This window comes from Syntrophus buswellii, from assembly GCF_046097065.1.
GTDB lineage: Bacteria > Desulfobacterota > Syntrophia > Syntrophales > Syntrophaceae > Syntrophus > Syntrophus buswellii.
The window spans coordinates 1496157-1611499 of sequence record NZ_CP175563.1 but is presented as its reverse complement, the minus strand read 5'-3'; the positions used below and the strand labels follow the sequence as shown (position 1 = coordinate 1611499).

Genomic DNA, 115343 nt, shown 5'->3' with positions numbered 1-115343 from the left:
CGAGGTCGCCCACATCAATGCCCGCCACATCGCCTCCATCATTGAAAAATCCACGAAGATGAATATCGCGGCCCTGGCGGCAATCTTGGCCGGGGCCTTTCTCGGAGGAGGCGGAGAGGCAGCCGCGGCACTTACAAGTTTTTCCATGGCCGCGGTTTCCAGCATGAACCTCAAGTACAGCCGCGATCATGAAGAAGAGGCGGACCGCCTTGGTATGGCCTACCTGGTGGCTTCCGGTTATAATGGGAAATCAATGCTCGATTTTCTCAAAATCATGAGAAAATACGAATTTTACTCGAAAAGCATCCCTTCCTATTTTCTGACCCATCCAGGAACTGACGAAAGAATCCGCTATCTCGATGGTCTTCTCCAGGTCCGATATCGGACGGAAGGACGGGAAAGCATTGTCGGGGGATTGACGAGGATTCAGATTTATCTTGCCTTCATCGGGAGAAATCCCGAACTCAAGCTGACCAAATTTCAAAGTGCGGTTCAAGCGAATCCCGTCGATGTTGACGCTCTTTACGGCTTGGCTTTGACGCAGGAAAGACTCGGATCGACTGAGGATTCCATAAAGACCTTTCAAGAAGCCCTGAATCTTTCTCCCAACGATGAGGACATCGTCCGGGATCTGGGCATCGCATGTTTCAGAGCCGGCCGGACGCGGGATGCCATTTATTATCTGTCTCGGGCTTTGTCCATTAATCCTGAAAATTCAAAAACCATTATTTTCCTGGGCCGCGCCTACGAAGCTGAAGGACGTTTCCAGGAGGCATTGAACACCTTGAAACAAATCGAAAACAAGCCGTCGATTGAAGCGGATGCCCACTATCATCTTGCCACGGCCTATGGAGGAACGAAGGACCAGGGTGCCTCACATTACCATTTCGGGATGTATTTCAAGAAAAACCGGAAAAAGGAAATGGCCTTGTACCATTTCAAGGCGGCCTTGAAGTTTTATGGACCGGGGGAACGAAAAAGGGTGGAGATTGAAGAGGAAATTGAGGCTATCGAAAACGGAAAATCTTCAAAACCAAGCTCCACGGAAGATTCCGAGGAAGCAATGGGCTATTCTTCCTATGTTGAAGGCCGTATGATAACGGAATCAATCTTTTTCCCAAGCTGCCCCCTGACCCTTGCAAGAGTTTCAAGAGAAAGAGACTTCTCTTCAAGATACTGAGGACGGAGCGCTTTTGACGGAACGAATGGCTGCAGTGCATAGCGCCTTGATTGAGCTATCAGATCTCCGACGTTGAGCAGATCCTCTTCCGTCAGGAGCGAGTCCACGACAGTCGTTCGAAACTCATAGTTTACATTCGAGGACAGGATCAATCGCACGGATTCGGCAATCTGTTCTGAAACACCCGCCATTCCGGTAATTTTCCCGTACTTTTCAAGGGGTCCCTTGATGTCCATGGCGATGTAATCCACAAGATGTTCAGCAATCAACCTTGCAAGAACCCCCGGCATCGAACCGTTGGTGTCGATCTTGATCTGATATCCCATCGCTTTCAGGCACTTCAGAAAGCTCGCAAGATCCTGCTGAATCGTCGGCTCGCCTCCTGTCACGGTCACCGCATCGAGCTTACCGATCCGGCTGCGGTGAAAGGAGAGAATCGAATCTTCGCAAAGGCAGGCGGAAAAAAGCTCCGGATCGACCAATTCCGGGTTATGGCAGTAGGGGCAGCGGAAATTGCAGCCCTGGCAGAAAATGACGGAAGAGATTTCGCCGGGATAATCAATGAGGGATACCTTCTGAAGGCCTCCGATCTTCATTAGACGGCATACTCCCTTCTCAGGGAAAATTCCTGCTGCTTCCCCTTGTTCCACTGCTTTACCGGCCTGAGATAACCGACGACCCTTGAATAAATTTCGCAGGGCTCCTGACATTCCGGACAGGCAGCCTGCTCTCCGCGCAGATACCCGTGGGATGGGCACACACTGAAAGTCGGCGTAAAGGTCAGATAAGGGATGTGGTACTGGGAGCAGATTCTTTGAATCAGTTTTTTTATGATATCCGGATCTTCGATTCTTTCCCCGGCAAAGATATGGAAAACGGTTCCGCCTGTGTACTTTGTCTGAATTTCATCCTGAAGATCGAGGGCCTCAAAGAGATCGTCCGTGTAGTTAACGGGCAACTGGGTTGAATTGGTATAGAAAGGCTCACCCTTTTCTGCCCCGTCCTGCTCAGATGCAGCCACGAGGATGTCCGGGTATTTTTTCCGGTCCATCTGGGCCAGGCGGTATGAGGTCCCTTCAGCCGGCGTCGATTCAAGATTGTAGTTGTTTCCCGTCTCGTTCTGAAACTCCACAAGCCGGTCCCTCATGAAATCCAGGACCCTCTTCGCAAATTCCTGCCCCTCGCGTGTCCCTATGCTTCTGCCGAATAGATTCAGGCAGGCTTCATTCATCCCTACAAGACCGATGGTGGAGAAGTGGTTTTTCCAATATTCACCGAATCGCTCCTTTACGCCTCTCAGATAGTATTTCGTATAGGGATAGAGATTTCGGTCCGTGAAATTTTCCAGGACCTTTCTTTTGGTCTCCAGACTTTCACGGGCCAGAGCCATCAGACGGTCCAGCCGATCCAGAAAATGATGCTCCGAATTGGAGAGGTAGCCGATGCGGGGCATATTCATGGTGATAACCCCGATAGAACCGGTCAGCGGATTGGAGCCGAAAAGCCCCCCTCCCCGAACCTGCAGCTGACGGTTGTCGATTCTTAACCGGCAGCACATGCTCCTGGCGTCTTCGGGATTCATCTCGGAATTGATGAAGTTGGAGAAATAGGGAACGCCGTATTTTGCCGTCATTTCCCAGAGGTCTTTTAAATTCGGATCATCCCAGTTGAAATCCCGGGTGATGTTGTATGTTGGAATCGGAAAGGTGAAGACCCTCCCTTTCGCATCACCCTCAGCCATCACCTGCAGAAAAGCCGAGTTGAACAGGTTCATTTCTTCCTGGAATTCGGAATAGGTTTCCCTGCGGGGCTCTCCGCCGATGATTACATTCTGGCCGGCGTAGTAGCGTGGAACCGTCACATCGAGGGTCACGTTTGTAAAGGGCGTCTGAAAACCGACTCGTGTCGGCACATTGATGTTGAAGATAAATTCCTGCAGCGCCTGCTTCACTTCGTCGAAAGTCAGGCCGTCATAGCGGATGAAAGGGGCCAAGAGGGTGTCGAAGTTTGAAAAGGCCTGCGCTCCTGCGGCTTCACCCTGGAGTGTATAGAAAAAGTTAACCACCTGCCCCAGGGCGCTGCGAAGATGCCTGGCCGGCCTGCTTTCAACCTTGCCGGATACCCCCTTGAAACCATTCATCAGGAGATCGAGAAGATCCCAGCCGACACAATACACAGATAACAGGCTCAGATCATGGATGTGGAAATCTCCATCGCTGTGCGCCTTTCGGACCTCCGGCGAATAGACTTCGTTGAGCCAGTATATTTTGCTGACTTCCGAGGATATGTAGTTGTTCAATCCCTGCAGGGAATAATCCATATTGCTGTTTTCGTTGATCTTCCAGTCTTTTTTCTTCAGATAGGAATCGACCAGCTCAACTTCCATACGGTTCGTAATTTCCCTCAGCCGGGCATGCTGATCCCGATAGATGATATAGGCTTTTGCCGTTCGCCGATAGGAAGTCGACAGAAGAACTTCCTCAACAATGTCCTGAATTTCCTCGACAGACGGTGTAGAACCTCCAAAAAGCTTTTCCGCCAGGCTCAACGCCCTGATGGTTAACTTTCGAGCCGTTTTGCCGTCGAATTCTCCCGTCGCGAGGCCCGCCTTTGCAATGGCGGAGGTGATCTTTTCTGCGTCAAATTTAACCAGCCTTCCATCCCTTTTGATGATCTCCGAATACATCAGAACGCTCCTTTTGCAATCAGCAGTTGACCTGATATAATGTTTTTATGCGGTCTACCAACAAGATGTTGGGCATTATGGTGGAACACCATACCATATATTGATTCATAATCAAGAGATAAATTTTATAACAGTTGACAGCAGGCATGGTGACATGGAACGATCCAACGACCTTGAACATTCGCAGGCTATCCTTCGGATGGCATGGTGTTGTTCTGAAGAATTTCGAGGTAGGCTTTTTGGCTGCTTCCTATCTGTACTCCAGCGCTTTTTTCACAAGAATTTCTGAATTTTTAAAAAGGGCGGGAATGTCTTCTTCGTGCATCCCCGCCCCCCTGGCAATTTTCACGGCCATGGCCCGCGTGGTGAGATTGCTCGATTCATGACTGTCCGTATTGAGCACCAGAGGAAAATGATACTGAACGGCCATCTTCACAATATGGCCGTTCGAAAGAGAGTGCCCCTTTCGTGTCGTGAGCTCCAGGCAGATGTTGCTTTTTGCCGCCAGAAGAGCCTCCTCTTCTCCAATCAGCCCGGGGTGGGCAAGGATATCGATGGGCGCCGACAGCGCGGCCAGGTTCGTTCCCTCCATGACCGGCTCCACAAGAGTCTCACCGTGGACGACAATGATTTTTGCCCCCAGTCCTCTGGCTTCCACGGCCAGCTCTCTGATGTACATGGGCGGGACGTGGGTCAGTTCGATTCCGGGCAGAACGGGAATGCCATGGGCTATTGAAAGTTTTTTGCAGACGGCTACAATACCGGGTAGGATCGAAGGAATATTCGAATGATCCCCATGATCGGTCAAGGCTATGGCGCGATATCCGACAACGATCGCGCGCCTGACGAGTTCGGACGGAAGAAGTTGGCCGTCGCTGAAAAACGTATGGGTATGCAGATCAATCACAGGATTCTCCTTATTTCCAGAAATTCAGAAGTATGACCCTGAAGAGCGGCTCTTTCCACCAAGGTTATTTCTTAGTAGCACCCTCCGCTTTCCCGGTCAATCATGATCTGCCCTCATTTGAAATTGACAAATCGTCAATCTTCTTTTAACTGGAGGAGTTTATTCTTCCGGTACAGGAAAGGGGTCTGTTTCATTGAAGGAACGGTTTAAAGTGAAAATCATCGATCGCTACCTGATTAAAGAGATCCTGCAACCCTTCGGCATCGTGCTGTTTGTAATGACATTTGTTCTGCTGATGGGAAAGATTCTCCAATTGATGGATCTGATGATCAACAAAGGGGTCGGCCTCATCGCCATCGTGCAGCTGATCCTTTTCCTGCTGCCCTCGTTCTTCGTCTTTACGATTCCCATAGCACTGCTTATTTCCATTCTCATCGCCCTGGGAAGAATTTCCAGCGACAGCGAATTCACCGTCTTGAAGGCCTCCGGAGTCAGCCTGTACAGGCTGACTCCGCCGATACTTCTGATCGCTTTTGCGGCCCTGCTGCTTACGGCCTTTTCTACTTTTTTTCTCGCACCCTACAGCAATATGGCGACGAAGACCCTTCTGTACAGCGTTGCGAGGAGCAAGGCAGGCATCGGTATCAAGGAGAAAGTGTTTATCGCGGACTTTAAAGGCATTCTTTTGTACGCGGACACGATTTCCGACAGGGACTTTTCCATGGAGGGGGTCCTTGTTTCAGATCAGCGAACCGACGAGGAGCCGGCGACCATTATTGCCAAACAGGCGTTTCTGATCTCTGATCCGAAATCCATGAACGTCACCTTGAGGCTTGAAAACGGAAGCACCTATTCTGTTTCCAAGGATAAAAAAAATTTCCGTAAGATGGACTTCCAGTATTACGACATCAATCTCGATGTTCCCTCTGCGTTGAGCGAAGCCCGGAAGGAGCGTTCAAAGTCAACCAAAGAAATGACTCCCCGGGAATTGATTCTCAACATCAAGAACAGCCGGCAGGCGGATAAAAATTATCGGGAATATGTGCTCGAACTGAACAAAAAATTCACCATCCCTTTTTCATGCCTGATGTTCGGCATTCTCGCCATCCCTCTCGGCATCAAAAACCGGCACCGTTCCGTGAAGGCAAGGGGGTTTACCCTCGGGCTGATGACGGTCTTGCTCTACTATCTTCTGCAGCTGGGCTGCGATGCGCTGGTCACTACGGGGAAATTGCCCCCGCTGCTCGGCTCATGGATGCCGACACTCCTTTTCTGCATGACGGGTCTTTCTCTTTACTTGACCGCGGCGGCAGAACGGCAGATTAAATGGATGTCCCCATCCGCCCTTCATAAATTTTTGAATCGCAACAAGGTCCGGAGGAGTCAGAAACATTCATGATCACCCTCGATCGCTATATTACGAGAGAATTTCTCAGATTTTTTCTCCTGGTCATGGTCTCTTTTCTCTCGCTTTTTCTCATCGTCGAGTTTTTTGACCAGCTCAGGATCCTCGCCAGAAAAAGTGCCTCCTTTGATCAGGTGGCCGCTTATTTCTTCTTCCGCATTCCCATGATGCTTTCGTTAACCATTCCTGCGGCCGTTCTTCTATCGGCCTTGCTGACCTTCGGATCCCTGTCGAGAAACAGTGAAATTGTGGCCATGAAGGCCAACGGCATCAGCATCTACCGTTCGTCCGTTCCAATCGTGATCCTTTCTTTCCTGATCACGCTTTTCTCTTTTCTGTTCAGTGAATTGATCACTCCCTATGCAAACGCGAAAGCTGAATACATCATGAGGGTAGACATCCAGAAGAAGGAACTCCACGGGGCTTTCAAAAAGGAACAGATCTGGTATCGAGGCGCCAGGGGGATTTACAGCTTCAAGCTTTTTGATCCGAAAAACAACATCCTCCAGGGAATCACCCTCAATTACCTCGATCGCGGGATGAATCTCGTCATGCGCGTCGATGCGGATCGGGCCGTGTGGAACAGGGATCACTGGATCTTTTACAACCTTCTAATCGTTCGCTTTGACGAGGCGGGATTTCCCCTGATGGAGCGCTTTGATGAAAAAATCCTGGACCTGCCCGAAAAGCCGTCGGATTTTCAGGTAGTCCAGAAAGATTCCGAGCAGATGGGATATTTTGAATTAAGAAAGTATGTACGGAAAATTCGTTCCGAAGGCTATGACGCGACGAGATACCTGGCCGATCTGCACGGAAAGATCGCCTTTCCCTTTGTGTGCGTCATCCTGGCCATTCTCGGAATCTCCTTCTCCGTGAAAACAGAACGGAGCGGAGGGCTTGCGGGAAGCATCTTCGTCGGCGTCACCATTGGATTTTCTTACTGGATTCTTTACGCCTTCGCCATGTCTCTGGGAAGATCGGGAAACCTCCCTCCCCTTCTCGCGGCCTGGCTGGCAAACCTCCTCTTCGGAGCGGCTGCGCTGTATCGTTTCAAACACGTCAGGACATAATGGAAGGCTTTTTCGGCATCGATCTCAATACCGATAGTGCTCCGCCTTATAGGGGCCTTCAACGGGAACCCCCAGATAGTTCGCCTGCTTTGGGGACAGCGTTGTCAGGTGGACTCCCAAGCGTCCCAGGTGCAGACGGGCGACTTCCTCGTCCAGCTTCTTGGGCAGGGTATAGACTCCAGGCTTGTATTTTTTTGAAGCGAGTTCGATCTGTGCCAGGCACTGATTGGTAAAACTGTTGCTCATGACAAAGCTGGGGTGGCCCGTCGCGCAGCCCAGATTCACCAAGCGCCCTTCCGCCAGAACAATGATGGAGCGCCCTGAGGACAGGGTCCATTTGTCTACCTGTGGTTTTATGGTTTCCTTCTTACACTCCCGGTTTTCTTCCAGGTAATGCATGGCGATTTCACTGTCGAAATGGCCGATGTTGCATATGATCGCCTCATTTTTCATGCGCTCCATATGCTCCCCGGTAATGACGTCGCAGCACCCGGTGGCCGTCACGAAAATATCCCCTTGGCCGACGACGTCGTCGAGCCTCTTGACCTCATATCCTTCCATCGCCGCCTGAAGGGCGCAGATGGGGTCAATTTCGGTTACAAGGACCCTCGCACCGAATCCGCGCATCGACTGGGCGCAGCCCTTGCCGACGTCTCCATAGCCGCAGACGACAACCACCTTCCCAGCGACCATGATGTCCGTTGCCCGCTTGATCCCGTCGGCCAGCGATTCCCGGCAGCCATAGAGATTGTCAAACTTCGACTTTGTGACGGAATCATTGACATTAATGGCCGGGAAGAGAAGCTCTCCCTCCCTGGCCATTGAATAAAGGCGGTGAACACCCGTTGTCGTTTCTTCCGATACGCCCAGAATGCCCGCAGCCACGCGTGTCCAGCGATTCCTGTCCCTGGAGAGAGATCTCTTCATCCGCTCCATGATAATCTGCATCTCTTTGTTGTCCTGCTTTTTCTCCAGGAGGCCGGGATCTCTTTCGACGCGGGCCCCCTGATGGACAAACAGCGTTGCATCACCCCCATCGTCGACAAGGAGATCGGGGCCGTCGCCGTCGGGCCATGTCAGTGCCTGCTCCGTACACCACCAGTACTCTTCCAGGCTTTCGCCCTTCCAGGCAAAGACCGCCGCCGTGCCTGCTTCTGCAATCGCCGCGGCGGCATGGTCCTGCGTGGAAAAAATATTGCACGAAGCCCAGCGGATGTCCGCACCCAGAATGTTCAGCGTCTCGATCAGCATGGCCGTCTGAATGGTCATGTGCAGGCTGCCCATCACCTTCAGGCCCGCCAGGGGTTTCTGCCGGCCGTACTTTTCCCGCACGGCCATCAGCCCAGGCATTTCGTTTTCCGCCAGAGCCATCTCCTTTCTTCCCCATTCTGAAAGGGACAGATCCGCCACCCGGTACGGCCATGAAGCGTCAATCTCCAGGAAACTCATCTCTTCCTCCTGTTCCGCGGACAATGTCATTGTTCCTGTTTATATGTTGGCGGCCCCTTTTAACGGCTCCACCATATCCGTCGTTTCCCAGAGATAATCGTCCAGGAAGAGCGACTTGGGCAGTTTTCTGTAGATCTCTCCGTCGAGAAGGTTGAACCGTTCGATCATTCCCCGCGGCGAAAGATCGAAGTATTCCCGGATGAGGGTTCCGATTTTCTGATCTGAAACGATTCCCGTCCCGAAGGTGTGCACATAGATGGAGATCGGTCGGGCAATGCCGATTGCATAGGACAGCTGGATGGCGCATTTCCGCGCCAGCCCGGCGGCAACGATATTCTTGGCCACATAGCGCGCGCCAAGCGCTGCGGAACAGTCCACCTTTTCCGGAGTTTTGTTTACAACGGAGCCGCCTCCGATCTGAGCACCTGGGTAGCCTCCATAAAGCTGGACCACCAGTTTTCTGCCGGTCACGCCGGAGTCTGCGGAGCTGCAGGAATTGACGGCCTGCCATTCACCCGTCGGGTTGAACAGGAAATCTGTCTGTTCATCCACCCAGTCCTTCAAACAGTTCATGGCGATCTGCTTGGCAAGAGGCTCAATGCTGTTCCGGAAACCTGCCGGCACATGCCGGTAGTCAATGGCGTTGGACATCAATACGGTTGCCACCCGTAGCGGCTTTCCTTCACTGTCATATTCCACGGTCACCTGGCCCTTTCCATCGGGGGCGAAGACGGGATTGTCCGCTTCCTCGAAGGCCCTCATCATCCTGGTGGCCAGCACATAGGGCAGGGGAAGCAGTTCAGGGGTTTCGTCACAGGCGAATCCGAAGATAATCCCCTGGTCTCCCGCCCCGATTTCCTTGTACTTTCCCAGGTCAGCCCGCGTGCCGATGTTGATGTCCGGCGACTGAGGAATAATCGTATTCAGGATGCCCATGGAGTTCCCGTTGAGGCCCAGCTCATAGTCGCAATACCCGAGCCTCAAAACGGTGTCACGGACACATCGTTCGATGTCCACATAAATGCGGGTTGCCACTTCACCGCCCACGATGCAAAGCCCCTTTCCCAGGAAAACTTCGATTCCGCAATGGGGCATGTTGTCCACCGTTAAGCCTCGTTCTTTTTCTCTGTCAAGAATGGCTGCAATGATATTTGCGGCAACGGAATCCGCGACAATGTCCGGATGCCCCACCTTGACACTTTCAGAAGTAATACGCATCTATTGTTCTCCTTTAGTTCTCTTTTTTCGTATCGATCAGATTTCCGTGTCTCTTGTTACCCTTGGCATTAGACGTCCGCCATGACGACCCTTGTTTGGCTTTTGGAAAGACTCCGACTGCCCGGTCGGTTCGGCGGCGTGACGATCCCACCGGATATGATGAGCGTAAAGGCGGCCTCGACGGTCATATCCAGTTCAATGAGATCATCGCTGCGGGCCATGATAAAAAATCCTGCGGTCGGGTTGGGTGTTTTGGGAATAAAAACATGAAGGGCCTCTTCACCCGTCCTGCTGGAAAATTCTTGCCCCGTTATTCCGGTAACAAAACCGAGACTATATACCCCCTTCCGGGGAAATTCAACAAGAACAACTTTTTTAAAGCTCTGATTCTTATTGATGAAAAGATGTTCGAAAATCTGTTTCGTTGCCTGATAAATACTGCGGACTACGGGAATCTTGTCAAGAAGGGATTCTCCAAACGTGACGAGCTTAGTCCCCAGATAACTTTGCGTGAGAAGTCCGCAGACAAAAATGACCGCCAGGGTGACGATCATCCCCAAACCCGGAATGTGCATACCCAGGAGCGTTCCCGGCTGGTAAGGCCGGGGGATGATGTCCAGGAGGCTATCCATCATTCTGACGAGAAAGGACAGGATATAAATCGTCAATCCCAGAGGAACAGCGACGGCAAGTCCTGTTAAAAAAATTCCTCTCAGTTTTTTCCCCAAGGATGTCATGCTATCGAAATGCGGCCGCTTTCAGTGAAGTCTATCCCGTTTTTAAATTTAGCAAAAAAGGGACCATGAATAGTTTCCTTCGGCACAGGAACAACAAAACAGGGGCATGACGCTTCCCCCATGCCCCTGGCCACAACTCTCTTGCCATATTTCACATAAGAATAAAAAAACAAATGAACCCCGGCGAACCAGTGGATCACCACTGTCCATATAAACATGCCACTGCGATCGGCTTTAATGTTTGATGCGGTTATCCTCGTCGACGAAGATTGCGGTGGGCTTCCAGCCCTTCGCTTCATCGCCGTCGACAAATACGTAACTGGCAATAATGACCAGGTCCCCTCTTGCAACTTTTCTTGCCGCAGCACCGTTGAGGCAGATCGTCCCTGAATCCCGTTTGCCTGTTATCACATATGTGGAAAAACGCTCACCATTATTCACATCATAAATGGACACTTTTTCATAGGGCAAAAGTCCGGCAGCGTCCATCAGATTTTCATCAATGGTGATGCTGCCCTCGTAATGAAGATCTGCATCCGTTACAGTCGCTCTGTGAATTTTGGATTTAAGCATCATCCTTTGCATGGATTCACCTTCCCGCCGAGCCAGGAGCCGCTCCCTGCCCGATCTCGTATTTTCTTTTTTATTCGATGTTCAGTTCTTCACCGAACACGTAATTGTCTATAAGCCTCGTGGAGCCGACAAAAACAGCAAGGGCCATAACGGATTCGTCCTCCAGGCGGTCGATATCCTTCATGGTGGTCGTGCTGCAAATCCTGGCATAATCAATCCGGGTCGAGGGGACTCCTTCGATGTAACCCGTGATCTCGTCCAGTATCCGGCCGGCGTCCCGCTCACCCTGATCGAACAGCTCTTTGGCTTTCTTCAGGGACCGGCTCAAACATAGGGCCGATTGCCGTTCTTCCGGGCTCAGATAAACATTTCGGGAACTCATGGCGAGTCCGTCTTGCTCCCTTGTCGTCGGCATGCCGACAATCTCGAGATCCATGTTCAAATCAGCAACCATCCGCTTGATCGTAACCAGCTGCTGAAAATCTTTCTTACCGAAGATGGCCAGATGGGGTTTCACCATATTGAACAACTTGGCGCATACCGTTGCTACGCCGCGAAAATGACCCGGTCGTGACAACCCGCAGAGATTTTTCGTGACTTCCTCGACGTTCACATAGGTCTGGTAGTGCTCGGGATACATCTCGGCATTGCTGGGGAAAAAAATGACGTCCGCACCGGCATCTTCCGCTAATTGCCTATCTCTTTCGAAGTTCCGTGGATATTTGTCCAGGTCCTCCGAAGGTCCGAACTGGGTGGGATTGACATAGATGCTGACAACGACGCAGTCCCCTCTTTTTCTCGCTTCACGCATCAGGCTGAGATGGCCGTCGTGAAAATAGCCCATGGTCGGCACGAAGGCGACCCTTTTCCCGGAATTTCTCAGGGCTTCCGAATAGCGCTGCATCTCCTGAACCGTACCAATGATGTTCATCGGTTGTTATTCTCCATAAAAAAAGCCTCACCGTCCTGGACGGGGAGGCTTTTATCCCTATATAAATCAGCTTCATGCGCCTTCCGTCTCAGTCCTTTTGCGGATCCAAGCGGTTCGAATTTCTATACAGACAGACCTCTGGCTTGTCAAGAATATTTATTGCGTTTTTTTATCTCGAAAAGGGCGTTGCACAGCGCTGCATATTGCTGGATTGACAGCTCTTCCGCCCTTTTCGTTTCACCGATTCCCAGGGAAGCCAGCAAATCCTGCAGATTTTTGTTATCCGGGCCCTGCGCCATGAGGCTCTTCAAGTTATTGAACAGGGTTTTGCGCCGCTTCGCAAAGGCGGTTCTGACCAGGAGGGAAAACAGGGCGACATCGCGGACGGGAAACAGCGGTTCGTCGGAAAATGAAATCTTCAGCACCGAGGAGGTTACCTCGGGTTTCGGATAAAAGCTGCCGGGGGCCACGTCCCGTTCCATTGAGATTCGGGTGAACAGTCCGAACAGGACGGATGGAATGCCGTACGCCTTCGTCCCGGGGACCGCACGGAGGCGCTCGGCCACTTCCTTCTGCATCATCAGGACGGCCGTCGAGAGATGTTTCCGGTTACTCAGAAGATGAAACAGGATTGGAGAAGATATGCCGTATGGAATATTTCCGATCACCTTGATCTTCTGCTCGGGGTTGTCCCCTTTGGCCTCCGCAAAATCATAGTCAAGGATATCTTTCTGAATGATTTCCACGTTGCGGTAGCCTTCAAGCTGCTCCTCGAGAATGGGAATCAGCCTCCCATCGATTTCCACTGCCGTCACCCGCCTGGCCCGCCCGGCAATGAGAGCCGTCATCAGCCCCAGCCCGGAACCGATCTCCACGACGGTTTCCATGTCCTGAATGTCGGCCGCTTCCACGATCCTTTCCATGATGGAGGAATCGGCAAGAAACGATTGGCTCAGTCGCTTTGACGGTCGGACCGCGTGATCAGAGAGAATCTGTCGGATGGATTTCATGGGGTCTCTTTTTCCGGATTGCACAGATAAGCCGGTAAGAAAGGAAATAAGCCGGAACGGAAAGGAAGGCGGCCAGAACGACTCCCCCGACGAGCAGGGGCACGATAACGGCCCAACCCAGTTGGAGAAGAGCCGCCAAGGAATATTCCGTCAGGACGAGTTCGCCCTTTCCACGTCCGAGGATCAACAGACCGATCTGGTACTCCGTGATATAAAGCAAGGGGATGGTCAGAGGGTTGGATACGAGCCACGACCCGAGGCAGGCAGAAGACACGTTGGTCTTGAAAAGAAACCCACAGAGAATCACCAAAACGGTATGCAGCGGGATGGTCGGCGTGGCGCCGACAAAAACACCCATGGCGGCCCCCCTGGCCAGAGAGCCCGGATCTCCTTTGAGGCTTATGAACTGCTGATAAATTCCCTGTAGCCGTTTTTTCAAGATCATGATCTACCGGCACGAAAGGGTTGCATCGAGCGGCCATCGCGATACGGCATTCAGGCTGAATTCATCGGTGATCCCCCTGCCGAGAAGGTTGTTTCCCACCACGGCAACCATGGCGGCGTTATCCGTGCAAAGGATGGGAGGCGGTACAAAGAGATCCATTCCGCATTCCGCGGTTCTGTCTGCAAAATGCTCTCGCAGGCGGCTGTTGGAGGCCACACCTCCGCAGACGACGATCTGGCTGACCGATTTCAGTTCGGCGGCCTTCAGGGTCTTTTCAACCAGGACATCAACGATGGCCTCCTGATATCCCGCGGCCAGATGGGCAAGTTCCTCCCGGGTTGACGGCTTTCCATGTTTTTTGACATGGACGACAAGAGATGTTTTGACCCCGCTGAAGCTGAAGTCGAGGCTGTCTCTCATGGCCCTGGGAAAGGACAGTAGCGTCCGATCGCCTTCCCGCGCAAGCCTGTCTATGATCATGCCTCCGGGATAGCCGATATCCAGGAGCTTCGCCGCCTTGTCAAAGGCTTCCCCGGCGGCGTCATCCCTCGTTTGCCCCAGAATGGCGAACACCCCGAAATTTTCCACGAAGTAGATGTTGGTATGCCCCCCGGATACGACGAGGGCCACAAAGGGGAAACGAGGAACGTTTTGGGAGAGAAAGACGGAGGCGATATGCGCTTCCAGGTGATTGACTCCGACCCAGGGAAGCTTCCGGGAAAATGCCAGCGCCTTGGCCACCGAAAGGCCGACCAGGAGAGAGCCTACGAGCCCGGGCCCTCTGGTGACAGCGATCCCTTCGATATCGGACAATTCCATCCCTGAATCGTCAAGCGCTTGAAGAATGACGGGAATAATGGCCTCCATGTGTCTGCGCGACGCAATCTCGGGCACCACGCCCCCGTATTTTGAGTGTTCCTTGATCTGGGATGCAATGACATTGGAAAGCAGGACCCGTCCGTCGCGCACGACGGCCGCCGCTGTCTCATCACAGGAAGATTCGATTCCTAAAACGATCATGACTGAATAATTTCCTTTTACAAATACTGGTGTTGGTTTATATAGAAAAAAGTCCCTGTTGTAAATAAACTTTTCTCTGAACCTATGACCTGAAAGACAGGATTCTCTATGGAAATTAAAACGGATTTCCTGGTTCTCGGCAGCGGCATCGCTGGACTTAGCTTTGCCATCAAGGCGGCCGAACTCGGCACGGTTGCGATTGTCACAAAAAAAGAAAAATCCGAAGCAAACACGAATTACGCGCAAGGCGGCATCGCCGCTGTGTCGGATTCAACGGACCGCTTCGAATATCATATCCGGGATACGATCCTTTGCGGAGCGGGTCTCTGCAGGGAGGAGGTCGTCAACTTCGTCGTAACGGAAGCCCCTGAAAGGATCAAAGAGCTCGTTGAATGGGGCGTCGAGTTCACCAGGTCTCAGCCGGGTGCTACTGCGGTTTACGACCTTGGTCGCGAGGGCGGCCATTCCATGCGGCGGGTCCTCCACGCGAAGGACCTGACAGGAAGTGAAATTGAACGGGCCCTCAATGAAAAGACCGGGGCCAATCCCAGAATTTCCGTTTACGAAAATCACCTGGCCGTCGATCTGATTCTGATGCCGCCTCCGGAGGGGCGTGACGCGGGGATGCCGGACCGGTGCCTTGGTGCTTATGTCCTCGACATTCTTCGCAATGAAGTCCATACCTTCATTGCTGACTACGTCATCCTGGCGACAGGCGGAGCGGGCAAGGTTTACCTGATCACCACCAATCCGGATATCGCAACGGCGGACGGCGTAGCCATGGCATACCGGGCCGGCGCACTGATCTCAAACATGGAGTTTATCCAGTTTCACCCCACCTGCCTCTACCATCCCGAAGCAAAATTTTTTCTCATCAGCGAGGCCGTCCGTGGAGAAGGCGGAATCCTGAAGCTTAAAAGCGGTGAACCCTTCATGGACAGGTATCATCCCATGAAAAGCCTGGCGCCCCGTGATGTGGTGGCCAAAGCCATCGACTTCGAGCTGAAAAAATCGGGAGACGATTACGTCCTCCTGGACATTTCCCACAAGGATAAGGCGTTCCTCATAGACCGGTTTCCCAACATTTACCACAAATGCCTGGAGTTCGGCATCGACATGACCAGCGAGCCCATTCCAGTCGTCCCCGCAGCCCACTACCTCTGCGGAGGGGTGGTGGTGAACCATTGCGGCGAAACGAACATCGACCGTCTCTTCGCCCTCGGCGAGGTGTCCTGCACGGGCCTTCACGGAGCCAATCGCCTGGCCAGCAATTCCCTTCTCGAAGCCGTCGTCTATTCCCATCGGGCCTTTGTCAAGATTTCCGACCTGTTTCCTCACCGGGGGAAACTGTCCGTCACGATCCCTCCCTGGGGGCAGCAGGCGGCCAACGAGAGCGATGAATCCGTCGTTGTGTCCCATAACTGGGATGAGATTCGGCGCTGCATGTGGAACTACGTGGGGATCGTACGCTCCGACAAGCGTCTGGAGAGGGCGCAGCGTCGCATCGATATGATCAGCAGGGAAATTGACGAATATTACCAGCAATTCTTTATTACAAAGGATCTCATCGAGCTTCGCAACATCACAACCGCCGCAGGTCTCATCGTCCAATGCGCCAAGCTCAGGAAAGAGAGCAGGGGCCTGCATTACAACATCGATTACCCGGACCGGGATGACAAGGTCTGGCGGAAGGATACCGTTGTTTCAAAAAACACGCTTTGATGGGAATATTTTCATTTCGAGACTGCCGACTCTCCCATCTAACCCCTCTCCGATACCGATTACTTTGACTTGAAAATCAGGGTCTTCTGTGATAGGGCACAGCCTTGGCCGATGCACGGCGACAGACATCCCGTCGGAAAAACTGGATATTCTCTCCTGCTAAGCCCTTGCCGCTTCGACTGCATCTTTATTTTCTTTCTCCTGAGCCGAGATCTCAGCCGAAGGATTTTTTAATATTCCTTTTTTCATTGAATTTCGAGGAGTTACACATGGATTACAAAGAAAGCCTGAACCTGCCCAGAACAGATTTCCCCATGAAGGCGAACCTCACCAAGAAAGAACCGGAACAGCTCAAAAAATGGGATGAAATGCACATTTATGACCTGATTCGTGAGGTTTCAACGGGTCGGAAAACATACATTCTTCACGACGGACCACCCTACGCCAACGGCAACATCCATCTTGGAACCGCCCTGAACAAGATCATCAAGGACATCGTCATCAAGTCCAGAAGCATGACGGGCTATGACTGTGTGTTTGTGCCCGGATGGGACTGCCACGGCCTGCCCATCGAGCATCAGGTGGATAAGGAACTCGGCGAGAAAAAGGCGGAATTGTCCCAGGCTGAAAAAAGGCGCCTCTGCCGGGTATACGCCGATAAATTCGTGGATATCCAGAGGGAGCAGTTCAAGCGGCTCGGCGTATTCGGGGAGTGGGACAATCCCTATCTGACCATGAGCTACGATTACGAGGCGACCACGGTCGAGGAGTTCGGCAAGCTTTACCTGAGCGGTTCGGTTTACAAAGGCAAGAAGCCCGTTTACTGGTGCGCCTCCTGCAAGACGGCGCTGGCCGAGGCGGAAGTGGAATATGCCGATCACTCCACACCCTCGATCTATGTGAAGTTCCCCTTGATTTCCGATATCGCGGCGGTTCGTCCCAAACTGGCCGAAAAGAAGGTCAGCATCGTCATCTGGACGACAACGCCGTGGACAATACCCGCCAATCTGGCCATCGCCCTCCATGAGGAATTCGAGTACATCGCGGTCTCGTTCGACGAGGATGTGCTGATCCTTGCCAAGGACATGCTGGATTACTGCATCGACGCCTTCGGTTTCCGCGGCAAATCCTATGAAATCCTGGATGAATTTCCCGGTGCGGTCCTCGAAGGGCTCAAAGCCCGCCATCCCCTGATCGATCGGGAAAGTCTCGTGATCCTGGCTCCTTTTGTGACCCTCGACGCCGGAACAGGCTGTGTCCATATTGCCCCGGGCCACGGGCAGGAAGACTACGAAATCGGCATGAAATACGGCCTTGACAACTACGCCCCCGTCGATGCAGACGGCCGCTTTACCCCCGACGTGGCCGATTTCGCCGGAGAGTTCGTCTTCGACGCCAATGACAGCGTCAACCGGAAGCTCAAGGAAGTCGGCGCCCTCCTCGGCCTTGTGGATATCGAACATTCCTATCCTCACTGCTGGCGGTGCAAGAGCCCCATCATCTTCCGCTCCACGGAGCAATGGTTCATTTCCATGGAAAAGAACGACCTGAGGAAAAAGGCGCTGGAAGCGGTGGAAAGCGTGCGCTGGATTCCCTCCTGGGGAAGGGACCGGATTTACGGGATGATCGAAAACCGCCCGGACTGGTGCATCTCCCGCCAGCGCCTCTGGGGCGTGCCGATCACCATGTTCTACTGCGAGAACTGCGGAGCGCACCTGATGACGTCGGAGATCATGAATCACCTGGTGAGCCTGGTACGCCAGTTCGGCGCCGACGTGTGGTTCGAGCGGGAGGCGGCGGACCTCCTTCCGCCGGGAACCCTCTGCCCGGAGTGTCGGGGGACTGAATTCCACAAGGAAACGAACATTCTCGATGTCTGGTTCGATTCCGGAGTCAGCCACGCCGCCGTCCTTGAGCGCTGGCCCAACCTCCGCTCCCCGTCAGATCTGTACCTGGAGGGCAACGACCAGCACCGAGGCTGGTTTCATTCTTCGCTGCTTGAATCGGTGGGAACGCGGAACCGCGCCCCATACCGCAACGTCCTGACTCACGGCTTCGTCGTAGACGGAGAGGGCAAGAAGATGTCCAAATCCGTGGGCAACGTCATTGAATCCCACCAGGTCATTGACGCGTACGGTGCGGAAATCCTGCGCCTCTGGGTGGCTTCGGCGGATTATACCGATGACATCCGCATTTCCGACGAAATCCTCAAGCGACTGGTGGAAGCCTATCGCCGGATCCGCAATACCAGCCGCTTTATCCTGGGAAACCTCTATGACTTCGACGTCGCTTCGCATTCCCTCCCCTACGGGGAGATGGAGCCCATGGACCGCTGGGCCCTGCACCGGCTCCAGGAGCTGATCCAGAAAGTCAAGGCAGCCTATGACAGCTTTCAGTTCCATGGCGCCTTTTCCGCTCTCTATCAGTTCTGCACGGTCGACTTGAGCTCCCTTTACCTCGATGTGCTCAAGGACCGGCTTTACACCTCCAGGGCCGATTCCAGGCAGCGCCGATCGGCACAGACGGCCATGTTTTCGATTGCCAGCTCCCTGACAAGGCTTCTCGCCCCCATTCTGACCTTTACCGCGGAAGAGATCTGGGCGGCCCTTCCCTCCTATGAAGGCAAAGCCGCAAGCGTTCACCTCGCCCAGTTCCCGGATGTAGATGCGGCCTATACGGATACGGAACTCGCCGACGGGTGGACCAGGATGATTGCCCTGAAGGGCGAGATCGGCAAGGTCATCGAAGCGGCCAGGAAGAACAAAATCATCGGGCATTCTCTTGATGCCTGCATTGATCTGGCACCACCGGAGAATCTGAGGGCCTTTCTCGAAGCTCATCTTGAAGAATTGCGGAGCCTCCTGATTGTTTCCCAGATGAGAATCGTCCCCGCCGCCGGGATGTCGGAACCGGCTCCCTGCCCGGGATCGGATTTCGAAGGGCTGCTGATCGATGTGACGCGCGCCAGGGGCGTCAAATGCAACCGCTGCTGGATGTATAGTGAAGCGGTAGGCGGAGATTCCGAGCATCCCGGGATCTGTGACCGGTGCCTTGAGAATCTCCGGGCCTGATCATGACCAGGAAAAGCCTCCTCATCTTCTTTCTCACGGCAGGGCTCGTGATACTGCTGGATCAGCTCACGAAGTGCTATGTCGTTTCCTCGTTCCAGCTCTACGAGTCCGTCCCGGTCATTTCAGGATTCTTCAACCTGACCTACATCCGAAACCCTGGAGCCGCTTTTGGTTTTCTGTCCAATGCGTCCCCTTTTTTCAGGGGGGCGTTTTTTTCCCTCGTGACCCTGGTGGCCGCAGGCCTCATCCTGTACTACCTTCTTCACAACAAAATCGAAGACCTGTGGCTCCTGATTCCCCTTGCCTTCATCCTCGCCGGCGCCCTGGGAAATCTGGCGGATCGATACCGTTTTGGTGAGGTTATCGACTTTCTCGACGTTTACATCGGACCTTATCACTGGCCCGCCTTCAACGTCGCCGACTCCGCCATCTCCATAGGAGCCCTTTTTCTGATCGTGGATATGCTCAAGAGGCGGAACGAGGAGCTGTAAAGCCTCCGAATATCCTTCCAACCCCCTTTCTTTTTTCTGTTTCCTCGGGCATGCAACCAAGATATTGGGCCTTTTCTTGCATCAACACAAAAGAGTGTTGTTTCAATGATTCTCCTCTATATATGCGTTGCTGATCGCGTCGAGGCCGACCCTCAGATCGGGATATCAACGCCGGGGTTGCACCGTGGCATCGTTTCTCATCATACGCGCTTCAGGAGAGCAGGACCTCCTTTTCAGCGAGGAACCGACGATTCGCATCGGACGGCTACCACAGAATGAAATCAGGCTCGATGACCCCTCGGTTTCCAGGAGGCATGCGACTTTTGCTCATTTTGGCGGCCACCCGATCCTGACGGACCAGGAAAGCCGGAACGGAACCTTTGTCAACGGAACGAGAATATCGTCGGCGGCGCTCTCCCGCGGCGACATCATCGGAATCGGCGCGGCCCGGATCATTTATGACCCGCCGCTCAAGGGGACCGTCCATTCAGCCGGTGAAGAGGACGCAGCGGAGACGCTCATTGCGCCGCCTCCATCCGGAGGTCCTGTCCAGGCGGCTTCACCGCCAACGGAGTTGCTGGAAACGATAGCGGATATTGCACGCCGGAGCGGGACGGACAGGCCGCTGGAAGAGCTTCTGAACTCCATTCTGACCCTCTGCGTGGAGAAAACCGGTGCGGAAAGGGCCTCCATCATGCTTCTCAACGACGCAGGACAGCTGGTTCCCTGCGCCTGCCACTCGACCATCCCCTCCTCTGATCCCGTCGCCATGAGCACAACAATGGCCCGCCGAGCCATGGCGGATAACAGGCCTCACGTTATCCGGGTCGCGGCCGGTTCCGCCGGTTTGGATCTGAGCGACAGCCTCTGCGGTCTAAAGACCCGGTCGGCGATATGCGCCCCCCTCGCTTCGGGTGAATCGACGATCGGCGTCTTTTTTCTCGATACGACCCGGCATGAACGCCACTTTGGCGAGGTGGACCTTCTCTTCTTTTCAACCCTTTGCGCCCTGATATCTGAAAAGATCTCTCATTACAGGCTCTCCGAGATCGCCATTGAAAAGCGACGGCTTGATGCCGAACTTCGGACGGCAACGGACATCCAGGCTCACCTCTTCCCTGCGGAAATCCCCGCAATCGCAGGATATGACCTTTCGGTCCACGTCCATCCCTGCCGCGAAATGGGAGGAGATTATTTCGATGTCTTCGCGGTCGGGGGCACCTTTGTGGTCACGATTGCCGATGTCGTCGGCAAGGGAATCGGCGCGGCCATGCTGATGTCCAACCTGCAGGCCATGGTGCGTTCGCTGGCGCAGCAATTCTCAGAGCCTTCGTTGCTTCTTGAAAAGATCAATGCCGATCTCATCAGCCGGGTGGGCGAAGGCCGCTTCATCACCTGTTTCCTGATGACCCTCAATCCCCGAAATCACCGGATCCGATACGCCAATGCAGGCCATAATCAGCCGCTGCTGCGCCGCTCTTCGGGCGGGATGCTTTCCCTGGAAGTCAGCGGGATTCCCCTGGGAATCCTGGACGACAGCCGATATGAGGCGTATGAGACCAAGCTGGAAGATGGAGATGTACTTCTGCTTTACAGTGACGGCATTACCGAATGCAGGGGGGCCACGGACGAACTCTTCGGCGAAGAGCGGTTGAAGGCGCTTCTGGACGGTGCTTCCAGCTCGGACACAGAGGATATACGAAATGCCGTATTCGATGCCGTCGATGCCTTCCGGCAGGATGAACCCTATGCGGACGACATGGCGCTGGTCGTGATCAAAAGGCGGTAGGTCCGATGAAGGGACTGTCGTTAAAAGGCATCTGTTATCTCTTTGATTTCAGGGACGTTAACGCCTTTGGAAATGAAAATGGCGTTGAACCTGGGACGGTGTGCTCCCGCCTTGAAATCTCCGGAACTATCTCACGCGGAAGGAAGCCCCTAGCCGGTCGGCTATTCTTCTGCATTCCTCGACGTCGATATCCTGCTTTCCCACAACGGTCATTCGGGTTTGAAGGCCCGCCTCCACGGCTTGTTTCGTAAAATCGAGCATGGCCTGGTAGGATCCTTTCAGCAGGGGCCGGCACAGCCGGTTGTACGTTTCCTCCGATTCTGCGTTGAGACTCACGGACACGGCCTTCATCCCTGCCGCTTTCAATTCCGCCACGGCGTCCCGGCCCGGATTGATCAGCGCGGCGTGACCGTTGGTATCCAGCCGGACGAAGATTCCCCTTCCGCTCAGCCACTTCGTGATGCTCAGGACGAAATCGAACCGGCAGGTCGGCTCTCCGAAGCCGGTAAAAACCACTTCCCTGTATTGAGAGAGGTCAAGACGTTCAAGCGCCGATAACATGTCCTCCTCCGACGGCTCCCTGGAAAGGCGGAGATGATAACCGTACACACCGTCGGCGAAATAGCGGACGCAGAAAACGCAGCGGGCGCTGCACTGGTTGGTAATGTTGAGGTAGAGATTGCCGAATTCCTCGTAGAGGATTGCACCCTCGGCCTCAGGGATGCTGTTGTATTCCGACATGCCTGTCCTCCCGGGTTTCTCCAAAAACAGTTCGGATCAATAGATGCCCAGCGAGCATCCCCCTGCCAGAGTTCCTCCCAGTTCCCGGCACTGTTCAAGAATATCTTCCGTCAGTTTTCCCTTGGCGATCACCGGGGCAAAAACGGTTTTGAATTTGTAGCCCAGGGCTATGCGCTCGATGGATCGCAACGCCCCCGTGCCGTCGTTGCCCGCGCTCACAAAGACGACAAAGGGCTTGCGAAAGACTTTTCCCTGCGCGCCTTCGTAGGTCCGATCGAAAAAATCCTTGATCATGCCGGACATGTAGCCGAAATTTTCGGGTGTGCCGACGGCAAGGCCGTCACAGGCCAGAAGGTCTTCCAGGGTCGCCTCGGCGGCTTTCTTTAACACGGCGTCCACCCCTTCAATGGCCCTGGCGCCTTCAAAGACCGCCTGTGCCATCTTCTCCGTATGTCCCGTCTGAGAGTGATACACAATAAGAATTCGAGTCATGAATTTTTCCTCAAGGCAAAGGCGTTACCCACAGCCGACCTCCCTGAGACGGCCTATTGTGAACGCCATGGGAATTTTCAGCCGGAATTCCGAGGTTTCTCCTATCATCCCGGCCATTGCCGGCATCCGGGTAGCCATCCTTTTCGAAAACCTACATATCACAACGTTCATACGCTGTGAAGCAGGACCTCCGCATAGAGGGTTGATTTTAAGGTCGCGTTGTCGGATACTGGATCACTTTTGAGGCTGGCCGAGCCCGTCTCCACCGCGCCAGCGATTCTTTTAAAGCAACGCCTATGAACAAAAAAAAGATTGCCCTACGGATTGCCGTTGTTTTCGCTGTTTTACTTGCCGTTCTGGCCGGATTGGCCGCTCTTCTCCAATCAGCCCGGGCTGTCAATACCATTGCGGGCTGGATGGAGCCGTTGACGGGCCTTTCAATGCACGTCGACGACATTTCGATTCATCCTCCTCTGAATATCCGTGTAAACGGGCTTCGCGTTCAAACCCTCCGGGACAGGGGTTACGATCTTTCTCTGGACCGGGCCGAGATCCATGCCGCTGCCTCGGCTGGACTGAACATCCAGGTGGAGAAGATCCTTCTTACCGGTCCGAAATTCACCTTTTTTCTGAAAAAGGAAAAATCGGACACGGATCCCTTTGCGGTCCTCAGGAAACTGCCACCGGTGCGTCTTCTCGAGATGAAGGACGGCGAACTGGAGCTGAAGACGGAGTCTTCCGCCTATGTCCTTCCGGGAATGGACCTGACCATCAGGGATTTCAACCCTGAGGGAGGCGGCAGGCTTTACGGCAAAAGCCGCTTTGACGTCAGGACGTCGGACATGGCCGGCCGGGGTTCCCTCGGGGTATCTCTCGACCTGTCCCGCCTGTCTCCGCGGCCTTCCGGGGCCGGATCCCTTCAACTATCCCTTGAATCCGGCTCCTTCGGGCAGCTCAAGATCACCGAAGGAAAGCTCGATACTCAGCTGGGTCTTTCCGCCGATGTCCTCCGTTTCGACGGGGCCTCTGCCGTCATCAGGAATTTCTCCCGCAGCAACGGATCGGAACGGATTTCGATACAGGACATCAAAACGAAGTTCAATCTTTCCTACAACCAGAAAACGTCCGGATTTTCCCTTACATCCTTTGAAGCGTCCGGCGCCGATGCCGGAAGCCTGAAGGGGCAGGCAACGGGGACGGTAAAGCCTGGAAGCTGGAATGCCACCCTGCGCGCCTTCAACCTGAATCTTTCCCGGATCTTTTCCCTGGTTAATCCCCTTTTGCCCGAGGATTACAGGGACTGGACGTTCCAGGGAAAGGGCACCGTTGATCTTGAGACGGAAGGCCGATGCGCCGACGGATCGGCGGTCTGGAAGGCCGCGGCCGTTATCGACCTCAGCGAGGGCGCTTTCGCCTCGGCGGACCACACGAAGGCCGGAGAGCGGATCACCGGCAGAATGGAGATGAAACTCGGATCGCCTGAAAAAAAGCGGAAAGGCCGTTTCACGGCAAAAATGACAGGCAAAGACGGCGAGATTCTCTGGGGTCAATACTACCAGGATTTCAAGGGGCAGAGGCTGGCCGTCGACTCACAGGGCTTTTTCGAAACCAAGCCCTTTTCATTGAATTCCTCCGGAACCTTCGACCTCTTTCAAACGGGGTCCTACGCATTTACGGCGGATCTTTCGCGGCGCCGCACCATTTTTTCCCTGACCGCACAGGGCGTAACCTGCCTTCGCCTGTTCGGCGCGCTGCTGCAGAATTACGTTACCCAGAACTATCCGAACCTGCAGGATTTGTCTATTGAAGGCACGCTGGACCTCAAACTGACCGCCTCGCTGTCGCCTGATCAAAAGGTGATTGAAGGCGATCTCTCGCTCCAGGATGGTGCGGCGCTCTCTCCCTCGAACGGGCTGGCGCTCAGCGGCTTAACCATCCGCCTGCCATACGACCTGGTTCTTTCAGGCCGCACCCCTGCACCGCCAGCCGGTTCCAGGCGGGGCTTTATGGCCTTTAAAGAGCTCCAAAAGGGACGCCTCACGATCGGGGAACTGCATGTTCCCGTCGTGCTCTCCGGCAACAGGTTTCTTCTTCCGGAGCCGGTCGTTGTCTCTCTCTTCGGCGGCGAGCTTGTCATTCACGGGCTGAGGGTCGATCATCTCCTTTTTCCCGACATGAACGTTGAAGCCAGCCTGTCGATCAGTCGCCTCAACCTCGGGGAGGTGATCGCTCTGGCCGCTCCCATTGCCCTGGAGGGAGATCTCAACGGGGATTTGTCCCCCATCCTCTTTCGTGAAGGGAAGTGGACCGCCGGGGGAAGTCTCGTCGCCCGGGTGTTCGGCGGACGGATCACCATCGACCATCTTTCCGCCGGCAGGATTTTCTCACCGTCCCGCTTCTTCGGCGCCGATGTGGCCTTCGACGCTATCGACCTTGAGGAGGTCACCTCGAACATCAAGATCGGCCGGATGACGGGCCTGATTCAGGGCTCATTGAAGAACTTCACGATGGAATACGGCCAGCCGTCCCGCTTCGATCTGGTCATCACGTCGGACAGAAGCCGAAAGGTGCCCCAGGCAATCAGTGTGGATGCAATCAAAAATCTTTCCATCATCAGCACCGGCTCTGAAACCATTTCCGACATTCTCAACAGCGGCTTGAACCGCTTTTTCTCCCAGTACCCCTACAGCGAAATCGGCATCCGATGCACGCTGTCAGATGATCTCTTTTCACTGAGAGGCCTGATTCGCGAAGGAGGCAAAGAATATCTCATACGAAGATCCACCTTTCGCGGCATTGACATGGTCAACCAGAATCCCGATAATTCCATCAGTTTCAAGGACATGTCGGAGCGGATGGGCCGACTGTTCCAACAGCGGCAGCAAAGTAAGGATGTGCCATCGGGGTAGAATTGTGCTATAAGAAGCCTCAACAATCTATTTCTACCAGGAGGGATTATGCAGAAGATCATCAAGGCAGCAGGCCTGATCGCAGTTTTTCTCATTGTGTCATGCGTTACGGTAAATATCTATTTTCCGGCCGCCGAAGTCCAGAAGGCGGCGGACAGGATCGTCGATGACGTCCGGACAAAGGGAAGCGAAGCGGTCCCCGAGACGCCGCCGCCGGCTCCTTCAAGCCGCCTGGACGTGATGAGCTCTTTGCTTTTTGGCACACGTCAGGCATATGCGCAAATGAATATCGATGTTTCGACTCCCGCCATCCGGGGAATAAAGGAATCGATCAAGGGCCGTTTTCCGCAGTTGAAACCCTTCTACGACAGAGGCGCAATCGGCGAGAACAACAGCGGTCTGCTCGAAGCGAAAGATACCACCGTCTTGAATCTCCAGGAGAGAGGCCAGATCAGCAGGCTGATCGACCAGGAAAATCGGGACCGTTCAGCCCTTTACAGAGAAATCGCAGCGGCCAACAAACTCGGTTCTGAATCCGTTCCACAGATCATGAAGATATTCGCCAACAGCTGGCGAAGTAAGTCCCAGTCCGGCTGGTGGGTGCAGGATGATAACGGGGTGTGGAGCAAGAGGTAGCCTTATCGGACGCAACGATCCCGGTCCTCGGGGGAACAGTGGGACTTCATTACGGGCATTGCCTGGGGCCGGCAGAGGCAACCCGGTTGATGTTCCGCCGGACCTTCTGCTCCCGGAATACGGACGGGTCGGGCTTTTTGGATCAAGACGGAACGTCTTCAGGAAAATTCAGACGAGCCGAGAGTGATGGGAAGGCAGGACATCGGGATCCTGCCTTTCGCTTTTTCAGCCATGAGATCTGCGGTAATGCTCCCTTCTGCATCGCCCTTGAAGGCGGCTATGCCGATGCAGCCAGGCCTCTTTTTCCTGTTCAGGCAATCCAGGCACTTTCTTCATCATGTTGTCCACCAGGCGAAAGGCGCTTTCAAAATCCCGTTCCCTGTGCTCAAGCCACTTGGCCAGTTCCTCCACGGCGAACAGATTTTCCGGATTATCCTTCAGGAGATCTTCCCAGATTTCAACGGCCTTTTCCCAGTGGCTGCTTCTTTTATAGATGAGGGACAGGGACTGGCGCGCCTCCAGGGTTGCCTTCTGCGGTGAAGACCGGGACAGGTTTTCCAGGAGAGAACAGGCCTCGGCCGGCCTTCCCCGATCCTGGCAGAGCCGGGCTGCGGCGCAGAAATCGGCGGATGCATAGTGCGGGGAACCGCCGTCGCTGTCGAATATCTCCGTGAGATGGACGGTCAGGGCGGCCAGCGCCGTGATATCGAGGCCATTGTGCCGGAAAACATCCAGCATCGGATAGGGATTGCTCGATCGGAGCCAGTTGAAGTAACGCAGGGGCACTTCACTCCCGGGCAGATCTCCTTCCCGGTAGAAGCCAAGGAGTTTCTCCTCCAGGGTGATCAAACGGCTGTTTTCGATCCGATGGCTGAAGAGCCGCCGGGCGGGATGGAGAAGATCCAGGTGGGGCAGGGCCGTCAGCGGGTTTTCCATCTTGTTGAGGATATAACGGGTGGCCAGGAGATTCGTATCAAAGGCCTTTCCGTTGAAGGAGATGAGATAGCGCTTCGATGAGGCGGTCTCTGCAAGAGCGGCGAGAACGGCCCGCTCCTCGGCGAAATTCCTGGCGAACAGCTGGCGGACGACAAAGCGCCCTTCCTCATCAAACCAGCCTAAGCCGACGAGAAAGGCCAGCGTTCCCGTTCCGCCGGACAGGCCGGTCGTTTCCGTATCGAGAAACAGGGCTTTTCGACTGTCAAAGGCGGACAGCCTTGCATCATCGGCCAGAAGGGCCGCGGCTTCCATGTTCAGCCGTTCCAGTTCGCTGAACTTCCGGCTTCCATGGCATTCCGTGCCTTCCCGCCTTAACTCTATCTTGAAATACGAACCCAGGCGGTTGACCTCCTCGCAGCCGCTCAGCAGGTCCTCAAGAGCCGGTCCGTTCCTCCGCTGTCGATGCGGGATGACCTTTCCGCCGGGCACAACGGGTCTGTGCAGCAGAAGGGCATCAAGCCTTTTCTGCAGCTCGTTCTTTTTCGCCTGGCGATCGGCGGGCGTAGTCCCTTCTGCCGCCTTATCTTCCCCCGTCAGGCGTCTAAGCCGCTCTTGAAGTCCCATACCGGTTTTCCCCTGCTCAATGTCCCCCAAAGCGCCTGGTTCAGAAGCTTCATTCCTCAACTGGTTCAATGTAACAGGGCCTCGTGGCTGATATTCTTCAGGATCGCCAGAGCCGCTTCCTTTCCCGCCGGACCGACCTCCAGGGTCGGGCCCACACAACTGGGACAGCCGTGGGTGCATGGGCAGCCGCCGATGAGCTGTCGGGCCGCAGCCAGGAGACGGTCATGCTCTTCATACAGAAGCTCGGAGAATCCGATGCCTCCCGGGTAGGCATCAAAGAGGAAAACGGTGGGATCGAAATCGTCCAGGCGAAGGGCCGCACGCTGCTCCGGGTGCTCCGTTCCCTGCAGGGAAGCAGAGGTAAGCGCCCGCCCGTTTCTTCCGGAAGAGAGGAAATATTCACCGCTTTTATCGCCGATGCAGGTGTCGATGTCCCGGATATCGGCCATCAGGATCATTGCCGCCAGATGGTGAAGGCTGTATGCGAGACCGGAGAGGCCGTCGAGGATCTCGGCCTGCGTAAAGGGCAGATCCCTGAGGAAATCCCGGGGGATTGTGAACCAGTAACTCGTGGTGTGCATATCCTTCTCCGGCAGGTTGACCTCGCCGTATCCCAGATTTTCCGACGTATAAAACTTGATTTTCTTGTAGCCCACCACCTTGCGCACCACCTGAACCTCTCCGTGCTCCACGGATATCGACTGTCCGCGTTTCTTACGGAACACATCGATGACCCTCACGTGGGTATAGGTCATGGCATCGGTGTAATAGTCCACATTCACCCTGCGCACATAGGCCTTTTTCCGCTCCAGATCCAGCCTGTCCACGTGATACTGCTGGGATTCCATCATGTAGATGGCTTCGTTGTGAACGGCGGTAAAGGCGCTGTCCCAGTCAACTTCGGCAATAACGACGGGATTTCCGCTGTCCGTCGAATCGATGATGACGACATTTTCCGGATTGATGGAGCGAAGGCTGACCTCGTCGGCGGGGTAGCTTTCTGCCGCCCAGTGCCATCGCCGCCCTTCCCGGTGGAGCACGCCCTTTTCCTCGAGATAATCCAGAAGCTCCGCCAGATCCTCCTTTCCGAATCGCTCCCCCGTCTCGAAAGGCAGTTCGAAGGCCGCGCTTTTGATGTGATGCAGGAGGATCAGAAGATTGTCCGGATTGATTCGGCAGTATTCCGGCGAACGGCTGAAGAAGTATTCCGGATTTTCGGCCAGAAATTGATCCATGGGGGCGCTGCGGGCGATCAGAAAGGCCAGGCTCTCTCCCTGGCGACGGCCGGCCCGGCCGGCCTGCTGCCAGGTGCTGGCGATGGAGCCTGGATAGCCCACTATGAAGCAGGCCTCCAGGTCGCCGATATCGATGCCCAGTTCGAGGGCATTGGTGCTCACGACCCCCAGGATGGTGCGATCGCGCAGGCCCGCCTCGATCCGGCGGCGAAGCTTGGGAAGATAGCCGCCCCGGTAACCGGTAACGATATCATCGCTTCCGGGAAGGGAAGAACCCTTTTTGACCTGATCCTTCAGATAACGCGTCAGAATCTCCACATTGAGGCGGCTCGTCGTAAATACGATCGTCTGAATCCCCTGGCGGATGAGATCGGAGGCGAGATGACGGGCCGGAGTGACGGCCGACTGCCGGATGCCCAGTTCCCGGTTGACGATTGGAGGATTGTACAGGACGAAGGTCTTCGCGCCGGCAGGCGCCCCGCTGGAGTCAATCAGCAGGACAGGCCGTTCGAGAATTCCTTCGGCGTGCTCCTTTGGGTTGGCCACCGTGGCCGAACAGCAGATGAACACGGGATCCTGTCCATAAAAGCGGCAGATCCGGACGAGGCGGCGAATGACGTTGGCCAGGTGAGAACCGAAGATTCCCCGGTAGACATGGAGCTCGTCAATCACCACATAGCGGAGGTTCATGAAGAGCTTCTGCCACTTGGTGTGATGGGGCAGAATGCCGGCATGAAGCATATCCGGATTGGTCACCACGACATGGCCCTGCCGTCGGATGGCCTGCCGGGCGTCGTCCGGTGTGTCGCCGTCATAGGTGAAGGTTTTGATATCCGCCTGCAGTTCGCCGATGAGCGCCGAAATTTCGTGCCTCTGGTCCTGGGCCAGGGCCTTGGTGGGAAAAAGATAGAGGGCGCGTGTTTCGGGCCGGTCCAGAATCCGCTGTAGCACAGGAAGATTGTAGCACAGGGTTTTGCCGCTGGCCGTGGGGGTGACGAGAACGCAGTCCCTCCCCTCGCGGATGGCCTCAACCGCTTCGCCCTGATGGCTGTAAAGCTGATGTATGCCGCGCTTTTCCAGCACAGACCGCAGCCGTGGATGAATCCAGCAAGGAAATGGGGCATACCTTCCCGGAGCGGCAGGCCAGTGGCGGAAGGCCGCCACATTCTCCCGGAACCGTGGGTTCCGCTCCAGGCGCTCCAGCCATTCCCTCAGCGAAAGCCTTGTGTTGTCCTCTAATCCGCTCATACCCGCACAGCTGTCCCCTTCAACCTCGTCTGCCCTCCGGCTCCCCTGCCGGTGGCCCGCCTCATCTTCTTTAAACCCATGCATCTTCTTCCGTCAAGATTCATTTTTTTCATTCTACATGCCGGAAGAAATCGGAAAAATTAACAAATTTTTTATAGATCCTCAAAGAAATTGAAAAAAAATAGAACAGTATGATAAAATTATAAGATAAATTTTGAAAAAGAAAGGAGAACCTGCCATGAGAAAAACCATTTTGTTGATGCTTCTTGCGTTTATCAGCACTCTTTTTTTACTTGCCTGCTCAGGCGATAACAAACCCGCCGAGATGGCCATGAAGGCCGCCGAGGAGGCAGTCAATACCGCCAAGGTGGAAGCGGGAAAGTACATCCCCGATGAGGTGAAACCCCTTGAAGAATCACTCGCCTCCCTGAAGGAAAAGTTCGCCAAAAAAGATTTTGCGGCGGTTGTAACGGAAGGCCAGACCCTTGCGGCTAAAGCGAAAGAAGTCATGGATTCGGCAAAGCTCAAGAAGGAAGAAATGACGGCATCCTGGACGAGCATGTCTCAGGAGCTTCCCAAAATGGTCGATATGATGCAGAGCAAGGTGGATCTCCTCTCCCAGGCCAAGAAGCTCCCCGCCGACCTGTCAACGGAAAAATTTGCCGAGGCCAAGACCGGCTTGGCCGCCTTGAAGGAAGAATGGTCCAAGGCGTTGCAGAACTTCAACGCCGGCAACGTTGCCGATGCCGTCTCCTCGGGAAAGGCCCTCAAAGATAAAGCCATCCAGATCATGGGGATCCTAGGACTGGCCATGCCTTCAGCGCCTGCACCGGGAACTCCTGCAGTGGAGTCTCCATCATCGGCAGCCCCCGCTGCCACGGCACCAGCCGCCTCAGAGCCGGAGAAAACCGCGGTGCGTGCCGAAGAGAAAAGTTTTGCAGTCGGCAGCGTTTCCTGGCTTCAGAACGCCCTCAACGAACTTGGCGCAGATCCCAAACTGGCCGTTGACGGACACATGGGCCCGGCCACACGGCAGTCCGTGATATCCTTTCAAAAATCCGCAGGCCTTGCAGCCGATGGCAAAGTCGGCCCGGCCACCGAAAAAGCTCTCAAAGAGAAGCTCGCCAAGAACAGGTAGATTCCTTATAAAAAAGCCCCCGAAACTCAATGCTTCGGGGGCTTTTTCTCCATTCTGCGGAACGATCCTTTGCCGTTCCTTTAAAAACTTCTCAGCCGCTTACATGCCCATTCCCGGATAGCCGCCTCCGGGAGGCATTCCCGGCATTCCGGCGCCCTTCTCCTCCGGCTTCTCGGCAATCATGCACTGGGTGGTCAGCATGAGGGAAGCTACGCTGGAGGCGTTCTGGAGGGCGAATCGGGTCACCTTCGTCGGGTCGATGACGCCGGCTTCGATCATGTCTTCATAAACGTCCGTCCGGGCATTGAACCCGAAGGCCCCGCTCTGCTCCTTTACCTTTTCCACGACGATTGTGCCTTCCATTCCGGCGTTGGCGGCAATCATCTTCAGGGGTTCTTCAAGGGCCTTGCGGACGATGTTGACGCCCACCTGCTCGTCGCCATCAAGCTTCAGCTCCGCCAGGACCGGAAGGGTGCGGATGTAGGCGACACCGCCACCGGGAACGATGCCTTCTTCAACGGCTGCCCGTGTGGCATTCAAGGCGTCCTCAACCCGGGCTTTCTTTTCCTTCATTTCCGTTTCCGTTGCCGCACCGACCTTGATGACCGCCACACCGCCGACGAGTTTCGCCAGCCGTTCCTGCAGCTTTTCCCGATCATAATCGGAAGTTGTTTCGTCGATCTGGGCGCGGATCTGCTTCACCCGCCCTTCCAGTGCGGCCCGTTCGCCTGCGCCGTCGATGATGGTGGTATTGTCCTTGTCGATCTGGATTCTCTTGGCGCGTCCCAGGTCTTCAAGGCGTGTGTTTTCCAGCTTATAGCCCATGTCTTCCGAAATGACCGTACCGCCCGTTAGGATGGCGATGTCTTCCAGCATCGCCTTTCGCCGGTCGCCGAATCCCGGGGCCTTGACAGCCGCCACATGAAGGGTCCCGCGGATCTTGTTGACCACCAGGGTCGCCAGGGCCTCGCCTTCGATGTCCTCGGCGATGATCAGCAGCGGTCTGCCCATCTTCGCAATCTGTTCGAGGATCGGCAGCAGGTCTTTCATGCCGCTGATCTTTTTTTCATAAATGAGAATAAGGCAGTCTTCCAGGCTGACTTCCATCTTTTCCGGGTTGGTAACAAAATAGGGGGAGAGATAACCGCGGTCGAACTGCATTCCTTCCACGATTTCCAGTTCCGTCTCGAGCCCCTTGGCCTCTTCGACGGTGATGACGCCTTCCTTGCCGACCTTTCCCATGGCTTCGGCAATGATATTGCCGATGGTTTCATCGTTGTTTGCTGAAATTGTCCCGACCTGGGCGATTTCTTTCTGGTCCTTGGTGGGTTTGCTGATGTTCTTCAATTCGGCGACAACCGCCGCAACGGCTTTTTCGATCCCGCGCTTTACATCCATGGGATTGCTGCCCGCGGCGACCGTTTTGGCGCCTTCCCGATAGATGGCCTGTGCCAGGATCGTGGCGGTCGTTGTACCATCACCGGCCACATCGCTCGTCTTGCTGGCTACTTCCCGGACCATCTGGGCGCCCATATTTTCAAATTTGTCTTCCAGCTCAATTTCCTTGGCAACGGTTACACCGTCCTTGGTGACGGTCGGTGCGCCAAAGGTTTTATCGATAATGACATTGCGGCCCTTCGGACCAAGGGTCACCTTTACGGCATCTGCCAGGGTGTTGACACCGTTCAGGATTGATTTTCGTGCTTCTTCGTCGTACTGCAGTAACTTTGCACCCATAGATATTTTTTCCTCCTTATTCGTCTATTCTTCCGAACTTATTTCTCTACGATTCCCAAAATATCGTCTTCCCTCATGATGAGATACTCTTCGCCTTCAATCTTGACCTCTGTTCCGCCATACTTGCTGAACAGTACGCGATCACCTACTTTCACATCCAGGGGAAGAAGCTTTCCGTCTTCCGTGACTTTACCCTTACCCGCAGCAACGACCTCACCCTCGATGGGTTTTTCTTTCGCTGTATCGGGAATGATGATTCCTCCCTTTGTCTTCTGCTCTTCCTCCAGCCTCTTAACAATGACTCTGTCCTGTAATGGCCTGATGTTCATGCCGAAACAATCTCCTTTCCTGTTGAATTTAAAGATATGAAAAAGAATGGGACTTCTTTTTTCCCAAAGGGTTTGGCGGTAACATAAACACGAAATCGCCCCTGTCAAGTCAGTTCAAAAAAATTTTTTCGTGGAACATGGAGTTCGAACGATCACGCTGCACATTGAGGGCGACAGCCGCCTCTACCGCTGTTTCCAGGCGCACCACGGTCATGCCCGCCCGATCCATTTTCCTTAAGTCTAAAGGGACAGTACAATTCCCGCAGCAAAACGGACAGACAACTTTGTTGATTTGATTTATCAGTCTTCCATCCCTTTGCAATCCGCAACTTGTAGTATTCATTTCCTATTCTCGGAAATATACCTTCAACAGGTCAATTTTTGCTTGACCAATAGGCAAAGAATCTGACATATCTGACATATCAAATCGTTACAGCATCAGGAGCTTCTCTTCGATATTCCGTTTTGAAATATTTCACGATTATTTAATCTATATGTCACACGAATGTTACATCTTTGTGAAATTATAGCGATCAGCTGTTGAACGAGGGAAAGAAATGCCAAAAATGAAAGTTTTATTCCTGTGCACAGGGAATTCCGCAAGAAGCCAGATGGCCGAAGCATTTCTCCGGCACTTTGCCGGTAATTTGTTCGAAGTTTTCAGCGCCGGGCTCGATCCCAGGGGAATCCATCCATTGACCACCCGGGTCATGGAAGAAATTGGGATTCCCCTCGCGAATCACTCTTCCAAATCTGTCAGCGAATACCTGGGTAAAGTCCATTTCGGCTATCTGATTACGGTATGTGCCGCTGCCGAGGATCGCTGTCCCGCCTCATTTCCCGGAATCAGCAGGCGCCTTCACTGGCCCTTTGATGACCCGGCGGCATATACGGGATCGGAAGATGAAATGCTGCAAAAATTCAGAGATGTACGGGATGAAATTTCCCGGAGAATTCAGAACTGGTTGAAGGAACAGCAGTCCTGACGCCTTTCAGGCCTTGACCTGTTTTGTAAACAAAAACAACCACGGGCAGGCTGTTATTTAGAAAGAATCCTATAATTAAGGAAAGGAGGTGGACGTCGGGGAAAAAAGAGAACCAGACTTTTTGAGACTTTGAAGGTGAAGATTTACAGGACATATAGGTGATTTTTTCAATGCCCGTTGAAAAAATCAGGACAACAATGAATTTTTTTCAGGAGGATAGTAATGAAGAAATTTTGGGTAGCTTTGATCGCCGTGGCCGTGGTCGCAGGCTTCGCCCTGAGCGCATCGGCGGCGGACGTCAAATTCAGCGGCTCCTACTACGCCACAGGTCTCTACGCGGACAACTGGGGCCTCAAGGATGATAATTCAGCAGCCGGCGTTTATGCTCAGAGGCTGCGTGTTGCAACGGCCTTCAAGATCGCCGAAGGGTTGACCTTGAACACCCGCTTTGACGCCCTCGAGGGACGTTGGGGCCAGTACGGCTATATGGGCACGGCTGTGGATCGCCAGAATGCCGACGGCAAAGATGCCGACGACAACAACATCAGCTTTGACCGCGCCTGGGTCAGCTTTGCCGTCCCCTTCGGTCAGTTTGACGTAGGTCGTCAGGCCCAGAACGAATGGGGAACCCGTTTCGCCAGCGACAGCTATGATGCGGACGCCATCCGCTTCTCCACCAAGAACGGCCCCTGGGAAGTCGGCGCATTCTTCGAGAAGCAGATTGAAGCCTACGGCGCAGGCGACTATGCCAACGTCGTGAGCGACGGCGGCGTCAACGACGGCGACCGCGACAACTACGGCGTTTATGGCAAGTACAAGTGGGACGGCGGTATTGCCGGTCTCCAGATTCAGTTCATGAACGACGCAACCGAGAACTTCGCAAATCTCAACGGCAATGGCGATTACAAAGCCAAAGTCTGGACGTTTTCGCCCTATATGCAGGGGACCTTCGGTCCTGTCTTTGTGGAAGCGGAAATCAACTATGCCTACGGCGAGGCTGAATCCGAGCTGAACTGGGATGACATGGACATCCGCGCATGGAACGCCTTTCTTCACGCCAAGGGAAATATCGGCCCCGCCTATGTCGGCGCCTTCTACGCCTATGTCTCCGGTGACGATCCCGACTCCGACAAAGAGATCGAAGGATCCAACTTCTTCGGTGCCAGCGGTTACCGCTCCGGTCTGCCCACCGGCGGCGCCAGCTTCGATCCCTGCCTGATTCTCTGGAATTCAGTAAATAACAAGTGGCTTGGAAAAAGCTCATCCAGCGCTACGAGTTTGGGTACCGATCATGAGACCGGCGCGGTCATGGAAAATGCCCACCTGTTCCAGATTTATGGCGGTTTCAAACCGATCCCCAAACTGGACGTCAAGGCCAGACTGAGCTATGCCTTTGCCGACGAGAAGCCGGACAATTACGATGATGACGAATACGGAACGGAATTCGACCTCACTGCCGCGTACAAGATTTACGACAACCTGACCTATACGGTCGGCTTCGGCTATCTCTGGGCCGGTGATATTTACAAGGGCGCCACGGACAACGATGTCGATGACACCTACCTGCTGATGCACAGACTGGATCTGAGCTTCTAAGCAAACGTCCTGCGCTTTTCAGCACACATGGCGAAACAGGCTGCGCTCTGAGGAATTGAGCTTCAGGGCGCAGTTTTTTAACTCTTCCGCCGATGGATAATCCGGAATACATCCGGCCAGGAAGGTCCCGGCGGCATCAGATCCAGAATCGCAAGATCCTTTCGCACGCCCGGCGAAGGGCAATGCCTTCGTAATATCCAGTATCCAAGCCGTACGCGCTTTCTAAACCAGAAGCTTCCCCGCCTTCGCGCCCGGTGTGACCCCGTAAATCTCTTCGATTTTCAAAATGGCGATCCCCTTGGACTTCAAGGGAAACCCGGCGGCATTGCCAAGCTCCTCGATCCATCTGGCCGTTTCCTCATACCGGCTACCGCTTGTTTCCAGGACGACGGACCCTTTTAACTGGTATCCTTCATGGCCTTCCCAGAAGGTCACGGCCACGTTCGGGTTTGCCTTCATGTTTTTGAGAGTTTTGTTAAAAAACTGATCCGAAATCAAAATCGTTTCATCGTCAAGAATCTTTTTGGCTCCCACCGGCACGGCATTCGGCTTTCCGTCGCTGTCCGCTGTCGCCAGCACAACCGTGGGGATTTTCTCAAACAATTCCTTCATTCTGTCCGTCATTCTTGCCATAGGGTCTCCTCCTTGAAATTTGATTCCGGCTTACTTTAAAATCAAGCCGCCTTTAATTCAATCACAAATCCCGGGTTTGCAAACGTTCAGAGGACCGACGGTATGATGTTCATTGGAAAAGGCAGGTTGAAAAAGGTCGCCTTGCGGGTTAGGTATCGGGAAAAGAAAGGAATCTTCCAATAAAGACTCTTATCAAGCCCTCTTGAAGAACAGGGACACGGTCGTTCCCTTACCGAGAATGCTGGCAATTTCCATCTTTCCCCCGTGAGACGCCATGAGATGCTTGACAATGGAGAGCCCGAGACCCGTTCCACCCAGCTCCCGCGAGCGTGCCTTGTCCACGCGGTAGAACCTCTCCCCGAGGCGGGGAATGTCCTGAGATGGGATGCCGATTCCGGTATCTTCAACCTGCAGAACCACCCAATCCTTCGCCCCGTCTTCACGGCAGAAAAGAGTGACTCTTCCCTCTTCCGGCGTGAATTTAACCGCGTTGTGAAGGACATTCATCAGCACCTGCACCGCCCGGTCCCGATCGGCGAGGATCCCGGGGACTGCCCCGGAGATGATCGTATCCAGGGCGATCTTTTTCTCTGCCGCCGAGGATTCCACCATGGGGAGCACCGTCCGTATCAGGGCATCCACGGAAAGAGGTTCAAGCTTCAGATTGGTTTCATTGAGCTCAATGCTGGAAAGCGTCAGGAGATCGTCCACAAGACGGCTCAGGCGCTCTGCATTGCCGGCAATGGTCCGGAGAAATTTTCTCGCCGTTTCCCTGTCGTCCAATGCCCCCGCCAGGAGTGTCTGGAGAAATCCGATAATGGCCGTAAGCGGCGTCCGGATTTCGTGGGTGACATTGGCCACAAAGTCCGTACGCATCTGTTCCAGTTTTTTCAGCCGTGTCACATCGTGAAAGACCAGCAGCGTTTTCTCCTCGCCGGCGGGAAGGCCCTGAATGTCTGAAATATTGACATCCACGATGTTCGGCTGCTTTCCGCTGAGTCGGATTTCCTCAAGAACGGGTTTCCGCTCCCGCCGGAATCGCTCAAGAGCCCTCTGGAGATCGGCGCTCATAAAGGCTTCCAGAATGGATCTCCCATGAATTTCGGAACTCCGGCGGTCCAGAATGGATTCAATTCCGCGGTTGGAGGATTCGATGCGGCCCTGAGAATCGAGCACAACAACTCCTTCCACCATGCTCGCCAGGGCGGCCTCCAGTTTTCCCTTTTCCTGATGGGCCAGCAGGATTTTTTCCCGGTATTCCTCGACCAGATAATTGATCGCCTCCGCCAGCTGCCCCAACTCATCGGAGGCTTTCACCAGGAGAGTTCCGGAAAGATCCCCCCGGCGAATGGCCTGGGTGTAATCCCGTATTTCCCGGATCGGCTGGAAGATCTTCCGGGTAAACACAAGGGCCAGCAGGAGGGTGGGCAGCAGGGCGAAACCGATTGTCCGGTAGAGGAACCCATACATGCGCTGCACGGAATCTTCCACTTCTCTCAGGGATCGGGACATTCGGACGTATCCCTTGATTCCCTTGTCGTTCCGGACAGCCAGAGCCACATACATTTCATCGTCCCGCAGCGTGGAGCTGCGCCGGACCGATTTGCCGGATCCCCTCAGCCGGGCTTCCTCAACTTCGGGGCGGTTCAAATGAATCTCCATTTGAGAGACATCCACCCGGGAATCCGCCAGGACGCCTCCACCGGCGTCAATGATCGTCACCCTGGCTCCGGCTTCCTGTGCCAGAAGACGAATGTTGCTCCTGATCTCGTCAAAAGGATGCAGTGATACGAGACGTGCCGTATGAAGAAGGCCTTCCTCGATCTGCTTCGTCTCAATGAGACGTATCTGCCGGGAGAAAAGCACGGCGACAATGGCGGCCACCAGGAGGATCACCGCACAGTAGCTGATCAGGATCCGGATAAAAAGCCGCTTCTTCACGCCATCCGCCCTTTCGGTTCCAAAGAATCATTGTGCCGGACGCTTTTTCCTGTCACCAGATAGATGACCATGTCCGCAATCCCCTCGGCATGATCCGAAATCCGCTCCAGGTTCTTGGCGATCTGCATGATGAGTAGAGCGGTCCGGATCGTTCTGGGGTCCTGTATCATGAATGTCAGGAGTTCACGGAACACCTGCTCATTCAAATTGTCGACGGTTTCATCCTCCCTGCGGACCTGATCCGCCAGATCCACGTCCTCCCGAATCAGGGAGTCCAGGCTCTGACGGATCATTTTCTGGGTGATTTCCGCCATTCGGGGAATGTCGACATAGGGCTTCAACTGAGGCTCTTCATTAAGAAGAAGGACCTTCTCGGCAATGTTGACCGCCATGTCTCCGATCCGTTCCAGATGTCCGTTGATTTTGATGGCCGTGGCGATGAAGCGCAGGTCCCGCGCTGCCGGCTGCCGCAGGGCCAGAATCCGGATGCACCGGTCTTCATTCTCCGAATCGAGCTGATCAATGGCGGCGTCGTCTGCAATGACCCTTCTGGCCAGTTCCGAATTTCTCTCCACGAGCGCCTGCAGAGCGTTCTTTATGGCGTTCTCGGCCAGCCCCCCCAGATAAAGCAATCCATCCTTCAGTTCCTGAAGCTCCTTTTCGTAGTGGGTGCTTGTATGCCGCCTGTCTCCCATGATGTATACCTCGTGATATTAAAAAGATGTCCTGTCTTGGTGTCCTTATCCAAACCGGCCCGTGATGTAGTCTTCCGTCTGCTTCTCTTCCGGGTTCGTGAAGATCTTTTCCGTGGAATTGAATTCAATCAGCCTTCCCAGATAAAAAAATCCCGTTTTCCCTGATACCCGGGCAGCCTGCTGCATGTTATGGGTTACGATGATGATCGTGTAGTTTTCTTTGAGTTCATCGATGAGTTCTTCGATCTTCGCTGTGGATATGGGATCCAGAGCGGACGTCGGCTCGTCCATGAGAACTACGTCTGGTTTCATGGCCAGAGCCCTTGCAATGCACAGGCGCTGCTGCTGACCACCGGAGAGGGTCATCGCCGAGCGGTTCAGGATGTCCTTGACCTCTTCCCACAGGACCGCCTGCCTGAGGCTCGCCTCCACCAGATCTTCGAGATCCCTTTTTTTCCTAACACCATGAAGTTTGGGTCCATAGGTGATGTTGTCAAAGATGCTTTTCGGGAACGGATTCGGCTTTTGAAAGACCATGCCGATCCGACGACGAACCTCCACCGGGTCTACATCGGCGGCGTAGATATTCCTGTCTTCAAAGATTACCTGACCCACCAGGCGAGCGCCATCGATAAGATCATTCATTCGGTTGAGCAGCCTGAGCAGCGTGGATTTTCCGCAACCTGAAGGACCGATGAGGGCCGTGACCTCATTTTTTTCAAAATTCATGGTAATGTCCGTCAGGGCTTGAAACGTACCGTAATAGAAATCGACATCCACGACATCAATAATAGAGTTATTTTTCAAATTTACCACCTCTTCCTTTTTCGCATCCGGCTGCGGATCACAATGGCAATCAGGTCGATTCCCAAAACCAGGGCAACCAGCACGAGAACGGTTCCAAACTGGAGGGGACGGGTTTCTTCAATCCGTGTGCCTGCCGTGGCCAGGACATAGATGTGATAGGGCAAGGCCATGACCTCGTCGAAAATCGACGAGGGGAGCTTCGCCGTAAAAAAAGCTGCTGCCGTAAACATGATCGGCGCCGTTTCTCCGGCGGCACGCCCGATGCCCAGAATGGAGCCGGTCAGAATACCCGGCATGGCGTTGGGCAGAACGATGCGGGAAATGGTGCGCCACTTTGAAACGCCCAATGCCAGGGATGCCTCGCGGAAGGTCTGGGGAACGGCCTTCATGGCTTCCTCGGAGGCCCCAATGATTGTGGGAAGAATCAGAAAACCCAGCGTCAGCGCCCCGGACAGGATACATGAGCCGAACTGCAGGAAGACGACAAAGAAACCAAGGCCGAACAGCCCGAACACGACGGAAGGGATGCCGGCCAGACAGTTGACCCCAAGTCGGATGGCCCGGATGATCTTTCCCTGGCGGGCGTATTCCGTAAGGTAGACCGCCGATGCGATTCCGAGGGGCAGGGCTACGAGAATAGCGCCCATCGTCAGGTAAAGCGTTCCGAGAATTGCAGGAAAAACGCCTCCCCTGGTCATGGAATCGCGCGGCGGGCTGCTCAGGAATTCCCAGTTGACGGCCTGAAAGCCGTTTTCAAAAATGTAAAAGAGGATGCCGCCAAGAGAAACCACAATGGCAAGGACACACAGTGTTGCTGTGCCCAGAAAGAGATTCTGCTTAAGATACCGCCATTTCAAGTTCATAGAGGAATGTCCGATAACATGATTAAAGCGTCGCCGATCCCACCTGTTTGAAGCGGTTCGAGACGTAGTCCGCTATCAAATTGAAAAACAGGGTAAGGAAAAACAGCACGATTCCCGTGGCAAAAAGGGCATGATAATGTCCGCTTCGAAATGGTGCCTCTCCCATCTCGGCGGCAATGCTCGCCGGCATGGGTCGTACCGGATCGAAGAGGCCTTCAGGCATGGCCGCCGCTCCGCCGGCCACCATCAAAACGACCATGGTTTCCCCAATGGCCCTTGCCATTCCCAGAATGACCGCCGCCGAAATGCCGGACAGGGCGGTGGGGACGATCACTCTGGTAATCGTTTCATAGCGTGTCGCCCCCAGGGCGTAGGAGGCTTCCTTGAACTCCTTGCCAACGGCATAGAGGGCGTCTTCTGAAATGCTTGAAATCGTGGGAATCGCCATGATGGCCAGCATGAATGAGGCGTTGACAATGTTCAGGCCCGTGGGGAGATCGAAGGTCTCCTGCATCCAGGGCGCCAGAACAACCATCCCGAAAAAACCGAGTACGACGGAGGGCAATCCGGCCAGGAGCTCAATGGCGGACTTAAGGAAGTCCCGGATGGCCACCGGGGCTATTTCCGCGATGAAGATCGCGGAAAGAACCCCAAGAGGCACGGCAATTAATGAGGAAAGGACCGTGACCACCAGCGAGCCGACGATCAGCGGCAAGATTCCAAATTCGGGAGGATCATAGGTGGGGTACCATTCTTTTCCGAAGAGGAAATTATAAACGGACACTTCTTGAAAAATAGGCACCCCTTCACGGAAAAGAAAAACCACAATCAGCCCGAGAATCAGGATGGATACGGTGGCAATTCCGAGAAAGAACAGCTTGATGAGTTTCTCTTTTCCCCGCCTTGTCATGATCTCTCAACCTCTCCTACTTCTTCCCTTTCTTTGCACCCTTTTTATCAGAGGCCTGGACGGGTACAAACCCCTCCTTTTCCACCAGCTTCTGACCGGCAGGGCTCAGGACGAAACGGATGAAGCCGGCCGCCTCGCCTTTGGGCTGACCGTCTGTATACATGTAGAGCGGCCGGGCAATGGGATAGGTCTTTGCCAGAACGGTCTGCACGGAGGCTTGAATCCCATTGACGCTCACTCCCTTGACGGAGCGGTTCAGATATCCCAGCCCGATGTACCCGATGGCGTAGCGGTTTTTGGAAACCGTCTGCACAACGGCCCCGCTGGATGCCTGAAGCTGGGCTTTCGGTGTGACCTTCGCACCGTTGAGCACGAGATGTCCCCAGGATTCGTAAGTGCCGGAACTGCTGTCACGGGAAACCACCACGATGGGAATATTGTCCCCGCCAACCTCTTTCCAGTTTGTAATTTTTCCCTGATAAATCTGGCTCAATTGATCCAGGGTCAGCCCGTTGACCTTGTTGCGGGGATTTACGATGGGCACGATGGCATCGATAGCCACGACGTGTTCCATCGGAGAAACGCCCTTTGCCTTGGCGCTGGCAGTCTCTTTTTCCTTGATCTCCCGGGATGAATTGGCGATGTCTGTTGAACGGTCGATCAGCGCCTTGATTCCCTCTCCCGAACCGCCGCCCGAAAGTGAAATGTTCACTCCCGGATGACTCTTCATATACGCTTCGAGGGCCACCTGTGCAACAGGAAGCACGGTCGTCGAGCCTTTGATCACAAGCGTCGTCGCTGCGGCAGCGGGAAGGCTCCATACTAGAAACATTAAACAACTCACTACCCATAAACCAGCTTTCTTCACTTTAAAATCCTCCTTTAACTTTCTTTTCTCCATCATGTTTGACCCTGTAACAGGGCTTCAAATGAAATCATTGGACTTTTACAGGAATATTGTTGCAGTTTGATGACAGATAGATGAAATGTTTGAAATATACACCACTCGATGGTTTTTTTACCCCGGCGGATTGAACGATGTTTATGCCGCATCAATATGGACGATATCCGGCATTGGGTGAAACCGATCAAAAAACCGATTCTGGGACGGGGAATCACCCGGCCTCACAGAGATCGGAAAGGGGTATGACAGGGCTTCCCGGACTCTTTTCCTGCAGTGATTGACGCGACCGTCTCGTCCGAATAAAGCGTTTCTTTCGATGGACAACACCCTGCCGGTCTCCGCAGACCGCCGAAAAACCAGGCCCGGACCACCAGGATAAACGACTCCTTCAACGGCAAGAAGCGCCGAGCATTCATCCACATCGGAAACATCATCTCGATGCAGGCAGGTGATGGAGACTACGGGCCGGACATTATTCCCGCCCATGGTCTCCATGCAGCCGGAGAGGCCATCGACCTCATGGCCCAACGATTCAAGGTCTCTCGAAATACGTTTGAACGTTATGTATTCGTCCACTTCCTTCGCATAATGAGAAGTCCTCCAAATCCCGGAGCCAGGAGCAGGACACTCGCAGGAATCGGAACTGGCGCCGCATTGGCAGCATCCATGACCTTGAAGATATCGGTATTGTCGATGTACCAGTTGAATGCCGCATCGATGCCATACATGGCCGCCATGTCTGGATCGCTTCCGGTCAGATACGACAGGAAGAGACCGGCATCCGCTCCTTCAGCATAGAAGGGCACCAGGGCGTTTGTGTGGCTGCCGGAGTTGTATGCCGCACCGGGCAGACTGCCGACTCCGTTGTCGACGACCTGATTGAAGACTCCGGTTTCCGGTCCCCAAAGGGCTCCACACTCGTGATCAGCGGTTACAATGAGGAGGGTGTTGCTCAAATCGTTCCCGCTGGTACCTGCATTCAGGTAATCCACCACGGATTGAACAGCGTTGTTGAAGTCGATCTCTTCATCAATGGCCCGCTGCAGGTTGTTCGCGTGGTTGGCCCAGTCCACGGCACCCCCTTCGATCATGACCGCAAAGCCGTCGGCATCGTTGTCGAGGACGTTCAAGGCCGCCTTTGTCATGGTGGCAAGATCAGGCACGCTGCTGTTCCTTGAAGAAGCAGGCACGCCTGATCGCGAGTCCTGAAGGGTATCGCGGACCTGGGCTACACCGAATACTTTGTCGACAATCATCGTCCCATTGGCCAGGGCCTCGAACTGGGATTTGTGCTCGATGAAGCTTCGGCCGTTGGCACCGCTCACCATGGCGTCCCAGTTCGCCTTGCTGCCGACGATTCCATAATCAGCCGCAACGGAAACGGACTGGCCATCATTATCGTAGAGGGGATGGCCGGCCCCCATGATGACATTTAGTTTGCTTTGAATCATCTGATTGGTTATTGCATTGTAATCATTGCGGTTTGTTGTCTTAGCCACCACGGCAGCCGGTGTGGCATGATTAAAATTAACCGTCGAGACGGCACCGGTTGCCTTGCCCTGGCCGGCGACTTTTTCAAAGAACGTGGTCAGGTCTGCTCCAGTCGTTGTCTTGTTCATCTGGTTGTCATAGATCTTAACGCCTGAATACATGGCGGTCGCTGCCGATGACGAGTCGGTTGCACCGGATTTCTGATAATTGAAATTCGTCCACATCTGACCGGAATCGTAAGGCTTTCCCACATAAGATCCCAGTTTACCGGCAGAGCTTGTATTCATGGAACCCCTCACGGAAAACGATTCATAGACGGCTTTGGTTCCCGAGTAATATTCCGTGGCTTTGACAGTGTTGAATCCCTGGCCGTCGCTGATCATCAGGATAATGTTTTTAGCTGCCATATAGGCGTCTGCAGGCTGGCCCAGAGCAATGACCATGGCAGCCGCCCCGAGGCAGGTCATGATGGTTTTCTTGATTTCAGGCATGTTTCGCACCTCTCGTTTTTGTCATTTTTGAAAATCATGGTCTTCTTACTGTGTCGTTGCGCAAAAAATAGAGAACGGGATACCCTCGATATCCGCCTCATCACCTCCTCTCCTGCCACGGTGCTGTTTCTCCCCCCCCCGGCCGGCCGGGGATTCTTTAAATATGAGGTTCTTATAGCAAAACGACATGAAAGGATTGTTACGGTAAAATGAATTTTTAATGAAAAGCAGGTCCTCACTGGGGACAGCCCTTCGAGTTTCGTTCTCTCCTACGGACAGAAAAATAAAGACAATTTTGTCCTGCCGGCCAAAACAATTGCCGATCTCTATCGCTGCCGATGGCAAGTGGAGCTGTTTTTCAAATGGATCAAGCAACATCTCAGGATCAAGGCTTTCTATGGCACCACAGAAAACGCCGTAAAGACTCAAGTCTGGATCGCTATCTCCGTTTACGTCCTCGTAGCTATCGTCAAAAAAGACCTGAATCTCGACCAAAGTCTCTACACAATTTTACAGGTTTTGAGCGTCACCCTTTTTGAGAAAAAGCCCATTTTACAGGCACTTTCAAATGCAACCGACACAAACCAGGACGAGCAGATCAGCAACCAGTTGAATTTATTTAGCTAACATTGGGACAGCAGTGATTGCAATGGCTGCTTCAACAGCAGTTTTTGTCAGGTAGGCAGATCGTTTGTTACTGAGTACGTCCATCGGGATTTCATGAATATCGCTGCGCGATTTTTCTACTTCCGAGGCAACGCGGGCTATTGTTTCCACTGCCTCATAAGGATATTTGCCATAAGCTGTTTCTCCGCTCAGCATTATGGCGTCAGTTTTACTGAAAATGGCATTGGCAATATCGCTGACTTCTGCACGGGTGGGGCTTGGATTGTCAATCATGGAATGGAGCATCTGAGTAGCGATGATGACCGGTTTGCGGCAAGCGATGCACTTATTAATGATAAGCCTCTGTGTTCCGGGAATCTTCTCGTAGGGCATTTCAATGCCCAGGTCCCCTCTTGCAACCATGACCCCATAGGCACAATCCAGAATTTCATCCAGGTTGTCTACCCCGGCCTGATTCTCGATTTTTGCAATAATTTTAATTTGACTATTGTGTTTATTCAGAATCTCCTGCACGGCCTGAATGTCCGCTTTGTTTCTAACAAAGGAATGGGCGATAAAGTCAACATCCTGCTGAATACAGAAGTCAACAAAGTCCTTGTCTTTTTTGCTGAGCGAAGGAAGTCCGAAAGAAACCGATGGGACGTTGATACTTTTTCTGCTTTCGATCTTGCCGACATTCTTTGCTTCGCAGAGAAGATACTCTTCATTTTTCTCGATAACAACCATCCTCAGGGCACCGTCATCGATGAGCAGCGGGCTATTAACGGGAACATCCTGGACGAACTCAGGATAATTGACATACAGGCACCTTTTCGAACTTTCCTTGTCCGGGTCGCCTTTGATCATCAAGAAGTCTCCGTCAGTCACCTCGATAGGTTCCCGAGTCCCGGTGGTTCGTATTTCAGGGCCTTTGGTATCCACCAGGATGGCGATCTTATCCGATACAATCCGGACATTCTCGATAACCTTTTTCGCCTGTTCAAGAGTCATATGGGCTGTGTTGAGGCGCACGACATTCATTCCTGCCTTGTATAGTTTCCTCAAAAAGGATACTTCGCAATTCCTGTCAGAAATCGTACAAACAATTTTTGTTCTTTTCATGGTTATATGTGATCTTTTACGGCATGGGATGTTCGACTCATCAAGAAACGGGCATTTTAAATTCTTTTTGGGAAAAAATCTGCCGCAGTTTATCGAGAATCATGGCGGGCGTAAAAGGTTTTGCGATAAAGGATACCGGAGCAACATCTATCTCTGTGCTGTGGAACTTTTCTAATGGATATCCCGACATGTAAAGGATATTCATATCGGGTTGGAAAATTTTCAATTCCTCGGCCATTTCCGGCCCCCTTTTCCCCGGCAGAATGACATCGGTAATCAGCAGATCAATCGGCTCACCAAAATGGTGGAATCTTTCCAAAGCCTCTTCAGCAGTGGGGGCGGAAAATGTTTTGCACCCCATCTCCTGCAGGATCTCCGAAAGCACTTCCCGGATGGTTTCTTCATCTTCAACAATCAGAATCGTTTTCCCCGTGGGAATGGTCATTCCTTCCGTAACGGAACAGGTTCGGGGAATTTTGGGTATCCCGGAAACAGCGGGGAGATAAATGCTGAACTTCGTGCCATTCCTGACAGCCGTATCGATTTCGATGTGACCTGCATACCTCTTGATGACACTGTAAACAATAGAAAGGCCAAATCCGGTTCCCGTTTTCTTCGTCGTATAAAAGGGCTCGAAGATGTATCCCAGGCTCTCTTTTGGAATACCCGTTCCTGTGTCCGAAACGGAAAGCCTTACATATTCCCCTGGAACTGCATCTGGATGATTACGGCAGAATTCCTGATTCAGATTGATATTTTCCGTTGAAATCGACAGCCTGCCGCCCTGGTTCATGGCGTCCCTGGCGTTGACGGACAGGTTGAGGATAACCTGCTCAATCTGTGAAGGATCGGCATAAATACTCTTCAAGTTTTCATTCAGGGCTACGTTCAGGTCAATGTCCTCTCCGAGAATACGCTCCAGGATTTTTCCGACACTGATGACCGAAGAATTGAGATTCATCAGGACAGGGTGTACTTTCTGCTTCCTGCTGATGCTTAACAGCTGCCGTGTCAATTGTCCCGCTTGATCTGCAGCATCCTTGATGGCCTGGATTCTTTTCGCTGCCGAACTTCGTGGATCGAGGCATCGTTCCCCCATGGCCGCATTTCCCATAATGGCAGTTAAGATATTATTAAAGTCGTGGGCAATCCCTCCTGCAATTCTGCCGATGGCCTCCATTTTTTTCGACTGGAATAACTCATTTTCCAGATGTTTCTTTTCCGTAATATCCTGGAGCGTTCCCTCGTAATAAAGCAGGTTTCCACGTTCATCCCGAACAGAATGGATATTTTCATTGATCCAGATTTGCTTTCCCAGCCGCTGCACGGCACGGAATTCAAAATTGTAGACGCTGTCCTGCCGCCGCAAAAGACTCTTCAGCTTGCGGTCGTATTTCGAATCCGCGTAAAGAGTTTGTTTCCTGGAATTGACGGCGGTTATAAATTCGGAGGTTGAACTGTAGCCGAAAATATGGGCCATGGCCGGATTGGCGCTGATCAACTCATCCCGGCTGTTCGATTGAAAGAGGCCATCGACGGAGTTCTCGAAAATGTTCCTGTATTTTTTCTCCGCCTGAGCCAAATCTTCTTCGATCCGTTTGCGTTTGGTGATATCCAGGACCAGGATCATCACGGCATCCTTCTTATCGGGATCGCCACATAAAGGGATAATGGAGATGAGCGTGCGGACGGGGCTGGCATCCCGCCTCAGGAGTTCCATTTCCGTCAACCGTCGAGTCCCACGGTGACAGGTCCTGCGCAAGCGTTCAAGCTGGCTTTTCTGAGAAGGAATGACCACTGCAGAAATATTTTCCTTGAGAATTTCCGCAACTTCACATCCGAGAATTCGGGCAAGCTTTTCATTGGCAAAGAGTATATTTCCCTCTCCATCAACGATGCCGACCCCTTCCAGCAAATTTTCGAACATTTCTTCATAATGACTCTCTGTGATCCGCATCTCCGTAGAAGATGTCCTTGCAGAATCTTCAGTAACGAAAGGGGTTGGCATCGCATCATTGATCTCTTTCATCCTTAGCAGGCCTTTCTTTTTTGTGGTCATGACGTCTTCAGTAAACCTTCTGTTCGTTCCTTTCAGATTCTGTCCTTGACCACGTGAAAAGAAATTCTGGCCGCTGTTACCTTGCTCTTTCCCGTGTAGAGGAAAATGATCGCCCACAATCCCTGTAGAAACAATATCATGCCCGGAGACCAGATCGACTTCAGTCCGGCTTCAATTGAGGGTGCGCTCATGGCAGATTGGGGAAAGAAAAATAGCAGTCCTGCCGCGTAGGGCAATGAAAGAAGGGACATCCGCTGATAGGAGGTAAATTTATTATTCCCGCGGTAATCGGCCCGGAGAAACTCGGAAAGGATTCGCCATCCCTGGGATATCCCGATGACGATTGTAAAGGCAGCCTCGAAAGACGAATTCAGAAACAGCCAGCTTCCATACAGGCTCGTTGCAGAATACACGATGGCTGTCATCGCCTGGATCGGAACAACAGCATGTCCATCAAGACTGTGAGCATAGGCGATTTTCTTTGTCTTCCCCGAAAAGGTCATGCCGATGGGGGACAATAGTTTCCGCAGACCAGAAGGCAGATCGTTGACGGACTTGCCATAGCAGCAGCCGAAACTGATGCAGGCAAGTCGTCCCGTTCCTTCTCCCACGCCATAGGCGATGGCCATAGCGGCCATGGTCGGCAGGACTGGAACGTTGTACCCCAGGAAGGTTCCAGCCTGCATATTGAGCAGATGGACGATCCAGGGAGAAATCAGCAGACCCCCAAAGACGGCGCCACCGACAGTCAGGGTAAACTTCTTGCCTTCCACGAGCCTCGCAATGATGCTGGACAGCGGAGTACAGACGGCCAGCACGATGACCGTTACGACCAATGAAATGTTCCACGGGACAGCTATGGAACCCATGAGCAGCAGGAACATCAGCGCGCCGAGAACATAGCCCGTAGCCAGAAATAATCCATACCATGTATAGTTCGTTCCGTTATGGGCATCCACTCCGGGCTCAATGTTCGGAACGACGGCTAGAAACTGCCAATTCTCCTTGGGAAGATTCCGGAAGGCCCAGGAAAATAAAAGGAACTGTAAAAATCCCAGCAGGAGAAGAAACGCCGCATTTGAATCCAGAAAGAAGTTTGTAGAATCCATCATTCTCACATTCCTGATCAGGAGGCTTTACGCACCAATGCGCCGATCACTTAACCTTTAATGGGAGAAGGGTCAGGTCTTCTCCCGGTGCAGGGAAGCAGCCTTACGTACATGAGACCTGCCTTCAACCATTGACCTCTCCTTTCATCGTTCTTGAATTTATTTTCACCGAAAACGAATTTATGGCCGGTACCCTATCTGGAAAGTGTTACACAATGATGAAAATGGCATGAAATGATGGTGAAGTCTAAAAAATGGATGTAACAGGTCTGTTCGCAGCACGAAATGATGCATGAACGAAAGGGTCTGAGGAGTCTGACACTTCGGAGGGATCGTATTCTTTGATGATGACGATTCAATGTTCGTCTGAAAACTTGTACCCAAAATTTCTTATCGTAAGAAGATAGCGGGGCTTCTCCTTTTCCTTCTCAATAAGTGAGCGCAATCGGCTGATATGAACATCTACGGTTCTGGGCTCTACAAAGAATTCATTGCCCCAGACGGCATCCAGCAATTCTTCACGCGTATAAACCCTTCCCGGATGTTTGATGAGAAAGGCCAGGAGTTTGATTTCACGTGCTGTTAGATCGATGTTGACATGATCAACGGTGACTTTGTGGTAATTGAGATCCATTCTAATTTCCTTGAAAACGATGATGTTCTCGTTGTCCTTTTGACGGGCCCTCTCTAATCTGCGGAACACAGCCCTGATTCTGGCCAGAAGCTCTCGAATATGAAAAGGTTTTGTCAAATAATCATCCGCCCCCATCTCCAGGCCTAAAATTTTGTCCGTTGAATCCGAACGCGCCGTCAGCATGATGATTGGGATGTTCTCTGTTTCAGATTGTTTGCGTAGATGTCGACATACTTCCAAGCCGTCCATCCCGGTCATCATCCAATCAAGAATCACCATATGCGGACGGTTCTTTCGGGCAATCTCGACGGCTTCACAACCGCTGTACGCGACCAGGACATGAAATCTTTCCCGGCTCAGATTGTAGCTGAGGAGATCTGTAATGTCCTTTTCATCATCCACGACCAGGACCGTACGTTGACCAACTTGTCCTTCCGCCATGTTTTGAAATCCTTCCATCTCTTAACCCAGCCCATCCCTTAACATATTGCCCTTTGCTCGTCTTCGAAGGACCTGTATGTTCTCTTTCCGGAAATTGTCTCCTGCTGATGCTGACAATGAACACACAGCATGGTTGTTGGCCTTGCCAACAGTCGCTTTTCGGAAATGGGCCGGCCGCAGAGATCACAGACCCCGAAAATCCCCTGGTCGATTCGATCAAGGGCCCGTTGAATGTCTCGAAGGGCGCTTGTTTCCCGCCCTCGCATGGACAATTCCATCTGCCGGTCAAATTCGACCACGGCCCGGTCAAGGGGGTCGGAAAGTTTCCCCTCGTTTTTTTTCATATCGGATACCGTTCTGCAGGCTGCACAATGAAGCCGCCTTCTCTGGAGGACCAGGAGATTTCTCAAATCGTTCAGGATTTCCTTTTCCATTTCATAACTCCTCACGATGGACTGTCTGGCATCGCTGCCCCACCATATACAGCCGTTCCAATGATGCTTCTCACCTGGATATCCGTTTCAACAAGGGGCTGGGAAAAATTTCTGCTGAAAATGCTCTCCACTCCGGGCAGACACATGTTCCAGATGATATCATCGTTGAAGCGGAGTCTCCTCCGCTGAAAGATCAGCACGACGGTGCTGCTTCCCGGTCGGAAAAGACTTTTTGGACACCCCTTTTCAAGGAACATTCCCGTACCAACCTGCGCCGGATTCCGGTATTCCTTGTCGCTGTAACAGGAAACGATGTCGCCGATCATGAGCGCAACGACTTCAACCATTGCTACAATTCCTGCCTGGCTTCCCCCGGGAACATCCGTATCGATGATCGTGACCACGCGTTTGTTCTTGGAGTAGGGGGTTATCAGGGAGACAACGGCATCGGGATGACAGGCATGGTACAGACCTTCAATGGTGTAAACATCAAGCACCCTTCCCGCAACGGGGGTGTGGGTGTAATGATAGCGGTCCGGCGTCAGGCGGAAGACAGCGAAATCGCCCGACTCCAGTGCAGTCAGCCATTTCGTTTTGTTCTTTCCAAGAAGTTCCTGGAAATCGAAAAATTTCCCCTTGATAAAGATTCCCGAAGAGTCGTCAAAGGAACCTGCCAGCATTCGGGCATCACAGGGTGAAACGACGGCAGCCGGATCATTGGGCATCGGGCGACATTCCCAGTAGCGGATTTTCCGCTCAAAGAGCTTTCGTGGCGTATCGAGACGATCTGGGTTTTCCACACATTCCTTATGATCAATGCCCGCAGCCTTAAGAAAATTTCGACTTCCATTGAATGTTTCATTGATCATTCTGCTGAAACTGACAAAGGCCAGGAGCCTCGACGTCCGGGCACTGCTGACAATCCGGAACATCAGCGGAGCGTTCTCTCTTAGACGGGAATAAATGAAGCGGATGCTCCGATTTCCCACAAATATCTCATCGCGGATCGCACGACTTGAGCGATCAACATACTGATGCAACATAATTCATTCTCCTGCTGTTTTTGTCTTTATCCAAATCATTGATTCTGCTGCTCTCGTAAACGGACACCAACACAAGCTGGATCAGCGTCCGCAGCTCATCCGGTGTTGCGGAACTTTCGAGAATGCTACGTCGCATCCGACCGATAAAACCTCGCGGCGTTTCACGGCTCACCAACATGTTCAATGCCTGCCTTGTCGCCTGCTCCATCCGTCCTGTACCGCTGCAAAGACGTTCGAAATCTCCAAGCAACAGGTCCAGTCCCTCTTCGATGTGCCGTCTACGTAATCCATTTCTGTAATACCGCTCTGCCGTAAGATTGAAAATTTCCGACGAAACGTGCAGAGGAGATACGGCTCCGGCCTCTTTGAGAATCGCCGAAGTCAGCCTCCCCAGTGCGGAGCGGACATCCGGGGCCTCCAGACGGAGCTCCAGGTCCCGAAGGGTCTCCCTCATGCCAAACATGTCAACAAGGTCGGCTGCGTCTTCCTGGAGAATCTTCACCAGGGCACGGCGGTATTCAAGGTGATATACCCTCAGGTAACCCGTGTAGCGCCGGCTGTGACGAACTCGTTCCGTGCGGGAAAGAATCCTCCTGAGCAGATCGTTATCCGTATCCTTCCTGATGTAGAAGGTTGGGATACCTACCGCTGATCCGAAGATAATCTGCCTCCGTTCACTTTCAACGAAGGGCCTGTCGGGAATGGAGCCATGAGAAATCCGGCCGAAGGCCATATATTTAAATGCCAGACAATACAGAAGATTTTGGATGTCCACGGCCTTTCCCATATCTTCTGAAAACTGTTCAAAAAGACTGTAATGGCGGGATTCGAATCCCGAAAACCCCATGCTCCCGTATTCCCGGATCTTTTCAAAAAGGTAGAGTGACATTTTTCTGTCGAAAACACCCAGATCAGTCAGGTCGCTTTTCAGACGGTCACTGTTGTGGAGCCTTCCATCCAGGGCAGGACATCTCTCGGTGCTCATCAAGGCCATCAGGTAGTCAATCATCCGGAAATCGGGAATAAAATCACCCCGCAGGCTGCAGAGGGCGCTGACCGCCCGATCCAACCACAGAGGGCCAAAAGGCGTCAGGGGACGGCCCAGCACCGAGAGTTTCGCCTTCTTCTGCCATCTTCGCCACAGCATCCGCAGATGCGTATAATCCAGTTCATGGGGAAGAAAGGCCAGAACCTTTTCCGGATGAAATTCAGCAAAATCAAGACGATATGGAGCAGCCGTATAGGTTCCGACAAAGAGGGGAAGAAAATGCTCCACGATTTTCACGGCCAGATCGCCGAACACTTTTTCCTGTATGGCTGTAAAGCCGTTGCTCGAATCCTTCAGTAACGCACCCAGCCTCCGGCTGCCCAGGCTGACGTGGGTACCGTTATTCGACAGGCTGATGTTCGAAGTATTCGGCAGGACGACGAGATTGTGCGTGATGATTCCCGCCTCGCGGAGCTTGGCAACGGCATTCAGTTGGCTCCGGCTGAGGACCTGATGACAGAGGTGCATGTATTCCTGCTTCTCCTCCCCGCGTCTCCAGCCTGAAAGACATGGGTTCATGAAGAGTTCGCGATAAAAGGCGTCCGAAACACAGTTGTTGAGAATTTTCTGCCTTAACGGCGGATGGGGAGAATAATAAACGACAGCCTGCTGTCCAGTCTGCTTCAGGCAGAACCGTTCATTGGCGTACAGGATCAGAAGCGAGGTCAGGAGAAAGCGTTTGGCCATTTCTCCGGCAACGGCTGCTCCTAATGGACATTGGGCCCTGGCGGACAGAACATAAAAGGAAAGGGTTTCCGGAGAGGAATTGTCATTGAGGAAATGACCGAATAACGTTCTTGTGTACTCAAGAATCGGTCCCGGCAGGAGAAGACGGCTTGAATACAAAACTTCGGCAAGGGAAAGTTTCAGCAGGTAGCTGACGGGAATGCGCAGATAATCCTGCCCCTTGTGCCGAAAAAGCATCTTATGCACATCTGTTCGATTTCCCTGGGTCGGATCCTCCTTATCGGCAAGAAGATCCCGCTGCAGAACCTCTTCCGAGAGAGGGCTCAATAATCTGCGTGGGAAGCGCACCCAGCTGTTTTCCCAGACTTCATCCCTGTTTGAAGTGAGAAATGCCTCAATCTCTGTGAGAACGCGCTTTCGGGTATCGCCGGTTGAAGAGCGACGCAGCATGTCTGCGAAATAGTTGGATTGCCTGATGGTCAGAGGCAGATCCACCGAATTCCTGTCTCCTATCACGACGGCCTGCAGCTCCGCTTCACTGCCAGCCGTCGTATCACCCGGTGCAAAGGGCAGAAGCGATACATCCAGGTGCTCTCCGCGCCGAATCGACAGGGATTCCAATATCCTCAACCGATCATTGAGGAAGCGCTCCTGAGCCCCGGAGGGGTTCGGAGAGAAAGCCGGCGACTGTTTTCCCTGACTCATCGCTCATGATCCTTTCTTTTTTTGACAGGACCATACACGATTTTTATTGCAGGACCGTGACAGAAGATTGAAAATATGATGAATTATTTTACATTGCTCGGATTCCCGCTCGTCTTCCGGTCATGTTCGGTCCGCCGGAACAGGGGATTCTTCTTCAGCGTTCACCAGGGTATTCCGACGGGTCGGCAAACTTGTAGCCGATGCCTCTGACGGTTAAAATGTACTGCGGCTTTTCCGTGTTTTTTTCAATGGCCGCCCGGAGTCGGCTGATGTGGACGTCGACCGTGCGGGGTTCAACAAACGCTTCGTCTCCCCAGATGAAATCAAGCAACTGCTCCCTGCTGAACACCCTGCCGGGTTGGCGGATGAAAAATTGAAGCAGTTTGACCTCCTTCGGCCCTAGATCAACCTTTTTCCCGTCCACAGTGACCTGATAGTTCCTGTAATTGAAAGCGAGTCCCTGGAACGTGAAGATTTCCCCGGCAGCGGGACCGGGGTCCATCCGTTGATCGGAACGGCGCAGCACGGCCCTCACCCGGGCGATTAATTCCCGCATGTTGAAGGGTTTGGTGATGTAGTCATCTGCCCCCATTTCCAGTCCCAGAATTTTGTCGACAGGCTCCCCTTTCGCCGTCACCATGATGATGGGCAAGGCTTCGGTATGTTCCCGCTGACGCAGAATCCTGCAGACGTCCAATCCTGACAGTCCCGGCAGCATGAGATCCAGGATCAGGAGATCCGGCTTCCGCCTCTGAATCATCTCCAGGGCCTGCTCTCCATCGAAGGCCCTCAGCACGGCCATCCCTTCTCTTTCAAGGTTGAAGGCCACCAGTTCAACAATGTCCTTCTCGTCGTCCACGACGAGAATTCTCTTTTTCCCCATCGTCATTTTTCTCTTTTCCAAGGGTCATCATTTGCCAGAACGTATCGCCGGGGCATTTAACCCTTAATCAACAAAAACTTCAAATGAAAGATGAACACGTTTCTACGGAAATTCTCAGGACACGGTCCAGGTCATCCTCGTGGCACAAAATTCAAAAAAGGTGTATAACTCGACATCCGCTTGCCTATGCCTCTGCAGAGCGCCGGCCTTGCATCACACCTTCTCCGGCGATAAGGGCCGTCAATGCCTTTGTCGGTCCAAGCGGATTGAAAGGGACACAAAAATGAATGTGCGAAAAAGATTTTCAACCGCCCCGATCAAAGATACTCTGGCCAGGCCGTGGATCCGGAAAGCCGTCTTCCTCCTGATCGGTCTGTTTGTGGTGTTTGCTTCGGCGCTGTTTTTTGGCGGTCCGCCACTGCTGAAATCCTATCTGACATCAAGCCTCTCCAAAAAGCTGGGTAGAACGATCAGCATAGGGGCTGTCAACATGAATCCGCTGACGCTCTCCCTTTCTCTCAAAGATTTTACCCTGTCGGAGGGCGACGGAAAAACGCCCTTTGTCACCTTCAAGGAGGCCTATGCAAATGCCCAACTGGCCTCTCTCGTATTCGGCGGTCCGGTGCTGGCTGAAGTCCGATTGACGGAACCCCGAATAAATCTGGTGCGCAGAGCGGACAACACCTACAATTTTCAGGACCTGATCACACGCCTGAAGCCGGCGCCTGGCGGGCCTAAAAAAAAGACATCAAAGCCTCTGCGTTTTTCATTCAACAACATCCGTATTCTTTCCGGCCGGATCGATTTCGATGACCGGCCTGCAACGCGAAAACACACCATCCAGGATTTGAATGTCGCGATCCCCTTTTTATCCAATCTTCCCTATCGCGTGGATGACTATGTCCTTCCGGAGCTTTCAGCCCTGATCAACGGAGCCCCCTTCCGCCTTGACGGCAGGAGCAAACCTTTCGAGGCCGACCAAGAAAGTTCCCTGAACCTCAAAGTCAGCAAACTCGCCTTGACGGAATACCTGGCCTACGTGCCGAAGAAGCTTTATTTCTCCCTGCCCGCCGGAACGCTTGACGCCGATCTCAAGATTTCCTTTGTCCAGCCCCGGGACAGGGCCCCGTCGCTGCAGCTTTCCGGAAGCGCAGCCCTGCATGATCTTGCAATGAATGAGGCAAGGGAGATGCCGGTCGTACGGCTCAAGAGCCTTGACGTGGCCCTGAACTGCATCGAACCTCTTTCTCAGCGCTTCACCGTTGACCGTGTGGCCCTTGAAGGCCTGGAGCTCTTTGTGCGTCGGGACCGCCGCGGCCGCCTCAATCTGACGTCTCTTGTGGAGCCGGGCGAGGAGAAAAAACCGCTGCCCTATTTCCTTTTGAAGGAGGGCAGCGTGGGTCCATCGGTCGTCCATGTGCTGGATGACTCGCGGACCCAACCCGTTGAAGTCACCCTGAAGGATGTCCGCCTCCTCGTCCGCCATCTCACCAGCGAAAAGGGCAAGGCGGGTCAGGTCGAACTCAGCGCATCGGGCCCGGGGAGCGCTTCTGTTCAAGCGGCTGCGGATGTTACCCTGGAACCCTTTGCGGTTGGAGGTCTCAACGCCCGGCTTGAAGCTCTCCGTCTTCCCCTGCAGAATGGCAAGCCTGAGATCGTCTCCATCGGGAGCCTGGCCGTTACCGGTGCTTCCTTTGAAATGGAGCGCCGCAACCTGCTCGTCAGCGAAATCTCTCTCCGCAGAAGCCGCCTGTTTGTCCACCGAAACGGGAAGGGCGAACTCAACCTCCGTGAAATGGCGGGAAGCAGCCGAACGGCTTCGACGTCCACACCGGCGGGCCCCGCCTGGCAATATGCGCTCCAAAAGGTCGCCCTGGATGACATCGGCGTACGCTGGCGCGATGAAATTCCTTCTTCCGGGACTGCTGACATCGGACTTCAACATCTTTCCGCCACGGTTGAAAACCTGTCATCCCGACCGGATTCCTCGGCCGACATATCCCTCAACGCGCAGACCGGGCGAAGCGGCACGGTGAGACTTGCCGGCAGCGTTGTGACAACCCCCCGGATCTCTGCAAAACTCCGGGTCAAGGCAAGCAGCCTCCCAATCCTCCCCGTGCAGCCCTATTTCGCCGACAAGGTTCAGATCCGAGTCACCGGCGGCACAGTAAGTGCGGAAGGCGCACTGACGGCCCTGCTGGAGAACGCTCCGAAATTTTCTTATCGCGGCGATGCTTCAGTAAACAGATTCTCTTCGGTGGACAACGTCCACCACAACGATTTCCTGAAATGGGAAACCCTGCATGTCGACGGTATCCGGTTTGACTCGGCCCCTTTGAATGTGGACATCCAGGAAATTTCTCTGAAGAATTTCTACTCGCGCCTGATCATACATCCGGACGGGTCAGTCAACGTGCAGCACATTCTTGATAAAGGAGATGGATCTATGGAAGCTCCGGCCGAAGCGGACGAAGCGGCCTCATCGTGGGGAGACATCGGGAAGCCCCCCGGGAAGGTTCGGGCGCAATCGTCAGCACCGTCAGGGGCTCCGGACCGGCAACCGCCGGCGCCGGTCAGAATTTCCCGCGTGTCGCTGGAAGGCGGCCAGGTGCGCTTCTCCGACCGCTTCATCAAGCCGAACTATTCCGCAAATCTTACCAGACTCGGCGGGCGGATCGTCGGTTTGTCTTCGAACCTTGCGGAAACCGCTGCCGTGGACATCCACGGCAGCGTGGACGGCGCGGCTCCCGTGATCATACAGGGAAGGATCAACCCGCTCTCCGAAAATCTTTTCCTGGATCTGACCGCTGTGGCCAAGGGCGTTGATCTTCCAACGGCAACGCCCTATTCTTCGACCTATGCCGGCTATCCAATTATAAAGGGAAAGCTGTCCATGGATGTGCACTATGTCATCAAGAACCGCAAACTGGTTGCTGATAACCGCCTTGTTCTCGATCAGCTCACCTTTGGAGACAAGGTGGAAAGTCCGAAGGCAACCAATCTTCCCGTGCTTCTGGCTGTTGCGCTCCTCAAGGATCGCCACGGCGTCATCGACGTCAACCTGCCCGTCTCCGGTTCGCTGGATGATCCGAAATTTTCGGTGGGCGCCATTATTTTGAAAGTGATTGTCAACCTCATTTCAAAAGCCGTGACGGCGCCCTTTGCACTTCTGGGAAGCCTGGTCGGCGCCGGAGCGGAACTTTCTTACATCGAGTTTGCTCCCGGCCGTTCAGATCTGGATCAAAACGCCCTCGATAAGATTTCGTCATTGTCCAGGGCATTGGAAGACCGTCCCGCACTTCATCTCGACGTAGCGGGACGGATCGACCCCGTCTCGGACCGGCAGGGGCTTCAGCGCAGAATGCTCGAGCACAAAGTGAAGCGTATAAAGTTGATGAGCCTTTCAAAGAAGATGGACGATACCACAAACCTTGACGAACTATCGGTCGACCGAAATGAATATCCCATGCTCCTGAAACGGGTCTATCGAAAGGAAACATTCCCCAAACCGCGAAACCTCATCGGTTTTCCAAAGGATCTCCCGGTGCCGGAAATGGAAAATCTTATTCTGAGCCACACGAAGGTAACGGACGATGACCTGCGTCAGTTGGGATTGAGGCGGGCACGGGTTGTTGCCGACGCCATTCTCAAGACCGGCAAGGTGACCTCTGATCGGGTGTTTGTTCTGGAGCCGAACCTCAAGAGCAAGGCCGGCGAAAGTGATCCAGCGGAAAAAGCAAAGATGAGCCGCGTCGATTTTTCCCTGAAATGAAACGGAACAGCGGCTTAAATCAGAAAATGGATACGGGGGCGTTTTCTTGCAGAACGGCTGGCGGAATCCGGCCCGCTTCCCCCTATTGTTCTGATGGCCATAAAAACCAGCAGAACCGATTTCACAGAAACATGGTCCCGGATGACAGTCCTTTCTTCGTCAAAGGGATCTTCAGATATCCCTATTTATTGAAGAACCTGTTCCCGAAAGCATAGAGGGCGGCCTCTTCAACAGAAAGATTGCTTCCAGTCTCAACATAGGGATTTAAATAAACCGTCAGATTGCTCAGAATGGAATCCGTCATCCCAAAGACTCTTGTTCTCCGTCTTCGCGGATACTTTTTCCTGCCGTTCAAATTTGCCTGATTCATTGTTTCCTCCCCCTTCAGCACACTTCCGATGCGAAAAAAATCGTTTCGTTTATGCAACTCATCACATAACGAAGAAGAAATGCAATACGGATTAACTACGGGACAATTACCAGACAAATCCTGGGAGTTTAAAAGTTGATGGACGGGAATCGCGAAAACCCCTTCCTGGTTGTTTTTCCAGGAGGCTCACAAGTGATCAAGAAGAAAACCAATGTCCTTTTCAGTATGTTCGGCGGTGACCTGAAAACGGATCTCCTCCTCACCCTTTGGCACCACGGGGTAACCGATCCCCGTTGCAAGAATCTGGTTGATAAAGAGGTTTTTGACCAGTTTTCTCGTTCTGTCACTGTCACCGATCAGCAGAGGAACAATGGGATGTTCGCTGCCGATCGTTTCGAAACCCCGTTCAAAAAGGCCCTTGCGAAGGATCGCCGCGTGCCTGCGGACCCTTTCCAGCAGCCCCATCCCCTCGTCGCTGTCCAGGATATTGAGCGCCTCCAGTGCAGCGGCCGTTTCCGAAGGGGTCATGGGGTTCGAGTAGATATAAAATGGGGCGGTCTCCCTCAGGTAGTCGATCACGGTCTTATCGGCGGCCACATAGCCTCCGTTGACTCCCAGGGCCTTTCCCATGGTGGCGATGACGATGTCGGCCCTCGCCGCTGTTCTTTCCTCCGTACCCCGGCCGAGCGCACCCAAGGTACCGACACCATGGGAATCGTCCACTGCGATGATCAGGCCTTCTTCGAAAAGAGTCTGATACCGGTTGCAGACTTCGCGGATCTCATCAAGGGGAGCGAAATCCCCGCGCATGCTGAAGACGCCGTCCGTCACCACCAGGACCCTTTTCACCTCCCCCGTAAACTGCTCCAGAATCCCATCGAGCTCCCGGATGTCCAGGTGCCCATAGATTCTTCTGGCGTACGGCTGGGCAAGGCGAAGGGCGTTGATGATGCTGTTGTGATTGAGGGCGTCACTCACCACCAGGGTTTCGGAAGTGATCAGCTGCGGCAGAACCCCCATGACGGCGGCATAGGCGGCGCTGAAGATCATGGCAGCCTCCCGTCCGTGAAAGTCGGCAAGCCGCTGTTCCAGTTCAATGTGAGGTTGGTGGGTTCCGCTGATGAAGCGCACGGCCCCTGGTCCTGCTCCGAAATGCCGCGCCGCCCTTTCTTCCGCGTCAATCACCCGCGGATGAACATGGAGTCCAAGATACGAGTTTGAATTCATGCGCAGAAAAGCACGACCTTCATAGCCATCAAGGAGATATCTCGGTCCGTATCCATTGGCGGGGGGTTGGCGGCCGGTGATGATCCGCTCATGCCTTTTCCGGATTCCGGTCCGGGCCGATTCTTCAAGCGTCGCTTCCAGGATGGGCTTCAGTTTATCGAGCGCCATGGCCGTTCTCTCCTCCTTTTCCCAGTTTCACGGCGAGTGTTTCCATCATATCCGACACGGTCGCGTCAAGATCGTAGCGGGGTTCCCAACCCCATTCGGTTCGTGCCGCACGGTCGTCCATGCGCCGGGGCCAGGAATCGGCAATAGCCTGGCGCAGCGGATCGATCTCGTAGGAGATTGAAAATCCGGGCAGGAACGAACGGATCTTCTCCACCAGTTCCGCCGGCGTGAAATTCATGGCGGATAGATTGTAGGCGTTGCGGTGGAAAAGTCTACCGCCGTCCGTTTCCATCAGAGTTACAACCGCACGGAGGGCATCCGGCATGTACATCATGTCCAGGCGGGTGTCGGATGCAAGGTAGCAGCGGTAGCGCCCTTCCGTCAGGGCGGCATGGAAGATCTCCACGGCATAGTCGGTTGTGCCGCCGCCGGGCCTTGTCCTTGAAGAGATAAGTCCCGGAAAGCGGAGCCCCCTCGTGTCCACACCGAAGCGCCGGAAGTAATAGTCGCAAAGAAGTTCGCCGGCCAGTTTGGTAATGCCGTAAAGGGTGCCCGGTCTCTGGATTGTCGTCTGTGGAGCGTTTTCCCTCGGCGTGCCTGGACCGAAGACGGCGATGGAGCTGGGAAAGAAGACGGCGCAGCCGCAGCGGCGTGCAGTCTCCAGCACATTCTTCAATCCGCCCATGTTGATTTCCCAGGCCAGATGGGGATTTTCCTCCGCCCGTGCAGACAGGATCGACGCCAGATGAAATATGGTGTCGATCCTGTAATCGGTTACGATGTGCTGAAGCTCAAGGGCATCCCGGACGTCCAGGATGCCGTAGGGGCCGCTCTTCCTGAGTTCGGATTCAGGTTCGCGGCGATGTCCGGCAGCGACAACGTTCTCTTGCCCGTAGGCCTTCCTGAGGGCTGGGGTCAATTCCGATCCGATCTGGCCGGTTGATCCGGTTACCAGGATTTTTTTCATTCCCGTCTCCCAAGGGATACCGCATCCACCTCTCTAAACCGCCTGTCCACGCTAAGGGACGTCAGCATCCCGGCATCTTGGAACCTATAAGAACACCATAGACTTATGTCAACAATACACCGCCGGTCCAGGGGAATAAAGCCGCAATTTGTCCTGTTGCCAAATGCGTTCTTTATGTGATAGCAGAATCCCGAGAGAAAAGACCCGCTTTCCCCCGCATGAAATCCGGCCTTTCGACAAAGTCCGTCGATCCGGAAGAATGGAGCCGTGATGCGTTCGATCTCCCGCAAAGACAGCTATCCGAGCATTGTAGTTCAAATGACGGTTCCCTTCCACGACCTCGATCCAATGGGGGTGGTCTGGCATGGCAACTATCTTAAATATTTCGATGTGGCCCGATCGGCCCTGTTCGAAAGCCTCGGGGTTGACCTTTATGGAGTCCGTGGCGACAGCCCGTTCATATATCCCATCATCCGGACTTCGATCAAATACGTCCATCCCCTTCGCCACGGTGATGACTTCCTCTGCAGGGCCACGGTCGTCGAAGCCCGCTTCAAGGTGGTTTTGGATTTTGAAATCCGGCTGGCGGATACCGGGCGGATCTGCACTCGGGGCCGCGGTGAGCAGGTGGCTGTAAAATTGCCGGACATGGAACTGATGATGAGTATTCCAAAGGATATTCAGTTGGCGCTGGGCTTCGGAAGATGACCGGGGCGTGCCCCCTCGGAACGGCTCCGGTCATGTCGCCCGGTTTCGGTCCGTTGCCGCTTTTCTTCAAAGGTCCGTACGACAGGCCCCTTTGATCGCCCTGAACATCCGAACTCTCCGGGAGGAGAGCAAAACCGCATCGGGTTCCCGGAAGGCGGCCCGCCGGTTGCGCACCGGCGCACCGCCTTGGTACCATCAGGCTACTTCGCTGAAGTCTTCCTTGCCGGCTCCGCAGATCGGACAGGTCCACTCGTCGGGAAGCTTGTCAAAGGGCGTCCCGGCGGGGATATTGTTCTCCGGATCACCCGCTTCCGGGTCATAGATGTAGCCGCAAATTCCACACTCATACTTTTTCATTGAACTCTCCTTTTCTGTTGTTTTCGAAGCGTTTTCTGCCGCCGCTTCCTTATAGGTCGGGGCGGTTTTGGGGGCTTTTCCGTTTTTTACCTCCTGATAATAGGCATAGGTCAGCGGCGTACCCTTTTTCAGGACGGCCGCCGCCGCAAGCTCCACGATGAAGACCGTATGCGTCCCGCCGTCGGCGGAAGCAACCACCTTTCCTTCCATATACGACAGTGCATGGTCGGTGACACAGGGGCATCCCGTTGCACCCTGAACGTAGGCGCACTGGGACAGCTTGTCGATCTCGCGCCCTGATTTAAAGCCGAAGAGCCCGATGAAGGGAAGCGGGGTTTCCTGCCCCAGGGTCGACACCGCCAGAACACCGCTTTTCAGGATGTATTCATGGGTGAGATTTTCCTTGTTGATGCTCACGGCAATTTTTGCCGGCGTACTGCTGACCTGGAAAACCGTATTGGCAATCTGCCCGTTCATTCTGCCGTCCGCAATCGAGGTAATGACATAAAGCCCATAGCTGATGTCGTACAAAGCCTTTCGATCCATCGTTGTCTCCATGATCCAGGTAACCTCCTTGAAGTCGCTGCGCCTCCGCCATACCCATGGCGCGGTATTCTAACGTCATTTCGCCGCGGGGACATACCCGGCCGTTATGGCCTGCGTGAAATCTGTCTCCTAATCTAACGGACTTTCTTGAAATTTTCAAACAAGAGGTTTCTTCCCAATATCGCCTTCCGATCGATGAAATCCCATCGCGGGACCAGCGCGGTCCAGCAGGTTTTGGTTCGAATTTTTCGGTCACCGAGTTTAAAGAACCTCAAGCCCCTTTGTCCGCTTTTTATTTAGTATTTATTCTTAATAGGATGTTGTTCTTCGCAAGTCAAGGTTCTGCTTCATAAAAGGCAGGGCGGCCCCTGTCCCGGGGCAGAAATCGTCTTGACACCCATGCCCCCTTCTCTTATATTCAAGGTCTCAATGTAAGGGAAAAAGGACGTTCTGATGACTCCAGACAGGATCACCATCAAAAATGACTTCCGCTCCTGATCCCCGCTGCTGTCCCCTTCCCCGACTTCCATCTGTCGCTGCCGCTGTCACCACTGTCCTGATCCTCTATTCGGAGCCAGGAATACGTTGCAACCATTTCTCCCCTTGCCGCCCGCAAACGCCGAGGCTTCTGGAAAGGAGGTGATCAATACCCCGTAACGATTGTACCTGATCGGAGCCCCATGTCGTCAACATGGAAGTTTTCCCTCAACCATTTCTTTCACCAAAAATTCGTAGAAAGGAGTAGCTGCCATGAAAAAGAACCGTACGCTGATTTTCGGTCTGCTCATTCTGATGCTGCTGGCCACCCTTGTGTCCTGCGCACCGGCTCGCATCCATTCCGGTTCCAGCACGAATGAAATTGATCTAAACGTCAATGCCACCCTGGACCGTTTTACCAGGGATGTCAAAGGCGCATCCGAGTTTCTCGCGTCGGCCAAGGGCGTCCTTATTGTACCCAATGTGATCCAGGGAGGGTTTTTCGTCGGAGGTCAGTATGGCGAAGGCGCCCTGAGAATTGGCGGGAATAGCGTGGATTACTACAGCCTCGCCGGCGGCTCCTTCGGCCTTCAGGTCGGAGCCCAGCAGAAGGACATCATTCTGGTCTTCATGGAAAAGGAAGCCCTGGATAAATTCCGCTCCAGCACAGGATGGCAGGCCGGCGTTGATGGAACGGTGGCGATGGCCAATATAGGCGCCGAGGGATCCGTAGACACGACAAAAATCAGAGATCCGATTGTCGGTTTCGTCTTCGGCCAGAAAGGTCTCATGGCGGGTGTATCGATTTCCGGTTCGAAATTCACGAAGCTGGCGCGATAATCCCCGATCCGGCAGGCATAAACAGAGTGCCGCCGCTGCCGGGGACCTGATCCCGATGGACGGACAGCGGAAATAAAAGAAGGGCTGAAGCCTTCATTGCCCTGCGTGACGGACAATTCTGACGATGGCATTGTCGTCACCAGGGCATTACAGGCAAGCGGGGGATCTCCTGCCAACGAGACGGACACGGTGAACAGCATTCCGCCACCAACGGCCCACAGAACCTTTGCCCATGATTTCATACGCCCCTCCTTGACAAAGGTTGATTGGTTCTTCCGCAGGTTATCCTGCCAGGATCATATCCCCCCTTTCTCAGAAAGGGATCGATGAAAGCAAAGAGCAGGACGGACCCGGTCCTGACACGTTGAAACGCTCCATCGCATTGTTTGCTGACAGCCAAGGAAGCCTGATGTTTTTGAAGCAGGGCGCTCTTGGGTCATCAGGTCCAACGCCGGCCCTGCGTTTAAACAGGGCTCTCGGCAGACAGGCGCTACGCCTGGTAATGCTTCTTCTCACCATTGGAGTGAACGCGCTGCCGGCCGTTTATTTTACCAAAGGAATGCAAAAATTTGTTTATATTCATCCGTTTAAATTCATCCAGGGATATTTACCGTTGACCGAATGTTTGGAAATGGCTATAAAAAAGGTGCATATCACTCGTATCGTTTCGCTGGAGCAGTTGAACCCCTTATGAAATGGGAAGGGAATTTCCCGGGGCCATGTGCAGGCATAAAAAAACGATAACCATCCTCTTGGCCGGCATCCTGACAGGGCTGCTTCTAACGGGCCTGATGGCGGGAGCGTATCATTACGCGGGAACTTCGGAATTCTGCGCAAGCTGCCACAGCATGGGCGATGTCCACAAGCAGTGGCAGCGCTCTCTCCACAGCTCCTTTACGTGCATCGAATGCCACATGCCCGCGGCCAATGCACTGACACGATTTGCCTATAAGGCCAAGGCCGGCCTTTCGGACGTCTACCACGAAACGCTCCGGGATTATCCGGCGGCGATTACCCTGTCCGAGCAAGGCAGGAACATCGCTGACAGCAACTGTCTGCGCTGCCACCGAGCCGCGGTGGAAAACTCCTTCATGGTTGAAAATCCGCAGGGAAGCTGCACGTCCTGTCATCGCCGTCTTGTTCATGGCCAAAAATTGCCGGAAAGGGGACTGCTTCATGATTAAAAAGATCGTCTTTTCAGGGATTGCCCTTGCCGTCCTGTTGGGCGTTTTTATCGTTGCCCGGGTCTGGCTTTTTTCTCCGGAAGATGGAATCAAGCGGGTCAGCATTCCAGAAGGCGTCCATGATCCGGCTGAATGGGGAAAGGCCTATCCTCTACAATACCAGGGTTATTTAAAGAATCGTGAAATGGCCCCATCGCCGACGGGGTTCGGCGGTAGTGAGAAAACACAGAAGGCCGTCATGGAGCCGGCGAACCTCATGAACTTCAAGGGAATGGGGTTCAGCAAGGACTACACGGAAGACCGCGGCCATCCCTATGCCCTCGAGGATCTCCGTGAGACGGAACGCTTGACCCCAAAGACCACGGGCGCCTGCATGACCTGCAAGACGGCGCAGATCGGCGGCATCTTCAAGGATAAAGGCTGGGCATATGCCAGGACGCCCCTGACGGATCTGCTTCCGACCCTGAAGCATCCCATTACCTGCAGCAATTGCCATGACCCGAAAACGATGAACCTCCGGGTGATGAATCCCGCCTTTATCGAGGCCCTGGCCAAAAAGGGCATCCATGTCCGCAAGGCCTCCAGGGCGGAGATGCGCAGCTACGTCTGCGGCCAATGCCATGTGGAATACTATTTCGAGCCGGAAACGTACCGCGTGGTCTTTCCCTGGAACAAGGGGCTCCAGCCGGAACAGATGTACGCCTATTATGCCGAAAAGCCGGCCGGTTTTACCCAGGACTGGGTCCATCCTGATTCGCAGACAAAAATGCTCAAGGCACAGCATCCCGACTACGAAACCTGGAGCACGGGCACTCACGGGATGGCGGGCGTCGCCTGCGCCGACTGCCATATGCCCTTTCTGAGAGAGAGCGGACGGAAATATTCAAGCCACTGGGTGACGAGCCCCATGCGGACCGTTGAGGAATCCTGCCGGACCTGCCATACGCAGAGCAAGGACTGGCTGATGGCGCGCGTAAAGACGACCCAGCGCCACGTGTGGGACATGCAGCTCAGGGCGGGGTCCACGGTGAGCCGGGCCCACGAGGCGATCGCCAAAGCTGCGGCTGATTCCCGCGTCAATGGAGCCGAGCTTGAAAATGCCCGGGAGCTTCTCCGAAGGGCCCAGTGGTACTGGGATATCGTCTCGGCGGAAAACAGTATGGGCTTTCACAATCCAGCGCAGGTCCTCAACACGCTGGGACAGTCCGTCGATCTGGCCCATCAGGCCATCGCCACGGCAAACCGGGCAGTGTCCGCTTCACACGGGAAGTGAGCAGGTACAAGTTACGGAGTCCCTCATGAAAGGGGAACTCCGCGAAGGCAGAGGCGGCCCGGCCTTGCATGCCGGTCCGTTTTTCATGGGATGACGCGTTGTCCTACAGTTCCGGTCGAACCCCTTCCGCGCTGATTCCATGAATATAATAATCGGGATCATTCATAAAGTTCAGAAAAATGATGACAAAGGCGACGGCGACTTCAATCATGAACGCCTTGTCGTTGTAGAGACCCTTGAGCTGTTCCTTGCGTGATTCGCGCTCCGGCTGATCGAAGACGGTCATGAGCAATCCGTTCAGGCGGGATGTCGGATTGGGCGGAGTCACTTGGTCAAATCCGCCCGATTGTGAGTAGGCCATCGTATCCATGAGGATTCCCCGGAATTTTGCCGTGTCCGGATCATGGTATCCGAAGACATGCAGGGCAATCCGCTGGGCCTCCATCATGCTGGCCTGCGCGAGAGCTTCGAAGAGCGCCCGGGCGATCTCGTCGTCCTTTGCCGCCTTTTTCTGCCGGATGAGCGAAAGCAGGAGAATATTTTTGAAGAGCTGGTAGAGCCGCTGCGCGCCGTTGAGAATCACGGTGGGTTGATGGGGCTTGCCGGGCAGATAGCCCTTATAGGTATTGGTAAAGACCGTCTGAAAGGCGATTTCAAAGAAGTCCACGCCCTGCATGGGGTCCTGAAGATCAATGCGCATATCCAGCGTGTTGTCCAGCCGGTCTGCAAGCTTGACCCTGACGACCGGTGGCCTGCCACCGGCTTCATCAAGCAGATGGCCGATATAATGATAATAGTTCTCGGAAGGTTCTTTGGTCAGCCATTGCAGCTGCTCCCTTAAGCGCCTCTGATCGAGTTCCGGCAGGGCCAGCAGGAAGGATTGAAACGCCGTATCCAGGTTGATCCAATCCGAATCCTTGAACTGTGCCGGCTTGAAATCTTCGAACGTATCATGAAGAAGGCAGGTCATCATGTCCAGCAGGTCGATCTTCTCTGAAGCCCGGCACAACAAGGCCGTGGCCCGGATCGGATGTAAAATGGAAAGAGGCCCCAGGTTCCGTTCCATTTTTCCATAGACATTGCTCAGATAATCGAATACCTGGGACAAGATGTTCTGATCCTCTGTGGAGATCGGTCTACCCTCAAGGATCACCATCGTGATGCTGTCCCAGTTCAGCTGCTTCGAACACAACTGGTAGTTCAATAAGGCTGAAGTCGTGAGAAATTCCGTCAAACTGTAGGCTTTCATCAACCACCCTCCTTTTTTCGATCATTCAGGAATCTTGAGCTTTCGGCAGTCGCGCACCGGGTGCACGGCCAATGTGACCCCATAAAGGCGATTGTTACCGCAGAAACTCTTCGCAGTACCAGGAATTGAAAACAACGCTCAGCCCCGGTGTAAACGGCTTTCATGAATCGAAGCGTTAAGAATGATTCTGCCCCCTGTCAAAAGCATCCTGTTCTCAGGATAGAAAATTATATCATACAGAAACACAAAATAAATCTTTTTTGAGGACAGGGGTCAAAGGCAGACCTCCGTCAAGGGCATCGCACTTCTGCCTAAAATTGACAGCCGTGGACACCGCGACGCTGTCACGATCCCGTCGCCTCAAAAAAGATCGCACGGGTCGGATCACTTCTGCGGGGCTTATTCATAGCGGAGGGCTTCAATGGGATTGAGCCGGGAAGCTTTGTATGCGGGATAGAATCCGAAAAAGATCCCCACGAGGCCGGAAAATCCAAAGGCCAGGAGAATGGACAGCGAAGATATGACGGTAGGCCATTGGGCCAGTGCAGACAGGGCTTCGGAAGCGGCAATTCCAAGGAGAATTCCCAGTATCCCACCGGTCAACGAAAGGGTCAGTGCTTCGATGATGAATTGAAAGCGGATATCCCAGGTTTTCGCGCCGACGGCCATCCTGATCCCGATTTCTCTGGTCCGTTCCGTCACCGAAACCAGCATGATGTTCATGATTCCGATGCCGCCGACCAGAAGCGATACGGAGGCGACGGCACCCAGCAGAAGGGCCATCACCCTCGAGGACTCTTCTGCAGCCTGCATGATCTGGGTGAGATTCCGCACCGTGAAATCATTCTCCTGCTGCTCTCCGATGCGATGCCGCTGCCGGAGGAGTTCCGTGATCTGCCGTTCCGACGCCGTGAGGTCATCGGAGCTTCCGGCCTTGACCAGGATGGAGCGCACCATGCCGGGGATGGTCACCCCGAATATTTTCTTCTGGGCCGTCGATATGGGAATGTAGATGATGTCGTCCTGATCCTGCCCCATGGCCGACTGTCCTTTGCTTTCCAGGACGCCGATAACCGTGAAGGGAACCTTCTTGATCCGGATAATGGAGCCGACAGGGTCCATGTTTCCAAAGAGGCTGCCTACGACCGTCTGCCCGAGAACGGCCACTTTTGTGGCGTTCCGGATATCCTGATCATTGAAGAAACGGCCGGATGCCAGGTTCCAGTCCCGAACGGTCAGTATTTCCGGCATGGTACCGAAAATGGCTGTCGCCCAGTTCGAATCCCCGTAAACCACCTGGGCCGCGCCGTTCAGGATTGGAGCAACTGCCGTCACCGCCGGACACTCTTTGACGATCGTCTCTGCATCCCCGATATTCAGAGTGGCCCGCGTTCCGGCCCCCAGCCTCAATCCACCCGCCGTCATGCTCCCCGGAAGAACGAGGAGCAGGTTGCTCCCCATGCTTGCAATCTGCCCGGAGATCCGATGGCTCGCACCGGCCCCAACAGCCAGCATGGCGATGACGGCCCCCACGCCGATGATGATTCCCAGCATGGTGAGGACGGAACGCATCTTGTTCACACGGAGGGCCCGAAAAGAAATTTTAATGGTCGAGGGAAGAGAAATCATGACGAACCCGTGGCTTCATCGCTTTGAACGCGCCCGTCCCTGAAGCGGATGATCCTCCGGCTGTAGGCGGCGATTTCCGGTTCATGGGTCACCAGCACGATGGTGATCCCCGATGCCGAATTCAGTCCTTTCAGAAGCTCCATAATCTCAACGCTGGTTTTCGTGTCCAGATTTCCCGTCGGCTCGTCGGCCAGGAGAAGGGGGGCCTCATTGGCCAGCGCTCTGGCAATGGCCACCCGCTGCTGCTGCCCACCGGAGAGTTGGCTGGGGGCATGCTGTTCCCTCCCCTTGAGCCCCAGCATCCGAAGGGCATCCATGGCGCGCTTTTTTCTTTCCGCAGCGGACAGATTATTGTAGAGCATCGGCAGTTCCACATTTTCCAGGGCGGATGTGCGCGGCAGGAGATTGAACCCCTGAAAGACAAACCCGACCTTCCGGTTCCGGATCTCGGCCAGTTCATCCCGGTCCAAACCGGCGACTTCGATCCCATCGAGGAAATAGTCTCCTCTCGTCGGTTCGTCCAGGCAGCCGATGATGTTCATGAAGGTGGACTTCCCCGAGCCTGAGGGCCCCATGATGGCGACAAACTCCCCCCGGTCGATGGCTACGGACACCCCGTCGAGGGCATGGACCTCCTGCCCCCCCACCTCGTAGATCTTGTAGAGCTCCTTTGTTTCCAGGAATCTCATGGGTTTAAAACATCCTCGGAACCCGGGGAGAAGAGGAGGAGCCGTTGTCCTTCTTTTTATTCTTCAGGGTTTCCAGGATCACCTGCTCTCCTTCACGTAGTGTCCCGGCATGGATTTCCGTGAACGTTCCATCGCTTATTCCAGGGGTGACGGCAACGCGCTGCGGCGTGTTGTCCCTCAGAACCCATACGGCCTGCTCCCTTCCCCGCGAGGCGACGGGTTTGAGGCCCCTGCCGTCTTCCGCCGGACGGAAACGCAGGGCTCCGTTGGGAACCCTGAGCACCCCCGCCTTATCCGCAAGAATGACGGATACATTGGCCGTCATGCCGGGCTTCAGCCTCATGTCCGGATTATCCACCCGGACGACCACATCATAGGTTACGACATTCTGAACATTGATCGGTGCTATGCGCACCTCGGCGACCCTGCCCTGGAAGATGGAATCGGGATAGGCGTCCACGGTGAACTCCACGGGCATCCGGACCTTCACCTTGCCGATGTCGGCCTCGTCTACATTGGTGTCGATCTGCATCCGCTTCAGGTCCTGGGCGATGGTAAAGAGTGTGGGGGTCTGAAAGCTGGCGGCCACCGTCTGTCCGACATCGACATTCCGGGAAATCACCGTACCGTCGACGGGCGAAAGAATCCGTGTATATCTCAGGTTGGTTTCTGCAAGGCTTAGAGCGGCCCGGGTCTGCGCTACCTGGGCGCTGGCGGCGGAAAGCTGGGACAGAAAAACCTGGGCGTTCGTTTCCGCTGCGTCCAGGTCACCTTGGGCGACCAGGTTGCGCTGAAAGAGCATCCGGTATCGGTCCCGTGACCGTTTCGCATCGCTCAGCGACGCCTCGGCCTTGGCCTCGTTCGCCTTCGCCTGGAGCAGGTTTGCCCTTGCCTGCTGAACCTGCGCCTCGAATATGGCCGGGTCTATCTGTGCAAGGAGTTCCCCCTTTTTTACAGGGGCGTTGAAATCGACATAGATGCCCTTGATCGTACCGGAAACCTGGGTGCCGACCTGGACGGTCGTGACGGCATTGACCGTTCCGGTCGCCGTGACCGTCGCCCGGACATTGCCCCTTGAGACGTCTTCCGTCCTGTATGTTGGCTCCTTCTTCCCGCTCTCACGGAGATAGTAACCTCCGGCTCCGAAGATCAGGATCAGCAGGACGATCCCGGCGACCAGTTTCTTGTTCACGATTTCCCTTCCTGCAATCCGATTTTTGTCAGGGCTCTCTCCCCGGGTGTCGAATCCTTTCGATTGCACATTGGCCGTTCATGGCTCGTTCAGAATGTTTCACCCACCGCTCTTTCCAGCTCCGCCTGAGCAATCCGGCAATCGGCCAGCGCAGACGCATAGGCTGTCCTGGCATTGCTCAGGGACACCAGTGCGTCGGTCACTTCGATCGGATTTCCCACCCCGGCGTCATAGCGCCCCTCGGCCAGCTCCGCATTTTCTTCGGCCTGACGGACGGCAACGAGCGTGGCCTCCCTCCGCTCCCGGGCCTCCCGCAGATTTGAAAGGGCCTGCTCCACTTCAAGTCGTATCGATTGCCGAAGCGACGACTCATTCGCCCGGAGCATCTCCAGGGTTGCCCGTGCCCCCTCGACGGCATAGCGGGTCTCGAAACCGCTGAACAAGGGAACATTCAGAAACGCTCCTACGTTCCAGCCTTCCTGGAGGGGGAAATCCTCGCCGCTGAAGCCGTAGCCGGCCGATCCGGTCACATGGGGATAATACCCCTTGCGGGCCAGCTCAACAGATTCTTCCGCCGCCTCCAATTTCTTTCGGATCGATTGCAGGTCGGGTCGGTTATGGAACGCCCTTTCCAGAGCATCGGGTAGATCCGCCGGATTGTCCTGAAACAGCAGACTGTCATCCAGGACATAGCCCGAAGCGCCTGGAAGCCCCATGGCATTGTTCAGGCCGACACGGGCGATCCTCAGGTCGTTTTCAGCCCTTATCCGATTGAGAACGGCATTGCTGAGATCAACTTCGGCCTTCGTCACATCGAACTTCGGTTTTATGCCCACCTCGAAAAAGCCTTTGGCCTGGATGAGATGATGCTGAAACCGGCCGACGGTCTCCACGGCGACCTGTTGACTCTTTTCGGCCAGCAGCGTTATGAAATAGGCAGACTTGACGCCGAATACAATCTCCGCCTCCGTGTCATGAAGATCCTGGCGGAAGGCGTCGGTGGAGAGCTTTTCAATGTTCAGCGAGGACCTTCGCTTTCCGAAATCCAGGAGTGTCTGACTCAGAACCACACTACTGTTGTAGTCGTCAAAGGTGTCCCTTCCCGCCCTGGAACGATTGAAACGGGTGTAATCCGTCTGCCAGTTGACTTCTGGATAATAGCTCGCCTTAGCCTGCCCCACCCTGCTTTCGCCGATCCGAATCGTATCCCTGGCCGCCTGAACGGCAGGATGGTTTCGAAGGGCCATTTGCACACACCGTTGAAGATCCAGGCGTTCTCCCGGTCGGACCGGCATTTCCGCCCCGGCCGGTACGGAAAACGGGACCAGCAGGAGAGCCGCCAAAATGAATTTGAGATGTTTGTTCATGACTTCACATTCGGACCTGCGCCCAAGAAATTCTGCATACGGGATGCGGGTGTCCCGGAGCCTCAGAAATCGGCGGCGAGCATGCCCGCAAAACATCTTCGACTTCTCTCCCTCAAGCCGTTACCCCGTGATGTCAGCCGGCTTGGGATGGCGTCATGTTCTGGCGAGTAGACAGCAGATACCGGCTCGCAGCTGCAGGAGCCATGCGTCTTCACCGGATGCTTCATCTTCGATATCCGCTGCAATATTACTGGAAAAAAATAAGGGCTGGTAATCGGCGCTTTTCTCGATCTAGCCGAAGGTTTGCGCGAGCCTTCGCCGCGGCCTCCCCTTCCAGTGCCCCTGTTGGTAGGCATAGCTGGCCATGAGGGGAAGGACGGAAGTGGCTTCCGCGTAAACCATCTGCTCGTAGGAAACGTCCACCTTACCCCAGGAGGTCGCTTCGCGGAGGGTGGAACTGGAACAGGCGCCGTCGCGGGCGTCCGCCACGGTAATTTGAATGGCGTAGCGGTGCATGGGCACTTCCTTGCCGAGCACTTCAGCGCAGATCACGGTATCCTGGGCAAAATTCTTGGGAACACCGCCACCGATCATCAGCAGTCCTGAGTTTTCCACCGCCATCTTGATCATGGTCAGTTCCCGGAAATCCTTGACGGAATCGATGCTTACATGGGATTCCGGGGCATTCCACTGATGGAGGACCAGACCAAAACCGGCGCTGCTGTCCGAAAAGGCCGGACAGAAAATGGGCACATCATGTTCGAAGGCCGTCTGAACGAGCGAATTTTTCTTGACGGCATGGGACGACAGATACCGTCCCATTTCCCGGATGATTTCCCTGGAGGAATAGGGCCTGGGGGAAAGGGCATCGGCAATCTCCTTGATGGTGCGGTCGCAGACCTGCAGTTCCTCCTCATCGATGTAGGTGTCGTAGATCCGGTCGATATAAAGCCTGCGCAGATCCTGGTCGTCCACATGGGGAGTTCCCTGGTAATGCCGGAAGCCGAGGGCCTCGAAGAAATCCATGTCGACAATCGTCGCCCCCGTGGCCACAATGACGTCTACCATGTTATACCGGACCAGATCCGCATACAGCTGCATGCATCCCGCAGCGCTCGTGCTTCCCGCAATCGTGAGAATCACGGCGCAATCCTCATCGGCCAGCATCGCGTCATAAATTTCCGCCGCCACGGCAAGATCGCGGGCTGTAAAGGACATGCCCCTCATGGCCCGGATGATCTCCACCGAGTTTATTTTCGTAAAATCGATATGCTCCACGGGTTTTTTCAGATAATCCTTCTTTTCCATGCATTCTCCTCGGACGCAGGACGCTGAACCGAGCATCGGCTCCCATGCCTGCCGTTATGATTTCGTAAAGGACATTTCCGCCGAAGTCTCTTCCCGAATCTCTCCCGGCGGAAGAGCACTCCGTCAACCGATCCTACTCTTAAATCAAGCCCGTTCAAATGTCAACTTCGGAAGAACGCTGGACAAAATCACCCTTGCCACAACAGGCAATATCTGATAGTTGCTCTAAAATGAAGGAAATGACGACGGGGATACTGACCGTTTCAGAATTGAATAAACAGATCGGGGATCTCCTGGAAATTCGTTTCGATCTGCTCTGGGTTGAAGGGGAAGTCTCCAATCTCCGCCGCCCCTCGTCAGGGCACCTCTATTTCACCCTCAAGGATGAGAAAAGTCAGATTCGGGCCGTTATTTTCAAATCGCCCTCCGGATCAAAGGCCTTTCGCAACAACCGCCTTCCCCTTTTCGAGCTTGAGGAAGGCATGCGCATCCTCTGCCGGGGCAGGCTGGCCGTCTATGCACCCCGCGGGGAATACCAGCTTATCCTCGATTCGGCGGAGCCGCGCGGAACCGGCGCTCTTCAGAGAGCCTACGAGCAGTTGAAGCTCCGTCTTCAGGCCGAAGGCCTTTTTGACCCCCTGAGGAAGAAACCGATCCCCTATCTGCCTCGAAAGATCGGCGTCATCACCTCGCCCACCGGGGCCGTTATCCGCGACATCATCAGCATTGCGAAAAGGCGCTTTTCCTCCGTCTCCGTCGTGGTCTCTCCGGTCCGGGTCCAGGGAGCCTCGGCAGCCGGAGAAATTGTCCAGGCGTTTCAGGATATGCACGCCTTCGGCGGCATCGACGTCCTGATCCTGGCCCGCGGCGGTGGATCCCTGGAAGATCTTGCCCCTTTCAACGACGAGAGGGTCGCCCGGATCATTGCCGCCTCCACAATCCCGGTCATCTCCGCGGTCGGCCATGAAACGGATTACACGATCGCCGATTTCGCCGCGGATCTGCGGGCGCCGACTCCGTCGGCTGCGGCGGAGCTTGCCGTTCCCGACAGGGCTGAACTGAAGCTGAGGCTCTCCGGCCTGCAGACTCGTCTTGCCAAAGCCGGCCGCCGGAAGCTGTTGCAGGATCAGGAAAGGCTGTACCTCCATCAGGAGCGGCTGAAGAATCCGCAGCGGCTCATTGCCGGATTCCGTCTTTCCCTGGATGATCGTGGAGAACGCCTCCTGTCCCTTGTAAAGGAACGGATTTCAAGGGAAAAGCAGAATCTTCCGCTTCTTTCGCTGCACCTCCGGCAGGCAGGTCCCCTCGGCATGGTCCGCAGCAGCCGCCCGGAAATCGACATTCTGGAAAACCGGCTCAATGCCGCCATCCGCCGCTTTTTCCAACAGTCCAGGAAGGCATGGGCCCTACAGGCTACTCTTCTTGAATCCCTGAGCCCCCTTGCTGTGTTGTCCCGTGGCTACGGTATCGTCCGCACCCTTCCCCACGGTCGGATTGTCAGAAATGCCGATGTGCTTTCGCCCGGGGATTCCTTCGAGGTGCAGGTTTTTCGGGGTCGTTTCCGGGCGGTCGTTGAGCGGATTTTCCCGGAATAAAGGACAGGAGAGGATGTGATGGCAAAGGAAAAATTTGAAGAGGCCATGGCCAAACTGGAAGCCCTCGTGCGTAAAATGGAAGCGGGTGAAATGACCCTGGAAGAATCCCTGAAGGCCTTTGAGGAGGGGGTGCGCCTTTCCCGGCTGTGCGCAAACCGCCTGGACGAGGCGGAGCGGCGGGTTGAGCTGCTTGTCCGGGAAAGCCAGCAGCTGACGGTCCAGCCTTTTCCGGAACATGGAGGAAAAGATGAATCCTGAATCTCTTTTGGATCTCAACGCCTACCTCAAGGATCGAAAGCAGCGAATCGACGAGGCCATCGACCGCTTCCTGCCCGGCGATGACAGCCTGCCGGCGGACCTTTTCAAGGCGATGCGCTACAGCCTCTTTGCCGGAGGAAAGCGGATCCGCCCCATTCTCTGCCTTGCGGCGGCGGAGGCGACGGGCCGATCCGATGTTTCCGAAAGCATCCTGCCGGTGGCCTGCGCCCTGGAATACATCCATACCTATTCCCTCATCCACGACGACCTTCCGGCAATGGACAATGACGATTACCGCAGGGGGAATCCCACCAGCCATAAGGTATTCGGTGAGGCCCTGGCTATTCTTGCCGGTGATGCGCTGCTCACGGAGGCATTTGCTCTCATGGCCCGCGGGGATCTGCAGCCTGAAATCGCACCGGAAACGCTCCTGAAGGTCATTTCCGAAATCGCCACGGCCGCGGGGGCTTTCGGGATGGTGGGCGGACAGGTCGACGATGTGAAGGCGGAGGGGAAACCGGGGAATCTGGATGTTCTGAATCAGATTCACTCCAGGAAGACCGGCGCGATGATTGTCGTCTCATTGAGGGCCGGCGCCATCCTCTCCTGCGCATCCGAATCACACCTTGCAGCCCTCACCGATTACGGCCACAAAATCGGGTTGGTTTTCCAGATTGCCGATGATATTCTCAATGTGGAAGGAGACCGCCATCTGCTGGGCAAAAATACGGGAAGCGACGCGGCGCGCGGGAAAATGACCTTTCCCACCCTGCTGGGACTGGAAAATTCCCGCCAGAAGGCTTGTTCCCTCGTTGAGGACGCCCTGGGCGATCTGGAGTTGTTTGACAGCCGTGCAATGCCTCTGCGGCTGCTGGCACGGTATTTCCTCGAACGGCGGTTTTAGGGACCGATCGCTTTCACGATTTTCTAACAGGACGTTTTTGCTATATTCAACCTTATGGACCTCTCAAAGCGAAGCTCCGGACGCCTTCTCAACGGGATTTTGTATCCCCGGGACATCCGGAACATGAACAACGACGCCCTTGCGGCTCTTGCTGAAGATCTTCGAGCCACCATCATTGGAACGGTTTCCCGGACGGGCGGGCACCTGGCTTCATCTCTAGGGGCCGTCGAACTGACGCTGGCCGTGCACAAGGTTTTTGATACCCCGCGGGACAAGATCATCTGGGATGTGGGTCATCAGGCCTATGCCCACAAATTGATCACCGGACGGGCGGACCGTTTCTTCACCCTCCGTCAGAAGGGCGGCATCAGCGGCTTCCCGAAACGGGAGGAGAGCCCCTATGATGTCTTCAACGTCGGCCACAGCAGCACATCCATTTCCGCCGCTTCCGGCATCCTCGAGGCCCGGGATCTGAAAAAAGAAGCTTTCAAGGTCGTGGCCATCATCGGCGACGGATCCATGACGGCCGGGCTGGCTTTTGAAGGCCTGAACTGGTCCGGAGACCGCAAGAAGGACCTGATCATCATCCTCAACGACAACGAGATGTCCATCTCGCCGAATGTGGGGGCCTTGTCCTGCTACCTGAACTCCGTCATGACCGGCCAGACGGTCAAGAGAATCCGGAAGGACATCAAGAATTTTCTGAAAACGATCCCCTCCATCGGCGAGCAGGTCCTGGAATTTTCCAAGAGAGCGGAGGAGTCCCTGAAGGCCCTCATCGTGCCCGGAGCGCTTTTTGAAGACCTTGGATTTACCTATGTGGGTCCTCTGGACGGTCACCGCCTCGATCATTTGATCCGGAACCTCGAAAATGTCCGCCATATGGAAGGCCCCGTTCTGGTCCATGTCATCACCCGGAAGGGGAAAGGCTACGAGTTTGCGGAAGCGGAGCCCCTGCGTTTTCATGGCATCGGGCCCTTTTATCCGGAAACGGGAGGGCCCAGTTCTGCCGGAGGAGCTCAGGCGCCGGCCTCCTATACGCAGGTCTTCGGCCGGACGCTTGTCCGGCTGGCCCGAGACAATCCCCGAATTGTCGCCATTACCGCCGCCATGTGCGAAGGCACCGGGCTGAATGAATTCGCCGGACAATTTCCGGAGCGCTTTTTCGATGTGGGCATTGCCGAACAGCATGGCGTAACCTTCGCCGCCGGCTTGGCCACCGAAGGGATGATACCCGTTGTCGCCATCTATTCGAGCTTTCTTCAACGGGCCTATGACCAGATTCTCCACGACGTCTGCCTGCAGAATCTTCCGGTGGTCTTTGCCCTGGACCGCTCCGGATTCGTCGGGGAAGACGGCCCAACCCACCATGGACTCTTCGATCTGTCCTTTCTCCGGCCGATTCCGAACATGATCGTCATGGCGCCCAAGGATGAGAATGAACTGCAGAGCATGCTCTTTTCGGCAATGGGCTATGGCCGGCCCGTCGCGATCCGTTATCCCCGGGGAAGCGGGATCGGCGTTTCCCCGGATGCGGAACCCACCCTTTTGGAAATCGGCAAAGGGGAGCTCCTTGCCGACGGGACGGACGTCGCCATCCTCGCCATCGGCTCGACGGTTTACCCGGCCCTTGCCGCCTCGGAGAAGCTCGCAAAGGAGGGAATCTCCGCCGCGGTCGTCAATGCCCGGTTTGTCAAGCCTCTGGACCGTCAACTCCTTTTGGACCTTTCACGCTCATTCAAGCACATCCTGACCGTCGAGGAAAATGCCGTCATGGGGGGGTTCGGCAGTGCCGTCCTGGAATGCTTCGAAGAAAACGGCATCCGCGATCTCCGCATCAAAAGGCTGGGAGTCCGGGACGAGTTTGCACAGCAAGCCACTCAGGCCGAGCTGCGCGACCTCTACGGAATCGATGAACAGGGCATTGTGGCAGCCGTCTTGGCCATGATGGATCAAAAAAAAGAGCGGGAACCTGATCCTCCCGCCTGAGAAGGAATCGTCGACAGCACTCCTAAACCCGTTGCCATGAAAACGAAATCAGAAAAAATCCGTCTGGATCAGCTCCTCGTCAAGCAGGGCCTTTCGGTAAGCCGGGAACGTGCCAGGGCCCTGATCCTTGCCGGCGCCGTTCTGGTGGATGACCAAGCCGCTCTCAAGGCCGGTATGCTCGTTTCCTCCCAGGCCCTTGTCCGGATCAGGGGCAAGGAATCCCCCTACGTCAGCCGCGGGGGGCAGAAGCTTCAAGGGGCGCTTGAAGCCTTTTCCATGGATGTCCATGATCTGGTAGCTCTGGATGTCGGGGCCTCCACGGGGGGCTTCACCGATTGCCTTCTCCAGAAGGGCGCCCGCCACGTTTATGCCCTTGACGTCGGTTATGGACAGCTGGCCTGGAAATTGAGGAAGGATCCAAGGGTGACCAGCATCGAAAGAACCAACATCCGGTTTTATGACGGCGCCGGCATGGACGCCCCTGTCGATCTGATCACCATCGATGCCTCGTTCATTTCCCTGAAGCTCGTCATTCCTTCCGCGGTGAAATTCTTAAAACGGGGAGGGCATCTTCTCGCTCTGATCAAGCCTCAGTTTGAAGTGGGAAAGGGACAGGTCGGAAAGGGAGGCATTGTCCGGGAGCCGAATCTTCATCAGCGCGTTCAGGATGAGGTGACCCTCTTTATGGGGGGTTCCGGATTGGAGGTCATCGGAACGGCGGCCTCACCCCTTCCAGGCGCCAGGGGAAACAGGGAGTTCTTCATCTATGCCCGCTTACCGGTGGAATAACGAGAGATGAGCGTTCGAATAGCACAGACGGCCGGGTTTTGCATGGGCGTTCGGCGAGCCGTTGAAATGGTCCTTGAGATCGCCCGTCACAAAGGCCCCAGAACCATCTACACCTATGGCCCGCTGATTCACAATCCGCAAACGGTGGACTTCCTGCGCGCCAGGGGGATTGTCCCTGTCGACGATCTTGATGCGATCCCCTCATCGGAACACAACGCGGCCATCGTCATCCGGGCCCATGGAATTTCCCCGGCTGAACGGCGAAAACTCCGTGAAAAGGGCCTACGGATCATTGACGCAACCTGCCCCAAGGTTGCCCACGTTCAGGCCATCATCCGCAAGCACGCGGCTCAGCATTACGCCATCCTGATCGTCGGCGACGGCGATCATCCCGAGGTAAACGGCCTCCTCGGCCACTCCGGCGGCCATGGCAGGGTCGTCAGCAGCTGTTCCGATGTCGACCGTCTTCCCGATCTGGAAAAGGTGTGCGTCGTTGCCCAGACCACCCAGAGCGTTGATGAATTCAAGGCCGTCGTCCAGCGGGTCCGCGAGAAGTTTCCGGAAACCGTCGTTTACAATACGATCTGCGACTCCACGGAACGGCGCCAGTCTGAAGTCCAGGAACTGGCCTCCCAGACGGAAGCCATGGTGATCGTCGGCGGCAGAAACAGCGCCAATACGCGACGCCTGGCCGACCTGGCGGCCCTTCAGGGCACGCCGACTTTTCACATCGAAACGGCGGACGAACTGAGCGGAGACCTCCTCGTCGGCTTCGATCGCATCGGTCTCTCGGCCGGGGCTTCCACACCGAACTGGATCCTTTCCCGTGTCGTTGACCGGATCACGGAACAGCAGTCGGAAAAAAAGCGAAAGGGTCAGCTGTTCTTCAAGCTCTGGACCCTGGCGGTCCGTACCGATCTGTACTCCGCCCTCGGGGCGGCCTGCCTCTCACTGACAGCCATGCTCCTCGAGCGCGTCCCTGTCAACATCCTGTTTCTTTTAATCACCGCCCTTTATGTTCATGCCATGCACACCTTCAACCGGTTTGTAAACCGGAAGAATTGCACCATCGGCTCCTTTCGGGAGGAGTCCTACCTGAAGCACGAGTATTTTTATCTTTCCGGGGCCATCTTATCCATGCTCACCGGACTGGGCATCGCCATGAGCCAGGGAATCCATGCCTTTCTGCTTCTCTTTTTCATGTCGACCCTGGGGATCCTCTACAATTCTTCCCTGTTGCCCAAAAAATGGCACTATCGAAGCTTGAAGGATCTCCCCGGCTCAAAAAATATCTCCATGGCCCTGGCCTGGGCAACCGTCGTCGCCATCATGCCTGTTGTGGAACGGAAGCCCTCCTTCTCCCCCGAACTCCTCATCGCCTTTCTTTTTACCTTTGGTGTGGTTTTTATCCGCTCGTCCCTTTCCGATATCCTGGATATCCAGAGCGACCGGCTCATCGGCAGGGAGACGATCCCCGTTGTGGTCGGCAAGCAGAAAACGCAGACCCTCCTGGCGGCTATCTGCCTGCTGTTAGCGGTCATGCTGGTTTCCAGCGCTCTCGTCGGCTGGACCTCCCCGCTCTCACTGGTCCTGCTGATAAATTTATTTTATATATGGATTTGTTTCCGACTTTGTGATAGAAGGGCCTCGCTTTCAGGAATAGTCCTTGAGGGGCTTCTGGAAACCAGCTATGTTATCGCAGGGTTGTGCTCTATTCTTTGGGTTGCCGCACGGTCCTGAACAGGGGGATTCCGCAGGCCTTGTAGAAGCGAGAGGTTCTTGTGCACATAAGATTCCGGCATGTCATTCTTGCCATATTACTGATCCTAGCTCTTGCCGGCTGCGGGGGATTGCGCTATTCCGAGGTGGACCCGGAAGCCGGCAATTTTCATCCGGAGCGGATAGGGATCCTGCCCGTCGATGTGGGACCCTATGAAGAGGCCAGGGGGACTGTCGATCAGATCATCGCCGGAGTCGTGAGTGAAAAAAAGTGGTTTACCGATATCGTCTCCGGGAATGATATCCAGCGCCAGCTCCAGGAAAATGAAGAGCTGCGGAAAGTGACGGCCGATTATACTGCGAAGCTCAAAGCCGTCAATTTTTCCGACCCCGATCTGAGCAGGAGAATCGGGGAAATATGCCGCGTTGACGCCTTTCTGGTTGTTTCTCTCGACTACTGGAACTACACGACGGAAGCGACAGACAAGGTGGGAAAGATCGGTCTTTCCATGAAACTCATTTCTGCCGCCGAAGGCAGGGTTCTTTGGAAGGCCGGTCATTCAAGGGCTCAAAAATACCTGCTCATCAAGCCCCAGCTGCCGGATGTGGCCAGAGCCCTCGCCAGGGAGATGATCGCGGAAATGCCCCATTGAAATCGTGACGCGTTCTTTCAGAAGGAGACCGCCATGAGCCATCTTCTCCTGGAAGGGAACAAAAGGAAAAATTGGAGGGTACAAACATGAAAGATAAAGTTGAAGCAGTCCTGAATCAGATCCGGCCCAACCTGAAAGCTGACGGTGGCGATGTTGAGCTGGTCGACGTCAGTGAGGATGGGGTGGTGAAGGTCCGCCTGGTCGGTGCATGCAAGGGGTGTCCCATGTCTCAGATGACCTTGAAGATGGGGATAGAAAAAATGCTCAGGGAAAAGGTCTCCGGAGTCAAGGAAGTGGTTTCGGTTTAAGTGAGTTCATGATATGACCCATTTGCCTGTCAGGTCGATGGATCATGAAATAAAAGAAAACAACATTTTAAAAGGAGATAAAAGTTATGGCGTATGTAATTACCGACGATTGTTTGGCTTGTGGTTCCTGCCAGGATGAGTGCCCCGTTGGAGCGATCAGTGAGGGAGAAGACAAGTACGTAATCGATGCAAATCTGTGCACCGACTGTGGAACGTGTGCGGAACAGTGCCCGGCTGAAGCGATCGTTCCCGGCGAAGCCAAATAAATCTTCAGATTCTTCTTCAAGACGGGGGGAGCACTTCTCGCTTTTTTGGGCGGAAGTACCCCCCTTTTGATTTTTATCACCAGACATGTCTTATTTTATTTCTTTCGAAGGAATTGAAGGGTGCGGGAAAACGACTCAGATCAAACTGGCCGCAAGATTCTTGAGAAAGTGGCGTCTCCCCGTGATGACGACGGAAGAACCGGGAGGCTCTCCCCTCGGGAAAAGGATCCGGAAGCTTCTTTTGAAGCGCGGCCCCTTTGACATCTGTGACGAGGCGGAAACACTGCTTTTTCTGGCGGCCCGCGCTCAGCATATCCGCGAGGTCATCCGCCCCGCCCTGGTCCGTGGGAATTGGATTCTCTGCGACCGGTTTTCAGACGCCACCATGGTTTACCAGGGCCTCGTACGGGGCATTGACGCAACATGGATCCGCACGCTGGATGAGTTCGCCACCTCCTCCCTGAAGCCACACCTGACCTTTCTCTTCGATCTTCCCGCGGAAACGGGCATTCGCCGGGCCCTGCAGCGGATGTCCGGCGTTCCGGAAAAGGCAAGGGAGGACCGCTTCGAACAGGAGGGGCTGATTTTTCACGAAAAAATCCGCAAGGGCTATCTTTCCCTCGCAAGGCAGGAGCCGGACAGGTTCCGCGTCATCGACGCGACCGGGGATGTTGCTTCCATATCCCTTGAGGTGTGCCGTCATCTCAAGGCTTTCCTGAGCGCAGACGGCGGCTGAGCACCGCTCCGGCGCTCTTCCAACCCCTGAAATCCCCTGAAGGGCTCGGCCGGTTCCTGCGGCCATTGCAAGCTTCAGCCGAGGTCGCCGTCAACCGGGGCCCAAACCCCTTCAAATCAGAGCATAGGACTATTTTCATGTCATTCAAGGATATCCTGGGCCACCCGAAACCCGTCAGCATCCTTCAGAATGCCCTGCGTCATGACCGTCTTGCCCACGCCTATCTTTTTCACGGCATGGACGGCATCGGCAAACGCACCCTCGCCTTGACCTTCGCCAAGGCGTTGAACTGCCGGCAAGCCGCCTTCGATTCCTGCGATTCCTGCCTTTCCTGCCTCAAGACCGATCACAGGAATCATCCGGACGTTGAAACCGTGGAGGCGGACGGAGCCTTCATCCGGATCGATGCCGTCAAAGGCCTTCAGGAAAGGATGAAATTCAAACCCATGGAGGGCCGCAAACGCATCGCCCTTATCCTGGATGCCGACCGTTTGAACAACGCAGCGGCTAACGCCCTTCTGAAAACCCTTGAGGAGCCCTCTGCATCCAATATCCTGATTCTGGTAACGGCCAGGCCATACTCCCTGCCGCTCACCATTCTTTCAAGGTGTCAGCAGATCCGGTTCAATCCCCTTCCGCAGGAGATCGTGCTGACCCTTCTCGCCGAGCGGTCTTCTCTGGAGGAATCTCACGCCCGCCTGCTGTCAGCCGCTTCCAGCGGCAGCATCGGCAAAGCCCTGGAGCTCAATCGCGAGTCCTTTCTTGCGTTGAAAGAGGAATGCCTGGATTATCTTTCCAGGATGCAACAGGATGAGCCTCTTCAGCATTTGTCTTTTCTTCGTTTTTTAGTCGATGACAGGAAAGACATCCAGGATAAGCTCGATTTCCTCAAAACGTTTTTCCGGGACCTTCTGATTTTCAAAGAAACAGGGAGGGGTGACGGCCTTATGCACAGGGACCGCCTGGACCTGATTGCGGCCTTGTCCGAGAGGCGAACCCCTGCAGAAATTCTGATGAACGTGCAGGCCATTGAAGAGGCCATTCATCAATTGGAGCAAAATGCGAATAAATCGTTGACTTTGGAGGTTATGATGTTTAGACTTTCGATCTAACCTTGATAAGCGCCTTCCAATACGCACATCTTCGTTCCGATCCAGGTTGAACTGCAGGGGAAAACCCAGATGGCGAAGGCCATGCCGGTTACGCCCGGCAAAGCGTTGCCGGAATCGTCGGGAAGGCGCGTGAATTGCAGTAGAAGTGAGCCGAACTTTCAGGAGACCATACAGCCTGTGCTAAAAACCATCGTTGGTGTCAAGTTTAAAAAAGAAGGAAAGATCTACAACTTCGACGCAGGGGACCTTGCGATCCTGGTGAATGATCCGGTGATCGTCTCGACAGACGACGGAACATCCATGGGAACGGTTCTCACAAGCCCCCGATCCGTTCCGGAGGAGGACATCCAGACCCCCTTGAAACCCGTGATTCGTAAAGTGACGGAAGAAGATCTGCGCATTCGCGACAGCAACAGGACTCTCGAAGAGAGTTGCTTCTCCTTCTGTTCCGAAAGAATCAAGATACGGAATCTGCCCATGAAGCTGATTGATGTGGAATGCCTTTTTGACAGGAGCAAGATCATCTTCTACTTCACGGCGGAAAATCGCGTGGATTTCCGGGAGATCGTCAAGGATCTTGCACAGAAATACAAAACCAAGATCGAGCTGAGGCAGATCGGGGCCCGCCAGGAGGCAAGGATCGTCAAGGGCATGGGGGTTTGCGGACGCGAAGTCTGCTGCGTCAACCTGCTTCACAATCTGGACCGCGTTTCCGTCAAAATGGCCAAGGAGCAGAATATGTCCCTCAACCCGGAAAAGATTTCCGGGCTCTGCGGCAGGCTCATGTGCTGCCTTGCCTTTGAGTACGAATGCTACCGGGAACGAAAAAAGGACAAGGGCGCCCAAAGCCGAAAAGAGAATGCCGGCTCCGCCGATCACCCGTCTTCGGAAAAACCTCCGCAGAAACCGGGCCGTGGGGATCACCGGAATGATCCCCGCAGCCATTGACGCCCCTGGAGCATCCTGCTTCCTGTCCCGGAGGAGAACGCCTTTCCGGGGATTGGCGGGCGAAACGTCAAAACTTTTTTGAAGTGGTTGACTTAAAGGCGCCATCTGTTATGATGTCGCGCTAGTATTTTACAGGATGCACTTTCTGCAGGAATTAATGGAACGAAACGTCATCACGGACTATCTTGACTCCTACTTGGAAATCGGCTCCTTTACAGATGATTCGGCAAACGGTCTCCAGGTTGAAAACAGCGGAACCGTCGACCGGATCGGCCTGGCCGTCGATGCCTGCCATGAGTCGATCACCAAGGCGGCACAGGCGGGCTGCAATCTCCTTGTCGTTCATCACGGGCTCTACTGGGGGCGCCAGGAGCTGGTTCTGGACCATCACTATCAGCGGATACGGGATCTGATCATCGCCGACATGGCGCTGTATACAGCTCACATTCCCCTCGACGCCCATCCTGAAATCGGACATAACCGTGTTATCGCAGAGCATCTTGAACTGGTCGATGCTGAACCCTTTGCCCTCTATCACGGCAGGGCGATCGGCGTAAAGGGACGATTCAAGAGGCTTTTTTCACGAACCGAAGCAGCGTCTGAAGTCGAGAAGGTCATCGGTTGCCGTCAGGGTTTTTTAACCTTCGGCCCGGATATCATCTCGACCGCCGCCATTGTCGCCGGCTCGGCCACCGATACCGCGCTTTTCAGGGAATTGAAACGGGAGGGAATCGATCTCTTCATCACCGGCGAGCCGAAGCACGGCGCGTTTCACCTGGCCCGGGAATTCGGGCTGAACATTTTTTATGGCGGCCATTACCAGACGGAAACGTTCGGGATGAAGGCGCTGGGAGAGCATCTTCACAAGCGTTTTTCCATTCCTGTTTCTTTTGTCGACGCGCCCTGCATCTTCTAAGATCGCGCATGCGCCGCGCCCCGGGGCCGCACTTTCGGCATTCGATTCCGCGGCAAAAAGCGCTTTAGCTAGAAAGTCTTTCTTAACCATAATTTACAGGAGGGTGACATGCCAGTAGAGTTTGAACAGACGTTTCGTAATTTTTTGATGTTGCACCAGGAAAAGCATAACCGCACCTATCACTTCCTGATTCTCATGGATTCCATCATTGCCGCGGCAAAGCGAATTGAACTTTATTACCGAACCGGCGCCCTCAAGGGAAATCTCGGCGTGGCCGGATCGATCAATATCCAGGGCGAGAATGTCATGAAGATGGACGACATCGCCAACGAGATCGTGCTCCACTACCTGGCCTCGAACAAGCGCGTGATCCAGGTGGTAAGCGAAGAGTGTGATGACATTGTTGACATGAACAAAGAGGGCGGCCGCTACTTTGTCTATTTCGATCCCCTGGACGGATCATCCAACGTGTCCCATGGGCTGCCTGTGGGGTTCATGTTCGGGATTGCCAAGCGGTTTCTCGATGGCGATATGCGGGGCCCTGAGGATTATCACCTCCGCGAAGGCAGCGAGTACATCGCAGCAGGCATGTTCGTCATTCCAACGGGGATGTTCACCCTGGCACTGCGCGACGCAGGCTGCTGGCGCTTCCATTCCGACGAAACCTCAACCTACGTCAAGCCGGTTCAATTGACCATGCCCGACAATCCAAAAACCTGGGAATTGTCCTTCAACGCCGGAAACACAAACGTCTTCAGCGATAAAGTGCAGAAGTGGATCGGGGCCAATTTGAACAAATACAAGTTCCGCTATATCGGCGCCCTTGCCGGCGACTTTCACCGCCTGCTGTCAAACGGCGGCCTTTTCATGTATCCTGCCATCGTCAACCATCCGAATCCCAAGGAAAATCGTCCTCAGGGTAAACTCAGGCTTCTGTATGAGGCCAATGTCGCGGCGTTCATGTGCCGGGAAGCCGGCGGCGACGCCATCGATGAAACGGGCACACGCATTCTTGATCTGAAGCCGGCGGCGCATCACCAGCGTACCACGCTGTACGTCGGCTCAAAACCGATTATTGATGACCTGGCCGCAGCGCTCAAGGCTTAGGAGAATCTCTCTTGAAATCGTTTCTTTTCTTTGTGGATTGAGAGCCATGGAAAATACCTATTACGTCACAACACCCATTTACTATGTCAATGCCTCCCCCCATCTCGGGCATGCCTATACAACCATCGTCGCTGATGTTCTGGCCCGTTATCATCGGCTGTCGGGACATCGGACGTTCTTTCTCACGGGCACGGACGAACATGGCGACAAGATCGCCGAAGCCGCCGACAAGAGCGGCGTCACGCCGAAAGCTTACGCAGACCGGATCAGCAGCCAGTTCCGTGAACTTTGGCCGAAGCTTTCCGTCACGAACGATTTCTTCATCCGGACAACGGATGCCAGGCACATCGAAACCGTGCAGACGATTCTGCGAAAGGTCTATGACGCCGGCGATATCTATTTCGGTCATTATGAAGGGTTCTACTGCGTCGGCTGCGAACGCTTTTACACGGAAAAAGAGCTGGTCGACGGGAAATGCCCGGACCACCAGACAGAGCCTGAATTCCGCAAGGAAAGCAACTATTTTTTCCGAATGAGCAGATATCAGGAGTGGCTGATTGCCCATATCAAGGAACACCCGGACTTTATCCGGCCGGAACGCTATCGGAATGAAGTGCTGGCCTTCCTTCGCGAGCCCCTGGAGGATCTGTGCATTTCCAGGCCGAAAGCACGCCTGAGCTGGGGGATTACCCTGCCCTTTGACGAAAACTATGTAACCTATGTCTGGTTTGACGCGCTGATCAACTATATTTCCGGAATCGACTATCCCGACGGCGAAAATTTCCGCACCTTCTGGCCGGTGGCCGAACATCTGATTGCCAAGGACATCCTCAAGCCTCATGGCATCTACTGGCCCACCATGCTCAAAGCCGCGGGCATCGAACCCTATTCTCATCTGAATGTTCACGGCTACTGGAATGTCGACTCAAGCAAGATGTCGAAAAGCATCGGCAATGTTGTCCGCCCTCTCGATCTGAAGGACAAATACGGGCTGGATGCCTTCCGCTATTATCTTCTCCGGGAAATGGTTTTCGGCCTGGACTCGAGCTTCAGTGAGGAGAGCTTCGTTCTGCGGGTCAATGCGGAACTGGCCAACGATCTGGGGAATCTTGTCAGCCGGGTTACGTCCATGGCCATGAAATTCTGCCAGGGAGCCGTACCGGCGGTCACGGAGGTGACCGGAGCCGACCGTATCCTCGCCGATACGGCCTTCAGGGTTCTTGCTGAAGTCAAAACCTCTTTCCGGGAATTGACTTTTCACAAGGCCCTGATGTCCATCTGGGATTATATCGGCACGGCCAATCGCTACATCGTGGAACAGGAACCCTGGAACCTGGCCAAGGACCAGTCGAAAAAGGCCAAACTGGATGAGGTGATTTATTCCCTGCTGGAAACCCTCCGGGTGATCGCGGTTTTGATCTCCCCCTTCATGCCCGGTTCTGCGGAGAAGATTTTGCTGCAACTGGGGATCGCCCATCCTGACAGGGAAAATTTCGGAACGATCCGCACCTGGGGCGCCCTTGCCCCCGGCCTGCGCCTGCAGCGAGGCGAAGCCCTGTTCCCGCGGATCGATTACAGGTCGGAGACCGCGGCCGTCGAGCAGAAAATCCCCGCACCGCCCCCGCCGATCAAACCGGAGGTTTCTTACGAGGATTTCGAGAAGATCGATCTCCGGGTTGCCCGGATCCTGGAGGCCGAGATCGTTCCCAAATCGGCCAAGCTGCTGAAGCTCAAGATCGACATCGGTGAAGAGCGGACGGTGGTCGCCGGCATTGCCAAGGACTATGCGCCGGAGCAGCTCGTGGGCAAATCCATCGTGATTGTGGCCAACCTCAAACCGGCAAAATTGATGGGAATTGAATCCCGGGGGATGCTTCTGGCCACGGATACAACCGATGAGGGCATCACCGTCCTGTCCTTTGACCGCGAGCCGAGAACCGGGGCAAAGGTCCGGTAACGTCTTCCGGAAATGGTCTACATGCATCAGGCCGTCCAACAACCTTTTCCACTCACGCCCAATGCCTCGCATCTCTCGAATTTTAGCGCCTTGGCGGGCTGATTCCGAAGCCGGGCTGAAAGCATACCATCAAAGAGAGGCGGACGGGGTTATGTTCCAGATTCGTCCCCGTCCGGCTCTCTTTCATTTGCATCCGCGACCATTCTCCGGAAAATTTCCTTCAAAACGTCGTCGTTTTCTTTACGTTCATCTATCCCTTCAATGCGGCGGGAGCCTTCAAGGGGACCTCCACGGCCGAAACGAACTTGCGCACAACCGCTTCGGTGTTGGCCACATTTAATTTCCGGAACAGAAAGGTAAACTGGTTTTCCAGCTCCGTACTGATCTGCTTCAATGTTTCCGGCGGAAGCTGCCAGAGTTCCTGCTTGAAAGGTCCAAACCCCTTTTTGCGGGTTTTATAGATAAATTGCTCCTCCGTATCCTTTTCCTTCTTTTCCCCCGCCATCTCACGCTGCAGGTACTCATAAATCCGGTCCTTCAAGTCTACGGGGAAATGGGCACTGTCGTAAATGATGTTCTGGAAACCGGTTGCCAGATGAATCTCTGCCGTTCCGATTGCCGGGAACCTGTCAAAGGCCTCGTTGGGCAGCGTGGACGCACCATGCTGAACAGCGCCGGAAAGTCCGTAACGGCTCCGGGAGACTTCCGACAGCTTTTCCAGGGTTTCAAAATCCAGCTTCACCTTGGCCACACTTCCATCGGCCAGGGGAACGCCACCGTGGGTGGTCCCCGTCTGAACGCTTATTTTGCTGATTCCCTTCAAGTCAGGCCCGTAGCTCTTCAGGGCCTCGAGATATCCATCCATAAAGGCCTGAAGCTCTTCAACGGTACTGTTTTTGCCGCCCACCTCACCGATTTCACCCCCGACGGATACCGTGATACCCGCCGGCTCCAGATCCCGGATCACGCTTGTCAATTCTGCGGCAAGGTCGAAATTTGTCTTCTGCTGTTCATCAATGGTGGGTTTTGACAGGTCCACGAGGGTGGAAGTGTCGACATCGATGTTGTAGAATCCGGCTTCAAGGGCTTCCCAGATAAGGTCCTTGACGCCCTTGACTTCCTTTTCCCCATCGGCGGCAAATTTCTTGGCATTGACCTGGAAGTGATCTCCCTGAAGAAAGATGGGGCCGTGGAATCCGGTTTTTATGGCTGCTGCTGTCACTGCGCTCGTATATTCAATGGGCCTCTGTTTTGTATAGTCAATTTCCGAACGGGCAATTTCAAAAATGACGGCGCCGACGGAGTCTTTCAACGCCGCACGGAAAATGGCCTGGGCCACCTCATAGGTCAAGGCCCTGATGTTGATGGCCGGAACGGTAAAGCCCGTCACTTCCTTTCTGCCCATGGCCTCATAGAGGGACTGAATGGACGATGACAGGATCCCCAGCGCGGCTCCGCTTTGCCGAATGAGCCACGAAGCCGCCTCTTTGACTTCCGGCAGGGCACTGAATACCGCCGTAAAAATGAGAGAATCAATAAGCGAATTTCTCAATATCTCTTCATTCAACACCTTGACCTGATCTCCCTTTACCTCCAGGACACCTTCACAGCCTTTTTTCAATTCATCCACACTGTTGAAAATCATCATCTCCACCTTTCTCTTTTGTCTTGATCTTCCTGTTTCCGTTTACGGTCAAACCTTCAGAACGCCGTTCCGTTCAGGCGCGCCTTTTTTCTCCCTCTACCGCTCAAGCCCCCTGGTCCGCTCTGCCGCGTATCCCGCCCGCAGACGGCATTGCGGATCTCTTCACCTGCTCGCGGATTGTTGCCTGTAGCGACTTTAATGACCAAGAAACCGCCTTCCGACTGCACCGCAACCGAAAAAATATCCGCTGTTTTCAGCGGTTAAGAACGACAGAGAGTTGTTTCTATTTTTGATATCGCCCGGTATGAGCTTGCTTTGCAATTTCGATTGCCTTAAAAAGTCTTGAAATACAATGTTCTTGGTTGATACAGGGAGGGTAACGCGGCCGCAGCGATGGAAGACGCCGCTGATTTTTTATTGCGGTAATATATCTTGAAATGGCCTTGCTTGCAACCAATTTTTATGATTAGAAAGGCGGTCAAATCCTCATGCCTCAACCATCATCGGGATGTCGTAACCTAATCCACCTTGATGAACAACCTCATGATCGCCCCGGGCAATCGAAGAAGCAGTCAGAGGCTCGACATCACCATGCCGGAGAGAACCCCGAAGCCCGTAACGACCATCAGTCCCTGAATGGAGAACGGTCCGGTTACGGCTTTCAGGATATGGAGAAACAGGGGTGGATGCAAAGGAAAAAGGCCGAGGGAAAGGGCAATCAGCGGAAGGATCAGCCACTGTGTCCGCCCGATCCAGATTCTTTCAATAAAAAGCGACGTCAGAATCATGGTCATGACGAAATAAACGAGATTGAAAAGGATTAACAATGCGTCACTGATTCCTGGAGATGATATTGCATTCATTTTGTTTGTCCTCAGGACTAACATAATCATTTATTCTTAGGGGACAAGGCGCACAGGGCAGTTTTTCATGAAGAGCGGATCGAATCTGATCCCGGTACGCACGCTCCTCTCATGGACTTGCAAACTTCCACTCAGAAAGGTATTGCCGAATGAAAGCACATTCAGACCGGAAGCTCGGCGGCAGGGACAACAGGCCCTTGAGGCGTTGCATCGTATTGCTGGCCGCGCTTCTTGTTCTGATCAGCCTGTCTGCCTGCGGCGCTTCGGTCGGGCAGACGCTTATATCTCAGCCTGATGAATTTACTTACACCTACGAAGCGAAAGAAAAATTTGTTCTCAGGGCCATTGAACGAGTCCTCAAGGAAAAAAAAATGGGGACCAACATTCGGATCGATGAAGAAAAGCACCTTGTGGAATCCGATTTTGTCGTTCTGGATGATTGGCGGACCCGAAGTCTCGCCAGGACCCGGACACTCAACTGGAAGGAAACGGAAGTGACTCTTTCCGTGGTTGCGGAAAAGAAAACCCCTTCGGGATGGGAAATGCGCCGCCTGCTGGAAAAAGAGCAGTATACCAAAATTTTTGATACGATCGATCTCAAGATTTACGAAGAGATGTACAGGACGCAATGACAGAGCCGGATTTTCGCCCCCGAAGGAAGGGTGGTAAGCCTGGCTGGACGGACGTTGTCTTGCCCAGGCGGCAAGAAGGTCAAGAGGAAAAACAGATCCATGAACCCTGCCATTTTTCGGGAATACGATCTTCGCGGCGTCGTTGAAAAAGATCTGAATGACGAACGGGTTTATACGCTGGGGCGTGCGATCGGGACGTACGCCGTCCACCACGGCGCGACCCTGCTCACGACCGGGAGGGACTGCCGCCTCAGTTCAGATGGGTATCAGCAGGTTCTCAATGCCGGCCTGCGCAGGGCCGGCATTGACGTCATCGACATCGGCCTTTGCGCAACCCCCATCCTGTACTTTTCCATCCGCCATTGCCAGGCACACGGCGGGATCATGGTTACCGGAAGCCACAACCCACCGGAATTTAATGGTTTTAAGGTATGCATCGGCCAGGATGCACTCCATGGCGAAGAAATCCAAGCCCTGAGAAGGATTGCCGAATCGGGAGATTTTGCCCAAGGCGAAGGTCGTTTACAAATGCGATCCATCGCGAAAGACTATGAAGACTACCTCTGCAGTTCCTTTTCGCTGAAACCGGGCATCCGGGTCGTTCTCGATGGAGGGAACGGCGTTGGGGGATATTTTGCCGCCCCCATCCTGAAGCGGCTGGGCTGCCGGACTCAGGAGCTCTTCTGCGAACCGGACGGGCGATTTCCGAACCATTTCCCCGACCCGACGATCCCGGAAAACCTGTATGAGCTCACACGGCAGGTGACAGCGGAACATGCCGATGTCGGGTTGGCATACGACGGCGATGCGGACCGCCTGGGCGTTGTCTCGAATACCGGCAGAATCCTGTGGGGTGACGAACTGCTGATTCTCTTTTCCCGCGCCGTTCTCGAAAAGCATCCCGGAGCCGCCATCATCGGTGAAGTGAAATGTTCACAGAAGCTTTTTGACGATATTTCCAGCCACGGCGGCAAAGCCATCATGTGGAAGGCCGGCCACTCCCTGATCAAGGCCAAAATGAAGGAAGAGAAGGCGATGCTCGCCGGCGAAATGAGCGGCCACGTGTTTTTTGCAGACCGCTATTTCGGATACGACGATGCCATTTACGCCTCTCTGCGGCTCCTCGAAATGCTTTCCCGGACGGGGAAGTCCGTCAGCGAACTCATGGCGGACATTCCGGAAACCTGCACCACGCCGGAGATCCGAATCGCCTGCCCCGACGATGTGAAGTTCCGCCTCGTGGAGGAGCTCCGGGATCATTTTCGCACCCTCGGCCCCGTCATCGACATCGATGGAGTCCGTATTCCCTTCGCCGACGGATGGGGGCTTGTCCGCTGCTCAAACACGCAGCCGGTATTGGTTCTCCGCTTTGAGGCGGCGACGAAAGATCGCCTGGAGTTCATCCGCTCCACCATTGAAAAGGTCGTCTTCGATAAACTTCCCTCCTGATTTCTTTTCCGGATCATCAACAAATTGTTGCCAATTGACAACTTTCCTGTTATCAGCCTAAGCGAAGTTTCAAACATCAGGCGAATTCCAACCCGGAGACGAAAAAGGGACGGCAGGATGGCTGCGGTACCGCACGTCCCGGAAGAGGCATGCGGCAGAAATCCATGTCGATGAGCCGACAGCGGGGGCGGTCAGGAAAACGCTTCGATACGGAACGCAGTAGAAGTGTCGTGACATGGTCAGAAGAATAGTGCATAAACGGATACATCGATTGAACAACCCAGCTTTGTTTAACGCTTTCCATTTTTATCCAACCGCCTATCCTCTCGAGCACAGCCGGTCAGGTTACTTTATCGCCGGTTGAATCCGGAAATCACCCCTCTCGAAATCGTTTTAAAAAAGGATATAAGGCAGCATGAATATTAGAAATGTAGCAATTATCGCCCATGTCGACCATGGCAAGACCACGCTGGTCGACAAGCTCCTCATCCAGAGCAAAATTTTCCGCGACAACCAGGAGGTGCGGGATTGCTTTCTTGATTCCAATGACCTCGAGCGCGAACGGGGCATCACCATTTTGTCCAAGAACATTTCCATCACCTACGGCGGTCATAAAATCAACATTATCGACACTCCGGGACATTCCGATTTCGGCGGAGAGGTGGAACGGGTTTTGAAGATGGCCGATGGAGCAATTCTTCTCGTGGATTCTTTCGAAGGCGCAATGCCCCAGACGCGCTTTGTTCTGCAGAAAGCCCTCTCCTTCAATCTGACGCCCATCCTGGTCATCAACAAGATGGACAAACCGAACCGGCGGCCCGCAGAGGTTCTGGACGAAGTGTACGATCTCTTCATCGATCTGGGCGCTGACGACGAACAGATGGAATTTCCCGTCCTCTATGCCTCCAGCCGTTTTGGCTGGTCATCTCTTTCCCCCGATGTGCAGGGGACGGATCTGACCCCTCTTCTGGATGCCGTGATCACCTCCATCCCTCCCCCGAAAGAAGCGGAAGGCCCCTTACAGATGCAGGTCACCACGGTTGACTATTCGGACTATGTGGGCAGGATCGCCATCGGACGTATTTTCCGCGGAACAATCCGCTCCGGGATGCCCGTATCCGTCATAAAGCGTGACGGCTTCACTCAGAAATCAGTCGTAAAGGACGTGTTCCTCTTCGAGGGGCTGCAGCGTAATAAAGCCGCTGAAGTCCCCTGCGGAGACATCTGCGCCGTCCTCGGTCCGGAAGACATCGATATCGGGGATACGATCTCGGACGTCGATTATCCGGAGCCTCTGCCCATCATCCCCGTGGATGAACCGACGATGAGCATGACTTTTTCCCACAACGATTCTCCCTTTTTCGGGAAGGAAGGGCGGTATGTCACGAGCCGCCATCTGCGGGACCGGCTGCACAGAGAGATCAAGAGCGACGTTGCCCTGCGCGTGGAGGCTGCCCCGGGAACGGAATCCCTCAAGGTCTATGGACGGGGCATACTGCACCTTTCCATCCTGATTGAAACAATGCGCCGGGAAGGCTATGAGTTCCAGGTGGGCCAGCCGCATGTCATCTACAAGGAAATCAACAACCGGAAGGCAGAACCCATCGAGCTTCTCATTGTGGACATACCGGCCGATCTCTCCGGCCGAGTCATTGAAGTGGTCGGCAAAAAGCGGGGAGAACTCAAGAAAATCGATTCCATCGGGGGTCGGTCCCGTCTGGAGTTCCATATCCCGGCGCGCGGAATGATCGGATTGCGGAACCGCCTTCTCAACGCCACCGCAGGCGAGGCCGTCATCCATCATCAGTTTTACCAGTATGAGCCCTTCAAGGGCTCCATCCCCCATCGGCAGAACGGCGTGCTCATCTCCATGCAGGATGGCCCGGCCACAGCTTACGCCCTCGATGCCCTGCAGGCCAGGGGGCGGTTTTTCATCTCTCCCGGAGAGGTGGTCTATGAAGGCCAGGTTGTCGGGGAGCACAACAAGGAGGAGGACATGGTCGTCAATGTTCAGAAGGCTAAAAAGCTGACGAACATGCGCGCGTCAGGGAGCGACGAAGCGGTCAAGCTGTCTCCCCCTGTCGTCTTTTCCCTCGAGGAAGCCCTGGAATACATCAATGAAGGGGAACGAGTTGAAATCACGCCTAAATCCATTCGGCTCCGCAAAAAGATCCTCGGAGAGTGGGAGCGGCGAAAGGCGGATCGCCTGGAAAGCAGAGCTTAGTCAGCCCGGCCTTTGGACTTGATAAACCGCCGCAAAGGAATTATAAAGGGCTCCAGTTGCAACACCTGATCCCCGGAGGATGGAAAGCCATGACGTTTGTACAACCCAGCAAGAACCGGAAGCATTATCTTCTGATCGGATCCGCCGTTATCGCCGTTCTGGCCGTTGCCGCCTGGCTGCTTCTCGGGCAACGCCTTGAATTCGGAAAGCCCTCCTTTACCTCGAAGGGCGAAATTCGAACGATTGGATGGAATACACCCCTGACTCTGAACTTTTCCGACTCCAAAAGCGGCCTTTCCAGAACAGCGGTAGCCCTTACCCAGGACGGCAAAACATACCCCCTTTCCACGCTCACCTACCCCTCTGGGAAATACAAGTCCCACGAAGTCCGTGTGATCCTTGACCCGGCTAAACTCAAGCTTCGCGAAGGCCCGGCCACCCTCCACATCTCCGCGGCGGATGGCGCCCTGTTCGGCAATTCGATGACCGCGGACCGGCCCGTGATGATCGACTTCGGTCCGCCCCAGATCCTTCTTCTGAGCACACAGAACCATCTCAATCCCGGCGGAACCGGCGTGTTGACCTACCGCGTCTCGGAACCCGTTTCCGTCACAGGGGTATATATCGATCAGGCGTTCTTCAGAGCCTATCCGGTTTCCCTGTCCGGACAGCCCGGTTTTATCTGCTATGTGCCCGTGCCGATGGACGCCGGAAGCAAACCGATGCATCTTCGGATAGTAGCCAGGGATCTTGGCGGAAATGAATCCTCGTCGACGGTACCCTATGTTCTTCTGAAAAAAACATTCCGAAGTGACAGGATGATGCTGAGCGATTCCTTTCTCCAGCAGAAAATGCCGGAATTTCAGGCATCCAATCCGCCATTGAGAGGCAAGAACCTCCTTGAAACCTTTATTTACGTCAATTCACAGATCAGGGAAGCGAATTTCAAAACAATCCAGGGGATATGCGAAAAAAGTGAACCCAGGCAGCTCTGGAGCGACACCTTCCTGAGAATGAAAAATGCCTCCCCCATGGCCCTCTTCGGCGATCGGAGGACCTATATCTACGGGGGACAGACCGTTGGTGAAAGTGTTCACGGGGGAGTCGATCTTGCTTCGACCGCACAGGCCCCCATTGAGGCGGCCAACAGCGGCATCGTGGTTTTTGCCGGCCCACTGGGCATTTACGGAAATACCGTCATCATCGACCATGGCTTCGGGCTTTTCACCCTGTATGCCCACCTCTCCTCGATTTCGGTTAAGGGTTCCCAATCCGTCTCGAGGGGGGACGTCCTCGGCGCAAGCGGCCTGACAGGCCTTGCTGGAGGCGATCATCTGCACTTCGGGATCATGGCGGGAGGGCGGTTTGTCAATCCCCAGGAATGGTGGGATCCTCATTGGATCAACGACAATGTCCTGAAGAAACTGCAGATCGGCGCCTAATGAACTCCCACTGCCCTGCCCGGTAAAATCAACGCCGGCAAGTCATGGGATTTTCAACTCTTATCGATATCGCGGTGGTCCACGTTGACGGGATAATCCTGTTTGGAAAAGTAGGACATCAATTCATTCGCCATGACGACGGAGCGATGTTTCCCCCCGGTACAGCCCACGGCGATCGTCAGCCTGGGTTTTCCTTCCTTTTCGTAAAGGGGCATCAGAAATTCCATCATGTCCAGTAACTTCTGGAGAAAAATGACGCTCTCCTCGGCACTCAGGACATAGTCCCGGACCTCTTCATTGTACCCGTTAAAATTTTTCAACTCCGCCACATAATAGGGGTTTGAAAGAAAACGGACATCGATGACCAGGTCGGCATCAACAGGAATTCCATAGCGGTAGCCAAAAGAAATGACCAGAATGTAGAGCCGCCTGGCTGTTGACGAGGACAGGAAATGGCGCTGCACGGCATCCTTTAACTGATGAACGTTGCAGGATGATGTATCAATGACCCTGTCCGCCATCTCCTTGAGGTTTCGAAGCAGCATCCGCTCCCGGTGAATCCCCTCCATGACGGAAGCCTGTGACAGGGGATGGACCCGCCTCGTTTCACTGAACCGGTGAAGGAGGGCATCATCTCCGGCGTCCAGAAAGAGGATCTCGATCTTGTACCCCTCCCGTTGAAGCTGCTCGAAGACGCCTTTGTAGGTCTGGATGAAGGTATTTTCCCTCAAATCCATAACCATGGCCACTTGACATATATTTTTCGGTTGAGCGGATTGTATTTCGAGAAATTGCGGAAGCAGGGCAACGGGCAGATTGTCCACGCAATAAAATCCGATATCTTCCAAGGCCCTCAATGCCGTGGTTTTTCCCGAACCGGAAAGACCGGTAATGATCACCACCCGAAGCGATTTCAATGGTTTCTCCCCATGCCCGTCATCGCCCGTATCGACGTATCCACCTTCGATGCCATGCCCACCGCATCTCCCGTTACAGGAAGGGACCTTCCGTAAACGGGAGTTTCCAGAATGTCCAGCGTTCTCAAGGGATGGCCACGCTCAGTTCCCTGGCCCATCCCCTCCTCTTCAACCAGTTCCACAAAGCAATCAATCCTGGATTCGGCCAGAATCGCCGACCTGTCCAGGACTTGCTCGGCTCGGACGATTCCCCTTCCCTTTATTTCCAGGAGTGGGAATTCGGGGTTCCAATTGCTGCCGTAGATGCGGCCCCCGCTTCTTTTCCTTGCGACAACAACGTCATCGGCAATCCAGCGATACCCGCGCTTAACAAGCTCCAGGGCGCAGGTCGTTTTCCCCAGGCCGCTTTCCCCCAGGATCAACATCCCCCTTCCGTCGAAACTGACCAATCCCCCGGAAAGCGACGTCTCTTTGCCGGTGTGCTCCCTGAACAGTCCGGTCAGCCGGCTTTCCAGGAGAAATTCATCGTACGCGGATGCAAAGAGCAGCGTTTCAGACGGTCCGACGGCTTGGATCAGGGATTCCGGAATGCGCCCCGTTCCGGCCAGTGCAATGCAGGCCCATGTTGAAGAGCGACCGCTTGAAAAAGAGCGGGACCATGAAGGCGGGAAGATCGGCACGCCCTTCCCGGAAGGAGAGGCGTGCAATGGAAAAATACCGATCGTTTCCGGAAGGGGAAAACAGGATAAATCAATCCGGTTGTTAAGCCTGGTGATGCGAAGTCTGCTCAAGGGCCTTCCCGGGCCGGCTCCGCCCGAAATTTCCTTTATTCCCAAACGGTCGGAAGCACGGTCCAACATGCCACGCAGGGATGGAGTCTCTTCACGTGTCCTGGAGATCATGAGAAGCAGGCCTCATGTCTGCCCGTCCTTTTCCGTAATAATCCGGTATATTTCATCCCCGGATGGAGCCTCCATGAGGCGTGTTCGAAAATTCTGATCCTTGAGCATTCTGGAAATTCTCGCCAGGACCTTCAGATGCTCCGTGGCGGCATGCTCCGGCGCCAGAAGAAGGAAAAACAGGTACACCGGCCTTCCGTCCAACGCGTCAAAATCAATTCCCCGAAGGCTCCGACCGAATGCGACGATCACCTCTTCAAGTCCATCCAGTCTCCCGTGAGGAATCGCAATGCCCTCTCCGATACCTGTACTTCCGAGCTTCTCGCGATCCATCAGCGTCCGGATCATGGCATCCGGCTCAAATGTCCGGTTATGTTTCAGGATCCGCTGCGATAATTCCTCCAGGACCTCCTGTTTTCCAGACGATACCAGTTCTTCGACAATATAGTCTTTTTTAAGCAGATCAACGATTTTCATTCAGCATTCAATGTATCAGCTGTTCGTTTCAATCAGGAGATAGCCGCCATCGTCACGCCGGTAGATGACATTGACATTTTCTGACGAGGCATTGCGATAGACAACAAATCGATTATTCGTCGAATCCATCTCCAGAACGGCATCATCAAGCGACATGGGTTTCAGAATGATTTTCCTTGTTTCTATAATCTTCGACTCCACAGCATCCTCTGCCTCTACGGGCAGCGCTTCCGGTTCCTCGCCTTCTTCCTTCAGGCCACCGCTTTTGTGAATCCGGATTTTCTCCTTGTGCTTTTTAAGCTGCCGTTCGATCTTCTCTACGGCATTGTCAATAGCAAGGTGCATATCTTTCGACTCTTCCTTGCCGATGATATTCAACCCGTTTGTTGTGATGTTGATTTCTGCAACGTTTCTGAATTTTTCAACGGTCAAGACCACATGAACATCAGTAGGTGCATCGATATGCTTGTTCAGTTTCTTCATCCGTTCATCAACATATTCCCTTTGCCAACCTTCATCCTCGGTATTTCTAAAGGTCACGGAAATTTTCATCATTGCTTACTCCTCCTCTTTTCTTTGTCACTGAATCCTGCCATATCTGCTCCCTGCCAACCGGCTTCTTCCGCAGGGGAATCGTTCTTCGTTATGTTCAGGCCTTTATGCCGCCTCCAGGAACGATCGTTCCGTCCGCTTCGATACCCGTGTGCTAAAAGTATCTCTTCCTCCTCGATGAGGGCAGTATGTTCATCATCTCCCGATACTTGGCAACGGTCCTTCTGGCAATCTTGATCCCTTTGCCCTCCAGGAGACTGACAATTTCATGATCGCTGTATGGATTTTTCGGATTTTCAGAGGCAATCGCCTTGCGAATCTCCTCCTTTACACTCTTGGAGGCAATGGCTTCACCGCTTTTCTTCTGGATGCTGCTGCTGAAAAAATATTTCAATTCGAAGATTCCACGGGGTGTGTACATGTATTTGTTCGTGACCACCCGGCTGATGGTGGATTCGTGCATTTCGACGTCGTAGGCGATATCCCGCAACACCAGGGGCTTGAGATAATTGATTCCCCTGTCGAAAAAATCCTTCTGGTACCGGACGATGCTTTCGGCCACCTTGTAAATGGTCCTCTGCCTCTGCTGGATGCTTTTGATCAGCCAGGTGGCTGACTGAACCCGTTCACGGATGTATTTTTTGCCGTTATCGGAGTTGGAGTCATTTTTCACATTTCCCATGATCTCCTTGTAGAAGTTGCTGATCCTCAGCCGCGGCATGCCGTCATCGTTCAACACAATCTTATATTCGTCGCCTGCCTTGAAAACATAGACATCGGGAATGATGGCCTGGATCCTCTCCTCGTTGTAAATGCTTCCCGGCCTTGGATCCATATCGCTGATCATCATGACGGCCTGCAGCACCTCGTCGATGGAAACCCGGTTTTTCTTTGCAATGTGATTATAGTTCTTGATCTCCAGATCCTTCATGTGGTTCTGAATGATCACATCGACGAGGGGATTTTCTATCCCCAGCAGCCTGACCTGGATCAGCAGGCATTCCTGAAGATTCCTGGCCGCAATGCCGGGAGGATCGTATTCCTGAATCTTCGCCAGGACCGCTTCCACTTCCGTTTCCTCAACATCTTCCAGCCGGGCGATTTCTTCCGTTGTGGCCGCCAGATATCCGTTTGTGTCGAGATTGCCGACAATCTGCTCCCCAATCCTCATTTCAAGCTCCGACAGACGGGTCAGCTTAAGCTGCCACATGAGATGATCCGTCAGAGTGGCTTTTTTCGTCAGCAGATTATCCCAGGAAGGCGCCTCACCGTCCCTGCGATCGTACGATGCCCCCACCGATCCATAATCTTCGAGGTAACTGCTCCAGTCAAAATCCTCCTTCCCGTCCCCTTCGCCCGTTATCTCTTCCGTTCTTTCTATGCCCTTGAAATCTTCTACTTCAGCAATGGTTCCCTCTTCACTGACCGTACTCAGCTCCGCTTCGTCGTAGTCTTCCGGGGGCATGTCCTCAAGGAGCGGATTCTCTTCCATTTCCTGGTTGATGACATCTATCATCTCCATTCTTGAAAGCTGGAGCAGCTTGATGGCCTGCTGCAGCTGCGGGGTCATGATCAGCTGCTGGCTCAATTTCAGATTTTGTTTCAGTTCGAATGCCATGTCCCTTACCGGCTCGCCTTTAATCAAAAATTAAAGTGTGAAGTCTTCCCCAAAGTAGATTTTCCGCGCGATTTCGCTGGATGCAATTTCGGCCGGCTTGCCCTCGACGAGGACTTTGCCGGCATTGACAATATAGGCTCGATCGCAGACTGAAAGCGTTTCCCTGACGTTGTGGTCCGATATCACCACACCGATCCCCTTCGATTTCAGCTTGGCAATGATTTTCTGAATATCCGCAACGGCCAGGGGATCAATGCCGGCAAAAGGCTCATCGAGAAGGATATATTGCGGAGAGGTCACCAGTGCCCGCGTGATCTCCACACGCCTTCTCTCTCCTCCGGAAAGTGAATACGCCCTGTTTTTGGCCAGATGAGTTAAATCCAGCTCACCCAGCAATTCCTGCAAGCGGTTCTCTTGTTCGTTCTCCTTCAGTTTCAGAGTTTCAAGGATCGCCAGGATATTCTCCTCGACGGTCAGCTTCCGAAAGACGGAAGGCTCCTGAGGCAGGTAATTCAAACCTTTTCTTGCCCGAAGATACATCGGCTCCCCGGTGACATCTTCACCATTGAGGCAGATGGACCCGCCGTCGGGATGGATGAGACCGACAATCATGTAAAAGGTAGTTGTTTTCCCCGCACCGTTGGGCCCCAGCAGCCCGACAACTTCACCGGGTTGAATCCTCAGATCGATTTCGTCGACGACTCTCCGCCCACTGTAAATCTTCACCAAACGGTTTGCTGAAAGTTCATTCATCCCTAGGGCTGCTGCTTGCTCCCCTCATCCTTTTCAGCGGGATAGACGGTCGCCGAAACTCTCTTGCTCGGGAAACTTTCGACCATTCCTCTGTTCTCTTTGAGAAAGACGACAATCCGATCCCCCCGGATCACATTTTTCTTTTCACGCATCACGGGGCTTCCCGTGACGACAATTTTCTGGTCGTCCTGGAAAAAAACGGCGTCTTCACCTGTTACAACCCGGTCTCCCTGAGTTACCACAACGCGCCCCTTGGCCTCAATTCGATCAAGATCGCCCGTTCGGCCGATCTCTCCTGCCGCACCCTTCCTGGCGCCATTCTCCTTTTTCTTGTAGTAAAGCAAAATCTTGTCCGATTTGATCACGTTGTTCCCCTGAACAGCGACCGCATTTCCGGAAAAGACGACCAAACGCTGTTCATTGTAGGCATCCAGACGATCCGACTCAATTCGAATGGGTTCCCTGCTCATTTCCAGCTTTTTCGTGTCGGCCTTTTCTGCGCCCACCGCCGGCATATTTCCGGCGGCAAAGGTCATGAGACAGGCGATCATCAGGATCGGGCGCCATAACCACCGCTTTTTCAAGGTTGCAAACTCCTTCATCTCTGGATACAGGCCTTTACGCCGGACAGAAGAGTCAGGTGCTCGTCCGCAAGCGAAATCGACATCCCTGTCGCATCAATCTGCATCCTGCTGTTTTTCAGGTTGACGGGTGAACCTGTATGGCATCGTTTCTCTTTTCCGGAATATGTGACCTCGTCCGTTTTAAAGGAATCTCCGTTGCTGGATTGGAGATGGACATCGCCTGTCAGTTTCATATCCTTTGAATCCTGCTTCAGGGTCCCTTCCTTCCCGGTAAGGACAAAGTTCCGCCCGTCCGGCATTGTCAACGTGATTTTCGGATTCTTCAGGAGAGCGAGATTGTCCTTTTTCCGATACTGGGCACTCTCGGCGTGGACTTCCCAGATAACACCCTCGTCCGTTGCCTCCGTGTAATGCACATTCATGACCTGCAAATCGACTTGGTCATCCATGAGCTTCTCTGGAGTTTTTCGGGGCTCTTCCTTGTTCAGGGTATATAGGATTCCACCCAGAACAAAAAAAACGGCCAGACAGCCAGCGGACACGATCAGTCTCTTTTTTTTCAGCAATACGGTCAGCGCTTTCAACCTCATCCCGATGATCCTGCTGTCTGTATATCACCCGTTTCAGGACATGTAAAGGTTAAACATGAATCAGGTTCTACCGATAAAATCATACCAGTTCGTACCGACGGACGACCTCTTCCCATTTGCCCTGGACCTTGAGAATCAGTTCGCACACCTCCCGAACGGCCCCCCGCCCCCCGGGCTTATCCGTAATATAGTCTGCCGCTTTTCGTGCTTCCTCCACCGCGTCATGAACAGCCACGGAAAACCCGCTCCTCTTCAGAAGAGGAACATCCACAAAATCATCACCGATGTAGGCAATTTCCTCGGCATTTAAGCCTCTTTCCCGAAGAAGCTGCTGGAAGAATTCCTTCTTGTTCAATACTCCCTGAAACACTTCACGAATTCCAAGGTCCCTGGCACGATGATCCACAACGCAAGAGGAGCGGCCAGTCAAAAGAATGACATCTATCCCGTAACGCATGATCATTTTAAGTCCATGGCCGTCCTTGACATCGAAATGCTTGCTTTCCTGCCCGGCGTCATCGATGATGATCCGGCCGTCGGTTAAAACGCCATCCACGTCCGAGATCAGCATACGGATCTTCCGGATCTTCTTTGTTATTTCTTCATCCATGATCTTACGTTTATCCCCTTTCGATTGTCTTTCGACTCCTCCTCATTTCACGGTCTCTGGGACTTCAGGGCCATGACGCTGCCATCTATGGCCTTCACCGTTCTCAACAGATCCGGAAGGGTATCCAGGTAGAGGGAATTCGGGCCATCGCACAAGGCCTTTGACGGGTCCGGGTGGACTTCCAGAAAAAGTCCGTCAATACCCACGGCTGCAGCGGCACGCGCCAGGTAGGGAACCATCTCCCGTTGTCCTCCTGAAGCGGTTCCCTGCCCCCCGGGAAGCTGCACGCTATGGGTCGCATCAAAGACGACGGGGAAGCCTTCTCTGCGAAGGATGGGCAACGAGCGAAAATCCACGACCAGATTGTTGTATCCGAAACACGTCCCCCGTTCGGTGATGAGAATGTTGTCGTTGCCGCGGGACAGCACCTTCTCGAGAATGTTCCGGACATCCCAGGGGGCCAGGAACTGGCCCTTTTTGATGTTCACGACCCGGGCCCGCTCGGCGACTTCCACGATAAGATCCGTCTGGCGGCACAGGAAAGCCGGAATTTGGATCACATCCAATATTTCCGCGGCCTTCTCGATTTCCTCGTGACGATGGACATCGGAGAGCACGGGGATGTTCAGGTCTTGTTTGATGTTTTTCAGAATTTCGATGCCCTGTTCAAAACCGGGGCCGCGATAGGCCGCTGATGACGTCCGGTTCGCCTTGTCAAAAGACGCCTTGAAAATAAAGGGAATGTCCATCTCACGGGCGAGATTTTTCAGGTAAAGGGCGATGGCCCTCGTCAGTTCCTCATGCTCAATGACACAGGGCCCGGCAATGAGCACCAGCGGCTGCCCATCCCCGACGGCAAGATTACCGACGGCTACAGTCCTCATCTTCTCTCCCCTTGGATCCACGATAGGGTCGCCTGAAGCAGCTCCATGCCGGCTAACCCCGCGGATGATATTTTTTGTGAATGTCCTTCAAATGCTCCCGCGTGACATGCGTGTAAATCTGCGTTGTCGATATATCCGCATGCCCCAGCATCATTTGAACCGATCGCAGATCCGCGCCCCCCTCAAGGAGATGGGAAGCGAAGGAATGCCGGAAGGTGTGGGGGTGGACTTTTTTCTGAAGCCCGGCCTGAACGGCATACTTTCGGACCAGTTTCCAGAACCCCTGGCGGGTCATCCCCTGCCCGGACTTGTTCAAAAAAAGAATGTTCGTCTGCGTTCCCCGGATATACTTCGGCCTGACATCGTTAAAGTAATTCCTCACCTTTTCATAAGCCGCCCGGCCGATTGGCACGATGCGCTCCTTGCTTCCCTTTCCCTGGACGACGAGATACCCCACCTGCCAATTGATGCTGTTGGTCGTCAATGACAGCAGTTCAGAAACCCGGAGGCCCGTGGCATAGATCAATTCCAGCATGGCGGTGTCCCGAACGGCGCTGTCCGTTCGGACTCCCGGCTGTGACAGCAATTGATCCATTTCCTCGTGACTCAGGGTATCTGGAAGGCGCATCCATACTTTGGCCAGTTCAATCTCCGCGACCGGATTCTGCTCGATTTTCTTCTCTCTCAGCAGAAATTTATAGAAACCCCGCAGCGCCGCGAGGCTTCTGTTCATGGAGTTGGCCGACAGGCCCCTCCGCTTTAATTCAGACAGGTAATAGATGACATCATCTGGACTGATTTCGTGAATTTCCTTGATGCCTCGTTCCTGGATCAGGCCGGTGTAACGGTTCAAGTCCCGGCTGTACGCTTCGAGCGTATTGTGCGAGGCGCCTTTTTCAACGACGAGAAAATTCAGATATTCATCTATAAGCTCAAAGTTCATGCCGGGCATAGAGCATTATCCTAAAATAATTTTTGTAAGTTGAGAGGCTTTATTAAGCTATTCCTGCAAAAAGGTCAATATGATAGTGGTTTTTTCCTCTCCGCCGTCGTCGGATCCATTGGATATTTCACGGGGTTCTTTGAGGCATGCCTGTCCCCGACGACCGAAGTCCGTCTGACCTTCTGCTCCGGGGACGTCCGATCCCGCTGACAGATGTCGCCGTCATTTATGTGGACGGGGCAGCTCATCATCACCTATCCCGCTCATCATAGCCGCATGGCACCGGAATTGCACATTTTAGATGTTCCTTGATCAAGGGAACGATATCCTGCCAGGTTGCTGCCCATGGAAAAGAACAACAATGAATTGAACAAGAGGCAATTCTCGCGTGTTGACGCCTATATTCCCATTGCGTATCGTCTTGTTCCCCTGGAAGAACAGGACTATGTTCAAGCTGAAATTTTTGACCCGATCATCGTAGAAAGCTGCAGTCTGCCGGAAACTGAGGATCAGTCGCTTCAGGCCTGCTTGAACATCCTGAATGCCAAGCTGGATTCGGTCATTCATCTTCTTACCTTGCGCAATGAGGGGTTTTCTTCTCTCCCGTCACGGTTGATCAACATCAGCGGCGCCGGCATCCGCCTTACAACTTCGGAAAGATTCGCTCAAGGGGACATGCTTGAAATAAAGACCTTTCTTTCGCCGCAGAAGCACCGGGCGCTTCGTCTTTACGGCAGAATCATCGCCCTTGATGAGCGGCCTGAGGGATACCAGATGTCCCTTTCATTCGTCAAGATGGACGACATGGTAAGAGATGAAATTGTAAAATTCGTTTTCGAACGGGAAAGGGAAATCCTTCGGGAAAAGCGGGGGAGATGACGTATTTTCGATGATCGCAGGTATAGGCATTGCCGTTGTGTTAATAGCTGTTATTGGTGGCTATCTCCTCGAGCACGGCAATCTTGCCGTTTTGATCCAGCCGGCTGAAATGCTGATCATCTTCGGCGCGGCAACAGGAGCTCTTCTGATCAGCTCCCCCTCAAAGGTCGTCAAAGCAGTTTTCAAGTCAGTGGCTCATATCTTCAAGGGCAGAACATTCGACAAGAAGGATTATACCGAGGCCTTGTTGCTGCTCAACGGCATCTTCTATAAAATCCGTCAGCAGGGTCTTGTGTCGATTGAATCCGATGTGGACAACCCCGGTGAAAGCAGCCTTTTTTCCCAATATCCATCGATACTGAAAAACAAACACGCTGTCGACCTGATCGCCGATACCCTCCGGACCGTCATGACGACCACCATTGCCCCTCATGAACTGGATGCGCTGATCGATCATGAACTGGACATACACTATGAGGAGATGATGCAGCCCGCTAAGAGTGTCAATTTTGTTGCGGATGCACTTCCCGGACTCGGCATCGTCGCGGCGGTTCTCGGTGTTGTTTTAACAATGGGCAAGATCAGCGAACCACCGGAAGTTCTGGGGAAATGCATTGGTGCCGCCCTGGTCGGTACGTTCCTTGGCGTGCTCATGTGCTACGGCTTTGTGGGCCCCATGGGCAAGAACATGGAGCACAGCGCCGGCGAAAACATCCTCTATTTAACGGTCTTAAAGGTAGCATTGCTGGCCTTCATCGGCGGTTCCGCCCCCAAAGTGGCCGTTGAATTCGGACGTCGCGTCATTCCCGCCGGAGACCGTCCAACCTTTGCAGAAATCGAAGAAGCCCTGCGGCAGCATAAGGGATGATCCCATGATGGACGAACAACAGGTTATCATCATCCGGAAGAGAAAGAAACGCCACAACGAGGGGCATCACGGCGGATCCTGGAAGGTCGCCTATGCCGATTTTGTCACGGCGATGATGGCCTTTTTTCTCCTGCTGTGGCTACTCTCCATGGTGTCCCCTGAAAAAAGGATCGCCGTTGCGGAGTATTTCAAATCCTTCTCCGTCATGAAGGAAACCGGTTCTTCCTTTATGACCGGGGCTTCGCAGATTCTGGACAAGGCGGGCGGGGGAGCCAATTCCGTTCAGGACTACAAAAACATCAAGGACAGAATATCGCCGAAGGATCTGCAGCAGCGTTTGAAAAGCGCCATCGACATCAATCTGCAGTCCATCCGGGACCAGGTCATTATCAACATCGTCGATGGCGGATTAAAAATTCAGATCGTCGACAAAGAAGGCAGTTTGATGTTCCCCCTCGGCAGTTCAGAGCCTACGGCCAAGGCGAAGGAAATCCTGAAAATCGTTTCAGACAACATCAAGGAGGGCTCCAACAGGATTATCATCGAAGGCCACACCGACGCGGCCCCCTTCCAGAGTGCGCAGACAACAAACTGGGAGCTCTCAACATCGAGAGCCTCCGCTGCCCGAAGGGAGCTGGAAAAAAACTCCATTGATCCGGGCCGGATTGCCAAAGTGGTCGGTTACGCCGATCAGGAGCCATACATTCCCCTGAATCCCATGGACCCACGGAACCGGCGGATCAGCATCATTGTCATTCAGCCGAAATAAAGAATGCCGCAGAATGAAGAAGGTTGCGGCTCAACGGTGGGCGGCCGGCCTATGCCGGCGCGAAGAAAACCCCGTGCAGGGCATTGAAGGGGCGTTCAGCACATTTCCGGGAAAGTCAGCCGCGCTGCGCGCGGCTATCCACAAAGGACCTTCTTCGATAAGGACGAAGGCTCTACGACGGAGCGTTGTCAAGACAAAAATCCACGACGAAGGGCCCCTCTTCAATTTCAAAAGGAATGATGATGCTCGGCCCCCCCAGGACATGGACGATGGAGTGGCTCTTGCCGGCCACGACCGTTGGAATGGCCGCCGTAATATTCAACCCGTCCGCCTCCAGTTTCTTCCTGGCAACTCCGGAGATCATATTGGTAATCTCTCCGACGGCATCCTTGACGTCATTGTCTATCCCCGACATGGATTCCCCAAGCATGTTGGAGACTATCTTGACAATGCAGCCTTCGCTGAAGCTCAAACCCAGTGATCCTTTAAGATCACCGGTCAACCCGATGATGCCGGAAATATCTCCTTTTGCCACATTGTCCTTCTTCAGATAAGGCTTTCCCGGCTTCGGTTCCACAAATGCCATCGTCTTCAAGACATTCTCCGTCGCATCTAAAAAGGCATTGATAAATCGAACGTCCATTAAGGTATCCCCTTTTTTTCTTCAAGATGTACAGCGCAACGACCGTATCGACTCTATAAGCTCAGGGTCATCTCTCCCTAGAGAGTCTCCAGTATTTTTTCGATCTTCGTGTTGAGAACCTCGGCGGTAAAGGGCTTCACGATGTAATTGCTCACCCCGGCCTTGACGGCGGCGATCACATTGTCCTGAAGCGCTTCGGCTGTAACCATCAGGAAAGGCGTTTTGCTGAGTTCGCTGTCCGCCCGGACCGCCTTCAACAGCTCCAGGCCGCTCATGTTGGGCATGTTCCAGTCTGAGATAATGAAATCGACCTCGTTGTTTTTGAGAGTTCTCAGGGCAATGGCTCCGTCTTCCGCCTCGATGATGTTTTCATACCCTACGGATTTCAAAAGATTTCTGATGACTTTTCTCATCGTCGTAAAATCGTCAACGATTAATATCTTGATGTTTTTGTCCATCATGTCCTCCGGTCTTGACGTTATTTATATTTCCGCGACGGCGAAAAAATTGTTATCGCGGAACACCTCCTTCTTATTCGACTTCTCAGCGTTCACTGAGCTCGAACAATCCTTCCGGATCGATGATCAACCCGATCTGGCCGTCCCCCATAATGGCCCCTCCGGAAATTCCATCGATATCCTTCAATCCGTCCCCGAGACTTTTAATGACGACTTCCGCCTTGCCGATAATCTGATCCACCAGAAGGCATTTTGAACTCGTGGCTCCTTCGACCACGATCAGGATGGCATCCCAGGGATTGACCTTCTCCGGCTCTATGTTGAAGAGATCGTATACTCGGACCAGCGGCATGAGCTGCCCCATCACATTGACCGTTTCCCCCTGCCCCATGATGTGATTATAGGCTTCCCGGGTCGGTCTGAGGGCCTGGCGGATCGCTGTCGTAGGCAGGATGAATCGTTCCTTGCCGACCTTGACGATCATTCCGTCGATGATGGCCATGGTCAGGGGAAATCGCGCAATGAAGGTTGTGCCTTTTCCCGGCGTGCTTTCGATTTCAATTTTGCCCCGCAGCTTTTCAACGGCCTGTCTTACAACATCCATGCCGACACCACGGCCGGACACATCCGTAACTTTCTCCGCCGTTGAGAACCCGGGCAGGAAGATCAGCCGGTATATTTCCTGGTCTGTAAGGCCCTCAACATTATTGACCACGTGATTCGCCAGGGCCTTTTTCAAGAGTTTATCCCTGTTCAAACCCCGTCCATCATCGGATATTTCAACGACAAAGTTCCCGCCCCGATGATAGGCCTTCAGCTGAATCAGCCCCTTTTCGGGCTTTCCGCATTGAAGCCTCTCTTCGGATGTCTCCAGACCGTGATCGACGGAGTTACGGATCATGTGAACCAGGGGATTATAAATTTCATCGACCATGTTCCGGTCCAGTTCCGTATCTTCACCTTCCATCTCGACCACGACATTTTTCCCGACATTCTTTGAGACATCCCGGGCCAGGCGCGCCATCCGCTGAAACGTCTGTTTAATCGGAATCATCCGGAGGCTTGTGGATACTTTCTGAAGGCCGGAAGCAATACGGAAGAGTTGGGCGATATTCCGGGTGAGGTTTTTATTGCCGTTTTCCTGATTGCTGATGTCCTGCTGGACCATCGTCTGCGTAATGACAAGCTCTCCGACCATATCAATGAGATCATCGAGTTTTCGGGTGTCAACCCTGATGGTGGACAACTCGGAGGCCTGCTCCGCCTGCTTTCTCAATGCCTGCGATACCTGCTTGGGCGTGACGGTTCCCTTTTGAATCAGGGCTTCCCCGATCTTCTTGTCGGGGTTGCTGGCTTTGATCTTCAGCCCCTCCTCAAGGGCCTCTTCGGAAATGGCCCCCTCCTCAATGAGAATTTCACCCAGTTTCTGAACCGAGCGCTCCGGTTCAATCCCTTTGTCGACATTCCGGATCCGCGTTTCGAGATCGGACAAATCGACATCCAGGGGGTTGTCGTTCCTGCCCTCCAGGGCCTCTTTCAAGCTGGAAATCATGCCTTTGAGGGCATCGGCTCCGGCAAGGACGACATCGATCAGTTGAGGCGTCACGCTGAGTTCCCCGTTTCTTGCCTTGTCCAGGAGGCTCTCCAGGTTATGCGACAGCCCCCGGATTTTTTCGAGATTCAAAAAACTTGCCACCCCCTTGATGGAATGAAAGGGGCGGAATATTGCGTTGATGTAGTCCTTGTCTTCCGGATTGTTTTCCAGATTCAAGATGTTGACTTCAATTTCTTCTATGTACTCCGTTCCTTCCGAGATGAAATCACGGAGCAGGGACTCATCCTGAATCAAAAACTGCTGTCCCGATGCCTCGGCGTCAGGTTTCTTCTCCTCCTGAGGTGGAACTGCCGACGGAGTTTCTGCGCCCGGTGCAGCGGCCTGTGCTTCAATCGCCCTCCCGGTGACAGCACCTGCCTGGTTGAGATAACTTTCGTATTCTTTTGTATAGCCTCCTGTTTTTTTGTATTCGTCCGCTATCTCCTGCAAAAGGGCTATTCCCCGTTCAAAGGTTGAAATCGCCTTCCCCTTGTCTGCGAGCGAATCCAGGATAACGCATTCAAGAATGACATTCATGCCCTTGGCCACATCCAGGACAGGCACAATCCCCAACTCCGCCGCCTCCCCGGTCAGACCCTCCAGGCTGTTGAGAAATTTTCCCGCTGTTGGAATATTCATATCCTGAGAATCAAGGAATAGAAAATCCGACGCGATAAGATCAATCGACTTCAGCAGTGTTTCAATATTCATGTCTACACCATCCTCACGATTTCATCAGCAATCTGATCAAGATGAACGATTTTATCAACCGCTCCCAGTTTTACGGCTTCTTTGGGCATTCCATAAACAACGCATGATTTTTCATTTTGAGCTATCGTACTGGCGCCCATCTGCTTCATTTCCAGCAGCCCTTCAGCTCCATCCGCACCCATTCCTGTCAAAATAACGCCGATGGCATTCGCACCGGCATATTTCGCGGTGGATTTGAATAAAATGTCAACCGCTGGTCTTTGATGGTGAACCATTGGCCCGGTTTTCACTTCAACGTAATATCTTGCGCCGCTTCGCCGCAAAATCATGTGATAGTTACCCGGCGCGATGAGCGCAGTCCCCGGAGTCACCGAATCATTGTTCCTGGCCTCCCTGACGGTAACATGGCACAGGCCGTTCAACCGTTCGGCAAAAGCGGAAGTGAAATTCGCCGGCATATGCTGTACGACGAGAATTCCCGGCGAATTCGGGGGCATCTTTGAAAGGACACTTTTTAAAGCTTCCGTTCCCCCGGTCGAGGCGCCAATGGCAATCACCTTATTCGAAGTCTCTGCAAGGGCTTTGATGGATTCCTTGGAGCCCGGCCTATATTTTTCCCTCGTCTCACGTTTCTCGACCCTTATTTTCGATGCCGCCCGGATCTTTTCAACCAACTGCCCGCTCATGTCACCCACGGTATAGGAGCTTCCCGGTTTGGCGATGGCGTCGACAGCGCCGATTTCCATGGCCTCCAGGGTCAACTTGCCCCCCTTGGGCGTTAGAGAACTCACGATGATGGTGGGGATCGGGAAATGCTTCATCAGCTTTTTCAGAAAGGTCAAACCATCCATCCTTGGCATCTCGATGTCCAGGGTAATGACATCCGGCTTCAGGGAAACGATTTTATCTCTGGCAACAAAGGGATCAGGCGCTGTCCCCACAATTTCGATGTCAGGATATTTTGAAAGTTCTTCCGAAAAAATTTTTCTGACGATTGCCGAGTCGTCGACAATCATAACCTTGATTTTATTCATACCTACCTGCCTTGACGATCATAGGGATACCAGTCACTGCTTCGAAGTGTACCGACCTTGTAAATCAGGGCTTCATTTTGAGCGGTATTGTAAACGATCTTACGGCCCAATCGACCTCCGACATCCTCGGATATCACTTTGATCCCGTGATGCCTCAGCACACGCCTCGCTATCTCTATGTTTCTGTGAGCAATCTCTTCCGCATCGAGCTGCTCTGCCTGGGCGCCTCCAAAAATCTGCGATCGCAGGTTCTTTTCACTGGCCCCTTCTTCAAGGAACATCCTGATCATATAGGGGATGGCCACATTGCCATAAAGGGCCGTCCCTTGTTCTGAACCTTCGACGAAGGGATACAGGAAATTTGACATCCCCCCCTGCCGGCTTTCAGTGTCCCAGAGGGCTACAGCAACCGAGGAGCCGACAACCGTCGATATCAGGTAGGGCTCAGGGCTTAAAAAAATGTAACCCGGATAGAGGAAGTATTCACATGAAGGCTTTATTTCTTTTCCATCCGTCATTAAAACCGCTTTCCCCCGGTCAAGAGCGCTGCATCTGCAGCAGAACGCCCAGTGTTTCTCCGTCTGAATCAAAGACCGCCTGCCACAGATCGGCCTGGGGCTCCGAACAGGCAGGCATCAGATCGCCCTGATTATTTTTTTGACAGGTCGGAATGGAAAGGCTGAACACATTGCTGCTGTCATAGTTGCGCAGCAGATTCCCGCAGACCATGTTGGTCGCTTCCCGGGCGCAGTCCTCTCTCATGGAATCCGATACCTCCTCATCGGAGATGCTCAGCATGTTCTGCACCATGCATGAGACCAATCCATCCGTCAGGAACATCTTCATGGATCCCTCAACCGGGCCTTTGAATGTGATTTCCGTTGACATGTCATAGGCGATGTCCTTTC

General features: G+C 54.0%; 103 protein-coding genes and 1 pseudogene (2 of these 104 cut by a window edge). 41 read left to right on the top strand and 63 right to left on the bottom strand.

The window, feature by feature from the left end; translation table 11 throughout:
* Positions 1-1180 carry the 3' portion of a M48 family metalloprotease gene (locus ACJ77P_RS07210; RefSeq protein WP_408999378.1) on the top strand. Its footprint begins 371 nt before the window's first position, so only the last 1180 of its 1551 coding nucleotides appear in the window; its start codon lies beyond the left edge, outside the window; the stop codon is at positions 1178-1180.
* On the opposite strand, the gene ACJ77P_RS07205 is transcribed toward ACJ77P_RS07210, so the two are convergent.
* The 3 genes from ACJ77P_RS07205 to ACJ77P_RS07195 form a co-directional block, all read right to left on the bottom strand.
* Positions 1078-1776: an anaerobic ribonucleoside-triphosphate reductase activating protein gene (locus tag ACJ77P_RS07205; RefSeq protein WP_367359260.1), complete on the bottom strand. Its 699-nt coding sequence runs from the start codon at positions 1774-1776 to the stop codon at positions 1078-1080. The genes ACJ77P_RS07210 and ACJ77P_RS07205 overlap by 103 nt on opposite strands.
* Complete coding sequence (locus ACJ77P_RS07200) at positions 1776-3866, bottom strand: ribonucleoside triphosphate reductase (RefSeq protein ID WP_367359261.1); 2091 nt, start codon at positions 3864-3866, stop codon at positions 1776-1778. The genes ACJ77P_RS07205 and ACJ77P_RS07200 overlap by 1 nt, the downstream gene beginning before the upstream one ends.
* Before the next feature lie 250 nt (positions 3867-4116).
* Positions 4117-4773 carry a histidinol phosphate phosphatase domain-containing protein gene (locus tag ACJ77P_RS07195; RefSeq protein WP_408999377.1) on the bottom strand — a complete coding sequence of 219 codons (657 nt, stop codon included), beginning with the start codon at positions 4771-4773 and terminating at the stop codon, positions 4117-4119.
* 211 nt (positions 4774-4984) lie between these two features.
* On the opposite strand from ACJ77P_RS07195, the gene lptF reads away from it, so the two are divergent.
* A complete protein-coding gene (lptF, locus tag ACJ77P_RS07190; RefSeq protein WP_408999376.1) occupies positions 4985-6172 on the top strand; it encodes an LPS export ABC transporter permease LptF in 1188 nt (395 codons plus the stop codon).
* Positions 6169-7248, top strand: coding sequence for an LPS export ABC transporter permease LptG (lptG, locus tag ACJ77P_RS07185; protein WP_408999375.1), 1080 nt, complete (start codon positions 6169-6171; stop codon positions 7246-7248). Before lptF ends, lptG begins: the two co-directional genes overlap by 4 nt.
* A 24-nt stretch (positions 7249-7272) precedes the next feature.
* Here lptG and ahcY read toward each other — a convergent pair whose 3' ends face one another.
* The 8 genes from ahcY to tsaD all read right to left on the bottom strand — a co-directional run bounded on the left by ahcY (position 7273) and on the right by tsaD (position 14631).
* Positions 7273-8697 (bottom strand): adenosylhomocysteinase, encoded by a 1425-nt coding sequence (gene ahcY, locus ACJ77P_RS07180; RefSeq protein WP_408999374.1) that lies wholly within the window; start codon positions 8695-8697, stop codon positions 7273-7275.
* Positions 8698-8736: 39 nt separating this feature from the next.
* Complete coding sequence (gene metK / locus ACJ77P_RS07175; RefSeq protein WP_408999373.1) at positions 8737-9915, bottom strand: methionine adenosyltransferase; 1179 nt, start codon at positions 9913-9915, stop codon at positions 8737-8739.
* Between the two features lie 68 nt (positions 9916-9983).
* Positions 9984-10652 carry a DUF502 domain-containing protein gene (locus ACJ77P_RS07170; protein ID WP_408999372.1) on the bottom strand — a complete coding sequence of 223 codons (669 nt, stop codon included), beginning with the start codon at positions 10650-10652 and terminating at the stop codon, positions 9984-9986.
* 234 nt (positions 10653-10886) lie between these two features.
* The gene (gene panD / locus ACJ77P_RS07165) at positions 10887-11237 is read right to left on the bottom strand and encodes an aspartate 1-decarboxylase (protein WP_367359268.1); all 351 of its coding nucleotides are present in this window, start codon (positions 11235-11237) and stop codon (positions 10887-10889) included.
* A 58-nt stretch (positions 11238-11295) separates the two neighbouring features.
* Positions 11296-12156 (bottom strand): pantoate--beta-alanine ligase, encoded by an 861-nt coding sequence (gene panC / locus ACJ77P_RS07160; protein ID WP_367359269.1) that lies wholly within the window; start codon positions 12154-12156, stop codon positions 11296-11298.
* A 146-nt stretch (positions 12157-12302) separates the two neighbouring features.
* Entirely contained in the window at positions 12303-13166 is an 864-nt protein-coding gene (rsmA, locus tag ACJ77P_RS07155) for a 16S rRNA (adenine(1518)-N(6)/adenine(1519)-N(6))-dimethyltransferase RsmA (RefSeq protein ID WP_367359270.1), read from the bottom strand.
* On the bottom strand, positions 13138-13605 hold the full coding sequence (locus ACJ77P_RS07150; RefSeq protein WP_367359271.1) for a DUF2062 domain-containing protein: 468 nt from the start codon (positions 13603-13605) through the stop codon (positions 13138-13140). Before ACJ77P_RS07150 ends, rsmA begins: the two co-directional genes overlap by 29 nt.
* Before the next feature lie 9 nt (positions 13606-13614).
* Positions 13615-14631 (bottom strand): tRNA (adenosine(37)-N6)-threonylcarbamoyltransferase complex transferase subunit TsaD, encoded by a 1017-nt coding sequence (tsaD, locus tag ACJ77P_RS07145; RefSeq protein WP_408999371.1) that lies wholly within the window; start codon positions 14629-14631, stop codon positions 13615-13617.
* Between the two features lie 108 nt (positions 14632-14739).
* Between tsaD and nadB the strand changes: the two genes are divergently transcribed.
* The 4 genes from nadB to ACJ77P_RS07125 all read left to right on the top strand — a co-directional run bounded on the left by nadB (position 14740) and on the right by ACJ77P_RS07125 (position 21704).
* Positions 14740-16353 carry an L-aspartate oxidase gene (gene nadB / locus ACJ77P_RS07140; RefSeq protein ID WP_408999370.1) on the top strand — a complete coding sequence of 538 codons (1614 nt, stop codon included), beginning with the start codon at positions 14740-14742 and terminating at the stop codon, positions 16351-16353.
* Positions 16354-16622: 269 nt separating this feature from the next.
* The gene (gene ileS / locus ACJ77P_RS07135) at positions 16623-19424 is read left to right on the top strand and encodes an isoleucine--tRNA ligase (RefSeq protein WP_408999369.1); all 2802 of its coding nucleotides are present in this window, start codon (positions 16623-16625) and stop codon (positions 19422-19424) included.
* Positions 19425-19426: 2 nt separating this feature from the next.
* A complete protein-coding gene (lspA, locus tag ACJ77P_RS07130) occupies positions 19427-19915 on the top strand; it encodes a signal peptidase II (protein WP_408999368.1) in 489 nt (162 codons plus the stop codon).
* A 184-nt stretch (positions 19916-20099) separates the two neighbouring features.
* Positions 20100-21704 (top strand): SpoIIE family protein phosphatase, encoded by a 1605-nt coding sequence (locus ACJ77P_RS07125; protein WP_408999367.1) that lies wholly within the window; start codon positions 20100-20102, stop codon positions 21702-21704.
* Between the two features lie 126 nt (positions 21705-21830).
* Here the strand turns inward: ACJ77P_RS07125 and ACJ77P_RS07120 are convergent, their stop codons facing one another.
* Together ACJ77P_RS07120 and ACJ77P_RS07115 are read right to left on the bottom strand one after the other, a co-directional pair.
* On the bottom strand, positions 21831-22445 hold the full coding sequence (locus ACJ77P_RS07120) for a TatD family nuclease-associated radical SAM protein (protein WP_408999366.1): 615 nt from the start codon (positions 22443-22445) through the stop codon (positions 21831-21833).
* A gap of 36 nt (positions 22446-22481) precedes the next feature.
* The gene (locus ACJ77P_RS07115; RefSeq protein WP_367359278.1) at positions 22482-22937 is read right to left on the bottom strand and encodes a flavodoxin family protein; all 456 of its coding nucleotides are present in this window, start codon (positions 22935-22937) and stop codon (positions 22482-22484) included.
* A 296-nt stretch (positions 22938-23233) separates the two neighbouring features.
* Here ACJ77P_RS07115 and ACJ77P_RS07110 point away from each other — a divergent pair, with 296 nt between their 5' ends.
* Both ACJ77P_RS07110 and ACJ77P_RS07105 read left to right on the top strand, forming a co-directional pair.
* Positions 23234-25846, top strand: a complete 2613-nt coding sequence (locus ACJ77P_RS07110; RefSeq protein WP_408999365.1) for a hypothetical protein — start codon at positions 23234-23236, stop codon at positions 25844-25846.
* 48 nt (positions 25847-25894) lie between these two features.
* Positions 25895-26482, top strand: coding sequence for a YdbL family protein (locus ACJ77P_RS07105; protein ID WP_367359280.1), 588 nt, complete (start codon positions 25895-25897; stop codon positions 26480-26482).
* A 225-nt stretch (positions 26483-26707) separates the two neighbouring features.
* On the opposite strand, the gene ACJ77P_RS07100 is transcribed toward ACJ77P_RS07105, so the two are convergent.
* Positions 26708-28042: a ribonuclease H-like domain-containing protein gene (locus tag ACJ77P_RS07100; protein WP_367359281.1), complete on the bottom strand. Its 1335-nt coding sequence runs from the start codon at positions 28040-28042 to the stop codon at positions 26708-26710.
* A 65-nt stretch (positions 28043-28107) separates the two neighbouring features.
* Complete coding sequence (locus tag ACJ77P_RS07095) at positions 28108-30525, bottom strand: DEAD/DEAH box helicase (RefSeq protein ID WP_408999364.1); 2418 nt, start codon at positions 30523-30525, stop codon at positions 28108-28110.
* Between the two features lie 238 nt (positions 30526-30763).
* Here ACJ77P_RS07095 and ACJ77P_RS07090 point away from each other — a divergent pair, with 238 nt between their 5' ends.
* Complete coding sequence (locus ACJ77P_RS07090) at positions 30764-31663, top strand: peptidoglycan-binding protein (protein ID WP_367359283.1); 900 nt, start codon at positions 30764-30766, stop codon at positions 31661-31663.
* A gap of 99 nt (positions 31664-31762) precedes the next feature.
* Here the strand turns inward: ACJ77P_RS07090 and groL are convergent, their stop codons facing one another.
* Together groL and groES are read right to left on the bottom strand one after the other, a co-directional pair.
* Positions 31763-33400 carry a chaperonin GroEL gene (gene groL, locus ACJ77P_RS07085; protein ID WP_367359284.1) on the bottom strand — a complete coding sequence of 546 codons (1638 nt, stop codon included), beginning with the start codon at positions 33398-33400 and terminating at the stop codon, positions 31763-31765.
* Positions 33401-33438: 38 nt separating this feature from the next.
* Positions 33439-33729: a co-chaperone GroES gene (groES, locus tag ACJ77P_RS07080; protein WP_367359285.1), complete on the bottom strand. Its 291-nt coding sequence runs from the start codon at positions 33727-33729 to the stop codon at positions 33439-33441.
* Between the two features lie 557 nt (positions 33730-34286).
* On the opposite strand from groES, the gene ACJ77P_RS07075 reads away from it, so the two are divergent.
* Together ACJ77P_RS07075 and ACJ77P_RS07070 are read left to right on the top strand one after the other, a co-directional pair.
* Positions 34287-34715 carry an arsenate reductase ArsC gene (locus tag ACJ77P_RS07075; protein ID WP_367359286.1) on the top strand — a complete coding sequence of 143 codons (429 nt, stop codon included), beginning with the start codon at positions 34287-34289 and terminating at the stop codon, positions 34713-34715.
* Positions 34716-34937: 222 nt separating this feature from the next.
* Entirely contained in the window at positions 34938-36311 is a 1374-nt protein-coding gene (locus tag ACJ77P_RS07070) for a hypothetical protein (protein WP_408999363.1), read from the top strand.
* A 222-nt stretch (positions 36312-36533) separates the two neighbouring features.
* On the opposite strand, the gene ACJ77P_RS07065 is transcribed toward ACJ77P_RS07070, so the two are convergent.
* The 9 genes from ACJ77P_RS07065 to ACJ77P_RS07025 form a co-directional block, all read right to left on the bottom strand.
* Positions 36534-36944, bottom strand: a complete 411-nt coding sequence (locus tag ACJ77P_RS07065) for a pyridoxamine 5'-phosphate oxidase family protein (RefSeq protein WP_408999362.1) — start codon at positions 36942-36944, stop codon at positions 36534-36536.
* Between the two features lie 192 nt (positions 36945-37136).
* Positions 37137-38885 (bottom strand): ATP-binding protein, encoded by a 1749-nt coding sequence (locus tag ACJ77P_RS07060; RefSeq protein WP_408999361.1) that lies wholly within the window; start codon positions 38883-38885, stop codon positions 37137-37139.
* A complete protein-coding gene (gene phoU / locus ACJ77P_RS07055; protein ID WP_367361114.1) occupies positions 38882-39580 on the bottom strand; it encodes a phosphate signaling complex protein PhoU in 699 nt (232 codons plus the stop codon). The genes ACJ77P_RS07060 and phoU overlap by 4 nt, the downstream gene beginning before the upstream one ends.
* A 45-nt stretch (positions 39581-39625) precedes the next feature.
* On the bottom strand, positions 39626-40387 hold the full coding sequence (pstB, locus tag ACJ77P_RS07050) for a phosphate ABC transporter ATP-binding protein PstB (RefSeq protein WP_367361115.1): 762 nt from the start codon (positions 40385-40387) through the stop codon (positions 39626-39628).
* Positions 40388-40389: 2 nt separating this feature from the next.
* Positions 40390-41250, bottom strand: coding sequence for a phosphate ABC transporter permease PstA (gene pstA / locus ACJ77P_RS07045; RefSeq protein WP_408999360.1), 861 nt, complete (start codon positions 41248-41250; stop codon positions 40390-40392).
* Between the two features lie 22 nt (positions 41251-41272).
* Complete coding sequence (pstC, locus tag ACJ77P_RS07040; RefSeq protein WP_408999359.1) at positions 41273-42160, bottom strand: phosphate ABC transporter permease subunit PstC; 888 nt, start codon at positions 42158-42160, stop codon at positions 41273-41275.
* 16 nt (positions 42161-42176) lie between these two features.
* Positions 42177-42992, bottom strand: coding sequence for a phosphate ABC transporter substrate-binding protein (locus ACJ77P_RS07035; protein WP_367361118.1), 816 nt, complete (start codon positions 42990-42992; stop codon positions 42177-42179).
* A gap of 210 nt (positions 42993-43202) precedes the next feature.
* Positions 43203-43640: a hypothetical protein gene (locus ACJ77P_RS07030; protein ID WP_408999358.1), complete on the bottom strand. Its 438-nt coding sequence runs from the start codon at positions 43638-43640 to the stop codon at positions 43203-43205.
* On the bottom strand, positions 43625-45046 hold the full coding sequence (locus ACJ77P_RS07025) for an alkaline phosphatase (protein ID WP_408999357.1): 1422 nt from the start codon (positions 45044-45046) through the stop codon (positions 43625-43627). The genes ACJ77P_RS07030 and ACJ77P_RS07025 overlap by 16 nt, the downstream gene beginning before the upstream one ends.
* A 288-nt stretch (positions 45047-45334) precedes the next feature.
* Here ACJ77P_RS07025 and ACJ77P_RS07020 point away from each other — a divergent pair.
* A pseudogene (locus tag ACJ77P_RS07020) lies at positions 45335-45673 on the top strand (transposase); the annotation flags it as partial.
* On the opposite strand, the gene pyk reads toward ACJ77P_RS07020, so the two are convergent.
* The 8 genes from pyk to ACJ77P_RS06980 form a co-directional block, all read right to left on the bottom strand.
* On the bottom strand, positions 45662-46774 hold the full coding sequence (gene pyk / locus ACJ77P_RS07015) for a pyruvate kinase (protein ID WP_408999356.1): 1113 nt from the start codon (positions 46772-46774) through the stop codon (positions 45662-45664). The pseudogene ACJ77P_RS07020 and the gene pyk sit on opposite strands and share 12 nt — an antisense overlap.
* A gap of 40 nt (positions 46775-46814) precedes the next feature.
* Positions 46815-48731 carry a PAS domain S-box protein gene (locus ACJ77P_RS07010; RefSeq protein ID WP_408999406.1) on the bottom strand — a complete coding sequence of 639 codons (1917 nt, stop codon included), beginning with the start codon at positions 48729-48731 and terminating at the stop codon, positions 46815-46817.
* Positions 48732-48865: 134 nt separating this feature from the next.
* Positions 48866-49945, bottom strand: coding sequence for a prolipoprotein diacylglyceryl transferase family protein (locus tag ACJ77P_RS07005; RefSeq protein WP_408999355.1), 1080 nt, complete (start codon positions 49943-49945; stop codon positions 48866-48868).
* A 352-nt stretch (positions 49946-50297) separates the two neighbouring features.
* The gene (locus ACJ77P_RS07000; protein WP_408999354.1) at positions 50298-51017 is read right to left on the bottom strand and encodes a response regulator; all 720 of its coding nucleotides are present in this window, start codon (positions 51015-51017) and stop codon (positions 50298-50300) included.
* A 38-nt stretch (positions 51018-51055) separates the two neighbouring features.
* Positions 51056-51451, bottom strand: a complete 396-nt coding sequence (locus tag ACJ77P_RS06995; RefSeq protein WP_408999353.1) for a TraR/DksA family transcriptional regulator — start codon at positions 51449-51451, stop codon at positions 51056-51058.
* 11 nt (positions 51452-51462) lie between these two features.
* Positions 51463-52494: a phosphatidylserine decarboxylase gene (locus tag ACJ77P_RS06990; RefSeq protein WP_408999352.1), complete on the bottom strand. Its 1032-nt coding sequence runs from the start codon at positions 52492-52494 to the stop codon at positions 51463-51465.
* Positions 52475-54934, bottom strand: a complete 2460-nt coding sequence (locus tag ACJ77P_RS06985; protein ID WP_408999351.1) for a hypothetical protein — start codon at positions 54932-54934, stop codon at positions 52475-52477. Before ACJ77P_RS06985 ends, ACJ77P_RS06990 begins: the two co-directional genes overlap by 20 nt.
* A gap of 154 nt (positions 54935-55088) precedes the next feature.
* Positions 55089-55838, bottom strand: coding sequence for a response regulator (locus ACJ77P_RS06980; RefSeq protein ID WP_408999350.1), 750 nt, complete (start codon positions 55836-55838; stop codon positions 55089-55091).
* A gap of 262 nt (positions 55839-56100) precedes the next feature.
* Here ACJ77P_RS06980 and ACJ77P_RS06975 point away from each other — a divergent pair, with 262 nt between their 5' ends.
* Positions 56101-59589 (top strand): DUF748 domain-containing protein, encoded by a 3489-nt coding sequence (locus ACJ77P_RS06975; RefSeq protein ID WP_408999349.1) that lies wholly within the window; start codon positions 56101-56103, stop codon positions 59587-59589.
* A 181-nt stretch (positions 59590-59770) separates the two neighbouring features.
* On the opposite strand, the gene ACJ77P_RS06970 is transcribed toward ACJ77P_RS06975, so the two are convergent.
* The 3 genes from ACJ77P_RS06970 to ACJ77P_RS06960 all read right to left on the bottom strand — a co-directional run bounded on the left by ACJ77P_RS06970 (position 59771) and on the right by ACJ77P_RS06960 (position 62321).
* On the bottom strand, positions 59771-59893 hold the full coding sequence (locus tag ACJ77P_RS06970; protein ID WP_367361122.1) for a hypothetical protein: 123 nt from the start codon (positions 59891-59893) through the stop codon (positions 59771-59773).
* A gap of 252 nt (positions 59894-60145) precedes the next feature.
* Positions 60146-61354 carry an aminotransferase class I/II-fold pyridoxal phosphate-dependent enzyme gene (locus ACJ77P_RS06965; protein WP_408999348.1) on the bottom strand — a complete coding sequence of 403 codons (1209 nt, stop codon included), beginning with the start codon at positions 61352-61354 and terminating at the stop codon, positions 60146-60148.
* The gene (locus tag ACJ77P_RS06960; protein WP_408999347.1) at positions 61341-62321 is read right to left on the bottom strand and encodes an NAD-dependent epimerase/dehydratase family protein; all 981 of its coding nucleotides are present in this window, start codon (positions 62319-62321) and stop codon (positions 61341-61343) included. The genes ACJ77P_RS06965 and ACJ77P_RS06960 overlap by 14 nt, the downstream gene beginning before the upstream one ends.
* 270 nt (positions 62322-62591) lie before the next feature.
* Here ACJ77P_RS06960 and ACJ77P_RS06955 point away from each other — a divergent pair, with 270 nt between their 5' ends.
* Positions 62592-63029, top strand: a complete 438-nt coding sequence (locus ACJ77P_RS06955) for an acyl-CoA thioesterase (RefSeq protein WP_408999405.1) — start codon at positions 62592-62594, stop codon at positions 63027-63029.
* A gap of 195 nt (positions 63030-63224) precedes the next feature.
* Here the strand turns inward: ACJ77P_RS06955 and ACJ77P_RS06950 are convergent, their stop codons facing one another.
* Positions 63225-63944 carry a flavin reductase gene (locus tag ACJ77P_RS06950; RefSeq protein WP_408999346.1) on the bottom strand — a complete coding sequence of 240 codons (720 nt, stop codon included), beginning with the start codon at positions 63942-63944 and terminating at the stop codon, positions 63225-63227.
* Between the two features lie 738 nt (positions 63945-64682).
* Between ACJ77P_RS06950 and ACJ77P_RS06945 the strand changes: the two genes are divergently transcribed.
* The 4 genes from ACJ77P_RS06945 (at position 64683) to ACJ77P_RS06930 (ending at position 67706) form a co-directional block, all read left to right on the top strand.
* Entirely contained in the window at positions 64683-65249 is a 567-nt protein-coding gene (locus ACJ77P_RS06945) for a YSC84-related protein (protein WP_367361126.1), read from the top strand.
* A 262-nt stretch (positions 65250-65511) separates the two neighbouring features.
* The gene (locus ACJ77P_RS06940) at positions 65512-65943 is read left to right on the top strand and encodes a hypothetical protein (protein WP_367361127.1); all 432 of its coding nucleotides are present in this window, start codon (positions 65512-65514) and stop codon (positions 65941-65943) included.
* 25 nt (positions 65944-65968) lie between these two features.
* Positions 65969-66433, top strand: a complete 465-nt coding sequence (locus ACJ77P_RS06935) for a cytochrome c3 family protein (protein ID WP_408999345.1) — start codon at positions 65969-65971, stop codon at positions 66431-66433.
* Entirely contained in the window at positions 66426-67706 is a 1281-nt protein-coding gene (locus tag ACJ77P_RS06930) for an ammonia-forming cytochrome c nitrite reductase subunit c552 (RefSeq protein WP_408999344.1), read from the top strand. Before ACJ77P_RS06935 ends, ACJ77P_RS06930 begins: the two co-directional genes overlap by 8 nt.
* Before the next feature lie 103 nt (positions 67707-67809).
* On the opposite strand, the gene ACJ77P_RS06925 is transcribed toward ACJ77P_RS06930, so the two are convergent.
* The 6 genes from ACJ77P_RS06925 to ACJ77P_RS06900 all read right to left on the bottom strand — a co-directional run bounded on the left by ACJ77P_RS06925 (position 67810) and on the right by ACJ77P_RS06900 (position 75140).
* Positions 67810-68955, bottom strand: coding sequence for an HD domain-containing protein (locus ACJ77P_RS06925; protein WP_367361130.1), 1146 nt, complete (start codon positions 68953-68955; stop codon positions 67810-67812).
* 399 nt (positions 68956-69354) lie between these two features.
* On the bottom strand, positions 69355-70584 hold the full coding sequence (locus ACJ77P_RS06920; RefSeq protein WP_408999343.1) for an ABC transporter permease: 1230 nt from the start codon (positions 70582-70584) through the stop codon (positions 69355-69357).
* A complete protein-coding gene (locus tag ACJ77P_RS06915; protein WP_367361132.1) occupies positions 70581-71273 on the bottom strand; it encodes an ABC transporter ATP-binding protein in 693 nt (230 codons plus the stop codon). Before ACJ77P_RS06915 ends, ACJ77P_RS06920 begins: the two co-directional genes overlap by 4 nt.
* Before the next feature lie 4 nt (positions 71274-71277).
* On the bottom strand, positions 71278-72465 hold the full coding sequence (locus tag ACJ77P_RS06910; RefSeq protein WP_367361133.1) for an efflux RND transporter periplasmic adaptor subunit: 1188 nt from the start codon (positions 72463-72465) through the stop codon (positions 71278-71280).
* An 89-nt stretch (positions 72466-72554) separates the two neighbouring features.
* The gene (locus tag ACJ77P_RS06905) at positions 72555-73832 is read right to left on the bottom strand and encodes a TolC family protein (protein ID WP_408999342.1); all 1278 of its coding nucleotides are present in this window, start codon (positions 73830-73832) and stop codon (positions 72555-72557) included.
* 291 nt (positions 73833-74123) lie between these two features.
* The gene (locus tag ACJ77P_RS06900) at positions 74124-75140 is read right to left on the bottom strand and encodes a 1,9-bis(guanidino)-5-aza-nonane synthase (protein ID WP_367361135.1); all 1017 of its coding nucleotides are present in this window, start codon (positions 75138-75140) and stop codon (positions 74124-74126) included.
* A gap of 239 nt (positions 75141-75379) precedes the next feature.
* Here ACJ77P_RS06900 and xseA point away from each other — a divergent pair, with 239 nt between their 5' ends.
* The 15 genes from xseA (at position 75380) to metG (ending at position 90397) form a co-directional block, all read left to right on the top strand.
* Complete coding sequence (gene xseA, locus ACJ77P_RS06895) at positions 75380-76735, top strand: exodeoxyribonuclease VII large subunit (protein WP_408999341.1); 1356 nt, start codon at positions 75380-75382, stop codon at positions 76733-76735.
* Positions 76736-76753: 18 nt separating this feature from the next.
* Entirely contained in the window at positions 76754-76993 is a 240-nt protein-coding gene (locus ACJ77P_RS06890) for an exodeoxyribonuclease VII small subunit (protein WP_367361137.1), read from the top strand.
* A gap of 7 nt (positions 76994-77000) precedes the next feature.
* Positions 77001-77897, top strand: coding sequence for a polyprenyl synthetase family protein (locus ACJ77P_RS06885; protein WP_408999404.1), 897 nt, complete (start codon positions 77001-77003; stop codon positions 77895-77897).
* Between the two features lie 54 nt (positions 77898-77951).
* Positions 77952-79886, top strand: a complete 1935-nt coding sequence (dxs, locus tag ACJ77P_RS06880; RefSeq protein WP_367361138.1) for a 1-deoxy-D-xylulose-5-phosphate synthase — start codon at positions 77952-77954, stop codon at positions 79884-79886.
* 36 nt (positions 79887-79922) lie between these two features.
* A complete protein-coding gene (locus ACJ77P_RS06875) occupies positions 79923-80675 on the top strand; it encodes a TlyA family RNA methyltransferase (protein ID WP_408999340.1) in 753 nt (250 codons plus the stop codon).
* A gap of 6 nt (positions 80676-80681) precedes the next feature.
* Positions 80682-82415, top strand: a complete 1734-nt coding sequence (ispH, locus tag ACJ77P_RS06870; RefSeq protein ID WP_367361140.1) for a 4-hydroxy-3-methylbut-2-enyl diphosphate reductase — start codon at positions 80682-80684, stop codon at positions 82413-82415.
* Positions 82416-82456: 41 nt separating this feature from the next.
* Entirely contained in the window at positions 82457-83047 is a 591-nt protein-coding gene (locus tag ACJ77P_RS06865) for a hypothetical protein (RefSeq protein ID WP_367361141.1), read from the top strand.
* An 86-nt stretch (positions 83048-83133) separates the two neighbouring features.
* Positions 83134-83355, top strand: a complete 222-nt coding sequence (locus ACJ77P_RS06860; RefSeq protein WP_367361142.1) for a NifU family protein — start codon at positions 83134-83136, stop codon at positions 83353-83355.
* 86 nt (positions 83356-83441) lie between these two features.
* Positions 83442-83621 (top strand): DUF362 domain-containing protein, encoded by a 180-nt coding sequence (locus ACJ77P_RS06855; protein WP_367361143.1) that lies wholly within the window; start codon positions 83442-83444, stop codon positions 83619-83621.
* Between the two features lie 85 nt (positions 83622-83706).
* Positions 83707-84357: a dTMP kinase gene (gene tmk / locus ACJ77P_RS06850; RefSeq protein WP_367361144.1), complete on the top strand. Its 651-nt coding sequence runs from the start codon at positions 83707-83709 to the stop codon at positions 84355-84357.
* A gap of 137 nt (positions 84358-84494) precedes the next feature.
* Entirely contained in the window at positions 84495-85469 is a 975-nt protein-coding gene (holB, locus tag ACJ77P_RS06845) for a DNA polymerase III subunit delta' (RefSeq protein WP_408999339.1), read from the top strand.
* Between the two features lie 69 nt (positions 85470-85538).
* A complete protein-coding gene (locus ACJ77P_RS06840; RefSeq protein WP_408999338.1) occupies positions 85539-86417 on the top strand; it encodes a stage 0 sporulation family protein in 879 nt (292 codons plus the stop codon).
* Positions 86418-86574: 157 nt separating this feature from the next.
* A complete protein-coding gene (locus tag ACJ77P_RS06835) occupies positions 86575-87333 on the top strand; it encodes a Nif3-like dinuclear metal center hexameric protein (RefSeq protein ID WP_367361147.1) in 759 nt (252 codons plus the stop codon).
* Positions 87334-87441: 108 nt separating this feature from the next.
* Complete coding sequence (locus ACJ77P_RS06830; protein ID WP_367361148.1) at positions 87442-88440, top strand: class 1 fructose-bisphosphatase; 999 nt, start codon at positions 87442-87444, stop codon at positions 88438-88440.
* Positions 88441-88486: 46 nt separating this feature from the next.
* Positions 88487-90397: a methionine--tRNA ligase gene (gene metG, locus ACJ77P_RS06825; RefSeq protein ID WP_408999337.1), complete on the top strand. Its 1911-nt coding sequence runs from the start codon at positions 88487-88489 to the stop codon at positions 90395-90397.
* Between the two features lie 250 nt (positions 90398-90647).
* On the opposite strand, the gene ACJ77P_RS06820 is transcribed toward metG, so the two are convergent.
* Positions 90648-92042 carry a class II fructose-bisphosphate aldolase gene (locus ACJ77P_RS06820; protein WP_408999403.1) on the bottom strand — a complete coding sequence of 465 codons (1395 nt, stop codon included), beginning with the start codon at positions 92040-92042 and terminating at the stop codon, positions 90648-90650.
* 572 nt (positions 92043-92614) lie between these two features.
* Positions 92615-92905, bottom strand: a complete 291-nt coding sequence (locus ACJ77P_RS06815) for a hypothetical protein (RefSeq protein WP_408999336.1) — start codon at positions 92903-92905, stop codon at positions 92615-92617.
* Between the two features lie 149 nt (positions 92906-93054).
* Here ACJ77P_RS06815 and ACJ77P_RS06810 point away from each other — a divergent pair, with 149 nt between their 5' ends.
* The 4 genes from ACJ77P_RS06810 to ACJ77P_RS06795 all read left to right on the top strand — a co-directional run bounded on the left by ACJ77P_RS06810 (position 93055) and on the right by ACJ77P_RS06795 (position 98652).
* Positions 93055-93537: a hypothetical protein gene (locus ACJ77P_RS06810; RefSeq protein WP_367361152.1), complete on the top strand. Its 483-nt coding sequence runs from the start codon at positions 93055-93057 to the stop codon at positions 93535-93537.
* Positions 93538-93636: 99 nt separating this feature from the next.
* The gene (locus tag ACJ77P_RS06805; protein WP_367361153.1) at positions 93637-94986 is read left to right on the top strand and encodes a phosphomannomutase/phosphoglucomutase; all 1350 of its coding nucleotides are present in this window, start codon (positions 93637-93639) and stop codon (positions 94984-94986) included.
* Between the two features lie 415 nt (positions 94987-95401).
* Positions 95402-97210 carry a translational GTPase TypA gene (gene typA, locus ACJ77P_RS06800; RefSeq protein WP_408999335.1) on the top strand — a complete coding sequence of 603 codons (1809 nt, stop codon included), beginning with the start codon at positions 95402-95404 and terminating at the stop codon, positions 97208-97210.
* 89 nt (positions 97211-97299) lie between these two features.
* On the top strand, positions 97300-98652 hold the full coding sequence (locus ACJ77P_RS06795) for a M23 family metallopeptidase (protein WP_408999334.1): 1353 nt from the start codon (positions 97300-97302) through the stop codon (positions 98650-98652).
* A gap of 53 nt (positions 98653-98705) precedes the next feature.
* Here the strand turns inward: ACJ77P_RS06795 and rapZ are convergent, their stop codons facing one another.
* The 11 genes from rapZ to xerD all read right to left on the bottom strand — a co-directional run bounded on the left by rapZ (position 98706) and on the right by xerD (position 107488).
* Positions 98706-99569: an RNase adapter RapZ gene (gene rapZ / locus ACJ77P_RS06790; protein WP_367361156.1), complete on the bottom strand. Its 864-nt coding sequence runs from the start codon at positions 99567-99569 to the stop codon at positions 98706-98708.
* Positions 99566-100360, bottom strand: a complete 795-nt coding sequence (locus tag ACJ77P_RS06785; RefSeq protein WP_367361157.1) for an HPr kinase/phosphorylase — start codon at positions 100358-100360, stop codon at positions 99566-99568. Before ACJ77P_RS06785 ends, rapZ begins: the two co-directional genes overlap by 4 nt.
* A gap of 123 nt (positions 100361-100483) precedes the next feature.
* Positions 100484-100945, bottom strand: a complete 462-nt coding sequence (locus tag ACJ77P_RS06780) for a PTS sugar transporter subunit IIA (protein WP_367361158.1) — start codon at positions 100943-100945, stop codon at positions 100484-100486.
* Positions 100946-100960: 15 nt separating this feature from the next.
* Positions 100961-101500 (bottom strand): ribosome hibernation-promoting factor, HPF/YfiA family, encoded by a 540-nt coding sequence (gene hpf / locus ACJ77P_RS06775; protein WP_408999333.1) that lies wholly within the window; start codon positions 101498-101500, stop codon positions 100961-100963.
* A 151-nt stretch (positions 101501-101651) separates the two neighbouring features.
* On the bottom strand, positions 101652-103115 hold the full coding sequence (gene rpoN, locus ACJ77P_RS06770) for an RNA polymerase factor sigma-54 (protein ID WP_408999332.1): 1464 nt from the start codon (positions 103113-103115) through the stop codon (positions 101652-101654).
* Between the two features lie 30 nt (positions 103116-103145).
* The gene (gene lptB / locus ACJ77P_RS06765) at positions 103146-103868 is read right to left on the bottom strand and encodes an LPS export ABC transporter ATP-binding protein (RefSeq protein ID WP_367361161.1); all 723 of its coding nucleotides are present in this window, start codon (positions 103866-103868) and stop codon (positions 103146-103148) included.
* Between the two features lie 2 nt (positions 103869-103870).
* Complete coding sequence (locus ACJ77P_RS06760; RefSeq protein ID WP_367361162.1) at positions 103871-104452, bottom strand: LptA/OstA family protein; 582 nt, start codon at positions 104450-104452, stop codon at positions 103871-103873.
* Positions 104453-104466: 14 nt separating this feature from the next.
* Positions 104467-105042, bottom strand: a complete 576-nt coding sequence (gene lptC, locus ACJ77P_RS06755; protein WP_408999331.1) for an LPS export ABC transporter periplasmic protein LptC — start codon at positions 105040-105042, stop codon at positions 104467-104469.
* Positions 105043-105121: 79 nt separating this feature from the next.
* Positions 105122-105652, bottom strand: a complete 531-nt coding sequence (locus ACJ77P_RS06750) for an HAD family hydrolase (RefSeq protein WP_367361164.1) — start codon at positions 105650-105652, stop codon at positions 105122-105124.
* Positions 105653-105699: 47 nt separating this feature from the next.
* A complete protein-coding gene (gene kdsA, locus ACJ77P_RS06745; RefSeq protein WP_367361165.1) occupies positions 105700-106536 on the bottom strand; it encodes a 3-deoxy-8-phosphooctulonate synthase in 837 nt (278 codons plus the stop codon).
* A gap of 52 nt (positions 106537-106588) precedes the next feature.
* Positions 106589-107488 (bottom strand): site-specific tyrosine recombinase XerD, encoded by a 900-nt coding sequence (xerD, locus tag ACJ77P_RS06740; RefSeq protein WP_367361166.1) that lies wholly within the window; start codon positions 107486-107488, stop codon positions 106589-106591.
* Between the two features lie 336 nt (positions 107489-107824).
* Here xerD and ACJ77P_RS06735 point away from each other — a divergent pair, with 336 nt between their 5' ends.
* Genes ACJ77P_RS06735 through ACJ77P_RS06725 form a run of 3 tightly spaced genes read left to right on the top strand, consistent with a single transcriptional unit; the run spans position 107825 to position 109995 of the window.
* Complete coding sequence (locus ACJ77P_RS06735; RefSeq protein WP_367361167.1) at positions 107825-108358, top strand: PilZ domain-containing protein; 534 nt, start codon at positions 107825-107827, stop codon at positions 108356-108358.
* A 10-nt stretch (positions 108359-108368) separates the two neighbouring features.
* Positions 108369-109226 carry a flagellar motor stator protein MotA gene (gene motA, locus ACJ77P_RS06730; protein WP_367361168.1) on the top strand — a complete coding sequence of 286 codons (858 nt, stop codon included), beginning with the start codon at positions 108369-108371 and terminating at the stop codon, positions 109224-109226.
* 4 nt (positions 109227-109230) lie between these two features.
* A complete protein-coding gene (locus tag ACJ77P_RS06725; protein WP_408999330.1) occupies positions 109231-109995 on the top strand; it encodes a flagellar motor protein MotB in 765 nt (254 codons plus the stop codon).
* 172 nt (positions 109996-110167) lie between these two features.
* On the opposite strand, the gene ACJ77P_RS06720 is transcribed toward ACJ77P_RS06725, so the two are convergent.
* The 6 genes from ACJ77P_RS06720 to ACJ77P_RS06695 all read right to left on the bottom strand — a co-directional run.
* Positions 110168-110638: a chemotaxis protein CheX gene (locus ACJ77P_RS06720; RefSeq protein ID WP_367361170.1), complete on the bottom strand. Its 471-nt coding sequence runs from the start codon at positions 110636-110638 to the stop codon at positions 110168-110170.
* 77 nt (positions 110639-110715) lie between these two features.
* Positions 110716-111096 carry a response regulator gene (locus tag ACJ77P_RS06715; RefSeq protein WP_367361194.1) on the bottom strand — a complete coding sequence of 127 codons (381 nt, stop codon included), beginning with the start codon at positions 111094-111096 and terminating at the stop codon, positions 110716-110718.
* A gap of 85 nt (positions 111097-111181) precedes the next feature.
* Positions 111182-113401: a chemotaxis protein CheA gene (locus ACJ77P_RS06710; protein WP_408999329.1), complete on the bottom strand. Its 2220-nt coding sequence runs from the start codon at positions 113399-113401 to the stop codon at positions 111182-111184.
* A 2-nt stretch (positions 113402-113403) separates the two neighbouring features.
* Complete coding sequence (locus ACJ77P_RS06705) at positions 113404-114435, bottom strand: chemotaxis response regulator protein-glutamate methylesterase (RefSeq protein ID WP_367361172.1); 1032 nt, start codon at positions 114433-114435, stop codon at positions 113404-113406.
* A 2-nt stretch (positions 114436-114437) separates the two neighbouring features.
* Positions 114438-114953 (bottom strand): chemotaxis protein CheD, encoded by a 516-nt coding sequence (locus ACJ77P_RS06700; RefSeq protein ID WP_408999328.1) that lies wholly within the window; start codon positions 114951-114953, stop codon positions 114438-114440.
* 19 nt (positions 114954-114972) lie between these two features.
* On the bottom strand, positions 114973-115343 hold the 3' portion of the coding sequence (locus tag ACJ77P_RS06695) for a chemotaxis protein CheX (RefSeq protein WP_408999402.1). The gene runs 67 nt beyond the window's last position; 371 of the gene's 438 nt are visible here — the last part of the coding sequence; its start codon lies off the right edge, out of view — the gene reads right to left on this strand; the stop codon is at positions 114973-114975.

Excerpts from the sequence above, each read along its gene's own strand:
- ACJ77P_RS07065 (WP_408999362.1), bottom strand. The coding sequence starts at position 36,944 with ATGGCAAGAATGACGGACAGAATGAAGGAATTGTTTGAGAAAATCCCC.
- phoU (WP_367361114.1), bottom strand. The coding sequence starts at position 39,580 with ATGGGAGACAGGCGGCATACAAGCACCCACTACGAAAAGGAGCTTCAG.
- ispH (WP_367361140.1), top strand. The coding sequence starts at position 80,682 with ATGAGCGTTCGAATAGCACAGACGGCCGGGTTTTGCATGGGCGTTCGG.
- ACJ77P_RS06705 (WP_367361172.1), bottom strand. The coding sequence starts at position 114,435 with ATGAATAAAATCAAGGTTATGATTGTCGACGACTCGGCAATCGTCAGA.
- xseA (WP_408999341.1), top strand. The coding sequence starts at position 75,380 with ATGACGACGGGGATACTGACCGTTTCAGAATTGAATAAACAGATCGGG.
- typA (WP_408999335.1), top strand. The coding sequence starts at position 95,402 with ATGAATATTAGAAATGTAGCAATTATCGCCCATGTCGACCATGGCAAG.
- ACJ77P_RS06970 (WP_367361122.1), bottom strand. The coding sequence starts at position 59,893 with ATGACGGATTCCATTCTGAGCAATCTGACGGTTTATTTAAATCCCTAT.
- xerD (WP_367361166.1), bottom strand. The coding sequence starts at position 107,488 with ATGCCCGGCATGAACTTTGAGCTTATAGATGAATATCTGAATTTTCTC.
- metK (WP_408999373.1), bottom strand. The coding sequence starts at position 9,915 with ATGCGTATTACTTCTGAAAGTGTCAAGGTGGGGCATCCGGACATTGTC.
- ACJ77P_RS06710 (WP_408999329.1), bottom strand. The coding sequence starts at position 113,401 with ATGAATATTGAAACACTGCTGAAGTCGATTGATCTTATCGCGTCGGAT.
- metG (WP_408999337.1), top strand. The coding sequence starts at position 88,487 with ATGGAAAATACCTATTACGTCACAACACCCATTTACTATGTCAATGCC.
- ACJ77P_RS06795 (WP_408999334.1), top strand. The coding sequence starts at position 97,300 with ATGACGTTTGTACAACCCAGCAAGAACCGGAAGCATTATCTTCTGATC.
- lptG (WP_408999375.1), top strand. The coding sequence starts at position 6,169 with ATGATCACCCTCGATCGCTATATTACGAGAGAATTTCTCAGATTTTTT.
- kdsA (WP_367361165.1), bottom strand. The coding sequence starts at position 106,536 with ATGAGGACTGTAGCCGTCGGTAATCTTGCCGTCGGGGATGGGCAGCCG.
- ileS (WP_408999369.1), top strand. The coding sequence starts at position 16,623 with ATGGATTACAAAGAAAGCCTGAACCTGCCCAGAACAGATTTCCCCATG.
- holB (WP_408999339.1), top strand. The coding sequence starts at position 84,495 with ATGTCATTCAAGGATATCCTGGGCCACCCGAAACCCGTCAGCATCCTT.
- lspA (WP_408999368.1), top strand. The coding sequence starts at position 19,427 with ATGACCAGGAAAAGCCTCCTCATCTTCTTTCTCACGGCAGGGCTCGTG.
- ACJ77P_RS06815 (WP_408999336.1), bottom strand. The coding sequence starts at position 92,905 with ATGAATGCAATATCATCTCCAGGAATCAGTGACGCATTGTTAATCCTT.
- hpf (WP_408999333.1), bottom strand. The coding sequence starts at position 101,500 with ATGATGAAAATTTCCGTGACCTTTAGAAATACCGAGGATGAAGGTTGG.
- pyk (WP_408999356.1), bottom strand. The coding sequence starts at position 46,774 with ATGAAAAGAACAAAAATTGTTTGTACGATTTCTGACAGGAATTGCGAA.
- ACJ77P_RS06860 (WP_367361142.1), top strand. The coding sequence starts at position 83,134 with ATGAAAGATAAAGTTGAAGCAGTCCTGAATCAGATCCGGCCCAACCTG.
- ACJ77P_RS06925 (WP_367361130.1), bottom strand. The coding sequence starts at position 68,955 with ATGAAAGCCTACAGTTTGACGGAATTTCTCACGACTTCAGCCTTATTG.
- pstC (WP_408999359.1), bottom strand. The coding sequence starts at position 42,160 with ATGACAAGGCGGGGAAAAGAGAAACTCATCAAGCTGTTCTTTCTCGGA.
- pstA (WP_408999360.1), bottom strand. The coding sequence starts at position 41,250 with ATGAACTTGAAATGGCGGTATCTTAAGCAGAATCTCTTTCTGGGCACA.
- ACJ77P_RS06900 (WP_367361135.1), bottom strand. The coding sequence starts at position 75,140 with ATGGAAAAGAAGGATTATCTGAAAAAACCCGTGGAGCATATCGATTTT.
- ACJ77P_RS07105 (WP_367359280.1), top strand. The coding sequence starts at position 25,895 with ATGCAGAAGATCATCAAGGCAGCAGGCCTGATCGCAGTTTTTCTCATT.
- lptC (WP_408999331.1), bottom strand. The coding sequence starts at position 105,042 with ATGAGGTTGAAAGCGCTGACCGTATTGCTGAAAAAAAAGAGACTGATC.
- groL (WP_367359284.1), bottom strand. The coding sequence starts at position 33,400 with ATGGGTGCAAAGTTACTGCAGTACGACGAAGAAGCACGAAAATCAATC.
- ACJ77P_RS06835 (WP_367361147.1), top strand. The coding sequence starts at position 86,575 with ATGGAACGAAACGTCATCACGGACTATCTTGACTCCTACTTGGAAATC.
- ACJ77P_RS06965 (WP_408999348.1), bottom strand. The coding sequence starts at position 61,354 with ATGGCGCTCGATAAACTGAAGCCCATCCTGGAAGCGACGCTTGAAGAA.
- ACJ77P_RS06905 (WP_408999342.1), bottom strand. The coding sequence starts at position 73,832 with ATGAACAAACATCTCAAATTCATTTTGGCGGCTCTCCTGCTGGTCCCG.
- ACJ77P_RS06805 (WP_367361153.1), top strand. The coding sequence starts at position 93,637 with ATGAACCCTGCCATTTTTCGGGAATACGATCTTCGCGGCGTCGTTGAA.
- ACJ77P_RS07000 (WP_408999354.1), bottom strand. The coding sequence starts at position 51,017 with ATGGCGGAAGGACAAGTTGGTCAACGTACGGTCCTGGTCGTGGATGAT.
- ACJ77P_RS06750 (WP_367361164.1), bottom strand. The coding sequence starts at position 105,652 with ATGGATGAAGAAATAACAAAGAAGATCCGGAAGATCCGTATGCTGATC.
- groES (WP_367359285.1), bottom strand. The coding sequence starts at position 33,729 with ATGAACATCAGGCCATTACAGGACAGAGTCATTGTTAAGAGGCTGGAG.
- nadB (WP_408999370.1), top strand. The coding sequence starts at position 14,740 with ATGGAAATTAAAACGGATTTCCTGGTTCTCGGCAGCGGCATCGCTGGA.
- ACJ77P_RS07100 (WP_367359281.1), bottom strand. The coding sequence starts at position 28,042 with ATGGGACTTCAAGAGCGGCTTAGACGCCTGACGGGGGAAGATAAGGCG.
- ACJ77P_RS07010 (WP_408999406.1), bottom strand. The coding sequence starts at position 48,731 with ATGCGGATCACAGAGAGTCATTATGAAGAAATGTTCGAAAATTTGCTG.
- lptB (WP_367361161.1), bottom strand. The coding sequence starts at position 103,868 with ATGAATGAACTTTCAGCAAACCGTTTGGTGAAGATTTACAGTGGGCGG.
- ACJ77P_RS06820 (WP_408999403.1), bottom strand. The coding sequence starts at position 92,042 with ATGATTTTCAACAGTGTGGATGAATTGAAAAAAGGCTGTGAAGGTGTC.
- ACJ77P_RS06830 (WP_367361148.1), top strand. The coding sequence starts at position 87,442 with ATGCCAGTAGAGTTTGAACAGACGTTTCGTAATTTTTTGATGTTGCAC.
- ACJ77P_RS06855 (WP_367361143.1), top strand. The coding sequence starts at position 83,442 with ATGGCGTATGTAATTACCGACGATTGTTTGGCTTGTGGTTCCTGCCAG.
- ACJ77P_RS06975 (WP_408999349.1), top strand. The coding sequence starts at position 56,101 with ATGAATGTGCGAAAAAGATTTTCAACCGCCCCGATCAAAGATACTCTG.
- ACJ77P_RS06840 (WP_408999338.1), top strand. The coding sequence starts at position 85,539 with ATGGCGAAGGCCATGCCGGTTACGCCCGGCAAAGCGTTGCCGGAATCG.
- ACJ77P_RS07075 (WP_367359286.1), top strand. The coding sequence starts at position 34,287 with ATGCCAAAAATGAAAGTTTTATTCCTGTGCACAGGGAATTCCGCAAGA.
- ACJ77P_RS06715 (WP_367361194.1), bottom strand. The coding sequence starts at position 111,096 with ATGGACAAAAACATCAAGATATTAATCGTTGACGATTTTACGACGATG.
- ACJ77P_RS07110 (WP_408999365.1), top strand. The coding sequence starts at position 23,234 with ATGAACAAAAAAAAGATTGCCCTACGGATTGCCGTTGTTTTCGCTGTT.
- ACJ77P_RS06995 (WP_408999353.1), bottom strand. The coding sequence starts at position 51,451 with ATGGAAAAGGAAATCCTGAACGATTTGAGAAATCTCCTGGTCCTCCAG.
- panC (WP_367359269.1), bottom strand. The coding sequence starts at position 12,156 with ATGAACATCATTGGTACGGTTCAGGAGATGCAGCGCTATTCGGAAGCC.
- ACJ77P_RS06985 (WP_408999351.1), bottom strand. The coding sequence starts at position 54,934 with ATGAGTCAGGGAAAACAGTCGCCGGCTTTCTCTCCGAACCCCTCCGGG.
- ACJ77P_RS06810 (WP_367361152.1), top strand. The coding sequence starts at position 93,055 with ATGAAAGCACATTCAGACCGGAAGCTCGGCGGCAGGGACAACAGGCCC.
- ACJ77P_RS06700 (WP_408999328.1), bottom strand. The coding sequence starts at position 114,953 with ATGACGGATGGAAAAGAAATAAAGCCTTCATGTGAATACTTCCTCTAT.
- ACJ77P_RS06920 (WP_408999343.1), bottom strand. The coding sequence starts at position 70,584 with ATGATTTCTCTTCCCTCGACCATTAAAATTTCTTTTCGGGCCCTCCGT.
- ACJ77P_RS06890 (WP_367361137.1), top strand. The coding sequence starts at position 76,754 with ATGGCAAAGGAAAAATTTGAAGAGGCCATGGCCAAACTGGAAGCCCTC.
- ACJ77P_RS07070 (WP_408999363.1), top strand. The coding sequence starts at position 34,938 with ATGAAGAAATTTTGGGTAGCTTTGATCGCCGTGGCCGTGGTCGCAGGC.
- ACJ77P_RS06725 (WP_408999330.1), top strand. The coding sequence starts at position 109,231 with ATGATGGACGAACAACAGGTTATCATCATCCGGAAGAGAAAGAAACGC.
- ACJ77P_RS06720 (WP_367361170.1), bottom strand. The coding sequence starts at position 110,638 with ATGGACGTTCGATTTATCAATGCCTTTTTAGATGCGACGGAGAATGTC.
- ACJ77P_RS06990 (WP_408999352.1), bottom strand. The coding sequence starts at position 52,494 with ATGTTGCATCAGTATGTTGATCGCTCAAGTCGTGCGATCCGCGATGAG.
- ACJ77P_RS07035 (WP_367361118.1), bottom strand. The coding sequence starts at position 42,992 with ATGTTTCTAGTATGGAGCCTTCCCGCTGCCGCAGCGACGACGCTTGTG.
- ACJ77P_RS07095 (WP_408999364.1), bottom strand. The coding sequence starts at position 30,525 with ATGAGCGGATTAGAGGACAACACAAGGCTTTCGCTGAGGGAATGGCTG.
- ACJ77P_RS06950 (WP_408999346.1), bottom strand. The coding sequence starts at position 63,944 with ATGGAGACAACGATGGATCGAAAGGCTTTGTACGACATCAGCTATGGG.
- ACJ77P_RS07120 (WP_408999366.1), bottom strand. The coding sequence starts at position 22,445 with ATGTCGGAATACAACAGCATCCCTGAGGCCGAGGGTGCAATCCTCTAC.
- ACJ77P_RS07200 (WP_367359261.1), bottom strand. The coding sequence starts at position 3,866 with ATGTATTCGGAGATCATCAAAAGGGATGGAAGGCTGGTTAAATTTGAC.
- ACJ77P_RS06930 (WP_408999344.1), top strand. The coding sequence starts at position 66,426 with ATGATTAAAAAGATCGTCTTTTCAGGGATTGCCCTTGCCGTCCTGTTG.
- rsmA (WP_367359270.1), bottom strand. The coding sequence starts at position 13,166 with ATGAAATCCATCCGACAGATTCTCTCTGATCACGCGGTCCGACCGTCA.
- dxs (WP_367361138.1), top strand. The coding sequence starts at position 77,952 with ATGGACCTCTCAAAGCGAAGCTCCGGACGCCTTCTCAACGGGATTTTG.
- ACJ77P_RS06735 (WP_367361167.1), top strand. The coding sequence starts at position 107,825 with ATGGAAAAGAACAACAATGAATTGAACAAGAGGCAATTCTCGCGTGTT.
- panD (WP_367359268.1), bottom strand. The coding sequence starts at position 11,237 with ATGCAAAGGATGATGCTTAAATCCAAAATTCACAGAGCGACTGTAACG.
- ACJ77P_RS07115 (WP_367359278.1), bottom strand. The coding sequence starts at position 22,937 with ATGACTCGAATTCTTATTGTGTATCACTCTCAGACGGGACATACGGAG.
- ahcY (WP_408999374.1), bottom strand. The coding sequence starts at position 8,697 with ATGAGTTTCCTGGAGATTGACGCTTCATGGCCGTACCGGGTGGCGGAT.
- ACJ77P_RS07025 (WP_408999357.1), bottom strand. The coding sequence starts at position 45,046 with ATGCCTGAAATCAAGAAAACCATCATGACCTGCCTCGGGGCGGCTGCC.
- ACJ77P_RS06915 (WP_367361132.1), bottom strand. The coding sequence starts at position 71,273 with ATGAGATTCCTGGAAACAAAGGAGCTCTACAAGATCTACGAGGTGGGG.
- tsaD (WP_408999371.1), bottom strand. The coding sequence starts at position 14,631 with ATGATCGTTTTAGGAATCGAATCTTCCTGTGATGAGACAGCGGCGGCC.
- ACJ77P_RS07205 (WP_367359260.1), bottom strand. The coding sequence starts at position 1,776 with ATGAAGATCGGAGGCCTTCAGAAGGTATCCCTCATTGATTATCCCGGC.
- ACJ77P_RS07170 (WP_408999372.1), bottom strand. The coding sequence starts at position 10,652 with ATGACATCCTTGGGGAAAAAACTGAGAGGAATTTTTTTAACAGGACTT.
- rpoN (WP_408999332.1), bottom strand. The coding sequence starts at position 103,115 with ATGGCATTCGAACTGAAACAAAATCTGAAATTGAGCCAGCAGCTGATC.
- ACJ77P_RS06780 (WP_367361158.1), bottom strand. The coding sequence starts at position 100,945 with ATGAAAATCGTTGATCTGCTTAAAAAAGACTATATTGTCGAAGAACTG.
- motA (WP_367361168.1), top strand. The coding sequence starts at position 108,369 with ATGATCGCAGGTATAGGCATTGCCGTTGTGTTAATAGCTGTTATTGGT.
- ACJ77P_RS06935 (WP_408999345.1), top strand. The coding sequence starts at position 65,969 with ATGTGCAGGCATAAAAAAACGATAACCATCCTCTTGGCCGGCATCCTG.
- tmk (WP_367361144.1), top strand. The coding sequence starts at position 83,707 with ATGTCTTATTTTATTTCTTTCGAAGGAATTGAAGGGTGCGGGAAAACG.
- ACJ77P_RS06875 (WP_408999340.1), top strand. The coding sequence starts at position 79,923 with ATGAAAACGAAATCAGAAAAAATCCGTCTGGATCAGCTCCTCGTCAAG.
- ACJ77P_RS07090 (WP_367359283.1), top strand. The coding sequence starts at position 30,764 with ATGAGAAAAACCATTTTGTTGATGCTTCTTGCGTTTATCAGCACTCTT.
- ACJ77P_RS06960 (WP_408999347.1), bottom strand. The coding sequence starts at position 62,321 with ATGAAAAAAATCCTGGTAACCGGATCAACCGGCCAGATCGGATCGGAA.
- ACJ77P_RS07005 (WP_408999355.1), bottom strand. The coding sequence starts at position 49,945 with ATGATGGATTCTACAAACTTCTTTCTGGATTCAAATGCGGCGTTTCTT.
- ACJ77P_RS06955 (WP_408999405.1), top strand. The coding sequence starts at position 62,592 with ATGCGTTCGATCTCCCGCAAAGACAGCTATCCGAGCATTGTAGTTCAA.
- ACJ77P_RS06945 (WP_367361126.1), top strand. The coding sequence starts at position 64,683 with ATGAAAAAGAACCGTACGCTGATTTTCGGTCTGCTCATTCTGATGCTG.